The organism is Xylella taiwanensis, assembly GCF_013177435.1.
Lineage (GTDB): Bacteria > Pseudomonadota > Gammaproteobacteria > Xanthomonadales > Xanthomonadaceae > Xylella > Xylella taiwanensis.
The window spans coordinates 1,924,754-2,039,028 of the sequence record NZ_CP053627.1 but is presented as its reverse complement, the minus strand read 5'-3'; the positions used below and the strand labels follow the sequence as shown (position 1 = coordinate 2,039,028).

Genomic DNA, 114,275 nt, shown 5'->3' with positions numbered 1-114,275 from the left:
GGTTGAGGATGTCCTCCATGTCCATGAACATGACCTGCGAACGCTGTGTTGCGTCCAGCTTGTTGCTGAGTCAGTTCCTCGCTTATTTCGTTATCTTGCTACCGGCGACGATCAGTTCCGGGTCGAATATCTCGTGCCCAAGCATCATGATCATCCTTCAGATCGTCGCATGGGTCATGCATGGCATCTGAGATTGAGAGGCCGGCAAAGATCATCACATGGTTGGTGGATGCGTTCGCTGGTGTGGTCAACGGCATCGCCTCCGCGTGCACCGTCCTTGTCGGTCTGTTCGCTGCTGCATGGGACGCGATCAAGTGCGGCTTTGTGTCGGTCTTTGACTGGATTGCCAACAAGATTGATTTGGTCGTCGGTAGCATGAAATCCGTCGTGGATTGGGTGGGCAAGGTAATGGGGCGTGGTTCGGCGCAGATTACGGCCAACACACACAGGGTAGCGGGGCGTATGCAGGTGCTACAGGCGGTGCATGCATGGGAGTCAATACCCAATACCTTAGAGTCAGTAATGGCCCACTTGGCTACGCTACCGCCCTGCTCAGCGTTGGTGGTAGCACGGTCAGCAATGCCAACAATACGACCGTGACTGTCCCGAACATCACCATCACCACGTCCGACCCTGTGAAGACTGGGCAGTTGGTGTGGGAGGAACTGAACAAAGCCAACCTCGCCGCAGTGCGTAACGGTCAGTCCGCTGTGCTGCTGTGAGGCAGGAGCACAGCGTCAGCCGGTGACCACAAGCAACACCGACCGCAAACCCATCCACCGTGGCGGGTTTGTTTTTGACTGACCAATCATGCGGCAGCAATACGGTTCATTTATCACGTGGACTGCTTTGAACATCACAACCGTATTTGAGGACACACCAAACGTTGCCTGTGCGACCTCGGCACGCTGGGCCGGATGAGTGGACGGTAGCAGCGAGTATTGGCGCGGAGCTGCAAGGTCTGCTAAGCACTGCTACTTTGCCAGCTGTTGTCTCAGTGATGAAAACCAAACTTCAACCACTCTGCTGCACAGAGCTGCTGTACGCCCTGCAAACTTGGCCTAATTTTGGCCCAATCTAAGACTTCGCCGAACAATCAAAACTGGTTTCTCAACCAAGTGATATGTCAGCCAACCAAGTGCTATCGATGTGGCAATGAGTGCCGCAATCGCTCCTGTGGTATCAAAACCTATTTTCAATGCCTGGAAAATCCACATGAGCGGGAAGTGATTCAAAAAGACCCCGTAACTGATATTTCCAAGCACTGCGTCTATCTTGCCACTAGGCAATCGGATCAACCCAGCAACTATAGGCAATCCGACCAAAATGCCGAGCAATACTTCGAAACTGTAAGGCCGCATAAAGGTGCTGTCGTGCAGCACCCAAAGAAAAGCTATGAGTGAAATAACGTAGGTTGTTATGAGAAAAGAAATCCGCTCAGTGCTTTTGCTTTCGTAGAGAAAGCTGCCCAGAAGAAATATAAATAAGGTTCCGGGCAACAGTCGATAGCCAAAGAAGTCTGTGTTGATGACTCCGAAGTATGCAAGTCCAAAGACACATAAAGACAACAAAAAGGCATAACGCTCTACTCGATACAGTAATAGGAATGGAATTGATATATAGAATGTCAGTTCCAATCCAAGGGACCAAGTCGGAGGAATTAATAATGATTTTTCGAGACCGAGCATGTAGAGCGAAAGTGGAAGCATGAGCGCATTCATTACAATCTTAAGCGCCGATAGTTCTTCCAGAAATGGATCTTTGTAGTTGGTGATTGCTACAAAAATGAGCGTTGCTACTAAATAGAATATAAATTGTGGAAATAGTCGTAAAACGCGATCTAAATAGAATTTTTTGATTTTCCCTTTACTGTCATAATTTCTGCGAATCAAGGCCGTCATGACAAAGCCGCTGAGCAAGAAGAAGGAAATAACAGCACTAACGCCTTGGTTGTGCCCAAAGAACTGAATGCCTACATGAGACAGCAATACACATATGGCAAGGAGGAGTCGGTAAGTACCCACAGTGGCGATTCTCGATAGCGTGTTCGTGTTTTTTCTTTCGGTAATGACTCTGTGCCTTACCGCTTACTTTGGTCGTGATGCTGATGGCTCCTGATTTCAGCCCTGCATGGGTCGGTTATGGAGCTTGCTTTTGCTTGTTGGGTATCGCGCAGAACTGCGCTAAATGCTTGTTTTTATTGGCGGAGGCGGTGAGATTCGAACTCACGAACGGTTGCCCGTTGCTGGTTTTCAAGACCAGTGCAATCGACCACTCTGCCACACCTCCGTAACCCTAACTCCAACAAATTTCAAGACTGGCGCAAGGGATTGTTCCGCGACACTTATTCTACGTTTGTGTCTTTATTCTCCGTCGAAGTACTCAGGCTATCTGGGCGGTGGCGGTAGTCGCCTTTTGTCCGCCTTGCCTAGGGTACTCAGACAGGAGTTGCTATTATCACATGCTCCGTGCTGGTTGATTCAACTCTCGCATCAATTCGGCCGTCCCTGGTCACCACTGAATGCTGACCTTAGTGTCAAGTCGATGCGGTGTCATTCACTGTTCGGCACGTGCATATCGTAACGCTGATGCGTTTCATTCTCATGGATACTTGTAGTACATGGTGAAGCCATGTCATCTGGAGCTTTAGGTTGGCCTGATCCAGGCAATGGGGATTGGCAATAAGCGATTCCCGCACCTCACCGAAGTGACGCATCATCCATTGCCGTCATTGTTTAAGCGTGAGCGGACGCGTCATGCCACTTCATATGCTGCGTTAATCAAATTCATGTGTTGGTTGCTGATGTTCAGTGCCACCGCACTTTGTCAGGAATTCCGGTAAGAGTTTGAGCAATGCATGCTGTGCCAGGGAAACCAGCACGGTAACTTGCACCGGACCACATAGTTCTGCGCTGAGCTGGTCAATGATTTCGCGGACAGCGTGGGACTCGGCTATCCTCATCTGAGCATGGCGGTAAACGTGCAGGTCGGCGTGTGGTCCAATCTATGGTGTGTGGGCGGTGCACTCCTTCAGTCGATGCCGTAGATTGACGAGGATTGCTGCGGTGATTCCCCAAATGCGTCTTCCAGACCATTGGTACTCGAATGCCAGACGCGACTGGGCGTGGTGTCCGATTTCAACACGAAGCAGGTTGGACGGATTCATAAGGAATGCCAGTGGAACTTCAAACACTTCGGCTACTTCGTCGGGCTGTAGTGTCGGTACAAAGGCAGGGTCGATCGCTGCGACCAGCGGTGTCACTCGAAACCCACTGGAAGTTATGAGCGGATCCAGATAACCGAGCATGTATACCTGTATTGCAATGAGTCCGATTTCCTCGTTACTTTCTCGCAGTGCGGTGGCGGCGGTATCGGCATCGCCTGGTTCAAGCCGTCCGCCGGGGAAGCTGATCTGACCAGGGTGGTGGCGCAAAGTATCAGTACGCCGAGTCAATAGCACCCGGGTGCCGTCGGTGTGTGGTATTAGGCCAACCAGTACTGCGGCTTCGCTTGAGGGACTGGTTGACGTCGAATGAGAGGTCAGATTGTGATGGTTCCAACTGGGTCCTTCAGGTGGGGCATGCAGCGGATGCAGTGTGTGCAGCAGGTGCTTGCGCTCGGATAATCGATGGGCGAAGCCCGCAGCGGCCAATGCACCCTCATGCGAGCATTGCTGCGGGAAACGCGTTCGCTGACCATGACCATGCATTTATGCTGCTCCAGGGCTCGTGTTCTTAGAATATATCCGCAGCCTTTGCTCAATATTGATTGGTATGCCTTCGAACATACACCCGTGTAACGATGTAACCGATTGAGAAGATTGGGCAGCAGTAACATTGCCTTACGGGGCAATGATCTTAGCTGGAGATGAAGATGTGGCGATGTAAAGGCTTGGAGCTACATACGACGGCGTCGGTTCTGCATGGAACCGGCGTCGTCATGCGTGTAAGAGGCGGTGCTTACTTGACACCCACCAGTTTGACTTCAAACTGAACAGCGGCGTTTGGCGGGAGCATGTTACGTGGATCTGCACCGTAAGCGTCATATGGCAGGGTGATTTCCCACTTCGAACCAGCTGGCATATTCGTCAGGGCTTCGCGCATGGCTCTGATGTCAACAGCACTGACCTTGATTGCTTGGATTTGCTGTGACGGGTGCGGCTGCTGTGGACGTTGGCCCCATGGGAACGGGCCGTTTACTTCTAACTGCACGGTACTGGCCTGGGTTGGTTTGGGACCCTTGCCAGCTTCCATGACCTTGTATTGCACGCCATTAGGAAGCAATTTTACACCTGGGGCGCTCTTGTTTTTGGCCATGAACTGCTCACTTTTAGTCTTGTTCTCGGCGGCAGCTTTTTCGTACTCGGCTTTAGCCTGCTGTGCGCGGGCCTGTTCCCGTTTTTGGAATGCCTCAAGTGCTGGGCGTAACTGTTCAACAGTAACGGACGGTTGCTTCTTGTTGTAGCCGTCCTCCAGACCTTTGACCACGGAATTAATATCCAATTGTTCTCCACGCGCGGTTAACTCGTTTAAACCGCTGCCTTGTTGATAGCCCAAGTAGTAGCTTACTTTGCCCTTTTCGGACGTGGTGTCCTGGGCCAATGCATTGCCCGTCAGGGCCAGGGTCGCAACAGCGACTGCGATCAGACGCAACTTCATCAAAAATTCTCCAAATGATGGTGGCACAGGACGGATCTTCCGCCTGAGTGAGGCGCTAGAATAGCGGGCGATATTGCGTTCCGCCACTTGCGATGCTTAGCTTAAGACAGACAATGGTTGGTACAAGTTCCGGTTTTTGTTCACTCAGGATCGATTTCGGGTATTGCTGTGGTTAGGTAGGGTCTCTACCGCGAGCGGGTGAGATAAACGTAACGTCTTGCATTGCGATGTCTTCAAAACGCAAGACATGGTGATCATGGCCGCCTTGAACCTTAACGGTACGCTTGATAGTGTTCGGCGGCTTCGTTTTCAAGTGTTCCAAGTGGGGTCCAAACATCGCGGAGCAGGGATGTTCTTTTGATGTTTAAAGAACGTGAATGCAACGGCTCTGCCGACGTGTATTGTGCTTGATTGTTGCAGGGTATCCCTGCTCAAGCCGATGACCGCCTTGATGAACAGATGTATTTCGGGCGACGGGTTTCAGCGGTGATCGGCCATCGCGTGCGAGTGCCTGCGGTCAGGGCAGTCGTTATCAGGCTTGGATGGGTTACTGGTGTTGACGGCCCCTGGGCACTGACTGCGTTGTATGGGCATCGTGTTCTGTGGGGGCTGTATTGACTTGGCAAGTCAAACGATGCACCGCATGCCTTGGGCTTGGGCTTGGGCTTGGTCGACGTGATTTAAGAAAGCAGTTTAATGCTTACCAAGTTCAGCCTGTTGTTCGTTATTGAGAACATGATGTGGGAGCCCCCGGATATTCCCGGAGCATGACCCGGTATAGTTCGGCAATCTATTTGAGAGCGCAATGTCTACCGACCATCCTGCCATACTCTTATTGCGTTGCGTGCTCGACCAAGATCTGGACCGGGCCCTGACATTGGGGCTGATGGAGTATGAGCCTGCTTCCGGCGACACAACACTTGATCCAATGTATCCGGACTTGCCCACACAGCTGCTCGCCGCGCAAAGACGTTTACGTCAGGCGTGGGCGGCACGTGAACGCCATCGCGCGCGCGCCGTCCGGTTACAACGTATTGCTGCTGCACGTGAAACGCGTCGTGTTACTCCTACATCTGCGTCCTTCACGCGGACCTCCTCCGCACTACCGCCTTTGGCCGCGGAGATCCTGAACCGTGCCAAGGCCAAGGCCAAGGCTGCCGGACATCACGACATATGATGACTGGACCGACTGACAACCCTGTTGTTCGTCGTGGCAGCACAATGACCCCCGCCGAGATCCGGGAAGCATTTGTGCGGTTACAAGAGATCAATCCACATCCAACCACCGAACTGAAATACACCACCCCATTCGAACTGTTGATTGCCGTGATCCTGTCTGCACAAGCCACCGACGTGGGGGTGAACAAGGCGACGCGGCGGCTGTATCCGCTTGCCAACACGCCGCAGGCAATGCTCGACTTAGGCGAGGATGCCCTGAAGCGCTTTATCTCCACGATTGGCCTGTTTAACGCCAAGGCCAGGAACGTGATTGCTACTTGCCAGATCCTGGTCGAGAAGTACGGCGGTCAAGTTCCACAAGATCGTGCCATGCTGGAAGCATTACCCGGTGTCGGGCGTAAGACGGCCAATGTCGTGCTCAACACGGCCTTTGGCCAACCCACCATGGCGGTAGACACCCATATCTTCCGTGTCGCCAACCGCACTGGGTTGGCACTCGGCAAGAACGTGCGGGCCGTTGAGGACACACTGCTCAAGTGCATCCCGCAGGAGTTTCTGAAGGATGCACATCACTGGTTGATTCTGCACGGACGTTACGTTTGCAAGGCACGCAAACCGAACTGTCCACAGTGTGTGATTGCTGATCTATGTCGCTACAAGGACAAGACGCCAGCGGGTTAGGGAGTGCTATTCAAGTCGCTTTAAACCATTGGTATGCAGTGGATTAATGTGTCGATAGCTCGCCACTGGCAATGTTCGTAATGCTTTACGTTTAAAGACTGCAATTGGAGTGTATTGCGTGTTCTGAATACCGCTGCGGGCCACCGGGCAAGATAGACTTTACCTTGCTTGCAGGACTGGCAGCTGCGCGAATCCAAAGATGTATTGGCCTCGTACCAGCAGCAGTGACACTGTGTTTCCGTGTTTCTGGAGGCATTAACGAATACACATAGGGAAAAAACTTAGGGATGTTTATTCTCGTGGCTCGCCTTTAATTAAATCCGTTGGAGCGCTTTTGATTCGAGAATGCTTCAGTGAGGATGAGCGACCCAACGATGCCAATTGATAAGCCATTGGCGTCAGATTGCATGACTCCATGCTTCCTCATAGGCATGACGTCATGTCAATCCAGGCATAGATCTGGGTTATTACACCCCCGCAGTGCTTCTGCTTCTTGGTCACTTTGGGATGTTGGCAATACGCTGCCTCGGGTTTGGCTTTGGCTGCTCTGTTGTCCGCTCCCTATGTTGATGTGGCGCGTAAAAAATTGTCTAAGACCCAAGCCTCTTCAATCGCTGTGGCTTGCAGTAATTTTTACAGTTTCGTCAATGCTGCGTGTCTAAAGAACCATCCGGTACCACACATCGGTGCAATCACGGTGTTAGGTGAACTGTCTGATCGTGTTTGACAGCAACAGCGCGGATTGCTGGACACGGCGGATGCAAGTGCCACAAAACAGTATCCAGACGTTGCTTGGTGACTTCTAGTCCAGCGGGCTGGACGATGTTGCAGTGGAGGCGGGCGGCATCGCACTGATCCTACCGTCGATCTCACGTAGCGACGCAATCTAGACATCCAAGGATGTCTCCACGGTGATCACGGCGTTGCACCACACTGGAATCCTGGTGACATGCCACTGTGGTGCTGATATCGAATTGAACATGCAGGGTGGTTGGGCCTGCCCGATCCCGGGTTTACACCCGTACCGATGCCGACACCGTTGCACTTACACGGATGTGAGGGGCGTCACTACGTGAAGCAGATGCTCACGTTGACTCGTACTTGCAGCGATTGCCTCGCAGCCGAGGCTGCTTCCGTGTTGCGAATCAAAATGGCGCTAGCGAGTGTCGTCAACGCTGTCCAGGAAGCGCATTGATAAGGGCGATATTGCTGCAGCAATCTCTCTTACCCGATGACGTGATCCATCACCTCCTCATCGTGACTACCGCGGTGTTGCCAGCACCGTGGTTCCCAAGGTGGTAACAGCACTGCTGCGTGCTACGGCGTCTACGGTGCACGCATCGCCGATCAGTGGATGAAAGGCTGTCAACACCATCCCAGGCCATCCGTTATCAGAGCCAAGCAGATCAAAGACAATAAGCATGACATCGTGCTTCTCGTATCTGGAGCAAATACGGCGATAACCTTTGAGTGTGTGCAACAGACGCTCGACTTCATCACGGTGCTGTGCTTATTCCCAAGGCTCAATGCGCGTACGTAGCGGCGGCATGACAGGGATGCAGCTCAAGTCAAGCACTAGCCGGGTGGGCTTGGTGGCCTGCATAGAGGCATTCCATCAGTACGTGCAATGGACGATTCGGTGATTCGAACCGCTTGAGCCATTTGTCACCTGCGGCGCATCGAGTGTTTGTCCGGACGATAAATGGAATGTAGTGGCGTGCGTTTCTGTTGCGGGAAGGGGATGCTTGGTGTTCCACCCATCACGGGATGTGCCGAGATAGCCAGCGAACCGTTTTTTGAGGTGTACCAGTACCCTCCGGAGGGACCTTCACACTCATACTGTTCAGCGACACAGCCGGGCTCTCGAGCTGCACGCCCGGCTTCGCCCATCTGTTGATACGTGTGTAGATCGTCTGCCAGTGGCCAAACCAGTCAGTAAGCCTTCTGCACCGCTTGGGTAGGCAGATGGGTCACGTGCGGATACAGACTAGATCGCGTCTGGCATTGAGCCTATGCCAGAGACCATCCGCGACAGCTTATTGCATTCAGCAACGTTGATAGCGGTGCTGGAAGTCGAAGACCCGCCGCCGAATCAATAGGCGAGTTGTGACGTCAGTTGGGCGTCACCCAGCGTGCATGTGGATCACAATACTCTACCCAGCTGGAGCCGCAATGCAACGTACTTTCTGCTCATTCATGATCATTGCACCCGACGGAGATAGGGTGGCTTGGGTTTACGCCCACTACCGCCGAACGGGGGCTGCCCACGCCAGTAACGGATCAGTAACCAGCCAAACAGCATGCCGCCTAGATGTACGAAATGTGCCACGTTGGGTTGCGAACCGGTGATGCCCATCAGCAGTTCAATGACACCGAACAACACCACAAAGGTCCTTGCTTTCATGGGAATCGGCGGAAAAAGCAGCAAGATGCGCTGGTTCGGAAACAGCATCCCGTAGGCCATCAATAAACCGAACACGCCGCCGGAAGCACCAAGCACTGCTGCACCGCTGTCCAGCAGCCAACTGACCGATAGCTGGCATACACCAGCACCGGCGACACACACCAAGTAATAAGTCAAAAAACGCTTCTCACCCCAGGTTTGCTCCAGTGGGGCACCGAACATGAATATTGCGAGCATGTTGAAGAACAGGTGCTCGAAACCGCCATGCAGAAATCCGTAGGTCAGCAGCTGCCAAGGCATGAAGCTGGAACCTAGTGCAAATGCGTCGAAGCTATCACCGTCCAGCGGCCACAGCATCAGCGCTGCGAAGGTGTTTTTGCCCAACATCAGTTGCAATAGGAAAATGACGACGTTGGTGAGCAGTAGACCTTTGGTGACGGTAGGTAATCTCGCAAACATAGAAGGTTCCCCCCAGAAATTGCCGCCATCATAACTAGCCTGTTATGAAGCGCCCAACATCGTGGTATTTAAATTGCCAGCAGATGCTGGATAGCGGGTCAGGCGGTGCTTTCCCCGTTGTCTATTAACGTACTGTTCGTACCAGTCGGTTCCTTCCGTAGAGGTGGTGTTGCGCTTGTCGGAGCACGTTACACATAGAGGGTGCGTTTCAGTTTCTAGTTTTCTGGTAATGCATAGCGTCGCTGCCGTATTAGCTTGTGCAGATGTGCATACTTGGCAGGGACAGCAACCTGGCCTGCTATGGAATCGCCGTATAGCGGAGAAATGATGGCGTTGGTGAGCGGTAGGTCCTTGGTGACGATAGGTCAAAGTAACTTCGGAGCACGGGGTGGCGCGTACGCCTCTATATAGCGGGATGTTGCAACATGCTGTACACGGAACTGTATAACAAAAATATGCTCGGAATAGTGGTGCCGCTATGTTGCTGTATCGATACAGTGACGGTGTCGGTCGGTGTATCGGCACTACGTGTTTAACCGAAAGTGCTGCTTGGTCGCGATCTATGTAAACCTGATTGCCAAGTCAGGCTATTGTCTTGACCAAGTGTTGGTGGACCACGGCCTGTTAACACTGATGGTGCCGAAGCAATGCCCCTGCGGTAGTGAGCGTCTGGAGATCGCAGTGCAGGTCGAACACTGTTTTTTAGACATTCTGCTGAAGCAATGCGGTAACGTCAGTCCGACGCATCTACAGGTGCTCGACGCCATCCTGTACCTTGCTGAGTACGACTGTACATGGGGTGACTTGCCTAAGCGCTTTGACCACTGGCAGACGATCTATACAGGCATGAACCGATGGGTGAAGCCAGCCGTGCTGAATCAACCCTTCGAGCCACTCCAGCAAGCACAGGTCGTACAGATCGATAGCCAAACTATGTTGCTGGACAGTATGCGTGTGAAGGTTCCTCCGGAGAGTACTGGTACACCTCAAAAAACGGTTCGCTGGCTATCTCGGCACATCCCGTGGTGGGAGGAACACCAAGCACCACCCCTTCACCAAGGACGTGCGATCCATCGCATGTTCTGTTGTGTTGCGTGAGACATCCTTTTCCTCCTTAGTACAGCCGATGTTTCCATTCCAGCGTGTGGATTGCGTGCTGTTTGAATGAAAGCGAGCGACTCATCCTTGGCTGGCTTGGCATTTGTTTACCTAGCGATAGCGCACAGTAATATCGGCTATCTCTATGTCAATGCAGTGCGGGTATGCACTTAAGCTTGGGGTTTCTAACCATCTAACCATCTAACCATCTAACCATCGGTGCCAAGCGCTGTTTGAAAGTTGTATCCAATGTTCTGCATGACCTGGATGATAGTCTGCTTACAGACATCTGCATGGAACGCATCCGCTGGCGGGGCATCGGATGATCTCAATGATCAAAGAGAAGCCAGGTGGTATTGTCATTCAGTGTCTAGTCGTGGCGACCGTGCGTAACGGTGCCCAGTGCAGGTAGGTAAAGCTGCGCCACAGCCATTCACACGGACCGAAGCGAAAGCGTTGTAGCCACCACTGGCTCAATGCGACCTGAAAGATGAACAGCACAATTGCAAATGGGAGCTGCCACACCCGCGGCAAGCGCTCAAACAAGCCCAGACCATAACCATAAAAGATCAGGGTACAGACCACGGACTGTAGCAAGTAATTGCTCAACGCCATGCGCCCGGCTGGTGCGGCCCAAGTCAAAGCAAATGCGGCGCGTATCCCCCAAGCCAGGTAACCCAGGCACATCAACAAGTCAGCGATCACGCTCAACACATATGCACTGGATGCCTGCACGTCGATCCGGCTCGGATCCTGCCAAGAGGCTAGATGCACGCTGAGCAGCATTGCCGTTAATCCTAATGGCCAAGCACCCCAACGCAGCCAAGCGAACAAACGCGTATACCGTTCTGGTTGCAGAATCGCACCGCTGCGTACAAACCAAGTACCCAACACAAACATGCCTAATACATGCGTGCCGTTGATGATGAGTACTTCCAGGCGATTTTGTAAATCGTGTAAGCGCTGTGCGGTGGCCTGAGCATAGGTGCCAGCACCGTAGGCTTGGCGCTGTTCGTGTATGGCTTGTGCTGCTTCGGTGCCGATCTGCACCGAGGCTGTTTGCCATTCCCTGTTCATTGCGTTCTCGGGACTTGCCATGATCATGAAATGAAACAGGATGCACGCCGCCACCAGTACCGCAGGCACCAGATAGAGCAACACTCCGGTGAGCGGCAATGCTGAGGTGGGTAACGTGCGTGACATGAACAGCGGCAACGCCATGAGTGCGTACAGCACCAAGATGTCCCCGGACCAGATCAATACCGCGTGGATGAGTCCAATCGCCAACAATCCTAAGCTGCGTCGTAAGTAGAACGGCATGAATGCGTGACCGGCGTCCGTAGCGCGCTTGTTCATCACTGCAAACCCCATGCCGAACAGGAGTGAGAACAGCGTGTAGAACTTACCTTGGACCAGTACGTAGATTAGTGCGTCGCTGAAGCGGTCAGCTCCGGTCAACTGCGGATCGATACCGGTGATACCGACATCGATCGGTCCCACGAAACATTCGATGTTCATGAGCAAAATTCCCAGCAACGCACAGCCACGCAGTATGTCGAGTATGGCGATGCGTTCGTTCTGGGTCATGGGATGCAGCGGGGACATGGCAGCGGACATACACAATCCTGATGACGTGGCGCCTTGGGATGGAGCGCCAAGGCGGATAAGCTGCAGAAGGCTGTATACGCTAAGCGTCAGTGCTGGTGGCCACCGTTGCCGTGCACGTGGCCGTGCTCAATTTCTTCCTGAGTCGCCTCGCGCACCCCAATGATCTCCACGTCGAAGTGCAGATCCTTGCCGGCCATCGGGTGATTCAAATCGACATCGACTACGGTCATTCCAACTTTCTGCACAGTGACCGCTTGTGCGCCGGTGTTGGTTTGCAACACAACCTGCATGCCTGAGACGACACGGGTATTTCCAAATTTCTTCTTCGGTATCCTTTGGATCAGCCCTTCGCGATGCTCGCCGTAGGCATCGGCGGCCTTGACGTCAACGCTGAAACTGTCCCCAGCGTGTTTGTCCAGCATCGCGTTCTCCAATCCCGGAATGATGTTGCCGTGACCAATGAGGATTGCTAACGGCTCGCGTTCCTTGGAGCTTTCGATCGGCGCTTGACCGACCTCGGAAACAGTGTAGTGAAAGCGGACAACGCGGTCTTTTTCGATCTTCATGTCTAAACTCGTTGACGGGACTGTACGGTGGCAGCCATGTTAGGGATGGCTTGTCCACGGCGGTGTGCACCTTGATGATGGTGGACACTCGAATACGTGCGATTATCCTGGCTCCATGTGTAACAAGCCAGTTCTCACCGTTTCGTGGAAGCGGGCCATCGGTTCGATCGTCCTGACCTTCTCAGCCATGCTGGTGGGTTGCAGTCGCGTGCCGGTCAAAACTGAGCGTCAACCCGCTCCAGTCAAAGTATGGCCCCTCACAATCCCAGCTAATCCGGATGCAGCCAATGAAGTCGTGATGCGCGCCTTAAGCTTGGTGGGTACTCCGTACCGCTTTGGTGGCAACACCCCGGAGGGTGGATTCGATTGCAGCGGTTTAGTCAGCTACGTATACCGAGATGTGCTCGACCTGCGGTTACCACGGACTTCCTACGAACTGGCGGCAGTACAGGGCCCCAAGATCGATACTGAACAACTGGCCACTGGTGATTTGGTGTTCTTTGGGAGTGGTCGCAGTGTCACTCACGTTGGCATCTATCTCAGTGAAGGCCGCTTCGTACATGCGCCTAGCAGTGGTGGCACCGTGCGTTTGGATCGCCTTGATACCCCTTACTGGAGGGATCGTTACACCGGTGCGAAACGTGTTTTGCACTGAATTGTAACAATCATCACCCCGCATAAAACGAAAATTTAACTTTTTTTAAACCTTATACAGCCTGGACCGGGGCATTATGCTCCCTTACTTTCGAACAGTGTGATGCTCGCGTGAAGATCAAAGACGAACAGTTTAAATCTAACCCCGCTGTCCATCCATTTCAGAAACCGTTTTATCTGTTGTGTTCTACAACGCTGCTAATGGGCGCTGTACCGGCCTTGGCTCAGGACTTGGCTCAGGACATCGTGCAACTCCCCGTTGCTGCTGCTGCCGTGCATGTCACTCCTGATGTTACTGAGACTTCCTCTCCTGCGGTTGTCTCTCCTGCGGCTGTTCCGCCGCGTAACCGCGCTGATGCGGCTGCCACTGTTGCCTTGGCCGCACTGCTGCCGCATCTGGCCAACAACGATACGATTCCGTTGATGGATCGTTCTGCAATGTTCGCTGGTGACCTCAATCGAGCGTTAACCGGTTACGACGTATCCCAGAGCACCCTCGCTGCGGCCGAGAAAGCAGTCACCGACAAAAAGACCCAAGTCGTCCTTAGACATGCGATGCACTTGCTTGGTACGCCTTACCGCTGGGGTGGCACTAGTCTTCGCGGCTTTGATTGCAGTGGCTTGGTCAATTATGTGTTCCGTACTGCACTTGGGATCGAGTTGCCACGTGTCTCGCGGGATATGGCGCGTCACTCTGGTGGTGAGCTGATTAAGGATCGTAAAGAGGTCCGTACCGGTGACTTAGTGTTCTTTGGTAAGGCGGGTCGTATTACCCATGTAGGGATTGTTTTGGATAACGGATTATTTCTGCATGCTCCAAGAACGGGTAAGGATGTTCGTATGGATTCATTTGCAAGCGGTTACTGGAGTCATAAATTCATCCAGGCGCGTCGCGTGCTTTGAATGATTCAGCGACATGAGATTTCGTCCGATTGAGGGAGAGTGAGCATCTTGAATGCACTTTTTCTCTATAAGTGAATGAGGGCAAGCCTCTGCCATGCTCGCTGGAGCTTTCATCTCTTGATGTGGTGAATCTGCCAGCGAGTATGCATGGATCATGATGTCGATGAATTAAGGTATTCCCGTTCGAGTGGACAATGGCGTTACTGGTCCGTCGTCTGGTCCATCTCAAAGAAGAGGTATGCACGTCTGTTGAGCAGGGCATGCGCCACGGGGCTGGGCAACACGTGTACTTGGGCGTCAATACACCGTCGGTCTGTCTCCAGACAATAGCGTTCCGACGGGTGGCATCTCAGCCCATGCCGGACCACCATGCGATCAATGAGTCCCCGTGTTGTATGCACTGCCCCGGTGCAGCGGAGCCTCACTGACCACCATCCTCCCGTCATGCAACTTACTTTGCCGGAGTTAATCAGGATTTCTTGATCCCAACCTTACTGGAAGCAGCCTCGTACACCGCTGTATCCAGCAATCCCGTTTCTTTTGCCACCAGTACCGGCACCAACATCTGTCCGGTGACGTTGGTCATCGTGCGCATCATGTCTAACACACGGTCGATGGCATACAGATAACCGATGACCTCCAGCGGCAAATGAGCCGCACTCAGCACGACTGTCGCCATCACCACCGCCGTACCCGGCACACCGGCCGTACCAAAACTGCCGAGCACCGACGCAATAAGAATCACAAAGTATTGATTCGAGGTCAGTGATACACCGGTGTACTGAGCGATGAAGACTGCACATAACGCTGGAAAGATCGCGCCGCAACCGTCCATCTTGATGCTGGCACCGAGCGGCACAGCAAATGCGGCGTAGTCCTTGTTCACCCCCAAATGATGGGTGATCGCGCGTAATGCCACTGGCATGGCAGCAAAACTGGAAGAACTGACGAAAGCGACCTGCATCCCTGACGCTACACCTTTGAAAAACTTCAATGGATGCAGACCATGTGCCAGCAGAAGCGCGCTGTATACCACCACGATGTGGAGGGCACAGGCCAAGTAAAGTGCCAACACGAAGTGGCCAAACGGCAGCAGCTTCTGGAAACCATAGCTGCCGACTAAAGCGGCGATTAATCCAAAGGTGCCCAGCGGCGTTACTTCGAGCACAAAGCGGGTGACCTGGATCATGATCTCACTCATCTGCCCGATCAGCTTGCGTATCTCGGTCACACGTTCGCCAAGCTTGACGATGGCCAAGCCCAGCAACCCAGCGAAAAAGATCACCGGCAGAATCGAGCCACGTCCAGCCGCCAAAGTCTTTTCGCCGACGTTATTGGTTCGGGTGCCGATACCGGTCAATGCATAAAACGGGTTGGATGGCACCACATCCAGCAATACCTGTACCGGACTCGGCACATCTGGCGGTGCCCACGTTGCCTCCACACTCACATCTAAGTGACCAGCACCGGGTTTCAATACTGTGCCCACACCCAGCCCCACACAGACGGCTAATGCGGCGGTGACAATAAACCACAGGAAGGTGCGTCCGCCCAACACGGCGACCGACTGCTGCCCGTGCAGCGCCGAGATCGCGTTGATCACTGCGAAGAACACCAGCGGTACCGCGATCATCTTGATCAAGGAGACATACAGCGTGCCGAACGGCCCAAACCAAGTCTTGGCAGCTGGTCCCATCACCCAACCGACCAGTGCACCGAGCACAAACCCCCCGACCACACGCTGCCAGAACGGAATACGTAACCAAGCCGAAATCAACTTCATAAAGATCATCCAAAATGGGGAGCAGACAATAGCCCTTGTGCTATTCACATATGAAACCATGGCTGAAACAGTGTCATCCATGTGATTTGATTCACGGCACATAATCTCATTCATTCTCTATTTCACGCGCCTTCGATCACCCCATGTTCCGACCTTTTGCTCCTTGCCTCGTTCTTTCTGCACTACCGTTTACCGCTGCTGTTTCCTTTGCATCGTTTGCGGCTCCCGGTGCAGCACCCACTCCGATGACAGTGCCCCGTGTTGCCCATCCTGACGGTGAGACCCCGCCATGGTGGTACCGGAGCGGCGCAGCGCGGGCTGCGGCTAACGGTGCAATGGCTGGCAAAGCCAGGAACGTCATCTTATTCCTTGGCGACGGCATGAGTTTCACCACAGTCGCCGCTGCACCCATCCTGGAAGGCCAGCGCAACGGCGCCAGTGGCGAAGAGAACGTATTGTCTTGGGGGAACTTCCCTGCGACCGCACTGAGCAAGACCTACAACACCGATGCGCAGACCGCAGACTCAGCAGGCGCGATGACCACGATTACTTCTGGAGTGAAAACCCACATGGGGAATGGGGGCGATCGGCGTCAGTGCCGGCCAACGTAACGACTGTGCCGGTAGCCTCGGCAAAGATCTGCTTAGCTGGTTAGCACCGGCTGACAGCGCCGGTATGGCGACCGGCATCGTCACGATCATCCGTATCACCCACGCCACTCCGGCAGCGCTCTACGCACACCCCCCGGAACGCAACTGGGAGAGCGATGCCGACCTGCCTGAAGCAGCCAAGGTTGAAGATTGCCGCTCGAACACGACCGCGACCGTCATCCCAATGGCGAGCCTAGTCTGGCCGAGATGACGCGTGTGGCGATCCAGTCATTGTCCCGCGCATTGTCCCGCGATCCGCATGGTTTTGTGCTGATGGTTGAGGGCGGCCGCATCGATCACGCACATCATGCCGGTAACGCATTCAGAGCACTGGACGAGACCATCGCATTGTCAGATGCGGTACGTGAGGCGGTGCAGCCGGCGCCTGAAGACACCTTAATTGTGATCACGGCTGACCATTCCCATACCCTCCACTTTGTTGGCTACCCGGTACGCGGCAACCCAATATTGGGGAAGGTGCGTGGTACCAGTGGCGAGGCAGGAAACCGCACTCAGTACGCCCGTGACTTAAATGCCTTGCCCTATACCACACTGACCTACGCCAATGGTCCTGGTCACACCGCCGCTAGCAATCTCCAGCCCGCCGGAGCCAAGCACTTGGGTCATGAACCGCGTACTGATGCGTTGCTGCATGGCCGCCCGGATCTAACCAATATCGATACCGAGTCGCCGCATTATCTACAAGAAGTGCTGGTGCCATTGCCATTGCAGTCTGAGAGCCACAGCGGCGAAGACGTAGGCATCTGGGCCACTGGCCCGGGCAGTGCGGCGTTCCGCGGCGTGCTCGAACAACACGTGATCTACCATCTCATCGTCCAAGCGACACCGGCGCTACGCCAGCGCCGGTGTGCGGCAGGCACCTGCAACACAGATGGCGTGCCAGTTGAGTTGCCAAAGGTGGCCAATTTCGAACGCAAGGACCGGACCGTGCCGTGAACCTCTCCCACAATGCCGCAGCGATAAACACCACGCTCAGTCTGGGCAGCGCTTTAGCCACAACACATCATCGCTAAGACAGCACCCCGTCGGTGTGGCCAGCGCGGCGCTGCAATGGCCCACGTTGTCAGCACCAATACATCTGGCATGACAGTCCAGATGTATGTTCGGTCATGGCTCCGATCAATGTCTTTCGTTGATACACGCCAAACAGATCGATGTATGGATCGGTAATTTGCACTGGAGGAGTGATCTGGTATTCGTTTCTGGCCTTATACATCCTTGTCCCTGTGCTTAGATGCTGGAATGCACCGGAGGGGACGTCCCTACTCAGAATCGCTGGCGGTGATTCGCGCTAGCAGTGATACTGCGTCCCCGTTCCACCCGCCTGCATCGACCGTGTCTGTTGCCTTTCCCTGCGTTCCAGATACCGGCGTTCCTGTGCTGGTCGGTTTTAGCGGTGGACTGGATTCAACCGTGCTACTGCATTGGTTAGCCAATGCACCGGCACAGCATCTCCACGGCCTGGAGGCGATCCACGTACATCATGGGCTGCATGAGCATGCGGATGCCTGGAGCGCACATTGCGCCGCGTTTTGCGCACCACGGGACATCCCCCTGCACGTGGTGCGTGTGCAGGTATGCCACAACAGCGGGCGTGGTTTGGAGGCCGCGGCACGCGCGGCACGACGCGCAGCGTTCGCCCAGCTCTTGCAGCAGGGCCAGTACTTAGCGTTGGCGCATCATCGCGATGACCAAGCTGAGACCTGGTTGCTACGCGCCTTACGTGGCTCCGGCGATGGACTGGCGGCGATGCGTCCATTGACCCCATTTGCCGCGGGGCAACTCTGGCGCCCGCTGCTGGCCCTATCTCGGGCGCAGTTATTGGACTATGCACGGCAGCATGCTCTGGATTGGATTGAAGATCCGAGTAATGCCGATCCGCGCCACGACCGCAATTTCCTGCGTCTGCACGTGTTGCCCTTGCTGCATCAGCGTTGGCCGCAGGCGGCCGCGGTATTGGCACGCAATGCGGCCCTGGCGGCGGCGAACGGCGACCTGCTTGATGCCGAGGATGCGGTATTGCTGCCTGACCTGCTGGACCCTGACGGCGCATTGGACATCATCGGCCTGTACGTCCAGCCACCCGCACGGCGCGCACGGCTGCTGCGCGCCTGGTGCGCGCGCGCTGGCGTACCGCCGCTCCCCGAGCGAGGTGTGCAGATGATCGAGCGTGATCTGCTGCCCGCCGGACACGATTCCGCCGCGTGCTTCGTCTGGTGTCGTACCGAGATCCGGCGCTGGCGTCTGCGCTTGTATCTGCATCGTCCACAACCGGCATGGCCGCCTGGCTGGCAGACTGTTTGGAGCGGCACCGCACCGCTGATCCTGCCCGATGGCGGCCAACTCCGATTGGAGAGCCCCCATCAGACTGTAGTGCCCGGTTTCGCACGCCCCCTGTGCGTGCGTGCCCGCCGTGGCGGTGAACGCCTGGTGTTGCCTGGACGCACCCACTCGCATCTGCTCAAACATCTATTGCAAGCGGCTGGTATCCCCCCCTGGCGGCGCGCATCAATGCCGCTGCTGTGCGAAGGCGAACAGATTCTCGCTGCCGGTGATCGCCTGTTGGCCGCACCACTGCTCACCTGGTTGCACACTCACGGCTTGAAGCTGCGTTGGGAATCCAACAACAACACGTTGATTTGACCAGCCCCGTCACACCCCGCACACTTTCGCAATGCCAAAACATTCCCCGACAGACACGGCGCCGGTGGCCCGCTTCGAACAGTCGCTTCAGGAATTGGAGCAACTGGTACAGAAGATGGAGACGGGCGAACTCAGCTTGGAACAGTCCCTTGGCGCTTACGAACGCGGCATTGGCCTGTATCGTGAATGCCAGCAGGCGCTGGAACAGGCAGAATTGCGGGTGCGGCTGTTGAGCGATCCAATGCACCCGGATGACGGCGAGCCGTTCGATCCCGGCGTAGTGGGTGTATCGCCGTGAGCCAAGCGCTGTTCACGCACTGGCGCGAACGCACCGATAGCTACTTGGAACGATGTTTGCCCGCCCCGACACAGGCACCACAGCGGCTGCACGCCGCGATGCGGCACACAGTGCTCGGCGGTGGTAAACGTATGCGTCCCTTGCTGGTCTACGCTGCCGGGTCCCTGTTTCATGTCGATGCATCCGTACTCGACGTACCGGCGGCGGCGGTAGAACTGATCCATGCGTATTCGCTGGTGCATGACGATCTCCCCGCGATGGATGACGACCTGTTACGCCGGGGGCGTCCCACCGTACATATCGCTTTTGACGAAGCCACGGCCATCCTCACTGGCGACGCGCTGCAGACCCTTGCGTTTGAATGGCTGGCGGATGCGCCAGCCGACGCTGCGCTCCGTATCGCCTGGCTACAGACATTGACCCACGCGGCAGGAAGTGCGGGGATGTGTGGTGGTCAGGCACTGGATATTGACGCTACCGGTCAATGGCAATCGCTCCAAGCGCTGGAAGCCATACATGCCTTGAAAACAGGTGCATTGATGCGTGCCGCAGTAAGAATGGGCGCACTGGCCGGGAACGCTTCAGCGCAGGATCTACACGCCCTGGACACCTTTGCGGCCACGCTTGGATTAGCATTCCAAGTACGTGATGACATCTTGGATATCGAATCCAGTTCCGAACAACTCGGTAAGACGGCCGGCAAAGATGCCGTACAGGAAAAATCTACCTTCCCCGCCTTGCTCAGCGTAGAGGGGGCTAAGTCTTATCTGGTGCAATTGGCCGAACGCCTCTACGCCCAATTGCACCCTTACGGTGAACCTGCTGCGCCGCTGGCGGCGCTGGCGCGCGTGGCTGTAGAACGCGCTCACTGAGGCGTGGTCTTGGATTTTCGTTAATTCGGTCTGATCAATCTTGGATCGCTATCTCACGGCCATCCTGCTGTTCAACCGTGTTGCCTTACGGACCTGCACCGCGGCCAGCAGGCACGGCAGACAATGCAATGTGATACAAGTGGCTAAATCAATGGATCAGGAATATGGGATCAGGATGTCGGTCACCCTAATGGAATCCAAGGACACCCAGCCGCTTAACCTGGACAACGGTCACCTCATTGATACCCGTGGCAGCGACACTCGCACCAGCCTAGCCGGCGATCTGGCAATGAAGCCTCACCTCCTGATACCGCGAGTACAACGGCGCCCCATCGTGCAGCCGCATCGAAGCATTGCCTTGATGAGTGACCATGTAAAAAGGAGTCCGTCTATATTTTTTTATTTGCATGAGATGCAGCGTATTTTGTTGCGTGTCTTTGATGGTGAACGCTGCATCATGGAGGAGTATCTTGAAGATCAAATTCAATGAATTAAAAGAATTCATTGCTGATCATGGCCGCTATATTCTTGCGGTGTTTTTCTTTGTCCCGATGATCATTAGTCAATGTGCGATATGGATCGGTGTAACGGATATTGGTTTTGTTTCGCCATGGGAAACGTCGTATCGAGAGGCATTTGGCGGGGCCGAGGGGTATTCGTTCACTGTGGTGATGTATTGGGTGATGTCGCCTCTTGTGTTTTTATGGATACATTCAAAAGCGAATGATCAAGGCATGTCCTTGAAAAAAGCGATCATTGTCATCCCTGCAATATGGTTGTTGTCAATTGCTTGTGGGATCATTGTTTATGATGTAGGGCCTGCTTCTACCCTTCAACATCCATCCACACGGTTATTAGGGATTTTAATATTTGGGAAGTGGCATCTTGGTTTTTGTATATTATATGGGGGAATTTTTTATACTTTTTGTTTCACGATTTATATAGCATCATATTTAACGTTTCGTTTAATTTCAAATAGACTTAAAAAGGAGTGATAGTATTATGCGTAATAATGCGACAGGGACATCAACATCCAATCAGAGTGATGACAGCAATTTCGATGATGTGCGCTCAGCATATGCCACTGGGGTCTTCGCCTTTGGGCAAGAATACAACAAACAGTATTCCATACTAATTCGGAATACGGACCAGCAAGCAGCCCACATTCAATTAATTGAATAATTGACGTCTGCAGTCGATATTCAACATGATGTAAAATGCGATATCTGTAAAAGAGAGATGACTGTCATGCGTATGACGAAACTGAGAGCTTCATTAATCCTCTTTGCACTATTAGTTGCTCTTCCAGCCTTACTTCTCGCCCCTTTTTTAATCTACTCAAAATTGAAGGGGGATGAATATTATCTGAGTATCTCAAATAGAACGAATGATTCCATTTATGTAAAGGATGTGCTAGTAGATAATCAGTCAGTGGGATTGAAAGAATTTATTGTTGCCCCCACGAAAATCTATTGGCACCCTAATCATGGTTTATTTAAATCAAGAAAAGTGAATAAAGTAACTTTAAAGATAATTGAGGAGAATGGAAATGTAGCCTCTGTTAGCTGCCATCTTAAAATGCCTTATGATGGAATAAAGACATGTCTTTTGAAGTTCTCCTACAAGGGAGTATCAAAAGATGCTAGTTGCGGGTGTGATAACCTTGATGAGACGGACTATGACTAAATATTATATGCGTAAAAATGCTTCTTGGAGCTTGAGGGATAAAATTGATGGTCGTGTTCCTGGTGATGTAATCTATGAATCAACCTGGTCATATCTTCCTGGGCGTGAGGATGGTCCTGCGGATGCATACAGACATCTTTTACTTTCGGCGGAGTTAACCCGTATTTATGGTGATTCTTATGCTCGTGCATTACTAAATTTTCATGAGTGGGATGGAAACAGACTAGGACAGTCGTCTGCATCTTATAGGATGGACCAACATAATAATGAGTTGGGAATTGCGATTGGCAAAAGACTGGGTAATGATCCCAATGCCAACCACCTGCCATGAGGCCTCAGCCGCTTTTACCACGATGACAACAGCGCTCCATCGTGCAGCTACAGCAAATCATTGCTTTGATGAGGGACTATTTAAACTTGAAGAAGTTCGCTGATATTTTTAATTGCATAACATCAAGTGTATTCTGTGAACGTCTTTGATGGTGAACGCTGCATCATGGAGGAGTATCTTGAAGATCAAATTCAATGAATTAAAAGAATTCATTGCTGATCATGGCCGCTATATTCTTGCGGTGTTTTTCTTCGTCCCGATGATCATCAGTCAATGTGCGATATTGATGGGTGCGACGGATATTGGTTTTGTTTCGGGTTGGGAAACCTCTTATCGAGAGGCATTCGGCGGGGCCGAGGGGTATTCGCTCACTGTGGTGATGTATTGGGTGATGTCGCCTCTTGCGTTTTTATGGGTACATTCAAAAGTGAATTATCAAGGCATGTCCTTGAAAAAAGCAATCATTATGATTCCTGCGATATGGTTGTTGTCAATTTTTTTTGGAGTATTCCTTTTTAAAGGAGTGTTTGTTACCCCTCTTGACGGAACGCATGTTTCTTTTATTGGAAGAAGATTTGCAGGTGGACAATTTTTTTCATTAGGGAGGTGGCATTTTGGTTTCTGTATGATATATGCGAGTTTTGTTTGGGTTTCTGCTTTAATTTGGTATGGGACATTATATTTGAGTTTGCGTTTAATTTTGAATAGACTTTAATGGAGTATTATCGTAATGCGTGATAATGCGACAGGGACATCAACATCCAATCAGAGTGATGACAGCAATTTCGATGATGTGCGCTCAGCATATACCACTGGGGTCTTCGCCTTTGGGCAAGAATACAACAAACAGTATTCCATACTAATTCGGAATACGGACCAGCAAGCAGCCCACATTCAATTAATTGAATAATTGATGTCCGCAGTCGATATTCAACATGATGTAAAATGCGATATCTGTAAAAGAGAGATGACTGTCATGCGTATGACGAAACTGAGAGCTTCATTAATCCTCTTTGCATTATTGGTTGCTCTTCCAGCATTACTTCTCGCCCCATTTTTGATCTACTCAAAATTGAAGGGGGATGAATATCATCTTAGCATTGAAAATAGAACGAATGATTCTATTCATGTGAAGGATGTGCTGGTGGATAATCAGTCAGTGGAATTGAAAGAGTTTATTGTCCCCCCTCTTAAAATTAATTGGATATTTGAGCATGGTGTATTTACATCAAGAAAAGTGAATAAAGTAACTTTAAAAATAATTGAGGAGAATGGAAATGTAGCCTCTGTTAGCTGCCATCTTAAAATGCCTGATGAAGAAATAAAGAGATGTCTTTTGATATTCGGTTATAAAGGTATTTCAAAAGATGCTAGTTGCGGGTGTGATAACCTTGATGAGACGGACTATGACTAAATACTATATGCGTAAAAATGCTTCTTGGAGCTTGAGTAACATTTTCACGGGTAAAGTTGCTAATGCTGCAATCAATGAATCAATACACTCAAAGCTTCCTGGGCGTGAGGATGGTCCTACGGATGCATACAGACATCTTTTACTTTCGGTGCAGTTAACCCGTATTCGGGGTGAGCGTTACGCTCGTGCAGCACTGAATTTTCACGAGTGGCGTGGGAACAAACAAGGACAGTCGCTTGCATCTGAGCAGATGAACCGGACTAACAATGAATTTATGGAGTGAGATTGGTAAAAGATTGCTTAATGATCCCAATGCCAACCACCTGCAATAAGGCTTCAGCCGCTTCTACCGCGATGACAACGGCACCCCATCGTGCAGCTACAGCAAATCATTGCTTTGATGAGGGACTATTTAAACTTGAAGGAGTTTACTGATATTTTTATTTACATGGCATCAAGTGTATTCTGTTGCCCATCTTTGATGGAGCAGGCTGCATCTGGGAGAGTGTCTTGAAAATCAAATTCAATGAATTCAAAGAATTTATTGCGGATCATAGCCTTTATATTCTTGTGGTGTTTTTCTTCGTCCCGATGATCATCAGTAAATGTGCGATATTGATGGGTGCGACGGATATTGGTTTTGTTTCGGGCTGGGAAACCTCTTATCGAGAGGCATTTGGCGGGGCCGAGGGGTATTCGTTCACTGTGGTGATGTATTGGGTGATGTCGCCTCTTTTATTTTTGTTAATTCATTCACGATGGACCTACCAAAGCATGCCTTTGAAAAAAGCGATCATGATGGTTCCTGTAGCATGGTTGATATCAATTCTTTTAGGGGTGATCGTTTTCAAAGGAGTGTCTGTTGCTCCTCGAGCGTCTGTTTCTTACTTGTCAACTAGATTTGACGTTGTGGATTTTCTTTTCTTAGGGAGGTGGCATTTTGGCTTCTGTATGATATATGCGTTTATTGTTTTGATGTGTGTTGCACTTTGGTATTACATATTATATTTAAGTTTGTGTTTAATTCTGAATAGACTTTAATGGAGCAATATCGTAATGAGTAATAATGTTGAAAGGAAATCAAAATCCAACCAAATCGATTCCAGGATTTCTGATCAATTGGGTGAAGCGGTGAGAACTGGGACCTTCACCTTTATGCAGGAATATGAAAAACATTAAATTTTTAATGGAGGTTCTATGATGTTTTTTCGACTCTTAAGAAAAAGTGTTTTTTTATTTATTCTTGCCTCAGGAGTCATTGGGCTTTCAGGATGTGGCGGGACTTCGGTAGAAGGTTCAGATGAAATATTCAGTGCAATTGATGATGTTTTTGTTGAGAGTGGGATGTGCTCCAGCAAGATAGATTGTAATAAGAAACAACTTGTATTTTGGGATGGAAATGAGAAGATATTTTATATTAATTTTTATTTTGGCTCAAAGAAGATTGATCCATCGTTGATCGAAAAGGCAATTTCAAGAAAAAAAGAAGAGATTGGTATGCGTACAAAAGTGAGGATATCGTTTTACAATAAAACTAAAGCTGAGCTATTGGAAAATGGCGTGATATATAACATGATTTTTGTATCTCCATATTACCGTAAGGAGTTGTAATGAGTAATAATATATCTGTTCAGGTCAGACATGACATTGGCGGCGTAGATGGCATCCCACATACTTTTATTGTGATTACCTTGCCCGATGGGACTGAACGTGAGTATGGATATGGACCAGCCAAACCAGGAAATCTACGTGGACCTGGGACGGTGTTTGAAACTGGATCAAACACGGGAAAAAAACCACATGAGTATCAATGAAGTAGTTTGAAGTATAGTATTAGTGTGGATCAGTATAATGCGTTAATGAGATTTATCGAAGCCACTCGTCGAGGTCAAAATTATTTTGTTCTTGGTTTTGGGGGTAGAGGTACTTATAATTGTACTACTTGGCAAGCCGCAGCGTTTATTTCTGCTGGTATCATATTACCTTCTACTGCAGCTTTACAGTGGAATCCATACAGTCAATATCTTCTGAATAATATAGAAAAGATCCCTTTTATATTTAATGATTGGTCTATATCTGAGTTATCGCATAGGGCGTATGAATCTTTCCATGAGGCAAGAAACTTCACCCCCCGCATCGACCCGCTGGTGCTGGACCTGGACGGCGACGGCATCGAAACCGTGGCGGCGGGTAAGCACATCCTGTTCGATCACGACGGCGACGGTGTCAAACATGCTAGCGGCTGGGTGAAACCCGATGACGGCTTTCTGGTGCTGGACCGCAACGGCAACGGACGCATTGATGATGGCAGCGAACTGTTCGGCGCCGATACGGTGCTGAGCAACGGCCAGAAGGCTACCTCCGGCTTTGAGGCGCTGCGCGATCTGGACACCAATGGCGATGGTGTCTTTGATGCTGCCGACACTCGCTTTGCAGATGTGCGCGTGTGGCGCGATCTCAACCAGGATGGCCGCTCCCAAGACAACGAGCTGTTCACCCTCTCCAGCCTGGGGATTGCCTCGATTACCTTGACCCCCACCGACACCCAGGATCTGGACCTGGGCAACGGCAACCTCATCGACAACCGCGGCACCTACACCCGCACCGATGGCACCACCGGCCTGGTCGGCGACCTGCAATTAGGCCTCAACCACTTCTACCGTGATTACAGCGGTGCCCATGACCAGGTGATCGTGACGGACGCGGCGGCGGTGTTGCCGTACTTGACAGGCAGCGGTGCGGTGCGCGATTTGCAAGAGGCCGCCAGCCTGTCACCCGCCTTATTGACCGCCCTTCAGGCCCTGGTGTCCGGGTCTACCCAGGGCACCCTGCGTGCCGCGCTGGATCCGGTCATGGCCTTGTGGGCCGATACCTCGGCCATGCCCAGCACCGAGCAACGCCTGGAAACCTCCGGGGAGGTGCCCCGCACCGTGTATTACCACGGCGCCGTGCCTGCGTCCGTCACTGCCCAGGGGCAGCAGGCCGTGCTGGCCTGGACCCAGCAGCAGCACGCCCGGCTTGGGCCGATCATCGCCATGTTGGAGAAGTTCAACGGCTCCAGCCTGGTCAGCGATCAAAACGGCCAGATATCCACGGGTGGGCAGTTCTTCACTTGGAACCGCGTGGTGCATCCCGACGGACACCGCGAAGAGGTAATGCGCATTTTGCTGCAGCCGGAGCAGATCGACGATTTGATGAAAGCCTATGACAGCCTGAAAGAATCCGCCTATGCCCGCCTGATCCTCGGCCCCCGGATCAGCGATTACCTGTCGGGGATCATCGCGACAGAGAACAACGGCGCCCTGGGATGGGATGCTTCTGGGTTGCAGGCCAAGTTGGATCACACCTGGCAGCACAACAAAGCCCAGGCCCTTCAAGATGTCATGGACCTGTACCGCTACGGCAGCGACGCCGTGGCTGGCAGCGGCTGGGATCCGTTGGATGCCTTACGTGACATGATCGACCGGACCGCGGCGACCGCCGATGGGATGCAGGCCCTGGCGGATGCTTGGATTTCCTTAGTTTCTGGAGAGGCCGAAGGCAGCGCGGCAGCGGACATGATGTTTGGTGATGCAGGCGCCAATATCCTGCGGGGCGGCGCTGGTGACGATGTGCTGTTCGGTGGCGCCGGAGACGACACACTGTATGGGGGAGATGGCAACGACATTCTCCGCGGCGATGCGGGCAATGACACCCTTTACGGAGGAGAAGGAAACGATCTGCTGCTAGGCGGCGATGGCGATGACGTGCTGGATGGTGGTGGCGGCAGCAACCGCCTGGAAGGCGGCGCCGGCAACGATGTGCTGAAAGTGGCCTGGTATGCCAATAACAACGTGCTGATCGGCGGTACGGGTGACGACATTCTGTACGGCAGTAGTAATGCTGACACGTATTTGTTCGAGAAAGGAGACGGCCACGACACCATCGTGGAGCGGGGCGGTTCCGACAAGCTCGTGTTTGGTGAGGGGATTGCTGCCAGCGATGTGCGGATACGGCGTGAAGGTCAAGACGTGGTGCTGGATTTGGGCAATGGCCACGACAGCATCCGCTTGAAGGACTGGCTGACGTCTAACGGTAACCGTAACCGCAGTGCTGACATTGAGCAGATTATTTTTGCTGATGGCACGATCTGGACTGGAGATACCCTGAGCAGCCTGGACTGGCTGACGGTGGGCACTTCTGGCAATGACACGCTGCAGGGCTGGGAAGGAAACGATCTGATGCTAGGGGGCGATGGCGATGACGTGCTGGATGGCGGTGGCGGCAGCAACCGCTTGGAAGGCGGCGCCGGCAACGATGTGCTGAAGGTGGCCTGGTATGCCAATAACAACGTGCTGATCGGCGGTACGGGTGACGACATTCTGTACGGCAGTAGTAATGCTGACACGTATTTGTTCGAGAAAGGAGACGGCCACGACACCATCGTGGAGCGGGGCGGTTCCGACAAGCTCGTGTTTGGTGAGGGGCTGCATCGTGAAGAGGCCCTGTTTAGGAGGTCAGGAGACGATCTTTCCATCCTCTTCAATAACGGTGACGACCGGGTGACCGTGGCGGACTGGTTCCGTGGATCGGCTCATCAGGTGGAATCTTTCGCGTTCCAGGATGGGACGGTGCTGTCCAGTGAGGTGGAGCGTTTGATTGCTGCGATGGCGATGACGCCTGCGGTGACGACGACACAGGCGACCGTGCGTGACATCAATGCGCATCACTTGCTGGCGGCGAGTTCGATTGTCTGAGGGTGTGTTGTGTACTGGGAGGCCCCGCAGATGCGGGGCCTTTTGGTATGGCTTCTAGGAGGTGTGCTTTGAAACATGAGTAGTGGGGGGTTTGTTCATAAAATGGTGTTTTTGTGAAAGAGGCGGGCCTATTCATTCAGCCGTACTGGTGAATCGTGATCTGGATCGATCGAAACGAGCAGTACCTGTGGGTGTAGTGCTTCCGGAAGTGGCTCATGCTGTTGCTGCGCCTGCGCCAGTGTGGCTAACGTGATCGGGCATACGTCCGGGTAGAAGGTGAAGCCCAAAAACACCGGGGTCTCATGTCCCTGCAGAGTATGTGAAATCAGTGAATGTCGCCGGATGCGTGCAAGTCGATATTGGGTATCGCATACCAGCGTACTGCCTGCGTGTGTGGCCATGCTGGATGAGGGGCTCTGACCAGCCATGTTTGCCCGATGCGCAGCTCCACGCCAGCGGTCAGTAAGACCAGCATGGGTACTGTGGTCGAACCTGGTGGTTTCCACTGCAATGGATGCTCAATGATACGGCCTGTGCCTCTATAATCCTGGGCCGATCTGATTTTGGCTGTTGCTATGACTGCTGCCGCAGCCGATGAGCTTTACACGATTGTCGACTTGATCCGCTATGGTGCCAGCCGTTTTAACGAGGCTGGTTTGACTTTTGGCCACAGTTACGACAATGCGTTAGATGAGGCGACTCAACTGGTGTTGCACACCTTGCATCTGCCGCCCGATCTTGGCCCCGCCTATGGTCAGGCGCGGTTGCTGCGTACTGAGAAGGAGCGCGTGCTAGCGCTGTTTGAGCGGCGTGTCGCCGAGCGCGTGCCGGTGGCTTATCTGACGGGTGATGCTTGGTTTGCTGGGCTGAACTTCAAGAGCGATGCGCGCGCACTGGTGCCGCGCTCGCCGATTGCTGAGTTGATCCAGGTTGGCTTTGAGCCGTGGTTGGCAGGGCGCGAAGTACACCATGCGCTCGACTTATGCACGGGCTCGGGATGCATTGCGATTGCGATGGGCCACTACAATCCGCATTGGAGGGTGGACGGTGCCGACATCAGTGATGATGCGCTGGGGTTAGCTTTGGAAAACAAGGCGCTCCTGTTGGCGCATAACGTCGAGTTGATTAAGTCAGACCTGTTTGTTGGTCTGGTTGGGCGCCGCTATCAGTTGATTGTCAGCAACCCGCCTTACGTGACTGATGCCGAGACCGATGCACTGCCTCGGGAGTATGGTTATGAGCCAGTGTTGGGTTTGCGTGCCGGCCCGGATGGACTGAATCTGGTGCTGAAGATCTTGCGTGATGCCCCGGCACACTTAGATGAGGATGGCTTGTTGATCTGTGAGGTTGGTGAGTCCGAGCAACATTTGGTGCAGCGGTTGCCGAATGTCGACTTCGCTTGGATCGAATTCAAAGTCGGCCAGATGGGTGTCTTTGCGGTTGAATGCCGTGAGTTGATGGTCCACCATGACCGTATCGCTGCGTTGGCTGCCGAACGTTGAGGGTGCTTGTGCATGGGGGCGAACACGTTTGGAAAGCTGCTGGCGGTGACGACCTTTGGTGAATCACATGGTCCGGCGATTGGCTGTGTTGTTGACGGCTGCCCTCCAGGATTGGAGCTTGCAGCCGAGGAATTTGCCCACGACTTGCAACGCCGTGCGACCGGCAGGAGCCGTCATACTTCGGCACGCCGTGAGGCCGATCACGTTGAGATTCTTTCCGGTGTTTATGAAGGCCGTACCACGGGCACTCCGATTGCACTGTTGATCCGCAATATCGACCAGCGTAGTAAGGATTATGTGGCGATTGCCCGCCAGTTCCGTCCGGGCCATGCCGATTACACTTATTGGCAGAAGTACGGTATCCGTGATCCACGTGGCGGAGGGCGCTCTTCAGCGCGCGAGACAACCATGCGCGTGGCTGCCGGGGTGGTTGCCAAGAAGTGGTTGAAGCAGCGTTATGGTGTGACGGTGCGCGGTTTTCTATCTCAGCTTGGCGAAATACGCCCGGAAGGCTTTGCTTGGGATGTGGTCGAGGATAATCCGTTTTTCTGGCCGCATGCCGCTCAGGTGCCGGCGCTGGAAGCCTACATGGACGCGCTGCGCAAATCTGGTGATTCGGTCGGTGCGCGTGTGGATGTGGTCGCCGAAGGCGTGCCGCCGGGTTGGGGTGAGCCGATTTACGGCAAACTTGATGGTGAACTGGCTGCCGCGTTGATGAGTATCAATGCAGTCAAAGGTGTGGAGATCGGTGATGGTTTCGCCAGCACGGTACAAAAAGGAACGCAGCACCGTGATTTGATGACTCCTTTGGGGTTTCTCAGCAACCATGCTGGCGGCATCCTCGGTGGCATTACCACCGGTCAGCCGATGATTGCCTCGATTGCTCTCAAACCGACTTCCAGCCTGCGTGTGCCTGGTGAGACGGTGGATGTGGATGGTGATCCGGTTCAGGTGATCACTACGGGGCGTCACGATCCCTGTGTGGGGATCCGGGTCCCTCCGATTGCCGAAGCGATGGTTGCGTTGGTACTGATGGACCAGGCGCTGCGCCACCGTGCCCAGTGCGCTGATGTGGGTGAGATGTGTCCGCGGATTCCAGGGGGGGTGAGTGTCTGGAGTGCCGATGATTGAGTACCGTTTACACGGATGGGGCAGGCAGCTGCTGTCCGACGATGTCCGGATGTCGCTGGATGTGCTGCTGACGATTTCCACTGATCTCACCGACATGGCTTTCAGGTCGTGCCGCAATCATTGGCAGCGAAATGTGCGTCATTGGACTGGGTTTATGGTTATGCTCGGCCGCAACGGATACATCCTTGCTGCTGTAATGACCTATGTTCCACAGCTATTTGTCAGTGTCGCGTTTGGTATCGGTGAGCATGTATTCCATTGGCACACATGCAACCTGGCTGGGTGTCCTTGAGGTGTGGGCTGCATACGGGACGTTTGCTGCATTGCTCCGATTGCACCCAATGATGATTGGGGCTTGGTGTTACTGTACATGCGGCGGAGTCAACGCATCATCATGATGGTCGGGGAAAAATCATGATCTCCGGTAATCTTGTTGGTGTATGGGTGTTGGTTCATGTCCTGGTTGGCTGCGATCTGACCGTGCCAAAGTGACATGAGGGTGGGAGGTGAGTTGATGTGTGGGACGATCTCTGGATACAGACAAAGCTGACAGCATCAAACGATAGGGAATCTCAGTGTGCCCTAGTCGATTTCTCAAACCCTGAGATCACGGTGTTTCTGTTTCTTTTGTTTTATCTTTTTTTGAAGGAACGATGTTTATGTCCTCATCCAAATCCAATCGTTATTTCAACATTGCCATCGTTGGTGCGACCGGTGCAGTTGGCGAGGTCATGCTTTCTATCCTGGAAGAGCGTGATTTCCCGGTTGCGAAGCTGATTCCTCTTGCTTCGGCGCGCTCGACGGGTGTTCAGATCACTTTCAAGGGCGAGAAGATCAACGTGCTGGACTTGGAGAGCTTTGACCCGCTCGGTGTGGATATTGCGCTGTTTTCGGCTGGCGGAAGCGTATCTAAAGAGTATGCACCGAAGTTTGCTGCTGCCGGCGTGGTGGTGATCGACAATTCTTCCGCGTTTCGTTACGAGGAGGATGTGCCGTTAGTTGTATCCGAGGTGAACCCACATGCGTTGAAGCGGCGGCCACGTGGCATCATCGCCAATCCGAATTGTTCGACGATGCAGCTGATGCCGGTCTTGGCACCTATCCACAGGGAATATCGCATTGAGCGTATCAATGTCGCCACCTATCAATCCGTGTCTGGTGGCGGTCGCTCGGCGCTGGAGGAGTTGGGACAGCAGACTGCACAGTTGTTGGCGTTTCAAGAGATCAACCCACAACGCTTTCCGGTACAGATCGCTTTCAACTTGATTCCACATATCGACGATTTTCAATCCAACGGCTATACCAAAGAGGAGATGAAGTTGGTTTGGGAGACGCAGAAGATCCTTGAGGACAGCAACATTCAGGTGAATCCAACAGCGGTGCGTGTCCCCGTGTTCTTTGGTCACTCCGAAGCGGTCAATATCGAAACGCAAAAGAAAGTCACTCCGGAGCAGGCGCGTGCGTTGCTGGCCAGTGCGCCAGGTGTTGAAGTTGTCGATGAGTGGGAGCCGGGTGGTTATCCGACCCCTGTCACCCACGCTTCCGGTAAAGACCCGGTGTTTGTTGGTCGCATTCGGGAGGATTTCTCGCATCCACGCGGCTTGAACCTGTGGGTGGTGGCCGACAACATTCGTAAGGGGGCCGCGCTTAATGCAATACAGCTTGCTGAACTAGTGACGAGCGAGTCCATTTGAGCATGGTACGATTCGACCTTAGTGGAACGGTATACAGGTGGCGGCGATTGGGTGGCTATTGCCCGTTGTCGTTTGCGCGAGCGGCCATACTGATCGTATTGTGCTCGTTGGATTCAGAATTCCGGCTACACCGGTTATATTGGTGTTCATGAAACCTATGGGCAAGGGCGTATTAAGCCCGGTATATGGCTTGGCTGCCTTGTTTTTAGCGCTGTGCAGCAATGCTGCGTTGGCGCTAGGGCTGGGTGATATTCGTGTGCTTTCCAAGCCAGGTCAGCCGCTGGTAGCAGAGATCCCGGTTATTTCTAACGAGGCCGGCGAGCTTGATGATGTGCGCGTGGCGCTAGCTTCCCCAGAGACCTTCGCCCGGGTTGGATTGGAGCGACCCAACGGTTTCCTCGACGATTTGCAGTTTCAATTCGCCAAGGATGGCCGCGGTCGCGCGGTTGTTCGGGTGACCAGCAGGCAGACGGTGCAGCAGAAGGCAATCAATTTTCTGATTGAAGTGGAGTGGAGACAAGGGCGGTTAGTACGTGAATACTCGGCTCTGGTTGATGCTCCTAATACTGCCGCAGCAATTGCCGAGCCGGCGATCGAGGCGCCTCAGGTGGCTCCTACCAATATCATTGTGCGTCCACAGGTTCCCAGCGTCAGTGTACGTCCTCCCCCCCTTGCCGTACCTGTGCCTGCCCCTGCCACACTCGATGCGGACGATGCGCTGGATACAACGTCAGAGTCAGCTGACGTGTGGGGAGCGAAATCGGATGTAGGTACAGCGGGCGTTGCGCCGGAATCCGATGCCGAACTGGTCACCGTGCAACGCGGCCAAACTTTATCGAAAATCGCTTTGCAGTTGGCGCGCCAGAGTGGGCGTACCCTCGACCAAACCATGCTGGCGCTGTTGCGTACCAATCCGAGTGCCTTCATTGGTGGCAACATCAACTTGCTTAAACAGGGTGTGGTGCTCCGCACGCCCACGCAGGAGGCGTTGAGCGAGCTCGGTGCCGCCGAAGCAAAGGCAATGGTGCGTGAGCAGGCGGCGCAGTGGCGTCAAGCACGTGCAAGCATCCCGCAGCCAGCCGAATCTGGCCCAGGGTCACAGTCGCGCGCCGTTGCCGGTCCCGATACAGCGACCGATCGACTCGAAATCGCGCCGGCCGTACCCGGTGATACGAAGAAGGCTGGCACTATGAGTGGTACCAGTAATGCAAGAGAGGGCGATATGCCGGGTGGGGAGCAATTGCAACAGGCACGCGAAGACATTGCCAGTCGCGACGCTGAGATTCAAGAGCTGCGTTCCCGACTCATCGACTTGGAACAGCTGCGTAAAAAACAGCAGCAATTGATCGCGTTGAAGGATAGCGAGCTGGCGGCAGCGCAACAGCATTTGCCCAAAACCCAGGCGCATAGCAGGTGGGGGGGGGGCTCGATTTGGCTGTTCGGCGGCGCCGCTCTGCTGTTTATCTGCATGGTGTTGTGGTGGGTTTCCCGTCGTCCCAAGCCTTCGCCGTTGCCTCAGTTACCGTCGCGTGGGTTGGACTCGGAGGCATTGGTTGTAGCGTTGCCTGAAAATTCTGCTGCCGTGTCACGGAGTGATTTTTTTGATATGCCTGATCAGGTGGTGCGTGAGGGTGAACGCATACACACTCCAGACCTCGGTCCCGATCGTACCTTGGTTGGTATGTATGCTGCTGCCAATCAGCCTATTCAGCCTCAGACATTCGTCCAGGCGCATGCCGCCAACTTCGCCGGGCAACAGGCGGGGCAGCCTGGGCTTCCGGCAGGGGTGCGCGATCGTCTGGAATTGGCGGTTGCCTATCTTGATTTGGGGGATAAGGAGACCGCGCGCAGTCTCCTGCGTGAAGTGGTGGTCACCGGAGACGATGTTGCCCGTGCCGAAGCAGCAGCGTTACTCAACCAAATTGCATAAACAGGCGATGCCTGTCGGTTGAGGTCCCGTGGCAGGATACGATGATGCGTTACGCGTTGGGCGTAGAGTACGACGGCAGTGAGTTTTTGGGCTGGCAACAGTTGGGTGAGAGGGGGCCTAGCGTACAGGCGACATTGCAGGAGGCCCTGGCTTCAGTGGCCGATGTGCCGGTACGGGTGGTGTGTGCCGGTCGTACGGATGCTGGTGTCCATGGCCAGTGTCAGGTTGTGCATTTCGACAGTGCGGTTGCCCGCCCTTCACGCGGCTGGATGCTGGGTGCTACTGCACGGCTGCCGTCTTCGGTGGCAGTACGCTGGTGTGTGCCGATGTCCGATGATTTCCATGCGCGTTTCTCCGCTTGTGCACGCCGTTATCGCTATCGGCTGTTAAACCGTCAGGTGCGGCCGGCGTTGCAGCGTCAATTCTTGAGCTGGGAGCGGCGCCCGCTGGATGCGTGGGCGATGCATGCTGCTGCGCAGATGCTGCTTGGCGAAAACGACTTCAGTGCGTTTCGCAGTGCGCAGTGTCAGGCGCTGCACGCACGCCGTGAGCTTCAGGCGATTTCGGTACGACGCGATGACGAGGTGATCGAGGTATGTGTCCAGGCCAATGCCTTTCTGCATCATATGGTGCGCAATATCGTGGGATCGTTGATTCTGGTTGGGACTGGCGAACGTCCGATGGAATGGATTGCAACATTGCTTGCAGGGCGTGACCGGACCATGGCCGGACCGACCGCCTCACCGCAAGGTTTGGTTTTTGTCGGGCCCTTGTATCCGGCAAAGTGGTGCTTGCCTACCGAGGTGAGTTTATGAATCGCCTCTCTTACCGTACCCGTATCAAGTTTTGCGGCATGACCCGCGTTGGAGATGTGCGTTTAGCCAGTGAGCTTGGCGTCGATGCGGTGGGACTCATCTTCGCATCTGGTAGCTCTCGTCGGCTGACAGTTGCGCAGGCATCTGCGATACGCCAAACGATTGCGCCGCTGGTCGATGTGGTTGCGCTCTTCCGAAATAACAGTGCCGATGAGATCCACGCCGTTGTGCGCTCGGTGCGTCCAACGTTGCTTCAGTTTCACGGCGAGGAGGAAGACGCATTCTGTCGCACTTTCAACGTGCCGTACCTAAAGGCCATCCCGATGGCGGGTGACGAGGCAAAGCGCATCCGCACGCGGGCCTTGTACTTGAAGTACCCGAATGCGGCTGGCTTCATTTTCGACAGTCATGTTAAGGGTGGCACCGGTGGCACCGGTCAAACGTTCGACTGGTCGCGTGTCCCTGCTGATCTGCACCATCCCTTTCTGCTTGCCGGCGGCATCACCCCGGAAAACGTGTTCGACGCCATCGTTGCTAAGGTGCCTTGGGGCGTAGACGTTTCCAGTGGTATCGAATTGGAGCCGGGCATCAAGGACGGCGACAAGATGCGTCACTTTGTCGAAGCAGTGCGTCGCGCCGACTACCGTACGCTGTTTTGAGTGGCCTGCTGGGGATACCGCATTTACGTTTCGTCATGTGATGACACAGTTTTGATGGTCGGTTGCGCCGGAACGTCATGAAGCGGCCAGGTGGCGTTGGTCATTAGGGGGACGTTGCGATCATCAATGCCAATCCAAGCCAAGGAGTACAGGTGCACGCATGCGATGCGCTGGTACAGTGTGTCCAGGTCCAGTTGCGCACGGCAGCCTGATGACGGGAAATCTCGTCTCATCCTTAACCAGGTAGCGTTGGCGGTTGGCTGCGTGATGGATGAGGAATCACCGGTCTGCAAGTGTGCCTACTGCATGACTGCCTCAAAGACGCATCACGGGTTCAGTAAGGGCATGGGTGTTTCTCTGAACCGGTCGGCGCGAAGAATATCGATTTTTCAGACACTCACGTGCGTTACAGTGACGGCCTGTTTCTGCTGGTGCCGCTCATGTCTGACGTTACTGTTGACTATCATGCTTTCCCTGACGCTTGCGGCCATTTTGGGCGTTACGGCGGCCGTTTTGTTGCTGAAACCTTGATCGGACCGTTGCAGGAACTTGCCAAGGCCTACGATGCTGCGCGTCATGACCCAAATTTCATCGCTGCCTATGACAAGGATCTCAAGGATTACGTGGGCCGACCCAGTCCGATCTACCATGCCGAACGGCTGAGTCGTAAGGTGGGTGGTGCGCAGATTCTGCTGAAGCGTGAGGATCTGAATCACACCGGCGCGCACAAAATCAACAACACCATTGGCCAGGCGTTGCTGGCAGCACGCATGGGCAAGACCCGCATCATTGCCGAGACGGGTGCCGGTCAGCATGGCGTCGCCAGTGCCACTGTCGCGGCGCGTTTAGGCTTGGAGTGCGTGGTGTATATGGGGGCCACGGATATCGAGCGGCAGAAGATCAACGTGTATCGGATGCAATTGCTGGGTGCGACGGTGGTACCGGTGACCTCCGGCTCGGCCACGCTTAAGGATGCACTCAACGAAGCGATGCGTGACTGGGTCAGTAATGTGGAGCACACGTTTTATATCATTGGTACCGTTGCTGGCCCGGATCCGTATCCGCGTATGGTGCGTGACTTCAACGCCATCGTTGGCCGCGAAGCACGTGCGCAAATGATCGAAGATTATGGCCGCTTACCGGATGCAATCACCGCTTGCGTTGGCGGTGGCAGTAATGCGATTGGCTTGTTCCATGCTTTCCTCAACGACGCTTCGGTGAGTATCTACGGCGCTGAGGCGGCTGGAGACGGTATCGCGACGGGTCGCCACGCGGCCTCGATCGTTGCTGGTCGTCCGGGCGTGTTGCATGGTAATCGCACCTATGTCATCTGCGACGATGATGGTCAAATCATCGAAACGCATTCGGTGTCGGCCGGCTTGGATTATCCGGGTGTCGGTCCTGAGCATGCCTTCCTGGCTGACAGCGGCCGTGCGCAGTATGTCGGCATTACCGACGATGAGGCGTTGACTGCATTCCATCTGCTTGCACATACCGAAGGCATCCTTGCTGCATTGGAATCCAGTCACGCCGTGGCCCAGGCCATCACGCTGGCACGTGATCTTCCGAAGGACGCCTTGGTGCTGTGTAACTTGTCCGGTCGTGGTGATAAGGATGTACACACCATCGCCGCGCGTGAAGGTGTACGTGTCTGAGATGTGTTGGGTATGCGTCAATGCGGGGGGGCTAGGTGATGGCATCGGACCTATTACCTGGTGGATACCGGATGATGATGCCGCGCTATTAATGACTTGTTTGAATTTCCAAATGTCCCGAGACTTCGATGCATCGTATAGACGAAACCTTCCGCCGCTTAAGGACGCAATCACGCAAGGCGTTGATTCCTTTCATCACAGCGGGTGATCCATCCTTGGAGGCGGCTGTTCCGGTCATGCATGCGCTGGTGCGCGCTGGGGCCGATGTGATCGAGTTGGGCGTGCCGTTTTCGGATCCGATGGCCGATGGTCCCGTGATTCAGCACAGTTCCGAACGTGCGTTGCAGCGTGGTGTTGGGTTGACCTACGTGTTGCAGACAGTCCACGTGTTCCGTCAGAACGATGCAGTGACGCCGGTGGTCTTGATGGGCTACCTCAATCCGTTGGAAATCTATGGCATCGTGCGTTTCGCACAGCGTGCGGTGGCTTCTGGGGTCGATGGGGTGCTGCTCGTGGATCTTCCTCCGGAAGAGGCGGACGAAATCCGGACAATCTTCTCGGCGGCTGGTTTGGCACTGATCGTGTTGGCGTCTCCGACGACCCCTGCACCCCGTTTAGCCATGCTGAGCGAGGTGGCTCGGGGGTACTTGTACTACGTGAGCTTTGCTGGCGTGACCGGTGCTGACCGGCTCGATGCCCACTCAGCCAGTGAGCGTCTGCGTCAATTGCGTGCCCAGACTCAAATTCCTGTGGTCGCCGGCTTTGGCATCAAGGACGCGGCCAGTGCTGCAACGATGGCGGTGGATGCTGACGGAGTGGTGGTTGGCAGTGCATTGGTGACGGTCTTGAGTGATGCTCCGGACGTGTGCATCGCATGCGAGCGTGCCGAAACGTTTTTGGCACCGTTGCGTCAGGCGTTGGATGTGGTGAAGTAGGTCGTTGGCCTCAATCCGGGTACGGTTGGATGCCATTCCCAGCCTGGAGGTTGGTCAGCATCCATGCGGAGTGCTGTTTGTCTGGGGCTTTGCTCGGTCTGCGTCTATTGGGAGCGCGTAACGCGTAAGTCATGTGCATCGTCCGCTGGCGTGATCCAGCAGTGATGCAGGTCAGCGTGATATCCCAGCACTTTAAGCAATGTGATCCATGCTTGTCAGATAGCATCCTTGCGTCACTTGATGCGGTGATGTTGGTTTCCTTCCTTTGAGATGCGTAGGGTGGGATACACGTGCTTTAGATCAGTGTCACTGTCGGGCCAATAGGGCCCTTTATTGTTTCTTGTCCAGACTTGCTGAGCGTACAGTGCCGGTTTCGGACGAGGTGTCCGTTGCGTTTGCTTTGGGGGCTGACGGGAGCGGAGATGGGTATGTCATCTTTACTCATGCGATATCACCTGTGGCCGCAATGGCCGCGGATGTTCCGGAATGCGTGATCAGTGTCGCAGCATTCGGGTGAGTAGACGTGGATGACGTTTTGCCCTCCATCTTTGTGTGGTATGTAGGGACTCGGTACAGGCGGTACAGTGAAGACGACATCCTATGGCAGGCAATGTCGTGTGCTGGGATGCCAATGCGGCAGGTGTGGCTGCCACATTGCCGGGGCCTTTGAGTCATTATCATCACTCTGGGGGAGTTGCAGCACGCCGTTTCCCGCTCCGCGGCGCTTTAACGTCTTGAACGTTGATGCTTGAGTCGGCAGACTCTCCTGGTAACCAGGAACGTACTCATGGATTGGCTCGAAAAATGTTTATTGTTTACTATCGAGTGACTGTCGTTATGATCGTCTCGATACTTGGGATGTTCGTCATTCCAAGGATGCAAGACGACCCTTCATTTGCTGGCATATTTTATATCCTGCGTTGGGTGCCTTATGTCTGGTTTTTGTCGGCGCTGATGTATCTCTTTTTCGCTAAGTATCAACAACGACAGGCCCGACATCGACTATGGCAGATCCAACAGGGCTATGGAGTCATATGTCCACGTTGTGGTGGGCCGTTGGATATGGGGGGCAAGCCCATTCCTTACGACCCCGATCAGACCTGCTTGGCCTGTGAGAAATATACTAACGAGCGTCACTATCGCTAGGGTTATTCTGGGTGATGTCGTTGTTTAGATCAGCTTTGTCCATCGGATGCCGCATGATGCGCTAAGGGTAGTACAGCGTCAGATGGGGCAACGGCTTGCAGCACGTCCACTGAGATAACGAACCAGTCGCTGTATTCCTCTTGGCAGGGGCGGCATTGCGTGGTTTTCATGATCCCGATGGTTGATGGTGCAGCGGCCTTTCTGGAGTTGGTCGACATGTTTTCATTGGGACCGATGTTGGTCTGTCATATGGAGACGTACCGCGTTTCCCGATCCCCGCCGCTGGGATGCATTGACGGCATGACAGTACTCAGAGATGCCCGATGTTCAATCAGTTGCTTCCAGCGCCTGATCCAGTCGTTCTACGGCGATGACCTCCATGTCCTTCATGGCACTTGCTTTGGGGGCATTGGCTTTCGGCACGATCGCGCGTTTGAAGCCGTGCGTCGCTGCTTCCCTGAGGCGTTCTTCGCCGTTAGGCACCGGGCGGATTTCACCGGACAAGCCCACTTCACCAAAGGCGATGGTCTTTTCGGGCAGCGCCCGGTTGCATAACGAAGACCGTACCGCCAGCAGTACCGGGAGATCTGCGGCTGTCTCTTGTACGCGGATTCCGCCGACGATGTTGATGAATACGTCTTGGTCGCCGATGACGACGTTGCCGTGACGGTGCAACACGGCCAACAGCATCGCCAGCCGGTTTTGTTCTAGCCCCACGGTGACCCGGCGTGGATTGGACAGGGGGGAGGGATCGACCAGGGCTTGTACCTCGACCATCAAGGGGCGGGTGCCCTCACGTGTCACCATCACACAGCTACCTGGTTGGTGGCTGTTTCTGCCGGATAAGAACATGGCTGATGGATTGGAGACTTCTTTCAAGCCTTTCTCGCCCATCGCAAACACGCCTAGTTCGTTGACTGCTCCGAAGCGGTTTTTGAACGCCCGCAGTAGGCGGAAGCGGCTACCGCTTTCACCCTCGAAATACAGCACCGCGTCGACCATGTGTTCGAGCACGCGAGGGCCGGCGATCCCGCCCTCTTTGGTGACATGGCCGACCAGGAACACGGTCGTGCCGGTTTCTTTGGCGTAGCGCACCAACTGCGCGGCGCTTTCGCGTACTTGGCTGACCGAACCGGGTGCGGCGGTCAGTGTTTCGGTCCACAGGGTTTGCACTGAATCGGCGACGATCAGTCGTGGTCGTGCTGTGCTGGCGTGCTGTAGGATCGATTCGATCCCGGTCTCGGCGAGCGCGTTTAAACCTTCTAAGGGTAGATCCAGGCGTACCGCACGACCGGCGACTTGCGCCAGCGATTCCTCGCCGGTCACATACAGTGTCGGCAGTGTGCCGGCCATCCGTGCTAATGCTTGCAGCAGGAGCGTCGACTTGCCGATGCCAGGATCGCCGCCAATCAACACCACTGCGCCTTCAACCAGGCCGCCGCCGAGGACACGATCGAACTCACCGATGCCGGTAGACACCCGTACTTGCTCGCTGTGCTGAATGTCCTGCAATGCCGTGATCTTGGGTGGGTCGATCTTGCCGGTCCAGTTGCTGTGCTGCATGGCTGGATGCTTGACTGATCCTGTGTTTCCCAAGGTGATTTGGCTTAAGCGATTCCACGTGCCGCATTCGGTGCACTGTCCCTGCCATTTGCTGTATTCGGCGCCGCATTCGGTGCAGACGTAGGCGATCCTGGCTTTGCTTGTGGTGCTTTTGGCCATCCGTTCTTCCTCATCAATCGGTACGCCGCATCGGCTGGCGTGGGCACACTTGTTATGTGGATTAAATCATCGCTGATTGCCTGATTAATTTCTAAAAATTTCAGGAAATGCGAGCGATTTTTTCTCTTGATTTGTCAAGATATATGGGTTCTTAATAATGGAGTTACTTCAAAAACAAGGATTTTTTCAATGATTAAATCCTGGATATTCGAGCAGCTCAATATCTCAGATGATGCAGATCCGGTGCACTTTGATGCATTAGCGTGCTCTAAAGAATATGCCTGGCGCAGCGAATTATGGGCGCAGGCCGAGGCGCTGGGGTTTCATGGCATCTTTTTCAGCGAGCACCATTTCAGTGGTTTACGTGCTTGTCCCGCGCCAAGCTTGTTTGCGGCGTGGGTGGCGGCGCGTAGCCAGCATCTGCGTATCGGCGTGCTCGGCTGGGTCTTGCCGCTATGGCAACCGTGGCGTTTTCTTGAACAGGTGGGTGTCCTTGATCAGCTCAGTCAAGGGCGCGTTGAGATAGGGGTCGCTCGTGGTTCGTCTGTGCAGGAGGCGGCTGCGGTTGGTATTGCTGAGGTCGACATCGTGCCGATGTACTGTGAGGCACTGGACATCCTCGAGCAGGCTTGGCTGAACCCCTGTTTGTCGTACCGTGGCCGCTACTGGTCATTCGAGCAGCTTGGTATGGTGCCACGGCCATTGCAACATCCTTCCCCGCCGATTTGGGCGACTGTGCGTAGTACTGAAGCGGCGGCAGAAGCCGCAAAGCGTGGACACCGCTTGTGTACCGGTTTTTTGGACACGGATGCCGTGGTGCGTTTGTTCGATGTTTATCGTGAGATGACAGGGCACAGGTACACCGCAGAACGATTGGCGATTCGCCGTTGCATCTTTGTTGCCAAGACTGAAGGACGCGCACGCGAACATGCCAGGGCTGCCCAGGCACAGATGCCATCAATTCTGGACGATGACATCGTCGTTGGTACACCGGCGCAGGTGACTGAGCAGATTCTGTTGCAACTTGGACGCACTGGTGCTGCAAATATCGTCGGTTTCTTCGCTGGTCATCGCCACGATCCTGACGCGGTGCGCACCTCTTGCCGTTTATTTGGCGAATATGTCATTCCTGCATTGCAGGCCGCATCTGTCTGATGCTTTCACGTCTGAGACATGTATTGCGATTATTGCGATGTGCCATCGTCCTTTTTGATGCATACGGCAACTACAGCAGCAGTTTCTGTTTGGCAACGCTCTGTTGTGTCTTCATCTAAATCTATTGTCTTTAAAACTTTTTTTGGGGTGTGATGGAACCGTTGTGGCGTGAATTTCTGAACGATGTTGGCCATGATTCCGAAAGCAGAGACGAACAGCTGCGGTGTGGAGTGTTTTGAAGTGCTGAAGGTCATTGCAGCGATGCCAGCCGTTGCTTGCAGTGCCGATTCATTGGGTGCTTGGTGTGTCGGGATGACCGAGGTACCTGCTGGTTGCCAGAGAGTCTCTGATGTGAGCGTTGCTCATGGAGTTGGAACGGCGTGCAATGACAGCATCGACTCTGAAGCGATGGCCGCAGCAATCAGAAAACGGGCCGTGCTGACGTTTGTGTGGAACCAATATCTTCCTACCAGCAACAGCACTTGCATGGATGGGATGATGGCACTGTTTACTTCGGCGTTGCCTCCACTGTCCGTCGTTACGTCGTGGTGATATGCGCCATGACTCATGGGACTGACTACACTGTAATAAGCCAATGTGATCAGTCATTCCAAGTGGATTGCCGCGGTGTGGCGGATCCATCAGCCTCATGAACGTTGATCACAGGCTCTAAGCGCTATGAGTGGCCGTGAGCTGTCCATACCGGCAAGCACAGCTACCACACTGGATGCAGTCTGTGGAGGCCGGGGTTGTAATGCGGGCCTTTACTTTGACCAAGCGTGATACTGATCCCGATCTTGTGGGGCGTGCCTTCATCGTTGTAATAAGTTTTGCATGTGTTGAGGTTGACGGCCTGCCAGTTGCTGGTGCCGCCGTGGTTGGAATAGCCCACGCCGGTAGTGACTGCACCGGACAGTTGACCTTCGCAGGTGGGTTGACGGATGAAGACACTGTTTCTTTTATCAGTGGTTGCGGCAGGTATGCCGCTGGTGTCGCCATAGTAGGTTCCAGGAGGATTTGTGTTGCTGCTGGAGTCAGAGCGGTATTGGATGGGTGTCTGCGGCAGGCTCAGGTTGAGGCTCGAAGCTCCGTTGGTGTGTTGAGCCGTGACGGTCGTTCCGGATTGGGCCAGGACGGACCCGCTGGAGAGCAGACTGAAGAGAAGGATGGGGTGGGCTTTCATTGCTGTCGGGTTCTGGTAGAACAGGGCGATTCCTGTCGAGGAGTGTATCTAAGCTGGCCATCGAAGCTTGAATGTCAGCCATGAGTGTTCTGGATATTTCTGAAAGCAGGGATCCATAGATTGACTCAACCCTGCGCAAGCACGAGTTCGATTAACTGATGGCCATAGCGTGCCAGTTTGCTGCTGCCGATACCGCTGACTTGGGCCAGTGCATTGAGGCTGGTAGGGCGTTGTTCAGCAATATGACGCAAGGTGCTGTCATGGAAGATGACGAATGCTGGCACGTTTTGTTCTTTGGCCAGCTGTGCACGTAAGCCATGCAGGGCATTGAACAGTGCCAGATCTTCCGGGAGGACTGACAGTCCGCTGCGTTGCCCGGCGCGGTCGCGTTCCCGTATGGCCTGATCGCGACGCATCATCACTTGGCGTTCGCCTTTGAGGACTGCACGGCTTGTCTCGGTCAGACGCAAGCCGCCATGGCCTTCGTTATCAACCTCCAGCAGGCTTGCGGCGATGAGCTGGCGAAATACACTGCGCCAACTGCGTTCATTCACGTTGCGGCCGATGCCGTAGGTGCTGAGTTGGTCATGGCCGAGTTGCAAGACTTTTTCGCTCTTACTCCCACGCAGGATGTCGATCAAGTGTCCGGCGCCGAAGCGCTGCCCAGTCCGGTAGACGCAACTCAACGCCTTTTGCGAGAGAACGCTGGCATCCCAGGCGATGTCTGGGGTCAGACAGTTGTCGCAGTTGCCACAAGGCTGTGGATAGGTTTCGCCGAAGCTAGCCAGTAGCATTTGGCGGCGGCACTGCATTGACTCGCAGTAGCCCAGTAGGTGATCAAGCTTGGCGCGTTCCACACACTTGCGTGCTTCGCTGGCTTCGCCTTGCTCGATCATTTGTTTGAGCAGTACGACGTCTCCCAGGCCGTAGCACATCCATGCTTCTGCGGCTTCGCCATCGCGGCCGGCACGGCCGGTTTCTTGGTAGTAACCCTCCATTGACTTGGGAAGGTCGATGTGAGCGACAAAGCGTACATCAGGTTTGTTGATGCCCATGCCGAAGGCAATGGTGGCACACATCACAATACCGTCTTCATGCAGAAAGCAGCGTTGGTGCTTGGCACGCATTTCGGCTGGCAAGCCGGCATGATAAGGCAGCGCGTTGTAGCCTTGGGTACGCAGGTATGCGGCGATCTCTTCGGCCTTGCGTCGTGACATGGTGTAGACAATGCCGGCTGCGTTGCGATGGCGGTCCAGGAATTCCTGCAGTTGGCGGCGCATATTGTTTTTCTGCACGACCGTGTAGCGGATGTTGGGGCGGTCGAATGAACTGATGAAGTGATGCGCGTGACTCAGGTCGAGGCGTTCAGCAATCTCGCGTTGGGTGGGTGGGGCGGCGGTGGCCGTCAGTGCAATCCGCGGTACGTGTGGCCAGCGCTCGTGAAGCACGGTGAGTTGACGGTATTCGGGACGGAAATCGTGGCCCCACTGTGAGACGCAATGGGCCTCGTCGATTGCGAACAGGGCGATGTGGCTACGTTCTAGCAGCGATAAAAAATGTCCAGTGAGTAACCGTTCCGGAGCGATATACAGCAGGTCCAGCTCCCCGGTGAGCAGGGCGTGCTCGATCCGCTTGGCTTCCGTGGCATCCAGGGTCGAGTTGAGATATTCGGCGCGTATGCCAAGCTGACGCAGGGTCTCGACTTGGTCTTGCATCAGTGCAATCAGTGGTGAGATGACCAAGCCGATGCCGTTGCGCAGCAGCGAAGGCACTTGGTAGCACAGTGACTTGCCGCCCCCAGTGGGCATCAGTACCAAGGCGTCGTAGCCGGCAGCGACGTGTTCGATGATGGCCTGCTGAGGGCCGCGGAAGGTGTCGTAGCCGAAGACGCGCTGTAGAACTGCATGAGTGGCGGAAGACATGCTCATTAGAATATCGCGGCTGGCATTCGGCTTCCCGGTGATTGGGGGAGGCTGAATCTCCACGGATCTGCACGGGTGCGGCAAAGTGACCACAGCAGAGTGTACGGCGCTGGGTGCTGCACACTCTGAGTAAGTGGATGGTTGTTCGTGCGGAATGGTGTGTTGCTTAAATGTGAGGCTAGCCTGCTCCGCGTTGCGTCTTGATTATTGCAAAAGTGAACGTAACATCCACGCGTATTTCTCATGGATCTGTAGGCGTTGGGTCAACAAGTCAGCGGTTGGGTCGTCGCTGGCATCTTCAGCGGTGCTGAGTACTTTGCGTGCGGTACGGCATACCGCCTCGTTACCGATGACCAATTGGCGAACCATCTCGCGCCAGTCGGTGTTGTCACTCAAGCCTGGTTCTTCCTCGATTGAGGTCAGTGCCAGATATTCTTTGTAGGAACCCGGTGCGTTATAGCCGAGAGCACGGATACGTTCTGCGATCTCGTCCAGTGCGGCCCATTGTTCTGTGTATTGCGTTTCGAACATGGTGTGCAGCGAGTTGAACATGGGCCCAGTGACGTTCCAGTGGAAGGTGTGGGTCTTCAAGTACAGCGTGAAAGCGTCCGCCATGTAGTGGGACAGACCCTCGGCGATGGTCTTGCGGTCGCTGGTTTTGATTCCGATATTCACCTCTGGCATTGAGATGGCGGATGCCAGCATGGTTTTATTCTCGGATTTGCTGTTCTGTTGTTTCTTTGCCATAGAAATATCCTCCTTAGTAACGGTTGTCACAATAAACAACCTAAAGCATGTACTGTCATGCAATCTTCTGCAATTTACGATTGATGAGTGTTATCGAACAGAACATCTGGGGCCAATTGCGTAAGCATCGTCGCGCGATCGACGATGCGATGAGCCGCGACCGTGGGCGATTACTGGGGCTATGGTCGCATTGGCAGCGTCAGCCTCGTGATCATGAGGCGCGTGCTAACTTCCAGCGGGTGTTATCCGCATCACGGGCACAGCGTCAGGTGCGTGCGAATAGTCAACCAGTGGTCACAGTGGACCCTCGATTGCCTATCGCACACGAAGCAGAGCACATCGTTGCGCTGATCCGGGCGCATCAGGTGGTGGTCATTGCTGGTGAAACCGGTTCGGGAAAGACCACGCAATTGCCGAAGTTGTGCTTGTCTGCCGGGCGTGGCATTGCCGGTACGATCGGGTGTACGCAGCCACGTCGTATCGCGGCGCGTGCGGTGGCGATGCGGGTCGCTGAGGAACTACAGACACCCTTGGGGATGGTGGTGGGCTTCCAGGTGCGTTTCACCGATAAAGTGAGTGATGCCTCACGGATCAAGTTCATGACCGACGGTATTTTGCTGGCGGAGATTGCCAGTGACCGCTGGTTGTCGGCGTATGACACGATCATTGTCGATGAAGCACATGAGCGCAGCCTCAATATTGATTTTTTGCTGGGTTATCTCAAACAGTTACTGAAAAAACGTAGTGATTTGAAGCTGATCGTGACGTCAGCGACGATCGACACAGCACGCTTTTCTAAGCATTTCGACGCTGCGCCGGTGATCAATGTGGAGGGCCGTACTTACCCGGTGGAGGTGCGTTACCGTCCGTTGGCTGAGGTGGGATGTGCTGGTGATCGCCTTGAAGAGGCTCACGGTGGTACTGAGTATCCGTCGATGCATGGTGGTGCGCGAAGATCTGGAGGTGAAGTTGCTGTGCCCAAGAGGGCAGTGGCGACGCCTCAAGAGGAGCAGCGCACCGTGAACGATGCGATTGTGGCGGTGATCGACGAGATCACCCGTGAGGACCCGCACGGTGATGTGCTGGTGTTCCTACCGGGTGAGCGCGAGATTCGCGATCTTTGCCGTGCGCTGGAGCGGCGCAAGTATCGCGAGACTGAAGTGCTGCCGCTGTACGCGCGCTTGTCGGCTGGTGATCAGGATCGGGTGTTTAACCCTGGATCCGGGCGTCGGCTGGTACTGACGACCAACGTTGCTGAGACGTCATTGACGGTGCCGCGGATCCGCTATGTGGTCGATCCGGGGTATGCGCGTGTGAAGCGTTACAGTGCGCGGCAGAAGTTGGATCGCCTCTACATTGAGCCGATCAGTCAGGCGAGTGCCAACCAGCGTGCCGGCCGTTGCGGCCGCATTGCCGATGGTGTCTGTTACCGGCTCTACACTGAGGCAGACTTCCTCGCACGGCCAGCATTCACTGATCCTGAGATCAGACGCTCGTCCTTGGCTGGGGTGATTCTGCGCATGTTGCAATTGGACCTGGGTCGGATCGCGGAGCACGTCTCTTCCTTGAGTGAACGTGTATCTGGGTCGGAGCAGCAGCGCACCTCCCAGATCATTGAAAATTTCTCGTTTCTCGAGCCCCCTGACGAACGGGCAGTCGCCGATGGTTGGCAACAATTGGTTGAATTGGGTGCGGTAGATAGCCAGCAAGCGCTGACAGCCATTGGGCGCAAGATGGCACGGTTGCCGGTGGACGTGAAGCTGGCGCGCATGCTGGTTGCTGCGCAACAGCACGGTTGTGTGTACGAGATGACGGTGATTGTTGCCTTCCTGGGGATCCAGGATCCGCGTGAGCGCCCCCCGGAGGCGCGTGAGGCGGCTGACAATGCGCATGCGAAGTTTGCTGATGCACGTTCGGATTTCGTCGGCATCTTGCGTCTATGGCAGGCTTACTGGCAGGTCCGCGAGTACTCGACCCAGTCCAAGTTGCGTGAGTGGTGCCAGCGCCATTTTCTTAGTGTGCTGCACATGCGTGAGTGGTGCGAGTTGCAGCGGCAATTGTGTCTATTGTGCGAGGGGGAGCAGGAGGACGATCTGCGCAACGTACGATCGTCGGAAGCGCTTCTGAAGAAGGGAGCAAGGCTGTCTCCTCGCTCAAAGTCAGAATCTGGGTTGGGAGCGCTGGGCTTAGTGCCTCAGGCGGACGCGTTACTGTCGAGTGCGACATTGTTGCGGGCTCTTTTAGCGGGGCAGGGGACGTCCAGCGAGAGCGAGCGTCGTGGTCATAAGCCGAGTCGTGGAGAGCTGCATCGTGCCGCGCGCTTGGCGCGCGAGCGTAGCGCAGTGCGCAACGTCACTCGTACAGTTCACGGCGCGAATGCCGATATGCATACACCGTCTGCGGTGACGCCTGGGATCAGCACACCGGGTGAGTTACTCAATGATGCACCGCCTATCAGCGAGCGTGCGCGTGCGGCTGCCTATCAAGCGTTGCATCGTGCGTTGCTGGCCGGTTTGCCGATCCACATTGGCCATCGTACCGAGAAGGGCGATTTCCAGGCGCCCCGCCAGCGCCGCTTTCTGTTGTTTCCTGGTTCGGTGTTGGCGAAGCAGCCGCCACCGTGGGTGCTGACCGCGACTCTGCTGGACACACAGAAGGTCTGGGGCTTGACGAATGCTGCCATCGAGCCGGATTGGGTGATTGCTGAGTTGCCGCATCTGTTGCTGCGCAAGCATTTCAATCCACATTGGTCACGTGCCCAGGGCCGAGTGCTGGTCTCTGAGCAAATCAGTTTGTTTGGGTTGGTGTTGGCGCCGAAGAAGCCGGTGCACTATGGCCGTATCGATCCGATAGCGGCGCACGATCTCTTTGTGCGCCAAGCATTGGTGACCGGCGAGATCAACACGCGTGCTGGTTTTGTTGCCGACAATCTCAAGGTGTTGGAGCAGGCGCACCAGGAGGAGGCGAAGCTGCGTCGTGCCGGTATTGTGGCCGACGAGGATTGGCAGGCACGCTGGTATCTCGATCGGGTGCCGCATGACATTGATTCGACAGATGCACTGGATGCATGGTGGAAAGATCTGCCAGTGAACAAGCGGCATGGCCTGTATTGGTCATTGATCGACTTGCTGCCTGGTGAAGGCAGTGAGGAAGATCGCTACCCGAAATATTTTGCACTCGGCGATGCGAGGTTGCCGTTGCACTATTCGTTTGATCCAGGTGCAGTGGATGATGGCGTCACCTTGGAGGTGCCTTTGCATCTGCTCAACGCGCTGGATCCAGTACGGCTGTCGTGGCTGGTGCCTGGCTTTGTCGCCGATAAAGCATCTGCGCTGATCCGTTCGTTGCCGAAGGCACTACGTCGCAGCTATGTACCGGCACCTGATTTTGGGCGTGCGTTTTCTCAAGCCTTTCCACAGCCTGCGGCGGATGATCTACGCGGCGAGTTGGCGCGCTTTTTGTCTCGTATTACCGGTGTGCGGGCGGCGGCGATCGACTTCGATGAACAGTTATTGGAGCCGTATTTGCATATGCGTCTGCGTCTGCGTGATGAGAGCGGTCATGTCTTGGCCGAGTCGCGGGATCTTGATGCGTTGCGTGCTCGTTTTGGCACACACTCCGGGCAAGCGTTCGTGGCCCGTTCCGGACGCACATTCATCATGGAGGGGCTGCGTGAGTTTCCTGCTATGTCGATTCCGGTCCAGCTCACCGGTGAGGCTGGGGTTCCGATGTACCCGGCGTTGGTGGACGAGGGTGAGATGGTGGCGTTGCGGGTCTTCGCTGATTCTAGTGAGGCCGCACAGGTACATCCGCATGGCGTACGGCGGCTATTGGAGATCGCGTTGGCCAACAAGATCAAACAGGTGCGTAAGCAGTTGCCGGTGTCCTCGAAGAGTGGACTGTTATATGCGGCCATTGAGTCAAAGGAATGCTTGCGTGACGACCTGGTTGAGGCGGCGTTGAATGCGGTATTAGCGAATGCGTTGGAGTCGATCCGTGATCCTGTCGTGTTTGCGCAGTGCCGCGATACGGCGGCGCAGCAGCTGTTCCCTGAGATGATGGTGCGGCTGAATCTGGCCGAGGCGATCCTGGTCGCCGTGGCCGAGCTTAAGCCACTGCTGGAAGCGCCGTTGATGGGGTGGGCGCGTGGCAATCTGGATGACATGGAACGGCAGTTGGCCCAGTTGGTGTATCCGGGTTTCTTGCGCCAGACACCCGCCGAGGTACTGACGCACTACCCGCGCTATCTGAAAGCGATGCTGCTGCGGAGTGAGCGCGCCAAGCGCGATCCGTCGCGCGATCAAGCCCGAATGCTTGAACTCAAGCCATTCGTGGATGCGTTGGAGGTGGCGATGGCACAGGGTGTCTCCGGGCAACCGGAGTGGCAGGCGTTGCGTTGGGATTTGGAGGAGTTGCGGGTGTCACTCTTTGCGCAGGAATTGGGCGCACGCACCGGGATTTCGGCTAAGAAATTAGCGCAGCGGTTGGCTGCGCTGAGGGGCGGCTAAGGTGCTTTCGGGTGTCCAGGCAAGGTGCTGCAGGCAGGACTGGTTGAGGGCGGTGCTGTGTCGGGATACTTATTTTGACCAAGGACATAGGCTTTGCTGGTAGCGATGAAGCCATCAGCGTAGGTGGCCTCGACGAAGGAGCTATTCCAGCCCTGGGCTGGAATGGGGAGCGCCACGCGCACCGATTTACCCTGTTCCGGCAGTGATGTGGACGCATAACGGATGCCGCAGGCGTAGCGGAAGTCGCGTGCCTGTGTGTTTTGGGCCGTCCACAGTGTCCAGCGGATGGGTTGCTCGTTCGACTTTAGATACAGCGTCGCCTCTGCACCGTGTTGTTTCAAGTGCTCGCTGAGCATGGGTAACGGACGGTCTTGTTGCAGACGTCCAAGGAAGCTGGTCAGGCCCTCGCTGATGGCAGCGGGGGGGATGTTATGTGGACTGTTAGGTACGATGCGCAGTGCTTTTGTACCGGGGAGGCGATCGTAATAATAATGGCTGCTATCGGGCGGGAATAAATCGTCACCGCTGGCACTCAAGATATATTTGGTGAGCGCTAAGCGGCGGAAATAGCGTGTTTTTAAATAACTGAGTGGGTCCTCAATACGCATCAACTGATTAAATTGTGGAGTGTTTAAGCGATCAGTGATGCCTGCGGCGTAGTAGGGGGCTAATCCAATGGGCCAGTGGTTACCGTAAGTGCGATAGATATGATTCAGTACTTGCCGCGTGTTTAAGATGTCGGTTACTGACGGAATGATTGCGTTCACGCGGTCATCTGCGATCGCCGTCAGCCAAGCTGCCCAGCCACGCTTGGATGACCCGGTCACCGCAAAGTGTTTTAAGGACAGCTGTGGTAGCTCGCGTTGTGCCAGGTCCATTGCGCGCGTGATGGCGATCGCCATCGGTACATGTAAGGGCAGTGTTTGACGAGTGTCTGGTGATTGCATGAAGAGTGACCAGCCGTGTGCAACACTCTCGTCTTCACGGCGTGCGTGGCCATCATCGGCATAGGTCAGATACTGGTTGGGGATGTCGCTGACCTCTACGATCGTGATGTGGGTACGCCGTGCGATCTCGCCCAGTATCTCGGAAAGATCATCGGGCGGGCGCGCCGCCATGCCGCCGTTACCGGCATATCGGGTACCGTTGCTGGCGATGACCAGTGCTTGCTGCGGCAGCACATCATCGGGTACGTGCAGCACGACGTTGTGTTGCCATTGCAAGGGTGTTACCAGGTGTTCTGGCGACCAAGATTGTGCATTCAGTTGGTAGCGTTTTTGGGTGACGCCGGCGATGTGCTCGCTGCCGGTGGCGGTGTAGTCGAGTGGCTGCCGTTCCACTGCATCGTGATAGCAGACCAGCGCGTCAGCGGCTGCAGTATGGTGTGCGTTGTCACAGATGGTTGGATCAGAGATCGGAGGTGTCGCTGTAGCCGTGCCGGCCAGTAGCAGGGTGAGAGCGAGAGAGTGGGCTTGGTGTTGCATGGCAGGCATCTATGGTTGTTCGGTAGCGAGGTAAGCTCACCTTGCCACAAGCGTATGAAATCAGTTTGCAACGTATTCTTCAGTGCTTCGATACGTTGCCATGGGGTGTGATGCTTTGCCATGGGGTGTGATGCTTTTTGTGATGGCCCATTCATTCCAGGTGAGTGCGTTGGGAGCGCTGAAAATGGTCCGGTTTAATCCGGGTTGGGCGTGTGGCTGAAGGATATAATGACCGGCTTCGTGGTCTGAGCAGCGGCACTGCCGCTGCCAAGGCGCAATGTCCGTCATTGCTAAGACTTGATCCCATCTGCAACACATCTCTATTTAGAACAGACGGCTTCCATCCTGCGTCGCAGGGGTGCGAGACGTCGGTAGGCTGGTGCTGGCTTGGTTTCAAACGCTCAGGCAATAAGGACAGTAGGGACATGAAGATTGCCGCGGTACGGTCCGTCAATGTGGCGTGCGTGTGCCATGACAAGGTGTTCACGTGTTTTCAGTCTCCCATTCCTGCTCAGGAAGTTAACGATGTCCAATAGCCTGTCTTCTTTGCGTGATCTCGAATATGCCGGCGCGTTTGTTGAGCGCCATATTGGCCCCAACGATGTCGAGATCACGCAGATGTTGCGTGTTGTTGGCTACGATTCGCTGGAGTCGCTGACTGATGCCATTGTTCCGGAGAAGATCAGGTCGACCGTTGCGTTGGATCTGCCTGAAGGGGTTACTGAAGAAGAGGCTCTCGCCAAGATTCGCGTGATTGCCGATAAAAATCGAGTGTTGCGCAGCTTCATTGGCCAAGGCTACTACGGCACTCATACGCCACAGGTGATTTTGCGCAACATTCTTGAGAGCCCAGCCTGGTACACCGCGTACACCCCATACCAGGCGGAGATTTCGCAGGGCCGTATGGAAGCGTTGATCAACTTTCAGACCATGTGTGCCGATCTCACCGGGATGGAGATTGCCAATGCTTCCCTATTGGATGAGGCGACTGCTGCGGCCGAAGCGATGAGCTTGGCCAAGCGTTCGGCCAAATCCAGCTCGGATCTATTTTTTGTGCACGATGCGGTGCATCCACAGACCTTGGAAGTGCTGCGTACTCGTGCTGAACCGTTGGGCATTGTGTTGCGTGTGGGTACGCCGGAGGAAGCATTGCATGCCGATGTTTTCGGCATATTGCTGCAATATCCGGACACCTTCGGCCGCATTGGTGATCACAGGATGTTGGCCGATGCTGTACATGCCCGGGGTGGTGTGGTTGCGGTGGCCAGCGATTTGTTGGCGCTGACGTTGATTGCGGCGCCAGGCGAATGGGGGGCCGACATCGTCGTTGGCAATAGTCAGCGCTTTGGAGTGCCGTTTGGCTTTGGTGGCCCGCATGCTGCGTTCATGGCTTGTCGCGATGTTTATAAGCGCTCGATGCCGGGTCGTTTGATTGGTGTATCGGTCGATGCTGTTGGCAATCCTGCGTACCGCCTGGCTCTTCAGACCCGGGAGCAGCATATTCGCCGCGAGAAGGCAACCTCCAACATCTGTACCGCGCAAGTGTTGCTGGCGGTGATGGCCTCCATGTATGCGGTCTATCATGGCCCCAATGGGTTGATCCGTATTGCGCGCCGCACCCACCGCATGGCGGCGATTCTGGCGGCGGCGTTGCGCGGTGCTGGTTTGACGGTTGGTGAATGTTTTTTCGATACGCTCCACATCATCGGTATTGACGCTGTGGCGATCCATCGTATGGCAGCGGCGGCTGGTATTAACCTGCGCATGATCGATAGTGCGCAGCTTGGTATCAGTCTGGACGAGACAGTGACGCGTGCCGACTTGGTGGCGTTAGGTCATGTGTTTGGTGTGCAGATTGATGTGGACGCGCTTGATGTTGTTACTGCCGACGCGTTACCAGCGGCTCTGCTGCGCACCAGCGCATTCTTGACCCATCCCGTGTTCAATACTCATCACAGTGAGCATGAGTTGCTACGTTACTTGCGCACGTTGGCCGATAAGGATTTGGCCATGGACCGCACCATGATCCCGTTGGGCTCGTGCACGATGAAGCTCAATGCGACGGCTGAGATGATTCCCGTCACTTGGCCAGAGTTCGCTTGCATTCATCCATTGGCGCCGGCTGCACAATGGAGCGGCTACCGCCAGTTGATCGATGAGTTGGAAGCGATGTTGGCAGAATGCACCGGCTACGACGCCGTGAGCTTGCAGCCGAACTCTGGTGCACAGGGTGAATATGCCGGCCTGTTAGCGATCCGTGCCTATCACCGCGCCCGTGGTGAGGGGCGCCGCACCATTTGCCTGATCCCTGAGTCGGCACACGGGACCAACCCGGCGTCGGCGCAGATGTGTGGAATGCAGGTGGTGATCGTCAAGTGCGACAAAAATGGTAACGTTGATGTCGCTGATTTGCAGATGAAGGCGGAGAAATATTCAGACAGTCTTGCAGCGCTCATGATCACCTATCCATCCACGCATGGCGTGTTTGAGGAAGCGATCATGGACATGTGCGAGATTGTCCATGTGCATGGTGGCCAGGTGTACACGGACGGCGCCAATATGAATGCGCTGGTGGGTGTGGCGAAACCGGGTCGGTGGGGTTCGGACGTTTCGCACCTGAATCTTCACAAGACCTTCTGTATCCCGCATGGCGGCGGTGGCCCGGGCGTAGGTCCCTGTGCAGTGAAAGCGCACTTGGCTCCGTTTTTACCCAAGACGCTGACATTGCCAGGAGAGGGGGGAGTCGTGCGGACGCCGGATACGCAAAAGCTATTGTCTGGCGATGCAGGCAAGGTTGGCATGGTGAGTGCGGCTCGTTTCGGTTCAGCGTCGATCCTGCCGGTCAGTTGGATGTATATCACCATGATGGGGGCGGCCGGGCTACGTAAGGCGACCCAGGTCGCGTTGCTCAATGCCAATTACATTGCTAAGCGCTTGGCACCCCACTATAAGACGTTGTACACCGGTCGCAATGGTCTGGTGGCACATGAGTGCATCCTTGATGTGCGTCCGCTGGAGAAGGTCAGTGGTATCAGCGCGGAGGACATCGCTAAACGTTTGATCGATTTTGGTTTCCATGCGCCGACGTTGAGTTTCCCAGTGGCGGGCACGCTGATGGTGGAGCCGACCGAGAGCGAATCGCAGCAAGAGTTGGATCGTTTCGTCGATGCAATGATTCAGATCCGTGAGGAGATTGCGGCGATTGAGCAGGGGCGTCTTGATCCCGAGGACAATCCGCTCAAGCATGCGCCACACCCGGCGATACAGGTCATGGCTTCGGAATGGGCGCATGCCTATTCACGTGAGTTGGCTGCGTTCCCATTGCCCTCATTGAAACAGGCCAAGTACTGGCCTCCGGTGGCGCGTGTGGACAACGTTTACGGCGATAAGAACGTGATGTGTGCTTGTATTCCAGTGGATGCGTACCAAGAAGATTCTGCAACCTAAGCCCATGTCATGGGAGATGACATCATTGAGGAAGCGCCCCGTTTTTGAATCTGAACCGGGCTGGTATCAATGAAAATGCGTTGTGTTGTCTTGGGGCATGGTTGTCATGATCCCTATCCTGGGCACATTTTGTATCGTGAACCTGACGGTCTGTGCATTGATGCCAAGACGCAGCGGATGGAGCAACGTGTTGCGCTCTTTTGACGTCATTGGTGGGTGATCAGTCACTGGTGTTGGAGTTCAGGTCCGTTGAGCGGGAGTCGCGGTTTCAGATGACTGGGACGTTAGCCTGTATGGCGTTGCTTAATGTGGCAATTTGTCACATTGCATATCCGCTACCACTTCATGACGATTGAAAATGCAAATGATGCCACTGAAAAACGGCGTGATCACGGTGTTGTCTGCTGTGACAGTGCGTCTGTTTCAAGGAAACTATCAGGCTCACAGCAAATCTGAAGAAAGACTCCATAAAAAGCGGTCATGCCGACGATATTGCTAATGCTATTTCAGCATTGGTTGGATAATCGATCAGACTGAGTGCTCATCCCTGACACAGGTGTTGTACCTACAGTCTATGAGCCATGAACGATGACATCCTCTTTTCAGCACTGGAGTCAGCCAAGTGCGTGGCCTTGCAAGGTGTGGCGCAATTATCTTTTGTCCCAGATCCATGATGTGGGCCTGATCGCAGCTGATCGTATAGATGATGTGATGCCGTGCGCGTGCTCTTGGTGAATCATTGGAGCTGGCGAATCAAAGACAATGTAGTGCGGTAGGGGGGAGATCAGGCTAACTTTCTGTGGGTATGACGATGCAATGTATTTTGGTGATATGGAAGCATTTCAACGTGCAAGGGCACAGGACACGGTGAGGCCATGACCCTTGGGGATTCAGAATAGCCGTTTGAACGGGTGACATCACCATCGATGATGGCATCAGTCTCCCAGGAATGATGCAGACAACCGAAAAAAAGGCCGCGGATCACCTGCGGCCTTTTAGTATGTGGTACGTGAGGTTCAATACATCATGTGCACGTTGAGGTTGTGCATCACCCACAGTGAACCGATGACAACGATGCCAATGATCAGCACTGAGAACAGAGCCACTTGGACGTTAGAGCGTTGTTCCTGTGAACGGTCCATGTGTAGAAAGTACACGAGATGCACCAGCATTTGCGCCGCCGCCAAGACTGAAATCACAGTGACAGTCATGCCCTTAGAGAACACGCCATTCATCACTATCGCGAATGGAATGGCAGTCAAAATCACTGCTAGCACAAAGCCGATGAGGTAGGGCTTCAGGTGCGTGCTATTGCTTGGTGTGGCATGTTCGCTGGAGTGATCGGGGTGATGAGACATTACAGCGCTCCTAGCAGATAGACGATGGTAAAGACACCGATCCAGATGATATCCAGGAAGTGCCAGAACAGGCTCAAACATGCCAAGCGAGTACTGTTGCGTGCGGTCAGCCCGTTTTTAACAATCTGGATCACGAGCACCAGCATCCATAGCAAGCCTGTAGCGACGTGTAGGCCGTGGGTACCGACCAGGGTAAAAAATGCTGATAGGAAGGCGCTGCGTCCTGGGCCTGCTCCCTCTTGGATCAGATGGTGAAACTCATAGAGTTCCATGCCGAGGAAGCCAAGGCCGAACAGGGCTGTGATCATGAGCCAGCCATATAGCGCAGGCATGTGGCGTTTATGCGCCGCGATCATGGCCAAGCCGAATGTCAGGCTGCTGAACAGCAGCAGGAAGGTTTCCACCAGCACGAACTTCAGATCGAACAGTTCTTTGGCTGTCGGCCCATCCACCGTTGCACCGACCAGCACCGCGTAGGTGGCGAACAAGCCGGCAAAGATGAGGCAGTCGCTCATCAGGTATACCCAAAACCCGAAGACGGTGTTGCCTCCACTGTCGTGGTGCGCGTGATCGCTGTGATGACCTGCGTGAACGGCGCGATGTGTATCGATCTTTGTGGACATGGTCATCGTTATACAGCCTTCGCAGCGTGTGCTGTCTGTTGTGTTTCCAGCAGGGCGAAGCGTTCGTTCTCGATACGCGCAACTTCCGCAGCAGGCACCCAGTAATCGATGTCGTTATCGAATGTGCGGGCAAGGAAGCTGCCGATCATGCCAAGTAGACCGATCATCGCCATCCACCAGATATGCCAAGTCAGACCGAAGCCCAGCACGATGCTGAAGGCACCTATCCAGAAGCCCGCTGCGGTGTTGCGTGGCATGTGGATATCCTCGTATTTGTCTGGTTTTATCCAGGCTTTGCCACGTCGTTTGTCTTCCCAGAACTGATCCAGGCTGTCCACATGGGGCACGTGGGCAAAGTTGTAGAACGGCGGTGGCGAGGAGGTTGACCACTCCAACGTGCGTCCGTCCCATGGGTCGCCGGTCAAGTCACGGTTCTGCTTGTGCGTCCAGACGCTGTAACCGAGTTGCAGCAGATTCAAGAAAATACCGATACCGATAATCACGGCACCGCCAAGCGCCACCAGCAGCCAAGGCTCCCACTGCGGGTTGTTGTAGCTGTTCAGACGACGGGTCATGCCCATGAAACCGAGTGCATAGAGCGGCATGAAAGCGATGAAGAAACCGACGATCCAGCAGGCAAAAGATGCCTTGCCCAGTGCTTCGTTGAGTTTGAAGCCAAATGCTTTCGGGAACCAATACGTCAGTCCGGCCAAGTAACCGAACACGACACCGCCGATGATGGTGTTATGGAAATGCGCAATCAAGAACAGGCTGTTATGCAGCACGAAGTCCACCGCCGGGATGGCCAACATGACACCTGTCATACCACCGATGCTGAAGGTGATCATGAAACCAATGGTCCAGTAGATTGGCGCACTGAAGTGCACCCGGCCACGAAACATCGTGAACAGCCAATTGAACATCTTCACGCCGGTTGGAATCGAGATGATCATCGTCGTGATGCCGAAGAAGGCATTGACGTTCGCGCCAGAACCCATCGTAAAAAAGTGGTGAAGCCAGACAATAAATGACAACACGCCGATGGCTGCGGTTGCGTAGACCATTGAAGTGTAGCCAAACAGCTTCTTGCGGCAGTAGGTGGCGACCAATTCGGAGAAGATGCCGAATGCTGGCAGGACCAGGATGTACACCTCGGGGTGGCCCCAGATCCAGATCAGGTTGACATACATCATGGCGTTGCCGCCGCCGTCGTTGGTGAAAAAGTGTGTACCGAGGTAACGGTCAGCACCCAATAATGCCAACGTGACGGTCAACACCGGGAATGCGGCAATAATCAGGATGTTCGTGATGAGTGCGGTCCAGGTAAAGACCGGCATACGCATCAGCGTCATACCTGGAGCGCGCATCCTCATGATGGTGACCAGGAAATTGATGCCGGTCAGCAAAGTACCCAACCCGGAAATTTGCAGCGCCCAGATGTAGTAGTCCACGCCAACGCCAGGGCTATATTCCAATCCTGACAGTGGCGGATAAGCCAGCCAGCCCGTCTGTGCAAATTCACCGACTGCCAGTGAAATGTTGATGAGTGCGGCGCCGGCTACAAACAGCCAGAAGCTGAGAGAGTTAAGAAACGGGTAGGCGACGTCGCGTGCACCAATTTGCAGCGGTACGATCAGATTGAGGAGGCCGGTCATAAATGGCATGGCCATGAAGAAGATCATGATCACGCCGTGTGCGGTAAATATCTGGTCGTAGTGGTGCGGTGGAAAAATACCTTCATGACCGCTATGTGCGATGGCCAACTGGGTACGCATGAATATCGCGTCGGCGAAGCCGCGCAACAACATCACCAGCGCCACCACGATATACATCACACCGATTTTTTTGTGGTCGACCGAGGTCAGCCATTCGTGCCACAAGTAGCCCCATTTTTTGAAATAGGTGATCGCACCCATCACGGCCAGGATGGCGAGGCTGCCCCCCCCGACTGCAGTCAAAATGATTGGATCGTGTGGGATCGCCTCCCATGAAAGCTTGCCTAACATTATTTGTCTCCAGAAGTGCGCATGGCCATCGGATCTTCCATCGATAACGGTGGTTTATCCTCACCGTCGGCATGGTGGCCATGGCCCATCATGTGTTTATCGAGCAGTGACTTGAACAGGCCGTTCTCTACTGACGAGTAGTAGGTGACCGGATAATTGCTTTTGTCGTTGCGATCGTCTGCCAGTGCTTGGTATTCGTCCTGCTGCAGCCGTCGCGGCGAGGTTTTGACCTTGGCCACCCAGGCGTCGAATGCGGCCTGGTCGGGGAGCACATGGACCACAAAGTTCATTTTAGAGAAACCGTGGCCACTGTAGTTGGCGGAGATGCCGCGGAATGTTCCTGTTTCATTGGCGATGAGATGCAGCTTGGTTTGCATGCCGGCCATCGCGTAAATCTGTGAACCCAATTGCGGGATGAAAAACGAGTTCATCACCGTATCGGAGGTAATTTTGAAATTCACAGGGGTGTTGACTGGAATCGCGATCTCATTGACCGTGGCGATATCCTGCTGCGGATAGATCATCCCCCACTTCCAATCCATCGCCACGACTTCGATGGTGAGCGGCTTAACATCGGATTGCAGTGGTTTGTAGGGATCCAGTGCATGCGAGGAGCGCCAGGTCAGTACGGCCAGTACCAGGATGATCAAGCATGGAATCGACCACACCACCACCTCGATTGCCGTGGAGTGTGCCCATTCGGGTTCGTAGCGCGCTTTGGTATTGGAAGCGCGGTATTTCCAGGCGAAGGTGAAGGTCATCACGATCACTGGGAGGACGACCAGTAGCATCAGTACTACGGCCGTTATCAGCAGCGTCTTTTGGTCCTGGCCAATCTGGCCCTTGGGGTTCAGGATGGCCCAGTCGCAACCCGTCAGCATCAGTAGGAGCGGCAACAGCAGCCCTAGGTGGAGTAACTGTCCCGTCTGTTTCGAGGAAATCATCGGTCAATCCAATGGCGAGGAAGCGTCGATTGCAGCCCGGAGTGCGATTTGGACCTGCTCACATGGCAGTCTGCGGTATGACCTGCAGTGGGATCGGACTCGGATCGGCATCACGAATTCTATGCTTTGCGGCGCTCCAGAGAAAGCTGCGTATCATGATCTGAAGCCAAAATTGTTGTTGGTTGGCTGCGACATGGCGTCGCAGCTGTGGAGTGCGTCGCTGCCGGGTTGGGTTGCTTGGGCTGTGGTCAGTCTGTGTTGGAACGCATGGTTGTGAAACGGGCACGGATCACCTGTTGGAGTCGTTCATGGAGGGCGTCGGCACCGTGCGTGCGTGTGTTTTGCCAGTATGGCTGTAATACGAACGCTCGCGGGAACCTCGTTCCAGGACGGCACTTATAAAGATCGTCGGTTGCAATGACCCGTGGTGATCGTTGGTGCGAGTCAAGGCAAGGCGAGGACTTGAGCCAAAACTCGATTGAGGAACCAGTCGTCTGAGCTGGGTGGCCGTGGCAGCACAGCTGCATCGCTCTATCTCCTATGCACTGTCTTGACGATCCGCAGGGTGGGTTTTTTAGGTGTGAATTCACCAGCGTCTTGCATTCGGTATTACGTTGCGGCAGCAGATGGTTGCAGTCGTCAATGGCCGATGGCCAGGGTGTTGCAGGATGAGAGTGCTTCCTGCACTTTGTTCAGGATGAGATGTGAATGCTTGTATTGAGAACGAAAACCGGATTCATGGCAGCATACATTTTTAACGGTGACCTGACGTGGGAGGCAAACGGCCCGCATTTAAAAGTATCTGGCCAAGTCGAATATTTCTTCTTTGAAAACGCGATATATGCCTCTTTTTGTGTGAGTGACCCCAATCCAGTGTTATCAGTAGAAGTGCCTCAGTAGGTCCGTTCGATGGCGTAGCGGGCCAAGCCGCGTAACGCGGCAACTCCAGTGGTCTCGGGTAGGCCGTCCAGCGCGCGTTCGGCGGCGTCGGCATATGCACCGGCGCGTTGCCGACTGTAGTCTAAACTGCCAGTGGCGCGGATTGCGCTCAGTATCTCTGGCATTGCATTGTTATCACCTTTGCTGATGATCATGCGTAAACGTTCGCGTGTGACTGCGTCTGAGTGTGTCATCGCATGGATCACTGGCAATGTGGCTTTGCCCTCGGCAAGGTCGTCACCGAGATGCTTACCCAGATAGCGATCGTCGGCGGTGTAGTCGAGCACATCGTCGGTGATTTGAAATGCGTAGCCTAATTGCAAGCCGTATTTGTAAAGTCGTGCCTGCGTATCCGTATCGGCATGGGATGCGAGTGCTCCGAGCCGTGCTGCGGCAGCGAACAATACCGCGGTCTTGCGTTCAACCACGTGTAGGTAGGTGATTTCGTCGGTATCCGGGTTGTGTACATGCAACAACTGCAGCACCTCCCCTTCGGAGATGCGGTTGGTGGTTTCAGCCAATATCTGCATCACGTCCAGGTTGGCCAACTCGGCCATCAGTTGGAAGCTGCGCGAATATAGAAAATCCCCAACCAAAATGCTTGGTGCGTTGCCCCACAGTGCGTTTGCGGTACTGCGACCGCGGCGTAGTTCTGATTCGTCAACGACGTCGTCATGCAGCAGGGTGGCGGTGTGGATGAATTCAATGATGACTGCCAGCTGATGGTGGTGAGGACCTGTGTCGCCGATGGCGTGGCCGGCCAACATCACCAACATCGGACGTAGGCGTTTGCCACCTGCAGAGATAATGTGATCGGCGATTTGGTTGATCAGGACAATGTCCGAGGCAAGGCGGTCGCGGATCAGCGCATCAATTGCAGCCATGTCTGGTGCTGCGAAGGATTGAATCTGGGGAAGGTTCAAGGCAGTACGGAGAGTGGTGGCAATGCTCATTGTGGAATAGGAGGTGCGTGTTGCACGAATTATAGGCGGCTCTACGTGATCCGCTCGGAAAGTGGTATTACATCTGTTGAGATTTACTTGTGGGTGAGTTTCCTGATAGATAGGCGATGCTTTTACTTGTGGCTCGTCATGTACTTCCAGATATCCGACGTTGTCAGGGGGTGTAGAATCCGTGCTATCCCTTTAAAAAAATTTGCCCGGCCGCTTTAGGGCGGGTAAACGACAGTGGAATATTCAATGGCCCGTGGCATCAACAAAGTGATCCTCGTCGGTAACCTCGGTAATGATCCGGATACCAAATACACCCAAGGTGGTATGACGGTCACCACCATCAGCTTGGCGACAACCAGTGTGCGCAAGGATAGGGATGGCAATACCCAGGAACGGACCGAGTGGCACCGGGTCAAGTTTTTCGGAAAACTTGGCGACATTGCCGGGGAATATCTGCGTAAGGGGTCGCAGTGCTATATCGAGGGTAGCATTCGGTACGACAAGTTCACTGGCCAGGACGGCCAGGAGCGCTACATCACCGAGATCGTTGCTGACGAGATGCAAATGCTGGGTGGCCGTGGTGATGGTGGTGGGGGCATGGGCAGTGAGCGCCCGCCGCGCCAAGCATCCCAGCGTCAGGAGTACGCCCCACGTCGTCAGCCACCGCCGTCGCCGCAATCTGCGCCACCGCCGATAGACGATTTCGCTGACGACGATATTCCTTTTTGAAGGATGCTATGAACTCAAGTGATCTGAGAGTGCTTAACCGTAAGGGCGCTGGGATTAATGCACATTGAGTGTGTGTCATCGGTGTGTTGCGCTTGTTCTGAGAATGCATGTGCACGCTCGGTAAGCGTTTCCATTGATGCGTGCTTAATCATCGTTGCTGGTGTGATTGCACCCGCTTTACCGATCACATTGCAGGAGTACCGCGGTTTTACCTTGAGTGACTACACATTTAGAGTCAGGAGAGGGTATGTGAAGGGAGATTGCGTGTGTTGGTGGTAGAAGTGCGGGATAGGTGTGAGGTTGCGTGTTGCTTTTTAAGTGCGGTATGTGAGTGATGTCACTGGACATTGGGCCTGCCGGGTCAAATGTTGAGTGCGTCTCATCCATCCAGATAAACGACGATAGTCGCCAAGTGCATAGGTTCGCGACAAGAGCACCGGACCAGTACCTTAAGTTTTAAGTGATTTGTCAAACTTGGTTGATGAGAAAGGTGTACTCATCATGCCGTAGATAACCATCATGCATCTGGGCATGAAGCACGTCGATGAACAGGGATGTGGTAGATGCCATCTTGCCCGGTCGTCCGATATCTCCAACAGCGGTCCAGTATCCAGGCTGTGCAGCCATGTTCAGGGTGCGCGCTGCCAGCATGGTAGCGTTTCGGCAGTGTGTTCAGTATTTGCAAATGATGGGAGAATTTACTTGACCGTTGGGGATGAGCGTGCGTTCTTTGAGGGAGCGATGGCGTTAATGGCTGCTGCGGCATTGACTTGTAGCATACCGTCGGAGACGCGGCTGGTACGTAGCAGCAGGTCTTGGAGTGCGTGCGTGCTCAGATGTGGCGACAGTGACATCAGCAGCGCAACAATGCCGCTGACATGCGCTGCGGCCATCGAAGAACCGGAGACAAAGTCGTAACCGCCTTTGGGTTGGGTGGTCAGGATGTCATTGCCCGGCGCACTGATGACGCCCGGTGGTGCTGGGGTGCTGTTGCTGCTGCGGACCACGATCACGCCCGGAGTATTGCTTGGGAAACCGTCCATGTGCCCGTTCGGAGGCATTGCGGCGAGCACAATACGATTTTCGCTCAGCAATTGGCTGAGCATCTTGTATAACAGTGGATCGGCCGGACCGCCGAGACTGAGGTTGATAATGCGCGCGGAACTGTCGTGGATGGCGGCTAACGCCTTGGCCAGAGTGAATGAATTACAGTGCGCTGTTGCTTGTGGCATTGGCGGATACCAGCAGGATGTGTACACACTGAGCATGGCCTTGGGTGCCATGCCGACGAACCCTTGGTAGTTGTTGCCGTTGGCCGCAATGATGCCTGCGATTTCAGTGCCGTGAGCCCCGGGTGCTATGGCGGTTGGCGTGGCACCAACCATGTTGTGGATCTCGCGGATGCGACCTTGTAGTTCTGGATGTGAGGTGTCCACATTGGTGTCGACGATAGCGATGTTCATGCCCTGACCCTGGGTATCCATCTGTGCGATGGCTGCATCTGTGCCGACAAAACCGTGTTGCAGGTCCACGTAGGGGTCGTTGTAATGCACTCCTGCTGTGGCAGCCTTCGCTGTCGTGGACGTGTGTTTATCTGTGGCGTACACCGAAAAATCTTGTAGTGGCTGTGCCAGCACCACTCGCTTGTCCGCCGCCAAGGTTTCCAGAAGGTGTGTGCGGGAGATGCCTGGTGACGGTTCCAGTACCGCACAGTACAGTCTCAATGTGTTGATCGGCCATGCGGCGAGTTCATGAAGACCATAGTGTTGCTTCAGTGCGTCTATGGTGGCGGCGGCGTACTGTCCAACACCATAACGTACCGCGCCGCTGTAACCTATCAGGTTGGACGCGGCGTGCCGTGATGGCGATGTCACTGGATTAGCCACCGCCAGAATGATGTCGCGCTGACTGTCCAGGTTGGCACTGTCCGGCATGGTGTCTGCTGTTGGAACATGTTCCGCCGATGCGGATAATGGCATCTGATGCACGCAAGCGCTTAGGGCGAGCAGGACGGTCAGGACACAGGCGAAGGTGAATTTCATGGTGTGGATGCAGGTTCTGCCAAGCGGATGCCCGGTTTGGTGCGTAGTGTCTGTACTGTTTGCTGGAGTGTGCCTTGGTATGTGGTGTCCCTTGGAGCGACGGTGTAGGCCCCGACGTTGTTGGGACCGTTGACCGTACGAAGTTGCAGACTGTGCAAAAGCGTGTCCCAGTCAGCGAGAGTTATGTGCGCGTCGGGGAGGACTTTGATCGTCCCGCTGACCGCTGCCTGAGTAGCCACTGGTGCGTCGCTGAGGGTGCGGTATCTGTCGGGTGTTTGCTCCTGCGAGAACAGGTGTAACCCGAGCATACCCAAACCCATGGCCTGGATGACGATGACGGCTGCGAGTGCCTGAATCGTCCAACCTCCCGAGTTTTGGCGTGCCTGTTTCAGATCAGTGGGTAGCATGTCGATCCGTTGCATCAGGGAGTGCAGTCCGGCTTCAGCATCGATCTGGACATCTGTGGGGAGAGACAACGCCAGGTGTAATCGGTGTTGCTGCTCGAAATCAGCATTGCATGACTCGCATTGGGCAAGATGTGTTGTCAGCCAATTCTTTTCTGCTTCGGTGATTCTATTTTGTAGCATTGTCGGCATGAGCGCCCAGGCTTTCAGGCAATCCTGGCCGGGCTCCGTCGAGAATGTCTTCATGACGCATTCTCCTTGAAGGTGTACCTATGTCCTGCCAGTGGTGGCAGTATGTTGCGTAGTTTGATACGTGCGTGGAACAGCCGGGCTTTGATCGTGCCCAACGGGCACTGCATGATGACGGCTGCTTCTTCAAGTTTGTGTCCTAGCCCGTATACCAGTTCAACCACCAAGCGTTGGTCTGGTGATAGCCGTGCCAAGCCCTTGCCGAGCCAGTCACGCAGTTCTCGATCTTCGTCCGGATCGACGCTGGCGCTGAGCGATTCTTTAAAGACCTCGTCCTCGACAGGAAGAGGGCCATGCTGACGTAGCGTTTTCAAAGTGCAGCGGTACGCGATGCCCATGATCCAAGTTGAGACCCGTGAGTCGCCGCGAAAGTCACTGGCTTTCTGCCAAACGATCCAGAAACAGTCATTGATCGTTTCTTCGATGACATCCGGGCGCCGGGTCACGCGCGATAGGAAGCGGCAAAGCCGACCGTGGTAGCTGCGATAAAGCGTGGCCAGTGCGTCACGATCGCCAGACGTCATGCGCCGGAGCAACATGCGATCGGTCACGTCATCCAGGGGAGTTGTGGTCATGGGATAAGAAAGCAGCGTGGGGGACTACGATAAGTGCCGGATGAGGATATGAAAGGTTGTCGTGGCTCAGAAACTGTGTGACAGAGTCGCGATCCATGGAGAGATTGCAGCATTTCTTTGGTGAGCAGGCGAGTTGGTGCTGCTCAACAAGTGCGTGAACTGAATGGTCCATGTGTTATGAGTCCATATCAGGCCGGCGTGACCGTAGTAATAAGGGTGTGGTGGTGTCCAAGTATCGCCGAAATAGAACGTGGTTGGTCTTTGGCTGACACCAATGCCGGTGGTCAGAGAGACGCTGGCCGATAGCGGCTGGCGCAGACTAAGGTCGGCGGCTGCATACCAGGTGCCCTTGTTTTTTTCGGTGAGACGAAATGCGGCCACGCTGAAGGTGACGATGTCGCGGTAGCTGATCCCAGCACTGGTTTCAATGCGGTTGAAGCGTTTGAAGAAGCGGTTGCCCGGATAGCCGTAATAGAGAACGCTGGTTTGCAGTTGCCAATCATCTGTGGGTGACCAATAGCGTGTCAGTTCAGCGTTGATGAGGGCCAAATGGTCCGGTTGGCGTACCAGGATGCTGCTGGATGCGCTCAATGCCCAGCCGGGGGTAGGTAACCAAGTCAGATTGCTTTGTAGAATGGGAGTGTGAAGCGTGCTCGGAATGCCCCGGTCGATGACTTGGGTGGTGAGACCGAGCTCGCCACTGATGTTTGCTGCCCATGCCTGCCAGGTCATCAACAGGGGGATGCTTAATGTCCATCTGATGCAGCGGGACATGGAGCGCATTGCGAGGCGGGAGCCAGCGTGTATGCGGGTCATCCCGTGTCTGGCACCGCGTAGCCAATACCAGAAAAAGTGTGCATGGGTAAAGGTCGTAACGGTAGTCGGATCCACAACGGTGGCAGGACGAATGTGCAAAGTCGTTGGAGAATATGAGGAGGTCAGGATCTGTGTGATGTGTAGTTATCTGTGGGCGGACTTATCCTGATCCTTGGACGGGTGATTGCAGTCTAGCAACGGATTTTGTATACAGAAAAGGAGTTCTTTCACGCCACTTAGGTTGTAAAAGTAACCTTATGTCGGTGACCGTACCCTGGATGGCGGTGTCACATGCATCGGGTCTAAGGAGATGATGGAGCAGGTTGCTGTATTCCATGTTCATGCCATGCATCGCCTTCTGTGACAGGTACTTGAGGAAGGTTCCAGCTTCAGGGTGCTTTGCTCATGAACATGCAGTCATACGAGCTCTGTTGTATAGGCTTAGCATTTGGTTGATGTCACCTGTATTTGTGAATGGACGGTTACCGGACACGTCGTCGGTGCAACCATCGAATGTATGGAACGAAATCAGATTGCAGACAGATGTATGTTGACAATCGATGTCCAACGCTCTTCTTGACAGAGTGATACCGGGTACAGGTTGATCGAGAGGCTCCTCATGTCTGAAATCCGATGCGGGATAGGGTGCATTGGGTGGGATGCCTCCTTTGGGTGCAAGCCGTGGTCGCAGATCGATCTGCTGTGTTTAGTCCAAGCGTGTTGGTAGGTGAATGATGTAGCGATGGCGGGTGCGGATGTTGACGCTACCCGGCGGCAAGATATGTTTTTGATGTCTGGCAATGGGTAGGCAGGCCTTGGCCCAGGTCGACATTGCTTGAGTGTGTGGGTTGCTCACGATGATCTGTGTGTCAGGCAGCACGTATGGAAAAAGGTGGGGTGGCTGCTGGGAACGGTGCGCGGTGCCAAAGCGTTGCTGCAACATACAGCGACCTCAGATCAACCAGGATCGCGGGTGGTATCGATGTGCATTGTGCTCAAACTGTCAGTCAGGCCGAAGGCCAGCGTGACCGGTACAAATTATGGAAAAGCTTGTACCGGCGTACGGTTTTGTCGCATGCATTGTTCAGATCTCAGCCAAGCAGCGGCATGAACGCTATTAATGTGTACAGCACGATATGGGAAGCTGGATGTGCTTGATTGCTTGAGTTCCAGGATCGGTGCCTCGCAGGGGTGTAGGCGATTCAGGGACAGCGGCACCGATGTCACGCCCCTTGATCAGCCTTAACGGACCGCGCGGCCGTCTATCTCTTTAATTCTCTCAGGATCAACCCGGTCACCAGGACCAGGTGGAGCGCGGTCAGCCAATACACTGCAGTCAGATGCCTTGGGGGGTGTCGCACTGCTGCTTGGCTGCTCCTGAGTCATGGCGCCGGGGGGCGGGCTAAACGCCATGGTGTACGGCTGTGCGGGGGCGCGTATGTTTTAACGTGTCATGTCAATATAACGTCATCACTCGTGTGTCACGGCGATCGTTGCGACTGTTCCAGTAAGGTGTGTCGGGTGCGGCTTGATCGAGTAGGCCATGCGTATGTGACGTGATCCCAGTGGAAGGTTGTATTGGCATGCGACCACCACGCCAGGAGGTGCTGTGGCCGATGAGTGCTTCACTTTACTCAGCGTGTTGGATGATTTCTGTGCTGGCCAGCTTTCTTTTTGAATCTGGGGCAACCATATGGCCTGTATCTTGATCGGGTGCGTTTCAATGGAGCGTACGTGGTCACGCTTTGCTTGGCCAGGAAAATACAGGCATCGCCAAGTGTGGCGGTGAAGTCATCATGGGGAGTGAAAACGAAGGATATGATTTGGAGGGCGTCTCAATGCTATTGCACGATTTTTACGAGTAAATACGATGTCTCAAATCGGATGTTTTTTTGAATATCACAGTAGCTGTTGCGATGCTGTCTCATATTCATCGATTGATATATTTATTTCACATTTAAGTCATAGGGTTCATTCATGATCTTTGGTGCATCTTCAAATGCAATGGAGTATAGAATTGTGAATGTTATCAAATTAACCTCACTTTCATTATTTTTTCATACCCATTGCTATCGATGGCCCCTATTGTGTTGCTGAGAGCGAAGCTGCTGAAGAGTATTGGACTGATGAAAGAATGCGTGCTGCTACACCGATGCCCGGGTCAATCATATCGGAAGAGCAATGATCCAGAATCCAAGCTGAAGAAAAATTCAAAAGTGCTCTGCGGAATAACAAAAAACAAAAATCAATAGTCACAGAAGCATTTCCTAATATGGATGGAGAGAATGAGGGTGACTCTTTTCCAGCCATGAATACTACAGCCGGCGTTCCTGCGTCCTTTCTGGATGGAAGATGCCGATTCCCACAAAGATGATGCTTCCACGGCTCAAAGTGTTACCAGCAATCAAGTGTTGATGACAGCGGTCCACTGCTTGATGAATCTACAAGGATATTGGCGTACTCATGTTACTTTTGCTCCGCGTATTCGTGGGAAGGAGAGGTTTAAAAATTCAGGAACATCCTGCAAAGCAATCTTCGGTGGCTGGCTCATTGGAGGTGTTGAGAGTCATGTGTAGAGATGATGATTTTGTTGTTGCAAATCGAGGGGCCCTGGCTGGTTAGGATTGAAAACGAACATCCCCTGCTTGGCCTGAATTCATTTCATTTTCATGAGGGTACTACTCATACCTAGTGAGTAAAGCCTTTATTTGATAATAATGTTTCTGATGTTTTAAATACAGTAAAGAATAACTCTTATATAAAATAATATCTTTTGATGTGCCATCTGGAAGATGGAGTACTCGTCTTGCAGATGGTGAGTGACATAATATGCAGCACGCATCAATGCAATGGCATCCTTTTGCAGATACAGCGTGATCATATTAAAAAGCCAAACAGGTTGTAAGTGATGGGAAAGGAATTGGTAAGTGGTCGAGATGATATTCGTAAAACAGAGTGTTTGATGAACTCACGTATGATCTGAATTTACAGGTCGCATTTTTCATTTTGATATCGCAGTGGCACTACTGCTGTGTCCAATGGATGATGGTGAGTTTCAGGTACATCTGATCCTTGGTGGCTGTCTTTTACGGTATACGTCCTGTGCAACATGATGGTCTGCATGGCGTGGTATGCACTTGTAAATGTTAGCAGTGCTAAGCGCCAAGATAACAGTACGTATCCTCGTCATGTTGTCGATACCGAGCTCAGTGGCTCCATTGAAGGCGCTTGTTGTAGCGTTTACTTCACCACTTCCGGTAATCCTTTGAGAGCTGTCAGCTTGCATTGTGGGGTGTTTTTTCTCGTCATGGTTATCCTCATTTGATTGATTCATCAAAGCGTTGTTGCTTGCGGTCGTCAAGAAAGCAAGCAGAACTAGCGCTGTGTCGAACGGCGCATACGGTGCGTTTGAATGTTGTACGAGATGAGTGGGGTCGAGGTGCTGTCTGTAAGACAATTTCAGTGCAGCTCCAAGGCAGTTGCAGCGTGAGGTGAATCAGTTTTTTCGAACGCTGGGATGTTATCTGTTTAACCAACCGTGTTTGGATTGGTACTTACGTAGTGATCCAAGACGGGATGCATCCCGGGAGTGTTGGTACAAATGGACATCATCGACATGGATGGACAGGGTGAATGTGAGCGCCGCGATGCAGCGTTGCCAGATTTCACCGCGTGCAGTACGGCTGCGGCGTTCGATCCGGCATTGCCATTCCAGGTTCAGCGTACTTTTGACAGTGTGGCGGCCAAGGAGGATGGGTCGTGCGGTCACAATGTGCTGATCCAGCGCATGCGTGCCTCACTGAGGGAGGCTGTTGCTGTTGAGTTGTCAGTCGGCGCACGCCTCATTGACTTGGGGTGTGGTACCGGTTTGGATGCACAGGCGTTTGCACAACACGGTTATCGCGTGTTGGCGACCGATGGGTCTGCTGCGATGGTCGCACGCACCCGCCAGCGTGCGCAGGAAGCCGGTTTAGACGCTCGGTTACGCGCCGTCGCTGTCGGGATTGAGCATATCGACCAGCTGCGTGGCGAGTTCGATGGTATCTATTCCAATTTCGGATCGCTGAACCATAGTGCGAATTTGCCGGCGGTTGCTGTCGAATGTGCACGTTTGTTGCGCAGCGATGGTTGTCTGGTGTTTGCGGTGATCGGCCGTATTTGCCCCTGGGAGATGAGCGACGCTACGCTGCGTGGTCGTCTCATGCGTGCCGGTATGCGTCTTGCGTGCGGTGCGACGGCGATGCATGTGAACGCTAATACGCTCTGGATTCGGCGGTATCTGCCGCGTGAGTTTTATCAGGCGTTCGCGGCTTATTTCTCCTTGGAGTATTACCGTCCACTGAGTGTGTTTTTGCCGCCTCCTTATTTAGTGGATGTGTACCAGCACTATCCCGTTTTGGGTAAGTCCTTGGGGTGGTTGGATGATCGGATTGGCACGTGGCCATTGCTGCGCGATATGGGCGATTACTTTCTCATCGTGATGCGTAAGCGTTCGACGTCTTGCTATGTTTGATGAGCCGGGTGCTATCAATTTGCATGGTGTTCTGCCGGGGCATGGCACAAGGGCATTTGTGTCTGTGACCGATATCGGGTCATGGCCGTATGCGTGTGGTGTGTCATGGTGTTTGTGGTCCCCGGGGCGTGTTGCATGAGTCTTTGTCGTGCTTCAGGTTGGTTGCTGGATAACGGCGGGTCAGGCGTTGCGTCCGATTCTGGGTATTGTCCCGGATAGGTCATGCGAGTGCAGTGATGCTGGAGGAGGAGATGTTGCAATCGACCTGTGAGTGGGATGCACGCAATGGCGATGCTGTCCGCACACTCAATCATTGATGACATCAATGGATGTGCGGCGGCGGATCGCTTGGTTCCTGTGTGACGTGGGTGGAGTCAGGATTCCCAGCGAGTAGAGGTCCGCTCAGGTGTATGCGTAGGTGCAGTCAGTAAGTACTTCATGGAGTAGGTAGGCAACAAGAGAACCGGGGATACAAGCACGGCGGTCAAGATGCGGTGTGATGGAGTCGTTCTTCTTTGACGAGTCCAATGTGATGGTGATGTTTACGGTACTTTGATTGTGTGTGTGAGATCGGCGTACATCTGCGGCGGTGCCAGTGGTGAGGGGCTAGCACGGCTTGAATCGGTCATGCCAAGTGAAATGTTAGTTTCGAGTTGCTGTGTTTGGACAGTATGTCCCTGCATCGTGATGTCGTGTTGCTGCCGCAATATGTGTTGTGTCGGTGGACGATACATCACGATGCGGTATTCGCCGTGGTTGCGCAGAGACGTTCATCTGTCACGTTGATAGCGTCATGGATTGTTGCAGCTTGGGGATGTTGTCATCGTGCGTAATCGCTCGTATTGGTTATTTTGATGCTGGCTTGTGTCCGATATCTGCAAGGAGGAAATTAATGTGGATTGGGATTGCTGAAGGTCTTTTTTCGCCGACGGGTACTTTGATTGCGCGATATCCCTACCGTATATGGTGGTTGCCTGATTTACCGGAACATCAATAAAGAAATAAAAAATAAATAAATAAAAAGTGTCAAATGCATTTGCTGTGGTTATTTATATTTTTCTTTAGAATCCGTTTTCCAGGACTGGGACCCAGGATCATGTTGCTGCGCTTATTCAAGCCTATGCCGATGTGCGATTGAGGTTTTATGGATGGTGCCATGAGGGCGCAGTACCGATGACTCATCGGTGATACCTACTTTGGATGCTGACGAACATGACGTTACCGATGAACCGTGAATTGATCTATTTAATCTTGATTTTTGCCCTGTTGGTGATCCCGCGTGCATTGCAGCGCTTTAAGATTCCTGCGCCGCTGACGTGCCTGTTGTTTGGAGTTGGCACGATGCTGGTCATGGGGGGGCGGCCACATGATGATGTGATCGTCCTGCTGAGTACACTGGGGATTTCTTCGTTGTTTTTGTTTGCCGGGTTGGAGGTGGATCTGCAGGCATTGCGGCGCGGGCTATGGCCGTTGGTGGCGCATTTGCTGATTTATAGCGTGGTGCTGTTCTGTTTGGGCTGGTTGGTGTGGCGCTACGTGGGGTTGACCTGGCAGGTCGCTGGGTTGCTGGCGTTAGCGCTGTTGACCCCATCGCCTGGTTTTATCATCGATTCAATCGGGCGTTTGGGCTTGAACGAGCACGAGCGTTTCTGGGTGGTGAACAAGGCCATTGCCAGCGAGCTGCTGGCTTTGACAGTGTTGTTCTTCGTTCTGCAGGCCTCCGACCCATGGCAAATGGCGTTGTCCAGCGGTGTGTTGGCGGTGTTGTTGGTTGGTTTGCCGTTGTTGTTTGTGGCTTTGGATCGCTGGGTGGTGCCGCAAGCGCCAGGCTCGGAGTTTTCGTTGCTGGTCATGGTTGGCATGATCGCGGCTTATGCAACCTACAAAATTGGTGTTTATTACTTGGTGGGTGCATTCATTACTGGGTTGATTGCGCGTTTGCTGCATCAGCGTATGCCGCATTTGGCTTCGGAGGAAAATTTGAATGCGGTGCGCCTGTTTGCTTCATTCTTCGTACCATTCTATTTTTTCAGGGCCGGCACCAATGTGTCGCCCGATGCACTGAGTTTTGAGGCATTGGGGCTGGGTATCTTGATCACAATGGTGGTGTTACCGCTGCGTATTGCGGTGATCTGGGTGCAACGGCGCGTCATGTTCGGTGAGGACTTCCGCTCCAGTTTACGAGTGTCTTTGGCATTGGTACCGACACTGATCTTTACATTGGTATTAGCTGGTATTTTGCGTGATCGTTTTGCGATTCCAGAGGTATTGTTTGGGGCGTTGCTGTTGTATGCAGCGTTTACGACATTGTTGCCATCGTTGATTTTCCGCGTGTTGCCGACGCCAATTGAGCCTTCACAGTCTGGGGATCAGCCGCCGCGGGCGGCATGGCCGTCATCCGGTATGGGGGGTTGATCTCATGCTGGTCCGTGTGGTTTGAATGGCAAGCGTGCGTGGGCGGGTAAGCCGGGTATGCCATCGTGCAACTGGTAGAACACCATACGTTGCCTCTTGATCAAAGCATCCCAACCCTGAACTTGCCTGGCTTGGGATAAATGACACATGCGCCTAGATTTCGAGGCGCTGTGTTGTCGTTGGACTTGAAGTATGGGCAAGGATGATAGCGATGTGATGAGTGTTGTTTATGTGATGGTTGGGTGTAGCGATGCCAGAAGGTGATGTCATCGGGAGGGTGGTGTTTTTATCCGATTCCTCAACAGATCCAGCTCCGTGATGTGCTGATCCATGAAAGCTATGCTAGGTGTGATTTGGTACAGGTCTTCGTATGGATGCGACGCTGCCAAACGGCATGCTAAGTACCATGTGTTGCATTATTGTCTGTCAGTGCAGATACGGTTTGTAGTGAGACCGTCACTGCAAAAAATAAAAGTATGAGCACGATTGCACGTGGTGAGTTCCGCATCGTGGATGGGTCCATCAAGGGGTTAGCAAAGGGCTGAGGTGCCCTGGGAATTCAGCGAGCCTCTTTGGTTGGATGAACGTTAGAAGGGCAGGTGAGGGCGTGTCTGGTGCGATGTTTGGGATGAGCGCGGGTGTACGGCTGTCAATCCTGCCAGTGTGGTTGGGTACGATGTGATTATGGCAGTGGTGTGTTGGAGATGATTTCTATCCAGTAGCCATCCGGATCTTTGATGAAGGCGATGTCTTGCATACGGCCATCGGTCAGGCGTTTTTGATAAGGCACTTGCAGCGCATCGAAACGGGCGCAGGCGTTGTGGAGATGTGGCACAGAAATGCAGATGTGGCCGAAGCCGCGCGGATCGCTGTTACCGTCGTGGTAGATCTGGCCTTGTTGGGTTTCGGTGCCGTGGTTGTGGGTCAATTCAAGTACCCCAGGAATACTGGACATCCATAGTCGGCGTTGGGTGTCATTGTCAGAGACGTGTACCGTATCTGGTAACAGTGCAAGGAAGTACAGGCTGAACTGTGCTTCGGGGAAATGGCGTGTATCGATCAGGCGGAAGCCGAGGATACGAGTATAGAAATCGAGAGATGTGGTGATGTTTTTGACTCGCAGCATGGTGTGGTTGAACACGAAGCCTCGAGTTTCGTTCGCCGGTTGTGGCATGGTCTTGAGCTGATCTTGGAAGTTTTTGGGGTGCATTGGAAGTTTCTTGCGGAAAAAGTGGGTGTGTTTCCGGTGAGCGTAGGTGTGCTAAATCGTTCTAAATAATGAGTTATTAGGATATTTGAATGCTGTATGTGTTGAATGAATCGCTTAATCACTCACATCTAGATGCGTGTGACTGCAATGCGTGAATGCTTTAAGTCAAGTTTGCTGCCCTTTTCAAGAATATCTCTGGTGATTCTTGGTCGTCTGTGAAGCCGGAAGATGTGTGGGATCTTGCTGTTTTTACGTTTTGCATTGTGGTGTGTTTGCTGTTTCCGGGTGTGCCTGCTTCCATCTTTTTTTCTGAATGAGTTCGTGAGAACGATCTTTCAGTGTTCCGATGAGGTGCCGATATGAGAGGTGATAAGCAGGAACAGAACGATGTGTTGTGGGTGTGGAGGCGGTTAGCATGACTGATGCGTAAGGGTGGCGTATTGCTATCTCTGTTTGGGGACGCGGTCTTCTTTTGAGGTTGTTGATGTCATGCTGTACTGGTGTTCAGTGAAGCAGGATGAGCGTCGCCAAACCGAGAAAGCTTAGGAAGCCGATCACATCGGTCAGGGTGGTCAGAATGACGCCTCCCGCTAGTGCCGGGTCGAAGCCCAAGCGCTTGAGTGTCATGGGGATGATGACGCCGCCTAATGCGGCGGTACATAAGTTGATCGTCAATGCCGAGCCGATCACTAGCGATAACAGTGGCTGTTTGAGCCAAAGCAACACGATCATGCCCAAACTCACGCCCAGGCAGATGCCGTTGATCAAGGCAACAGTCATTTCCTTCTTGAGTAGCGGTAACACGTTAGAAGTGCTGATCTGGCCCAGTGCCAGGCCACGTATCATCAGTGCCAGGACTTGGGTGCCAGCATTGCCTCCCATGCCGGCAACGATCGGCATGAGCGCGGCCAGTGCTACCAGTTTTTCGATGGTGTATTCAAATTCGCTGACAACATTGGCGGCGATGAATGCAGTGCATAGGTTGATACCCAACCACAGTAAGCGGCGCCGGAATGCACGTCGTGCCGGGCTGAACATGTCCTGGTCATCGCTGAGCCCCGCTGCGCTCATTGCTTGGTGTTCGGCTTGTTCGCGGATGATGTCAACGACGTCGTCGATCGTGATGCGGCCGAGAAGGATGTTGTTTTCGTTGACGACTGGGGCAGAGAGCCAGTCGTGATAAGAAAATTGACGTGCAACCTCTTGAGCCTGTTCTTCGATGCTGATGGCTGGTTGTTCGTTGTCGATTAAGCGGTTAATCGGTGTGTCGGGCTCATGGGTTACCAGCGTTGCCAGTGAAACGCGGCCGAGGTACTGGTGGTGGCGGCTGACCACGTATAGGTGGTCGGTGTGGTCGGGGAGCTCGCCACGCAGGCGTAGATAACGTAGCACCATATCGACATTGACGTCGGCACGTACTGTGACTGTGTCGGGGTTCATCAGGCGCCCGGCACTGTCCTCAGGATAGGAGAGTGCTTGCTCGAGCCGTGTGCGGTTTTCACGGTCCATTGACTTGAGTACCTGGTCGATGACCGTGTTGGGCAGGTCATCGACCAGGTCTGCCAAGTCGTCGATGTCCAGGTCCTCGACTGCGGCGATGATTTCGTCTGTGTCCATTGCCGCGAGTAAGCTCTCACGTACCTCGTCACCGACGTGCAGGAGGACTTCGCCATCGTCCTCCTGATCAACCATGCCCCATACGACCTCACGTTTTCCTGGGGGCAGCGATTCGAGCAGGTTACCGATCTCTGCTGGACTGAGAGTATTAATTAAGCGACGTATTGGGCCGAAACGACCGCTGTCCAGGGCGTTGGACAGCAGGCGCAGCTGGCGTGCGGTCTTGTCGTGGTGGACGGTTTCGGCCATGCGCGGTTCCCGGCAGAGGAGAGAGAGTGTTCCTACAGGATAGGGCGGGACTCAATCAGTCTTGATTATGCTCTGTCAATATGATGACGAAACCAGCATCAGTACTGACATTATTCCGGCGTCGTGTTGGCATAGGCCGTCAGCCACTTTTCGATGGTCTTCCGGTTGTGGGCGCGGAGTAGTTTAGTTGCGTTTGTTTTCAGTACGCCCAGGTCGCTGGCGCGGATCGTGCGGCGTACTTCAAGCAATGTGGCCGGATGAAGACTGAATTCTGTGAGACCGAGTGCTAGCAGCATTGGCACGTAATATGGATCACCAGCGATTTCACCACATATGGTTACCGGGGTGGCATGTGTACGTGCGGTGACGATGATCTGAGCGAGCACTGCCAACACGCCCGGGTGTAGTGGCGAGTACATTTCTCTGATGGCTGCATTGTTGCGGTCGGCAGCCAGCAGGTATTGGACCAAATCGTTGGTACCGATCGATAGGAAGTCGACTTCCTTGATAAAGCTGTTCAGTGCGATGGCTGCGGCCGGTACCTCGATCATCGCGCCTAGTGGGATCTGTTCTGCAATGTCGTGGCCTTCGGCTCGCAATTCTATGCTGAGGGCTTTGATTTGCTGTCGCAGGAGGATGATCTCTTCCCGGCAGCTCACCATCGGTATCAGGATACGTACCGGCCCGTAGTTGGAAGCGCGCAGTATTGCTCGTAGTTGTGTTTTGGCGACTGCTGGACGTGCTAGCGACAGGCGTATCCCACGCAAGCCCATTGCTGGGTTGTCTTCGTTACTGATGGTCAGGCCGATACAGTCGGTTTTATCTGCGCCCAAATCCAATGTGCGGATCGTGACGGGACGTCCGTTCATACGTAGCACTGTGTCGCGGTATGTTTGGAACTGCTCTTCTTCATCCGGCAACTTGCTGCGTTGCAGGAACAGGAATTCGGTGCGGTATAGGCCCACACCAGCCGCACCCAGCACGTACGCTTGGGAGATGTCGTCCAGTGATTCGGCGTTAGCCTGCACCAAAATGTCGACGTTGTCGCGGGTGCGGCTGAGTTTGGAGCGTAGTTGTTCCAGCTCGCGTTGTTCTTTGGCGCGTTCGCGCAGCCGGCTACGGTAGTTGCGCAGGTCGTGCGGCGATGGATTGACGATGACTTCACCACTGCTGCCGTCTATGATCAACATGTCGCCGTTCGTGATCTTCTGTAGCAACGTGTCTCCAGCACCAACGATCAGTGGCAGGTACAAGCTATGCGCCAGGATGGCGCTGTGCGAGAGTGTATTGCCAGCCGCGATGACGATGCCAATAATGCCTTGCGCTTGTAGTTGGACTAATTCGGATGCGGCGACGTTGCTGCAGATCAGAATCTCGCCTGCCACACTTTTGGGTTCGGGGGAGTGTTTTTGCAGGAAGGCGAGGATGCGTCCGATCACGTGATTCAGGTCGTCCATGCGGCTCTTCAGGTAGTGGTCTTCCATGGCCTCGAATGCTGTGTTCAGGCGGTCGCGCTGCACCTTCAAGGCGTATTCGGCACTGTAGCTGTGCGTACAGATCAGTTCGTGCAGGCTCCGTAGTAGCTCCGGGTCGTCGATCAACAGTGTGTGCAGGTCGAGAAACTCGCTGACCTCGTGCGACAAAGTGCCATGCAGATGTTCGCGCAGCAGGTGTATTTCCTGACGTGCTGCGTTCATGGCTTGGTAGAGGCTCTGTAATTCGGCATCAGTGTCAGTGATGTACTTTTCCTTGATCTCCATCACGTTCATCTGACGCACCCAGGCGCGTCCCAGTGCAGTGCCTCGTGCGGCGCCGTGGCCCTGGATACGCAGATTCACCTGTGTATCCAGTGTGTGTGATGGACTGAGCCGAGCATGTTTATCTGTCCTCGTTGAAGCGGTTTTCGAACAGTTCTATCAGCGCTTGCATTGCTGCATGTTCATCTTCACCGTCGATCCTTACCCGTATCACAGTGCCTTGGCTGGCGGCGAGCAGCATGACCCCCATGATGCTTTTGGCGTTGACCTCGCGTCCTTTCGTCGACAATGTCGCGTTGCTCTGAAAGTGCGACATTGTTTGTACCAGTTTGGCTGTGGCTCGGGCGTGGAGCCCTAGTTTGTTGGGTACGATTAGTTCGTGTTCAAGCATCGTCAATGATTGCTCCGTTCCGGGTTGCGGCTGCTGCTGTGGCGGGCAGGTCTTGTAGGCTCTGTTCTGGGTGGTTCATCACGCGTAGCAGCATCGGCAGGCTCAGTGCTGAGATCCGACGCACGGGTGTGTCTAGCTGTGCTAGGCGGTGTGCGAGGTTGCTCGGACTGGCGCCATACAGGTCGGTCATCACTAACACACCCTCGCCGTCGTTGACTCGATGCATCGCTGCCGATGCTTGTGGCAGCAACGTATCCAGGTCAGCATCTAGCGGCACTTCGAACGCTTCGGTTTTGAGAGGTAACTGTTGTAATAATGCGGTAGCCACACGTAACAAGGCGTGGCCGATGCCGGGATGAGTGATTAAAAGAATGCCACAGGCCATAGGGGAACGTTAACAGGGCGGTGTTGCTTGACCATAGGCGTTGGTGGCGTATGCGCCGATGTGTGTGCGGGGTTGTTTCGGGTGTATATGGTACAGGCAGGGATTGCACATGCTTAGGTTGGAAAGTGTTTGGTGCTGTTGTCATAGTGTTTTGAGTCGAGTGCCGCTGCGTATGGAACGAACTTTCCACGCTATGTGGCCGTGATGATGAACGACCGCAAAACTTCTTAGGGTGCTGGTGTTTCGTTGTTTTCACTATCTTGATGCTTGATGTTTAGCAACACGGTACCTGTTGCTTCAATATGCATAATCGCATGTGCTCGTTAGTGCTGCTCAGAAATATCGAATGGGAGGTTTGATCCTGTCGGGGATGGTGGGGGAAAGCTGTCCAGGAGAAGGGGCATTTCTGGAGGATGTGTTAGGCCATTTTCTTGATTTCGTCGCAGGGGTTATGTGAGATGGACTGGTGGGCGAAACAGTCAGTTTCATGTGTATTATTTTCAGGGGTGCTGAAATACTTTGAGGGATTTTCCTTAATAGAGTGTTGTACTGGAATGTTGTTTGAGCATCGGACGATGCGCACATTTTCTCCATGAAGCACAGATTGAACGCATTCGCCACCTGACTCTTGGAGCGGCCACTGCTTCAGGATGCACAGCATAGATGTTCCAGTACTTCGCGGACTTTGGGTAATAGCTGAGCCATCTTGGCGAGCAATGTTGTGTGGGCACTCCGAGTGAGCTGGGTGATGAAGCTCGTTAGGTCATGAGTGTGTCTTCCAGTGTGTGTGGCGAGTGCATATTATTGATGTTGCACTATTAGACGATGCGGTAGAACAATATCGTGTAGGAGTGGATGTGGTCATGCATGCGAACGGTGCCTTGCGGATACAGAGATGAATCTAGAAGGCTCTTGATGCCTGGAAAGCATCTCTTTGCATCTTTACTCGTCTTTAAAGATGCGTTTCGTGTGGGAGAATTTAAGGTTACTCCAGCTCGCGGTGAAAAATGGTTACTTCGGGCCACCCCTTTTCGCGTGCGTGTCTGGCCATTTGCTCGGCCAGGTATACCGAACGGTGTTTGCCACCGGTGCAGCCGAACGCTACGGTGACGTAGCTTCGCGTGTTGTTATGCAGTCGGGGCAGCCAAGTGTCAAGAAATTCAGTGACCTGTGTCAGGTAGAGGGTCACTTCTTGTTGTTGTTCCATGTAGTCGCGTACGCTGCTATCACGCCCGGTGAGCGGGCGTAGATTTGGTTCCCAATGTGGATTCGGTAGTATGCGTGCGTCGAATACGAAGTCTGCTTCTGCTGGCACCCCGCGTTTGTATGCGAATGATTCGAATAACAGCGACAGTTTGTCGCTGTGTGCTAGTGCGAATTCAGTGACTAAGTGCCGGCGTAATTGGTGCACGTTGAGTGTGCTGGTGTCGATGACTGCGTCGGCAGCCTCGCGCAGTGGTGCGGTCAACTTGCGTTCCAGCGCAATTGCTTCTGGTAGCGATAGACCTAAATGGCTGAGCGGATGGCGGCGGCGAGTATCGGCGTATCGTTTGAGCAAAGCTTCGTCGCTGGCGTCGAAGAACAGCAGGTGTGCTTTGATGCTGTGCTGCCTGGTTGTGTGGCGCCATTGGTCTAGTTCGGAGAGATTACTGCCGCTGCGTATGTCAATGCCTATCGCGATGCGTTGATCGCTCAGTTCGGCAACGCGAAGGCGACAGCGCAAGAAGTGTGGTATCAGTTCTACCGGTAGATTGTCCGAGCAGTAGTAATCAAGATCCTCAAAGGTTTTTAGAGCGACGGATTTACCAGAGCCAGATAGGCCGCTGATGATAATCAGGCTGTGTCCTGGTGGTTTCATGGGGGACGCCGTTCTAGCAAGTTGCTGTGGCGGGCGATAAACATTGCTGCTGGGTCGATGCCCTTGGTACGTAGAATGTGCAGGCGCGTGGCTGCTTCCGTCAACACTGCGAGATTGCGACCAGGCATCACTGGCAAAGTAATTAATGGGACATCTAAATCTAGTACGTGGCGTGTGCCGGAATCCCCAGTCAGGCGTTCGTACCCGGAAGGTGTGTGTTCGGTCATTGGCTTGGTTAAGTGCACGATCAGGCGTAGATATTTGTTCTTCTTTATCGCGGTATCGCCGAACATGTGGCGTATGTTCAATACGCCCAGGCCGCGCACCTCCAGTAAGTCTTGCAGCACTTCAGGGCAGGTACCGTCGAGCACGTCCGGAGCGATTTGGGTGAATTCTGGAGCATCGTCAGCAACGAGACGATGACCACGACTGAGGAGCTCCAGCGCCAGCTCGCTCTTGCCTGAGCCGGCTTCTCCAGTGATGAGCACACCAATTGAGTAGATCTCCATGAACACCCCGTGTAGCGTGGCGCGTGGCGCTAGTGTGCGTGCGAGGTGGTAGGAAAGGTGGTTGAGAAGTTCGTGGCCCCGCTTGGGAGAGGCCCATAAGGGGATCTGGCTGCTGTCTGCGGTGGTGCGCATGTCTTCCGGACAGGATTGGTTTTTGCTGATCACCAGCGCCAGCGGTTGGAATTGGATGATCTTTTCAATGGTTTCTTTACGTTGGCTTGCTTCCAGAGAGTCCAACCAAGTCAGTTCTTCGGTACCGAGGATCTGCACTTTGTTAGGGTAGATCGTATTAAGGTAACCGGCTAGAGAGGGACGTCGTGCGCGGGTATCGCCGGCATCAATCTGGCGGTGCTCACCCTGTTGTCCCGCAATCCAGCGTAGGGAAAGGCGGTCGCGTTGCAGGTCGAATAGCTCGCGGGCGGTGATGCTGGTATTCATTCAGCTTTTGTTTTTACAGGATCGGTATAGCGCAGCAGGGGCGTAGCATTTCAGCCGCTGCGTTGGATAGTAAAGTCTACTATTGATGGGGCCAACGCAGCAGCGCTATTACCTGCTTGTTTGACGGTCTTATGGCAACTTGCGCATGGCGCGATGCATGTGCGGCTGTGATGTTGCGTTGCTGAATCATTTGAGCTCGTGCAGGCTACGGTCAGTACGCTTTCACGGTCAGCCATGCGGATACCTTGGGGAGCGCTGTTACCGTCAGATCGATCAGGAGCATGGAAAAATGCAGGCGACAATCATTCTGGATGATCGCGTACCTCCCTTGCATGGTGGTCGCATTTTTTTTCCTTGTGTTTGAGTATCAATCGATCGAGTTTGTCGGCGACCAGATCGATGGCTGCGTACATGGTTGATGCGCTGGCGTTGGCATTCAGAGTACGGCCTGGGATATTGATTGTAGCGATAACATGATGGTCGAGTTTGCGCATGCCCAGTTGGGCGCGGACTTCGCAGTGGTGGTTGAAGTGGCGTTGGAGGCGCTTTAGCTTAGTTTCCAGATACCCCTGCAGCGCAGGAGTGACTTCGATCTGCTGCCCATAAGTTTCGATGTGCATCGGATACCTCCCTTGGTTCTTGGGTCAATCAATCATTCCGCTCCTAAGGAAGCGCCCGCTTGCTTGATCCACCTGTCTGGCGTTGCGACGCCGATGATAGACGGATCAGAGGACCCGGACGCGTTCGTGAGATGCGGAGATGTTCATGGCATCACGATACTTCGCTATGGTGCGCCGCGCCACTGAAATACCAGAGGTCTTCAGCAGTTCAGCCAGCTTGGCGTCAGACAGCGGTTTACGGGGGTTTTCAGTTTCAATCAGACGTCTGATCATTGCTTGAATGGCACAGTTGGAGGTCTCTTCACCGCTGTGGGTCCCGATTCCCGAAGCGAAGAACGCGCGTAGTGGTAAGGTACCGCGTGGGGTGCGTACATATTTGCCGGCAATCGCACGGGATACCGTGGACTCGTGCAGGCCAAGTTCGATGGCTAATTCGCGGATAGTCAGTGGACGTAACGCTTGTTCACCGAATTCCAAAAACCCTGTTTGGTGACGTAGCAAGCTGTTGACCACTTTTAACAAGGTTGCACCTCGTGCCTCTAGACTCTTGAGCAGCCAACGGGCTTGTTGCAGTTGGCTGCGCAGGTAGCCAGCATTGGCGCCATCACAGCGGTTGATGAGCTGCTCGTAGCCGTGGTGGATGACCACTTGTGGTAGTGCACGTTCTGACAGAGCGGCGTGCCAGAGTCCACGTTGGCGCCAGATCACGCAGTCCGGAATAATGTAGGTGCCGACTTCCAAGTCACCAATTTTCTTGCCTGGGCGGGGGTCCAATCTACGGATCAATTGCACTGCTTGTTCGACTTCTTGTGAAGGCAGTTTTAACTCGCGTGCCAGCCCGGCTACACCGCTGCGCGGCAATTGTTGTAGCAGTGGGCTCTCGACAATTTGAAGTGCAAGTGTGTGTCCGGGTACCTCCTTTTTCAATGATTTTAGCTGCAGCGCCAAACACTCGCCCAGGGAGCGTGCAGCCACGCCCGTCGGGTCGAAGGATTGAATATATCGTAATACTGGTAGCAGTTCGGTTTCATCCACAGATAACGGGGCTAGGGTCGAAGCGACCGTGGAAAGAGGTTCACGCAGGTAACCGTCTTCTTCCAACGCATCAATCAAGGTGGTACCTATTTGATAATCACGTGCCGATAGTGGGGATAGGTGCAGTTGCCACATCAGGTGATCAGTCAGACTATTCCCGGCGGCTAGACGCTCAATAGGGTTGTCGTCGTCATTCCCGTTGTCTTTGCTGCCGTTGATATTCCAGGTTGATTCCTTGGCATGCCAGTCTTCAGTTTCAGTTTCAGCGTCTGGCTTGGTCTCCGGTGATTGGTTCTCGGCCCAGTCCAGCAGTGGATTGCTCTCTATCGCAGCCGTAATTTCCAGTTCCAATTCGGTGCTTGACATTTGCAACAGGCGTATGGCTTGGTGTAGCTGGGGTGTCATGACCAGCTGTTGTCCCATGGATGTTCGCAGCGTTGCTTTCAATGTCATATCGTTAGTAATACTAACTATAATCAGCGTTGCATGCCGATCAGAGGTGAAAAGTCTCTCCAAGGTACACGCGGCGTACATCCGGATTAGTCAACAGTGCGTCTGGCGTTCCCTGCGCGAGCACGCCACCCTCGGCGAGAATGTAGGCGCGGTTGCAGATCCCCAAGGTTTCACGGACATTATGGTCGGTAATCAGCACGCCAATACCGCGTTCCTTAAGATGGGTAATGATGCGTTGGATCTCACCGACTGAGATCGGATCCACACCTGCGAACGGTTCGTCCAGCAGCATCATGCGCGGTTGTGCGGCGAGGGCACGAGCGATCTCACAGCGGCGTCGCTCCCCGCCGGACAGGCTGGCACCGAGCTGGTTGGCCACATGGGAGATCTGGAGTTCGTTGAGTAGTGAGTCTAATTCCTGCTGACGCGCTTGGTTGGTTTTCAAGTCCTGACGTAATTCCAGCACGAGGCGGATGTTGTCGGTGACGGTCAATTTACGAAACACGGATGGTTCTTGCGGGAGGTAGCCGACGCCCAGCCGTGCACGCGCGTGCATCGGCTCAGCAGTGATGTCGCGTCCGTCCAATTCGATGCGGCCGGCATCGGCGTTCACCAGGCCGACGATCATGTAGAAGCAGGTCGTTTTACCAGCGCCATTGGGACCGAGCAGACCTACGACTTCACCAGCTTGGAGCGTTAGTCCGAACTCACGCACGACCTCACGGTGCTTATAGCGCTTACGCAGGCCGCTGGCGACAAGCATTATATTTTCTCCTGCTTGGCGGCAGGCAGGGTGCCTTGTGTGACGTTCTTCGGTTGGATCGTGGTGCGCACGCGGGTACCGTCGTTACCACTTCGCATGTCACCTGTTTGGGTGTTGTAGATCATGCGCTGGCCAGTGTTATTGCCCTTAGGCGACTCGACTTTATAGTTGCCGGTGAGGATGACAATGCCCTCTTTGATCTTGTAATCGATATTGTCGGCTTGGCCATGTACTGTCGAGCCGTCATCCATCTCTTGCTTGAGGCTGGCTTGTTTGCCGATGAGTAGGATACGGTCCATGTCCCCGTTTTTGAGAAATATATCAGCGGTGTCGGCATGGGCCTCAAGGGTGCCTTGTTGGATCACGACGTTCCCTGAGTAGTGCGCCTTACCATTAGCACCGAGCATGCTGCCTTCTTGTGCAGCAGAGTCGATTGTCATCGGTTGGTTGCGGTCGCTGGTTTTAGTTGCTACGGAGAACGGTGCAAACAGCAGTGGGAACAGGAACAAGTTAACGAGCGGCGCTCGGTTCATAACGGGTGTTGACCTTAGAAAGGAGCTTGTACTGCTGGGTCTGTGTATTTACTTCGAACCCAACGCCGGTCTGAATGATACCCTGATGGGTGATCGTTACTGTATCGGCCGTCTTTGCCAAGCGATGGTTTGGGTAGACGTCCAGGCTTTGGGTACGGAACGTGGTTGGAACCTGTCCTGGGTCAGTTGGGCTGTCGCCTTTGACGTCCTCGCGAAGCCGTAGCAGTGTTCCATCTTTGTTGAGCCAGCCTGTTTGTGCATGCAACGTCCAGTGTTGCCCGGACTTGTCGGGGATCATGAAGAGCGGGGTGGTCACCTCGGCAGTACTGTCGGTGTGATTGTGTTGCATTTGCGGCGCGTGCAGGGTTAGCGATTCTTTGCCAGTCTGTTTATCCAGAGCGACCATTTTAAAATCGTGGAGTGTGTAGTCAGTTGTGATGTCCTGTGGTGGCGTGGCTTGCATGTGTTTGCGTTGATGCCAAGCTGACCAGCCGCTGACAATCGCAGCGATCAATAGCATGATGTTGAGAATGCTGCGCCAACTCATCGCACGAATTTTCGCAGTAGGGCGTCGACTTTGTCTTGTGCTGCCAGGAGTACATCGCAGACTTCCCGTGCGGCTCCCTCGCCACCCCGGGCGCATGTGTGCCAAGTGACCCGCTCTGTGATCCACGGGTGGGCGTTAGCCGGGGCCACCGGCAGACCGACGGCGAGTAGGGCCGGTAAATCGGCCAGATCATCGCCCATAAATAACACAGCATCCATGCCGATCCCTGATTCCATCGCTAGCGTCTGCACCGCTAAACGTTTGTCTTGCACGCCGATCTGGATGTGGAGTCCCAGATCTGCGGCACGCTTTTTAGCGGCCAAGCTATTCAGTGCGGTGATCAGAGCGACGCGGATGCCACATTGTTCCAATTGCTTTAAACCCTGGCCGTCGAGCACATGGAACGCCTTACTTTCATGCCCGGCTTGGTCGTAGTACAGACGCCCATCAGTGAGTGTGCCGTCCACGTCGAAGCAGGCTAAACGGATGCGTTTTGCACGCTCAATCAGAGCGATGGGTAGGGTATGCAGCGGAGAATAGGGCATCGGTACTTTTTCTAGAGCATTAAACGATTTTGGCGTGCAGTAGGTCGTGAATGTTCAGCGCGCCGACCGCACGCTGTTGCGCATCGACCACAATCAAACCGTTGATCTTATTGGCTTCCATCAATCGTGCAGCTTCAGCAGCGAGCTGGTCGGCGTGGATCGTTTTAGGATGGCGGGTCATGACGGTGTTGATGCGTGCGTTTCTCACGTCGATGTCGCTGTCCAGTGCACGGCGCAAGTCGCCATCAGTGAACACTCCCTGGAGTCGGCCCTCGTTGTCAATGATCGCAGTCATGCCCAGGCGCTTGCGACTCATCTCGAGTAATGCCTCGCTTAGTGTGGCCTCCTCATGCACTGCTGGCAGGTCATCGCCGCTATGCATCACGTCGGTAATGTGCAGTAGCAAGCGTCGGCCCAGGTGACCAGCCGGGTGCGAGCGGGCGAAATCTTCAGCAGTAAAGCCGCGTGCATCCAGGAGTGCGACTGCGAGTGCGTCGCCGATCACTAGCGAAGTGGTCGTGCTGGAGGTGGGTGCCAGATCGAGTGGGCAGGCTTCGGTGGTCACGCTGACATCCAGATGCACATCGGCAACCTGAGCCAGTGTCGATTGCACGCGGCCGGTCATCGCGATGATTGGATTGCCCTGGCGTTTGAGTACTGGAAGCAGCATCCGTACTTCGTCTGATTCGCCTGAGTAGGACAACACCAGTATCACGTCGTTGTGAGTGATCATGCCAAGGTCACCATGCCCAGCCTCACCGGGATGCACGAAGAATGCGGGTGTACCCGTTGAGGCTAAGGTAGCGGCGATCTTGCGCGCAATGTGTCCGGATTTGCCCATGCCAGTGCTGATCACACGGCCGTGCGAACCCAAAATCAGCCGGCATGCGGCTACAAAGGGTGCGCCGATCCGTTCGTTGAGTAACGTCAGCGCATCACGCTCAATCTCGATCACGCGCCGGGCGCTGGTGATCAGCGCTGTGTCGCTGAGGTGATCGCGCTGGAGGGAGGAGACGTCCATACATGTGTTCAGTGCAGGAGTAAAATGAACCTCCATTTTATTAGATTTAGAGACGTGTCTCTTGGACGCTGAAACTATTCGTAAACTGATTGAGTCTGGTTTGCCGCAGGCCCGTGCTGATGTGCATGGTGAGGATGGCGTTCACTTCGAGGCTACGGTGATTTGCGAGGCTTTTCGTGGTAAAGGAGCGTTGGCCCGTCACCGTATGGTGTATGCGTCTATCGGTCATTTGATGGGAGGAGCGATCCACGCGCTGCAGCTCAAGACGTTGACTCCTGATGAGGAGTGAGAGCATCCGTGACTGGTGTGCTTCCTTCACCTATCCACTTATGGTTCTGATGAATTCATGTCAAAAATTGTTGTGACCGGTGGTACCCCGCTCTGCGGTGATGTTCGGATTTCCGGGGCCAAGAACGCGGTGCTCCCTATCCTGTGTGCCACGCTACTTGCTGATGCATCGGTGGAGATCCACAACGTGCCCTATCTACATGATGTGCTCACCATGATTAATTTGCTTGGTGAACTGGGTGCGGGTGTCACCATGAATGAAGAAATCGCGGTGCAAGGGCGTTCGATCACAGTCGATCCGCGCAGGGTGCACCAGCACATGGTGCCGTATGACTTGGTGAAGACCATGCGTGCTTCTGTATTGGTGCTGGGTCCATTACTGGCGTGCTACGGCGCCGCTGAAGTTGCGCTTCCTGGGGGGTGTGCGATTGGTTCACGCCCAGTCGATCAGCATATCAGGGGATTGCAATCACTCGGTGCGGAGATCACGGTTGAGAACGGCTACATCAAGGCTTCTGTCAGTCAGGGGCGGCTAAAGGGCGGTCGTTTCGTGTTCGATGTGGTAAGTGTCACCGGTACTGAGAATCTGCTGATGGCTGCAACAGTGGCGAAGGGGACAAGCGTGATTGAGAACGCTGCGATGGAGCCGGAGGTTGTCGATTTGGCCGAATGTCTGATCGCCCTTGGTGCTCATGTGGAAGGTGCTGGTACTCCACGTATCGTGGTCGAAGGGGTGGAAAGGTTAAAAGGCGGGCACTATACCGTGTTACCGGACCGCATCGAGACAGGTACTTTTTTGGTGGCCACAGCGATGACGGGTGGTCGGATCAGCATGCAGCAGGTGCGCCCGCAGACTTTGGATGCGGTGCTGGGCAAGCTGACTGAGGCTGGAGCGTGCATCGAGACAGGCACAGACAGTATCCATTTGGATATGCAAGGCCGGCGTCCGTGTTCTGTCAACCTGACAACCGCGCCTTACCCTGGGTTTCCGACTGACATGCAGGCCCAGTTTATGGCGCTTAATTGTGTCGCAGAGGGTGTGGGTGTGATCAAAGAAACGATCTTTGAGAACCGTTTCATGCACGTCGATGAGCTGTTGCGGCTCGGTGCCAAAATTCAGATCGAGGGCCATACCGCGATCGTGCAGGGTGTCGAGCGATTGAGCGGTGCACCGGTGATGGCGACCGACCTGCGCGCGTCGGCCTCATTGATTCTGGCTGGTTTGGTCGCAGAGGGAGACACGACCATCGATCGTATTTACCACCTGGACCGTGGTTACGAAAACATCGAGGGGAAACTTGGAGCGCTGGGTGCCTCGATCCGGCGTATCGCATGATCTTGCAAAGTCGCTTCAGCCGTCGGCGGAAGATCCTGTGGGCTGTCATGTTGGTGTTTCTATGCTGGTTGGGGTACAGCCGATACGTTGGTTTGGCTATCGCTGCGGGTGTGCAGCTCCAGGATATGGATTGGAATGGTGATGGAACGGTCTCACGCCAGGAGATTATGCAGGCGTTCTACGCGGTGGCGGTCACACGCAGTCAAGATAACCAACGTCAGTGCGTGACCTATTACTGGCGCCGCAGTGGGGAACAAATCCGCGTCGATTGCCGTACGGTGTTTAAAACAGACTCCAGCCATTGAGTGCTGTGTCTGATCGTGCTGGTTGGTGGGGTGTATATGCTGCGGATGTGGTTGTCTTTTGATGTCTGGAATGCGTCTGGGAGAGCAGTCTTGGTGTGCAAAAGCGTTGTATGACGTCCTGAGACTCGTTGCATCTTGGCCAGCGTCAATATGAGGAGGCATGCCACGTTTGAATTCCAGCAATACTCCCGGATGATCCACCATCGCAGCCTTCGTGTCGGGATGCACTGCAATCTAATCGCTTGATGCCGTAGATACTTTCTTGCGCGCTTCATTGTCTTTTAGGGCTGCTGTGTCTGTGTTCCTTCATGCTTTATGGGCTCACGATCAATAACCCACTGCACACGATCAATGTTCCGTGTGCAGCGTACTGAGTGCGTCAATCTGGTTTAGATATTTATTTCAGCAGGTTCATGGCTGCTGCTTGCGGTGTGATGCTTTTTGTAAAGGGGCAATACACCGCGCGTTATTTGAGTAAGTCACTGGTGGCCTGTGCATAGCAGTGGCAGTACTGCGTGCACAATTCATCATCCGTGGTTTGGTGTGTTTGGTGCTTGCTTCAAGAGTGGGCGCATCTGTTTGAATTGTTTGTGCTGGATGTCGGCGAGATATGTTTTGCGCGATATGTCGCCCGTGCTCGAATGTTGAGATCTCGTTGCCTGAGTGTGCTGGCACATATGACGTTTGACGTTTCTGAGTGCGTGTCCAAGCACTGCATTGCGAAAATGACTGCTGCACAGGTGGTGAGCATCTGCGAGTGCGGCCCCAGGAAGAAGCGGTCGCATTGCTGTAGGCAAGTGGATTGTTCTTTTAGTTTCCCCCCTTTATTCAGCACGTGCAGCTTGCAAAACGGGTGTCTTTGTCATCACCTTGGTGCTGGTGCGATACCTTCGCTTCTGAACTCAGCCCACCCAGACCCGTGCATTGCGAAATAGGCGTAGCCAAGGTGCTTCTTCTCCCCAGTCAACCGGTGACCAGCTTAGGTTGATGTTGCGTGGAGTGCGTTCCGGGTGCGGCATTAAGATGGTGATGCGTCCGTCGTTGGTCGTCAGTCCGGTGATGCCGTTCGGAGAGCCGTTTGGGTTGAGCGGATATTGCTTGGCTGCTTGCCCATGTCCGTCGATATAGCGCAGCACCACGTGTGCAGCGGCTTGATCCACGGTGTTGTCGAACATGGCATAGCCCTCCCCGTGTGCCACCGCTACGGGGAGCCGTGAGCCGGCCATGCCACTCAAAAAAATCGAGGGAGACTCGATCACTTCCAGCAGTGCAGTACGCGCTTCGAATTGTTCGCTGCGATTGCGTACGAAACGCGGCCAGTGCTCGGCACCAGGAATCATTGATTTGAGCTGGCTCAGCATCTGGCAGCCGTTGCATACACCAAGCGCGAAACGATCAGAGCGGGTGAAGAATGCGGCGAACTGGTCCCGTAACACGGCACGTTCCAGAATCGAGGTGGCCCAGCCGCGCCCGGCACCAAGCACGTCGCCATAGCTGAAGCCACCACAGGCGGCCAAACCGACGAACTCACTCAGCTGTACACGGCCGGTGATCAAGTCGCTCATATGGATGTCGACACTTTGAAAACCGGCGCGCTCGAAGCTGAACGCCATCTCGATGTGACCATTGATGCCTTGTTCGCGAAGAATGGCCACTTTGGGCCGGATGCCGGTCGCGATAAACGGCATAGCGACGTCTTCCGCTGGATCGAAGCTCAGCTTCGGTTTCAGACCGGGTGCGGTGAACGTTCGCGCCACGTCGCGCTCCTCATCAGCGCACTCTGGGTTATCGCGTAGCCGTTGTATGGCATGAGTCACTGACCACCAAGCTTCGAACAGTGTCTCCCAAGGCCATTGGGCGAGGCATTGACCGCTGTGCACAACACGGATATACGGTGTCGTCGTGGGGTGTGCGATGCGCTGCGTGCAGGCCGTCAACCCATGTTGTTCAACCAGATCGGCGAAGGCAGCGTGGTCATCGTTGGCGACTTGCACAATGGCGCCCAGTTCTTCGTTGAAAAGGCTACGGAAGACATCGCTGTTGTGGGTGTCGCACGTGATGTCCAAGCCCACATGTGAAACGAATGCCATCTCGCACAATGCGGCGAAGGCGCCGCCATCGCTGCGGTCGTGATAGGCCAGCAGCAGGTTTGCGTGACGCGCATCTCTGATCAATGCGAAGAACGCGCGCAGGGATTCTGGTGTGTCCAGATCTGGAGGCTCGCCACCGAAAGCGGGGAGTCCTTCCATACCAGCATGGACCTGTGCCAGCACCGCGCCGCCGAGGCGTTGCTTGCCGCTATCCAGACCAATCAACCAGAGTTCGCTATTGGTTTCATTACGTAGCAGGGGAGTTAATTGCAGGCGTACGTCAGCCACGGGCGCAAACGCGGAGATCACCAGTGAGACGGGCGAGACCGCGGTGTGTGTGGTGCCATCGGCTTGCCATTGGGTCTGCATCGATAGCGAGTCCTTGCCCACTGGAATGCTGATGTCCAGTGCTGGGCAAAGTGCTATCCCTACTGCTTTGACGGCGTCATATAGCAGCGCGTCTTCGCCGGGATGCTCAGCGGCCGCCATCCAGTTTGCTGAGAGCTTCACCATGTCTAGCGACTGCACTGGAGCGGCGCATAGGTTAGTGATGGCCTCGCCGACAGCCATACGTGCGGCGGCGGCTGAATCCAGCAGTGCCAGTGGAGTCCGTTCGCCAATCGCGAGCGCCTCGCCGGCATCGGTGTCGAAGCCGGCAAGGGTCATAGCGCAGTCAGCCAGTGGCAATTGCCATGGGCCGATCATTTGCTCGCGTGCGGTGAGGCCACCAATGCTGCGGTCACCGATGGTAACCAGGAAGTTCTTAGCGGCTACGGTGGGGTGTGCGAGCACGCGTAACCCTGCTTGGTGCAGGTTCAGTCGCGTGGTGTCTAGTACTGGCCACTGCGGCGGCGGTGGGTGCGCCGTGTTGCGGTGCATCTTCGGTGGCTTGCCGAACAGCACATCCATGGGTAAATCGATTGCAAACGCTTCTTGTCCGATGTGCCTCGGGGCGTGGGATGCAGGGACGCTTGTTGCCGTCTCAGTGCTATCTGTTTTTTGGATATCTTTTCTTGCCGCGTGGGGAAGGGAGGCGGTTGTTGCCCCATATCCCACAATCAGCTGTTGTTCTGCAGTGGCCACGCCAACCGCGGCGAACGGGCAGCGCTCGCGCGTACAGATCGCTGCGAATACTTCCAGATGTGCCGCCGATATGCCGAGGACGTAGCGTTCTTGCGATTCGTTGCACCACAGTTCCAGTGGGGAGAGTGATGGGTCGTCACTCGGTATTTTGGCGAGGTCGATGACGCCGCCCACCCCCGAGTCGTGCAGCAGCTCGGGGATTGCGTTGGATAAACCACCGGCACCCACGTCGTGGAACCACCGGATCGGATTGTTTGTACCTAGTGCCGTGCAGTGGTCGATGACTTCTTGGCAGCGCCTCTGCATCTCTGGGTTATCACGTTGTACGCTCGCGAAATCCAGCGCCTCTGTGCTTGTTCCAGCAGCGACTGAGCTTGCCGCGCCGCCGCCCAGCCCGATGAGCATCGCCGGGCCGCCCAGCACGATGACCACATCGCCAGGCTGGAGCCGGAGTTTCTCGATGTGTATGCGGTCGATCATGCCCAGGCCGCCGGCCAGCATGATTGGCTTGTCATAGGCTCGGGTGAGTGTCTTGTGTGTGGAAAGCTCAAAGCTGCGGAAGTAGCCAAGTAGATTCGGTCGCCCAAATTCGTTGTTGAACGCGGCACTGCCGAGTGGGCCGTCGAGCATGATGTCCAGTGCTGAGGCCATGCGTGGGTTCATGGCACGTGGCGTTTCCCATGGCTGGGGCAGCCTTGGAATGCGTAGGTGCGAGACCGAGAAACCGCTCAACCCGGCTTTAGGTTTGCCGCCGCGACCAGTAGCACCTTCATCGCGGATCTCGCCTCCTGCGCCTGTGGATGCACCAGGGAATGGTGCAATCGCGGTCGGGTGGTTGTGAGTTTCGACCTTGATTTGGAACGCGCTAGGGACTACCGCTTCACGGCGATATTCTCCGGTGATTGGGTCTGGGCGGTAACGTGCTGTCGTGTGACCTTGGATGACGGCGGCGTTGTCGGAGTATGCGCTGAGCGTGTACTGCGGGGCTTGCTGGTGAGTGTGTTTGATCATCTCAAACAAGGAGCGCTGTTGCTCTGCGTCGTCGATGGTCCAAGTGGCGTTGAATATTTTGTGTCGGCAGTGCTCGGAGTTAGCCTGCGCGAACATCATCAATTCGACGTCGGATGGGATACGGTTCAGCTCGGTATAACGTGCGCGCAGGTAGTCGATTTCGTCGGCAGTCAATGCCAGTCCCAGGCGTGTATTGGCGTGTTCTAAGTCGATTAACGGAATGCGTTCCAGTGACCGTGGTGTGGGCACGTTAAACAGCGTCTTGATCTCGGCCTCTGACGCCAGCAGCGACTGGGTCATTGGATCGTAGAGGTGTTTGGCAATGGCGGCACATGTAGCGGCCTCGGTTGACCAGCCTAATAGGTCGATACGGGTGCCGCGTTCTATCCGTGCGATGGGTTGGCCGGCGCCATGCAGCAGTTCAGTGGCTTTGCTTGACCATGGGGACCGGGTTCCGAGACGCGGCATCACGTAGCGTGACACCACGTTTTCGGCGTGTGGTTCGGGTACTGTTTCGGCTTGCAGGATCCGGTGCAGGGTCGGCATATCGGGTGTATGACCGGACTTCATCTGAATGACGTAGAGATGCCATGTGCCGGCAATGTGCAGCGCAGGCACGGCGGTTTGCAGGCGGGATTCAAGTCGAGTAAGGCGAAACGGTGACAGGGCGGAGGCACCCTTGAGGACGATCATGTCCGAGGAACCGTATTGAAGAAGCGAGCCAAGCATTGTACCCGCACGCATTCGTGGCGTCGGCGTTGGGAACGGCAATCAGGAGATTGATCTAGGGAAGTGCTTTGGCTCACGCGAGGTCCCAGCGACACGTGAGCGTCAGGTATGGATAGTGTGGAAGAGGGGGCGGGGAGGCGTGTGCTTTTGGCTGAACGTGTCAGCCTCCTTTGGCTGTTGCAGTGGCGAGTTTGTCCAATAGTGCACGTAGTTTTTCCGGCGGTAGATAGCCGCCAAGCTGGGTGCCGTCCGGGGCGAAGATGGCCGGGGTACCGTTGACGCCCATACGCTGACCCAGGGTGTATTCCAAGGCGACAGGGTTATTGCAATTTTTATTCGGGATCGGTTTGCCGGCCTTGGCTTCGGTGAGTGCTTGCTTACGCTCGGCGGCGCACCAGACTGAGACCATGTCCTTGTAATCTTGGCTCCCTAAACCCATACGTGGGAAGGCGAGGTATTCAACGGCGATGCCTCGCTTGTTCAGTTCGGCGATTTCGCTGTGCAGTTTGCGGCAATAGCCGCATTCAATGTCGGTGAACACGCTGATGGTGTACTGCGGGTTCCGCGGTGCGAACACGATGCGCTGCGATTGGGGCACCGTGGCCAATTGTGCACGGCGGTATGCAAGCAACCCTTCGCTGACAGCGAATTTCTTGTTGCGGATGTCGTAGGGTTGCGCTTGCATCAGGTAGTGGCCGTCGTCGCTGACGTACAGAATTTGGCCGCCAACCACAACCTCACGGAAACCAAGGAAGGGTGCAGCACCGATGTAGTCCGGCTTGAAATCTGGCTCTAGAGTGTTTAACGCAGTCGTCACACGTTGCTGTACATCGGCCGGTGTGGCGTTGGACTGCAGTGTGCTCGTTTTGTTGGGGGCGGGTTGAGAGGGCTGGGCGCAGGCAGACAGGTTAACCACACCCAGCAACAAGGCAGCGATAAGACGGCGCATTCAAACATCCAAATGGAACATTAAAAGAAATTGTCTCACAAGCTGGATGCTGCATCATGATCCCCACGGTGCGGTGAGATAGGTGTGTATTCATTGTCTTCAGACTTGTTCTTATTGCCGCACCCCCTTTATCAACCACGTGGGTGGTGTTGGGCGTGCAACTGCTGTAGGTGTTGACGTGCGACGAGGGTGTAGATCTGCGTCGTTGCAATGGAGCTGTGGCCTAGCAGCAGCTGCAATGCACGTAGGTCTGCGCCGTGGTTCAGTAAGTGCGTTGCGAAGCTGTGACGCAGCACATGTGGGCTGACTTTGCTTGCGTCTATGCCGGCCAAGGTGGCATACCCTTTGACCCGTGTCCAAAATTGCTGGCGGCTGAGACGTTTCAGGTTCGTGTTGATGAACAATGGAACCTCTCCGTCCGAGTCGGCTGGGATGGGTTTGCCAGCCGCCAACTGTGGCCGTGCTTGCTCCAAATAGCGTTGCAGCCAGTGTTGAGATTCCTCGCCCAGTGGTACGAGCCGCTCCTTGCCACCTTTGCCGGTGATGCGCAGCACGCCTTGACGCAGGTTCACCATCGCTACGGGCAACTTGACCAATTCGCTAACACGCAGACCGGCTGCATACATCAATTCCAGCATCGCACGGTTGCGTAGCCCTTCTGGTGTTTCTATGGCCGGTGCTGCTAAGAGTGCTGTTATCTGACTTTCAGTCAGTGCCTTCGGCAATGGATGTGGTAAGAGCGGACGGGCCAGCAGTGTGCTTGGGTTGTCGTTGCGCCAACCGCATGCCACCGCATGACAGAAGAAGGTGCGCAGCACCGACAGTAAGCGTGCATTGCTGAGTGGTGAATAGTGTTGCTGGGCGCGCCATGTGAGGTAATCGAATAGTACGGGTTCTGCTAACGTGACCAAACGCCCGGCGCGGCCATCGTTCCAGCGGGCCAGGCCTTCCAGGTCGCGTCGGTAACTGTTCAGGGTCTGCGGTGATAGCCCATGTTTGATCCAGAGCGCGTCGAGGCATTGCGTGATAGCTGTTGCATCTTCGGTTGACAGTGGTGGTTGGTGCCTGGCCAATTGGCGGCGTTGGTTGGTGGTGCGGAGGGTCATCCGTCAAGCTTAGGGTGTGTCGTGTATTTTTCGTAGTCTATTGATCTGAATTGATTTTGCACATCGGTCGTGCTGTTTGCAGCATCCATCAATCATTGCTTCGAATGGAATGATTGCAAGTGCATCGTGCACGTGTGCTTTTGGATTTGGTTTGCGGTTTTCCTGGTCACGGATGACCAAAAGTGAGATGGGGGATGACTGGGTGGATGTCGCGGAGCACGGTGTCATTGTGCTGTGTGCTGTATCTGACGCCATGCTGATCATGACCGCTGTGGATGGTCATCACGTTCACGCATCGTTTTCAGCAGCGTGCCGCCGCAGTTGCGACAATAGTGTGCGTCGCGATTGTGTCCTTCCAGCCCACAATGAGGGCAGGTGCGCGTGTCGTGGCGGTGTTCTTCTTCGGTGCGGAGTAGACCTTGCGTCAATTCGGCGGTGTAGATGCCGGTCGGGACGGCGATGATGCTATATCCAATCAGGATGAGCGCAGAGGTTACAAAACGGCCCAGTGTGCTATGCGGTGCAATGTCACCGAATCCGACGGTGGTCATTGTCACCACGGCCCAGTACATCCCGGTGGGAATACTTGTGAAGCCGTTCTGTGGACCTTCGATCACATACATCGCGGCACCGGCAATCATAGCGATGGTCAGCACTGTGCAGATGAACACCATGACTTTGCGCCGGCTGCGCCAAAGCGCTTGCAGCAGCTCTCCGCTTTCTTCGACATAGCGGGTCATTTTAAGGATACGGAACAGGCGCAGCAGGCGTAGCACACGCACGACCAGTAGGCTCTGTGTGCCGGGCATGAAGAACGATAGGTAGGTGGGCAGGATCGATAGCAGATCGATGATTCCCCAGATACTCAGTGCGTAACGTAACGGTTGCCGCACCACCATCAGGCGGATCAGATAATCGGCGGTGAACACGATGGTAAAGAGCCATTCCAGCCCGTACAGCCAATACGTCCAGTGTGCTTGCAGTACTAACACGCTGTCGAGCATGACCACTAGTACGCTGCCCAGGATCGCTAACATCAGTAGCAGATCGAAGTTCCGCGACGGACGGGTGTCGTGACGATAGATGATATCGAAGCAGTTGCGACGCCAACCGCTGTCGGTGGCTGGAGTCATGTGTGAATCGAAAAGTGGGGACATGTGGGCATTGTGTCTTAATGGTCCAAATACACGAGAATGTAATGTTCACATCATCGATAAGACGTCAATGAACGCTGTGTCCGAGTCTCTGTTATCTCTGTCTCACTATTACCTGCCGGTATATCGCCCACGTCAAATGGTGTTGGCTCGTGGCCGCGGTAGCCGTGTATGGGATGAGCAGGGACGTGATTATGTTGATCTAGCTGCGGGAATTGCTGTGTGCGGTTTGGGCCATTGTGATCCAGATCTGGTCGCCGCACTGGTTGAGCAGGCTGGCAGGCTGTGGCATACCAGCAATGTGTTTTATAGCGAACCGTCGCTGCGCTTGGCGCAGGAATTGGTGGATGCTTCACGGTTCGCCGAGCGGGTGTTTCTTTGCAATTCCGGCACTGAAGCGAATGAAGCCGCCATCAAGCTGGTACGCAAGTGGGCTGCCGCTCAGGGGCGCTTACCGGAGCAGCGTACTATCGTGAGTTTCCGTGGCAGTTTCCACGGGCGTACCCTGGGTGCAGTCACCGCGACGGCGCAGCCTCAATACCAGGAAGGTTACGAACCGTTGCCCGGAGGGTTTCGCTATGTCGATTTCAATAATGTCGAGGTGTTGGAAGCGGCCATGATCGGTGGTGATGTCGCTGCGGTGATGTTAGAGCCGATTCAAGGGGAAGGTGGGGTCATGCCGGTGGTGCCAGGTTATTTGGCACAGGTACGTGCGTTATGTGATCGCTACGGAGCACTGTTGGTTTTGGATGAGATTCAGTGCGGTATGGGGCGTACTGGAACGTTGTTCGCATATTGGCAGGAAGATGTGGTGCCGGACATCGTGACGTTGGCCAAGGCGCTTGGGGGCGGTTTTCCAATCGGTGCCATGTTGGCTGGTCCCAAGGTGGCCGAGGTGATGCAATTCGGTGCGCATGGGACAACCTTTGGAGGGAATCCTCTGGCTGCTGCTGTGGCACGAGTCGCGTTGCGTAAGTTGGCTTCGACGGAGATTGCGGCCAATGTGCAGCGCCAATCGGCAGCGCTGCGCGCTGGGTTGCAACAGATCAGCGAGGCGTTCGGTGGGGTGTTTACGCAGGTGCGCGGTTGCGGTCTGATGCTTGGTGCGGTGTTAACACCGATGCATGCAGGACAGGCCGGTGCGATTCTCGAGGTGGCAAGTGAGCACGGTCTGTTGATGTTACAGGCTGGCCCTGATGTGCTGCGTTTTGTGCCGGCGCTGAATGTGAGCGACGCGGAGCTTGCTGATGGTTTGGTCCGTTTGCGTGCGGCTCTGGCTGACTACTTGTCACGTTCCCGTAGCTGATACCAATCATGTGTAAGGGAGGTTTGGTCACTGTGGTTGCAGCGGCTGATGATGTGTTTATCGTGGTTTATGTGCTGCAGCTGGGAGCGTTTTGCGGTGAGATGATTGCCGATAGCGCCTGGTGGCGTGCGTGGATGCAACGCTGAATCGGTTATGTGTACAAAAAGAATAAGGGGCAAGCGGCAGACTTTACCTAAACATTTCAGGAAGTCTGCATGTTGTGTAGAACGCATCCGAAAATGGTTCGGCTGTGATTGATTGAGAAGGGGCATCTGGTCATGCAGATATCACGTGGATTGGAAATAATGCCGGTAGATGATGGTACGAAGGGAAAGATGGCAGAGTGCATTGGAGGCCCGTACTACGTAGGAGGGCTGTCATGTTGCGCTCGCGTGGGTCAGCAAAGTGGCATGGAATGTGGGGGAGCGTCTTTACGTGCCTCAATAGGCGTATTCAGTGAAGATACGATTGATGTCGCCATTCCAGGTGTCGTAATACAGTTGCAGCTTGTGTTGTGCTGGTGTCTGACCACTGTGAGCGATCTCATCAAGCACATTGAGGAAAACGGTTTCGTCCTGACCATCGGTGTTGTGCTGTGCGCGGCGACGTAAGCCAGCGCGTGAGATCTCCAGCACCTGCAGCGCTAGTGTACGCACGGTGCGGCGGCGGAATGGCAGTGCCAGGGCATGTTGGGGCGCGCCGTCGCGCAGGGTGTGGCGTTCTGCAACGCTCAAGTCTTTAATCAGGTCCCACGCTGCATCGAGTGCTGTGTCGTCGTACAGTAGGCCGACCCAGAAGGCGGGCAGCGCGCACAGCATTGTCAGAGGGCCTGCATCGGCACCACGCATCTCCAGGTACTTCTTCAGGCGCACTTCCGGGAATGCGGTTGTCATGTGATCGGACCAATCCCGTAGGGTCGGTAAGGTGCCAGGAAGCGCTGGTAGGCGTCCTTGCAGAAAGTCGCGGAAGCTCTGCCCGCTCGCGTCGTGGTAGATGCCAGCGCGGTAAGAGAAGTACATCGGGACGTCAAGTAAGTAGTCCACGTAGCGTTCGTAGCCAAAGCCGTCCTCAAACACGAAGTCAAGCATGCCGGTGCGATCAGCATCGGTGTCGGTCCACACGTGCGAGCGGTAGCTCAAGTAACCGTTGGGCCTGCCTTCGGTGAAGGGTGAATTTGCGAACAGTGCAGTGGCGATTGGTTGCAGTGCCAGCGAAACGCGAAACTTTTTCACCATATCCGCTTCGCTGGCGTAGTCGAGGTTGACTTGTACGGTGCAAGTGCGGGTCATCATGTCTAAGCCGAGTTGGCCAACTTTAGGCATATAGGCGCGCATGATTGCGTAGCGGCCTTTCGGCATCCACGGCATCTCGGCACGTGTCCATTTGGGTTGGAAACCCATGCCTAGGAATCCGAGCCGCAGCGTGTTGGCGACTTGGCTCACTTCGCGCAGGTGTGTGTCAGTCTCGACGTAGGTTTGATGGATGTTTTCTAATGGCGCACCGGCCAGTTCGAGCTGGCCGGCAGGTTCGAGAGTGATAGAGGTATTGTCGCGTAATAGGGCGATGGTGTGGCCACGTTCTTGTACTGGTTTCCAGTCAAAGCGAGTCATGCCGGTCAACAATGCCTCAATACCGCGTTCACCATCGAATGTTGGCGGATGTAGATCGTCGAAACTGAAACCGAACTTTTCGTGTTCGGTGCCAATGCGCCACTGGACGGCCGGTTTTTCGCCGGATGCGAGTACCTCGACTAGCTGCGCGCGTTGGGTGATTGGGGTCTCGGCAATGTGACTCGGGCTCGACAAGGGTGGGACTCGCAGGAAATATAGGACGGAGCGATGCGAGGACGGTTTCCTAGGCACCGCAGGGCGGCACTATAACCGCAGTGCGCCTCTGGAATGATTGATACCGATGATCTTTGAGTTTTCTAAAGGTATGAGTAAATTGCTTAAGGATCACTTTATTTTATGTAAATCAATGGGTTGAGATGAGCTTGTGCGCTTGCTCAGACGGGTCTTGCTAAGCCTAACCAAGTTTCGATCACTGCGTGCAATTCCTCCACACCTTGGCGCGATTTGCTGGAGAAGGTTTGTACATTGATGTGGTCGGCGAAGTGTTTGGTAAATTCTTTGCGCACTTTTTGCAGTGTTTGTGCCTGTTGGCCTCTGCCGAGCTTGTCTGCTTTAGTCAGCAGTGCCTGTACGGGCAGGCCGCGTTGTGTCGCGTAGCTCAGCATTTGCAGATCGTATTCCTTCAGTGGGTGGCGAATGTCCATCACGACCACCAGTCCACGGAGGGCTTGACGGTTACGGAAGTAGGTGTCAATAAACGCTTGCCAGTGTACTTGCAGTTCTTTGGGGACTTTGGCATAGCCGTAACCGGGTAGGTCGACCAGATAGCGTTGTGGTGTCACGGTGAAGTAGACCAGTTGCTGAGTGCGGCCTGGAGTTTTGGAGACGCGAGCGAGCGCGTTTTGACGGGTTAACGTGTTCAGCACGCTGGATTTTCCAGCATTGGAACGGCCGGCAAAGACAACTTCGCTTCCGTCATCGGTCGGTAGTTGATAAGCAGTGTGGGCCGAGAGGAGGTATCGGGCACATTCAAGTGGTGACGACATTTGCTTAGGATCGCATGTCTACGGGCTGTGCTGTGCGTTCGGTGGCATTGATAGCCTGAGGGGCAAACAAAAATGGAGCTTCGGTCATACGTTGCTTTGATGTGCTTGCTTTTGCTGTTGTCGCCGTTCCGGTCCTTATGGTGATGCTCCTATCCCAGGTTGGTGCGGCTCTGCAGCGGCAGACTGACTTGATCTAACACTACATTGGAGAAATTTTGAAGCTGGGCAGGCCAAGGCGACGGTCTGCATGGTCTGTCACGGTCCTGATGGCAATGAGCCAGTACTGGTCCGTGTATCCGCACGTGGCTGCGCAGGGGAGCGTTACATGACCGAGTGGGCTGGGCTGATTCCAGCGGTCAGCGACGTAGCGAAACGGCTGCACCGATGCGACTGTTTGTACAAGCGTTTGGGCCACAGGATATGCGCGATCTTGGGCTTGGGTTTGCCAGTCAGTCCGGTGTAGCTAGTGTTGCCGATGAGACTGCGCCAGCAATTTCGCGCTTTCAGAGGAAGAAATGATTGGAGATCGGTCAGCAGTTATACCGTGGTGGTGATTTGGTGCGTGATATCCCCGTTTGCATGGCCTGCTACGGACGGACCGGAGCTGACGATCCTGGTGTGCTCTAATCACGCATTGGTGGCCACTATGTCGACTACATTGCGGTTGTTTGCAGATTGTTTGCTTACTGTCATGGTGCTAGCAGGCATGAAGAAACACGTCACTATCGTCATCATGGCAGATATTGTTAAACCATTAAGTGACCAGTAGAGCCAAGCCCTGACACACTACCTCCAGAACTTGCATGACTATGTTGCTGATGATGTTGCAATTCAGCCCATGCCCATATAAAGATGAACATGTGCTGAATTCTGTAGGTTAGGGGTGCTACGTAGTTGGACTGTTGTTACCATTTACGAGTTGATCCTATGGCCGGCATTATTTCTTAATTCCAAAGGAGCCGTGTTCCGGAGTTTCTATGCCAATGTCTGTGTTTGGACGTTTATTGTCTTTATTGCTTGCTCTTGTACCCTTAAGTGCATGGGCTGCTGTCAATCATCCTCCGGTCGTTGGCCAGGATTATGTTGAAATTTCTGATGGACAACCATTTGCGCCGTTGGCTGGTAAGATCGAGGTCGTCGAAATTTTCGGTTATACCTGCGTGCATTGCGCGCATTTTGAATCCAAGTTGCAAGTATGGAACACGCGTCAGGCTAAGGATGTGCGTTTTACCTTGGTACCTGCGGTGTTCGGTGGAATTTGGGATTCGTTCGCGCGTGCGTATTTAGCCGCGGACATTCTCGGTGTAGCTCAGCGCAGCCATGCGGCGATGTTCGAGGCGATCCACGAGAAGGGCAGTGTGCCGATTCAGAACGTGGCACCAGAGGAGCTGGCGGTGTTCTACGCCGGATACGGGGTGCAGCCGGACCATTTCGTTGCTACCTTCAATGGCCCGGAGGTCGAGAAGCGCTTACAGGCGGCGCGTGACTATGCGTTGAAGGTGCATCCCTCGGGGACGCCGACGATCGTAGTGAATGGCCGTTACATGGTGTCTGGTCACGATTTCGACGACACGCTGCGCATTACCGATTATCTGGTGAGTCGCGCACGCGTTGCTGCACGTAGCGGTAAGTCTGACTGAGGTTAGGCTGTGTGGCTCGTATCATGATCACCGTCAAGCTGGCTTTGGCCAGACCCGCTTCCCTGTTGGAGAGAGAGTTTATGAAAAACCGTTTCGCCATGACGTTGATGGCGTTGTTGCCGGTTCTGGTGGCTTGCCAAGCTAAGGATGGCACCGCGGATACCGTACCGTCTGCCATTCCAGCTCCGAGCGTGCAGTCCATTCCCCCCCCCTCCACTGCGGCCACTCCGATCTCACCTCCGGTTCAAGCTGCACGTGTGCCATCTGGACCAGAACCAGTGGCTGATACTGATTACATTGTGATCCAGGGTGGTCAACCGTTTCAGCCTGTTGCTGGCAAGATTGAGGTTGCTGAGGTGTTTGGCTACGTTTGCCCGGCATGCTTCCAATTCCAGCCAAAGATCGAGCCATGGAAGGCTGGCCTTCCTTCGGATGTGCATTTTGTCTACGTGCCAGCAGTATTCGGTGGTACTTGGGACGATTATGCGCGCGCGTTTTACGCTGCTGAGACATTAAGTTTGCAGGAGAAGACTCATAGAGCTCTGTATCAAGCGATCCATGTTGAGCAGACTTTGAAGGGGGAGCGTGGTCGCGACACGGTGCAGGATATTGCTAACTTCTACGCCAAGTTCGGCGTCAACCCGGAGCAGTTTGCTAATACTATGGCCAGCTTCGGTATCTCGGCAAAAGTTAATCGTGCCAAGCAGTTCGCTAAGCGTAGCCAAATCACAGGTACGCCTTCGTTGGTTATAAACGGCAAATACTTGGTCAAGGGCCGTACTTACGACGACATACTGCGGATTGCCGATCACCTGATCGAAGGTGAGCGTAAGGCACTGGGCAAGTAAGACCAGCTCGGCTAAGTGAGCGATTCTGATCGACGTATACTGCGGGTGTTGACTGTCAACATTCAGGCCGCTTCGAGTACTCGCCGCTATAGCGACTACGTGACCCGAAGCTGGTCGCATGCGTTACCGATCGGTCGCAAGCGTATTACTCTGGATGCAATTGCACAATTGGTCGCTGAGCGTGACATCGTCGGGCTCCAGGAGAGTGATCCTGGCAGTTTACGTTCGGGCTTCACCAACCAGACTCACTACCTAGCCCAGCGTGCCGGTTTTTGTTACTGGAATCATCAACCTAATCGGCGCATGGCTGGGGTCGCTTCCAGTGCCAACGGCCTGCTAAGTCGGCTGAAACCGCGCGAAGTACAGGATCATGCGTTACCTGGTCGGATGGGTGGTCGCGGTGTTCTTTTGGCTAAGTTCGGCGATGACCTTGATAGCTTAGTGGTGGCGGTGGCTCACCTGTCGTTGGGTGTGCACTCGCGTATGGCGCAGTTGGCTTTCATCGCTGATTTGCTCGCTGAACATCCCAACACAATCTTGATGGGGGACTTCAATTGCATGGCTGATCGTCCTGAGATGCAGGTGTTGTACCGCCGTACTCGGTTGCAACCACCGGATGCTGTGATCCCAACGTTCCCGAGTTGGCGTCCACAGCGTGCGATCGACCACATTTTGGTGAGCCAAGGCTTGCATATTTGCAAGACTGAAGCAATACCGGCTGCGTTCTCCGATCATTTGGCGGTGAGTATGGAGATCGTTATACCTCAATGCATTTTGTGTTAATTGCGTTGTGACTGATCCGGTTTGCTTGAGATGTCATACAGTTTGGTTGTTCGATTGCGTCAAAACTTTTCCTTGACATAAGTCAAGGTCAGGAAATTGTTTCGCATAAACGAGGGCGTCAGCTTGCTGATGCCAAATCGGCTTTCGGGTCATCTTCAAGTGTTCGACTTTAGTTTCCCTATGCCTTCACTTTGCGGATGTCTTGCTTTCTGTTGTTGTGAGTTGATGTGTATTTCCGAGTAACGATGTTGTGTCATTGCAGATGAAAGTTTGATTCATATGTTCGCTTGGCCAGTAAGTTCAGTCCTTGATGGACCAGAGGGTAACAGTGACTTTCGTGGAGGGGGGGGGATAGCCTAGCTACCAATGTAAGCAATGTGGTGAGAAGTCATGAAATTGCAAGTCATCATGTGACGCAGTTCGTGTTGTTCCTAGCTGTTGGCGTAGGCGTGTAGTAATGCGTCTTAACGTGTTCTTGCTTGTTGGTGGGTAGTAAAAACTTAAGGAGCGTCACGTGTCCATCATCATGGGGTACGTGCTGCCTTTATTTGTGTTGTCGCTATTATCGGCAGTTTGTGCGTTGTGTTTACTTACGGTTGGATTCAACGTCCACTCATCCAGGATCACAGGATTTGCCTGATGTGGCTAGTGCGATTGGTGGGATTAAATACAGGTTCTGGTGCATCGCTTCTCAGTAGATGGTCTGTATCCAAAGGTGTCGCACCCTCAAGGAAACGTGAAGTTGTTAACGGCGTCGGTGCGTGCCATTCAATGTAATGTGCGTTGAACAGATTTTTTAATGTATCTGTGTCTTGCGTCATCTGCGCGTGGTCGCCCATCAGGAGTAATGTAGGGGGCACAAACGTCCATGCTTCATCGGAGATGTCAGGTGGAGATGTAATACCGAAAGTCATCAGAGTTCGATCGTCTGATTGGATGAAAGCGCATAACACTTTATCTAAATAATCTGGAATTTCTGAATCATGGACAAAGATGATGCATGTTGACTCAGCTTAACCGAACAATATAGACATCAATTGTTAAGTATTCAAATTGAGGTTATGTGGAAGGTAGGATTAATAAAAAAGTATCCTGTTGATGTTAGGGCTTGTTGAAAATCACTGCATTTGAGGGGATTGCTATGATGCAATCTGGCGACGAGTATTGGATCACGATGCAGTCGCATTGCCAGATAGGTAAGTGATTCAGGTCTTAGGGGGGCGGATAACCCCAGTTTCGTGTAAGCGTTACCGCGTATTGTAAGCAAAGGGTGATCCTACCCTAGGTGGTTTGAGTATCTTGCAAGATATTTATTCGAGTGTATGCATGGTTTAAAGCAACCATGACAGCGGCGATTTCTTGTTCAGTATTTGGGCTGCTTTCTTTAGTGACCTGTGCAGTTTGTCTTGAGGTTACGTTGTATTAAAGCTGAGTGCGTGACAGATGTGTCTCGCGTTTTGGTTCAGCGCAGGGCACGTTCTGCGGCGGCTGCCATAGCTCGTTTTGAAAGCATGAAATCCCATAAGTTGCCGTTTAGTTGGCGCCACAACACTGCTGAGCGGAGTGCGGCCAATAGCATGGCGCGAATCTCGGCGACCACTCCGGCTTGACCGAGGTAGTGTGGGTTGCCCTGCACGATGATTCTGGGACGCAGATGACTGATTGTGTTGGCGTATAAGGCACCGAGCGTGGATAGTACTTCCGGGTGGGCACTGTCGCCGGTTTGTTCGGCCTGATGCGCTGCTTGGGTAATCCCGATTGAAACGGCGACTACGATAGAGGTGTCTCGCATGAAGCGGCGCTCCAATTGCAATACCGCTAGCGTTAGGCGCGGAAGTAATTGGTCGCGGACTTGGTTACCGAAGTAGTCGCGCAGCAGGTGCAGCCCTTGAGTAAGATCACATATCTTACCGTAGACTGCTTCTGGTGATTCGGCGTCAATACGGAATACGCTGTTCATGGCTGTACGTACTGCTGAGGTTTCGGATTGTCCGGTTTCTGCGATTTGCCGTACTTGTTGCAGTGCTTGTACTACGCCAGCCAACGCCAGTACCCGGTTATCTATCAGAGCATTCATTGCAGCACATTCTCAAGTTTTGAAAAGATTACACGCCAGCTTGCGTTCTAACGGCGCGTCTGTAGTGGCGATAACTGCCCCACCTAGACATTCATCGCCGTCGTACAGTACCAGTGATTGCCCCGGAGTGACTGCCCATTGTGTTCGTGTGAAATGTACGTCCAGGCTTCCGTCGTTGTGTACCGTTACTTTGCAAGGCTCATCAGCTTGGCGGTAGCGTGTCTGTGCGGTGCAGGTGAAGGTGTGCGTTGGCGGTGATCCGGACACCCAGTGTGCGGGTTCCGAGCGTAGCCAGCGTGATTGCAGGAAGGGGCTGTCACGATTTTGATCTACGTACAGTACGTTGGTTGCCAAGTCTTTGCCGATGACGTACCAGGGTGAAGCGGTGCGGTTGCGCACTCCTCCGATATTAAGACCCTTACGTTGACCCAGAGTAAAATAGAACACCCCAGGATGCTCGGCAATCCGCTGTCCTTGTGGATCACGGATTTCGCCTGGCTGTGCTGGTAGGTACTGCTTGAGGAAGTCTCGGAAGTTGCGTTCGCCGATGAAGCAGATCCCGGTGGAGTCTTTTTTGGCATGGGTAGGGAGACCTGCTTGGTGTGCCAGGCGGCGTAGCTGAGATTTCTCCAGATCGCCGATTGGGAACAGCGTGGCCGCTAATTGCTCCTGACCAAGTTGGTGCAGGAAGTAGCTTTGGTCTTTGCTGCGGTCGGCGCCCCTTAACAGGTGCCAACTTTGGGGAGAACGCTCAATCCTGGCGTAGTGGCCGGTGGCGATGCGTTCGGCTCCAAGTTCGCGTGCTGTATCCAAGAAATGCTTGAATTTGATTTCACGGTTACAAAGTACGTCTGGATTAGGCGTGCGCCCATTTGCGTATTCGACCAGGAAATGCGTGAATACCTCTTGCCAGTACTCGCGTGAGAAATCACGGAAGTAGAAAGCAATGTCCAGTATGCCGCACACTGCTACGGCGTCGCATCGATCGTCTTCGGCATGGCACTTACCGTTGCCGTCGTCAGTCCAATTTTGCATGAACAATCCGGCTATGGCTTGCTGTTGACTGCTCAAGCGCCAAGCTGCGACCGATGAATCCACCCCGCCGGACATGCCTACGATGATTCGGGGCGCATTCATGGTAAGTATTGAACCAAGTCCAGTGGGGCATGTTGCCCTGAAAGATAGTCGGTTACTACCCGCCATACCAGCGGGCTGCGTAGGGGTACTGTGGCTGCTTGCAGCTCTGATGGAGTCAGCCAAAGAGCACGCACGATGCCGATATCCAGCGGATGCTGGGGATAGTAGGTCAATGGTTCTGCAGCGAAAGCGAACCTCAGGTAGCTACAGCCGGTTGGAGGGGTCCACAGGTAACTGTCGATCAGGCCAGTCAAACGCACTTTCCAGCCGGTTTCTTCCAGAGTTTCGCGCAGCGCAGCCTGGAGTAGACTTTCGCCGAGTTCCAAATGGCCGGCAGGTTGATTCAGCATCAGTACACCATCAATGGTTTCTTCGATAAGTAGCAGGTGTCCGTTCCGTGCTACCACAGTGGCTACGGTCACGTTTGGTTGCCAGTGTTCTTGTGTTAGGGTCATCTGTGTATGACTAATCCGGATACAGCGTCGCGCGCGAAGTACACTGCATGAGTTGGTAAGATTTGAGTAAGACGGCGGTGGCTGGGAACCTGTCCATCGTTAAAAGGCTTGACGCGGGAGAATCTGAATGAGGGGAAGAATTGTGAACCGTAGCCTTTTGATCGTTCAATCTGACATGTTCTCCGCCGTATAATTTCTCAAATGTCACAAAAGACCGTACACGATCAGGATAATGCATTACTGCTGGAGACCGGCAATGCCGGGGTCGCTCCACCACCACGGTATCAGGTGTTGCTCCTGAATGACGATTACACCCCAATGGATTTTGTTATCGTGGTGTTGCAGCAATTCTTTGCGATGGATCTGAAGAAGGCAACTCAGATCATGTTGCATGTACATACTCGCGGTCGTGGTGTCTGTGGGTTCTATACTCGTGAGGTGGCCGAATCGAAGGTTGCGCAGGTTAACGAGTTTTCTCGGATACATCAGCATCCACTGCTATGCACGATGAAACAGGCATAAATCCCTAATTCCAATCTACTTGGATTGCATGGTTGGTGCTAACGGTGTCTGAATGCTCTTATTTAGTAGGGCTGTGGAAAATCCCCGCTCATGCCTCATATTGTGTGTAACAGCTGTTGGAGTCACCCATGTTCAGCAAAGACCTCGAGCAAACCATTGGCCAGTGCTACAAGCGAACTCGTGAGGCATGTCATGAGTTCATGACCGTCGAGCACTTGCTTCTTTCATTGTTGGACAATCCGTTGGCACACGCTGTGCTGAAGGCGTGTGGTGCGGATGTTACAAGGTTGAAGCGTGATCTTGAGCAAGCCATTGAGGCATCAATTACCCGCCTGGATGCCGATGACGCTCGTGATACTCAGCCGACGCTTGGTTTTCAACGGGTGCTGCAGCGAGCCGTCTACCATGTGCAGTCTTCTGGTAAGAAAGAGGTGACCGGGGCTAACGTACTAGTGGCGATCTTTGGTGAAAAGGATTCGCATGCCGTCTATTTCCTGAATCAGCAGGACATCACCCGACTGGATATCGTCAACTACTTATCGCACGGCATTACCCGTATGGGTGAGGAGAGCGACATCGGACAGGCCGCTGAGAATGAAGCCAAGGGTGAGGGTGAGTCTAATAAAGGTGACGCTCTCGCTGAATATGCTCTCAACTTGAATGAACAGGCACGCAATGGACGCATTGATCCATTGGTTGGGCGTAAAGATGAGATTGAACGTACAATCCAGGTGTTATGCCGACGTCGCAAGAATAACCCACTATATGTAGGTGAAGCTGGTGTGGGTAAGACTGCAATCGCTGAGGGTTTGGCCAAGCGTATTGTTGATCGAAGTGTGCCGGAAGTGCTTGCCGATGCGGTGATTTACTCGTTGGATCTTGGGGCCCTGGTGGCTGGCACCAAATATCGTGGTGACTTTGAAAAACGCCTGAAGAGTGTGTTAAGTGCGTTGAGGAAAATCCCTAACGCAGTGCTCTTTATTGATGAAATCCACACCATCATTGGTGCTGGTTCTGCTTCGGGCGGCACGATGGATGCGTCTAATCTGATCAAACCAGCTTTAGCTTCAGGTGAGTTACGCTGCATTGGTTCGACCACGTTTCAAGAGTACCGCGGTATCTTCGAAAAGGATCGTGCCTTAGCGAGGCGTTTTCAGAAGATCGATATCGTCGAACCCACCGCAGGTGAAACTTTCGAGATTCTGCAAGGGCTCAAGCCTAAGTACGAGGCACATCATGGTGTTACCTATGCGGACGGCGCATTACGCGCTGCAGTCGATCTATCAGTCAAACACATTGGTGACCGATTGCTGCCGGATAAGGCGATCGATGTGATTGATGAGGCAGGTGCACGTCAGCGTTTGTTACCGGAGAAAGAGCGCAAGGAGTTGATCGATATTGAGGAGATTGAGACCATCGTCACTAAGATGGCTAGGGTCCCTGCTAAACAGGTGAGTGTGAGCGACAAGGACGTTCTGAAGCACCTCGAGCGCAACTTGAAGATGGTGATCTTTGGCCAGGAGCCAGCGATTGAGATGCTGTCCTCGGCAATTAAGTTGGCCCGCAGTGGTCTGGGTAACCCGGATAAACCGATCGGCAACTTCTTGTTTGCTGGCCCAACGGGTGTTGGTAAAACTGAGGTGACTAAACAATTAGCGCTACACCTCGGGATCGAGTTGGTGCGCTTTGACATGTCTGAGTACATGGAACCGCATTCGGTGAGTCGTTTGATTGGTGCGCCTCCCGGCTATGTTGGTTTTGACCAGGGAGGGTTACTGACCGAGAAGATCGTTAAAACTCCACACTGCGTTCTGCTGTTGGACGAGGTGGAGAAAGCGCATATGGATATCTTCAATATTCTGCTACAGGTCATGGACCGCGGTGTGTTAACAGACACCAATGGGCGTGAGGCGAGCTTTAAGAATGTGATTCTGGTAATGACTACCAATGCAGGTGCAGCCCAGTCTTCACGTCGCACGATTGGTTTCACCAAGCAGGATCATTCCAGCGATGCGATGGAGGTGATTTGCCGCAGTTTCAGTCCGGAGTTCCGCAATCGTCTTGATGCGATTGTGCAGTTCCAACCACTGGGTTTCAGTCATATTCTGCGGGTCGTCGACAAGTTCATCATTGAGCTGGAGATGTTGCTCCAAGAGAAACGTGTTGCCTTGTCGGCTACACCAATCGCTCGCGACTGGCTAGCTCAGCATGGGTTCGATCCTCTGATGGGTGCCCGTCCGATGGCGCGTGTGATTCAAGAAAAAATTAAACGCCCACTCGCAGACGAATTATTGTTTGGTAAGCTGCTCAGCGGTGGCCGGGTTGGCATTGATGTGCGTGACGACGAGTTGATTGTGGAGGCTTATTCGGAACCAGAGCGGTTATTGCCGGCGACCGTGGAGTGATATTGCTCAACTTAAGGGTGGTGGAGTAAGTCTTTAATTTTTCCCATTGCATCTGATTCGTGTTCTTCAGGGTTGTTTGAAGGCATTGGAGCGGTGAGTGCGCGGTTGGGCAACACGCGAACTCAGCTGGATACGCATGTAGGCGCGTGAAGCCTCCAGAAAGACTTTTAGTTCAGGGGATCCACTTCCTGAGACATAAAAAGCCGGTAATAAGCAAAGTAATCGAAAAAACTGAGCAAAGGCAACCACCCGCAATTCCAAAATCCGCTAGCTTTCGCTGCCTGCCGACAAAAGATGTATTGGACCTTGCGGGTTATGCTGCTGACAGGGTTATTTCATACGATAGATGATGCGTCCCTTAGTTAGATCGTATGCAGTCATCTCGATTTTAACGCGGTCGCCGGTCAGGATGCGAATGTAGTTTTTGCGCATGCGTCCGGAAATATGAGCGGTAATTTCGTGCCCGTTTTCTAACTTGACCCGAAAAGTAGTATTCGGCAGTGTCTCGCTGACAGTGCCCTCAAATTCGATGCAATCGTCTTTCGACATGTAGTCCTGTGTGCAATCCACATGCGGCCCGGCGGGCCGCCAAGGGCAAATATCCTACGCGCTATCTCGACACGGCGCAAAAGATTTCGTTTAACGTGATGAGTGAAGTAGGGGGCTCATGCGAGATCTCTACTTAAGTGCTCGCCGAACAGCGTATTCCAACAGGTAGGTAATCCGGTTTCTGTGACCAAGCGGCGCACATGTGCCAGAAAGTCATTGCGTGGCCAGCGTTCGGCACCCAGGTTCAGCAAGTGCTGGTTCTCCACTTGGGCATCAATGAGTGGCATGTTGTGTGTGTGTAAGAAATTTGCAAGGCTGGCGAGAGCGATCTTGGAAGCACCGTTGCGAGTACTGAACATACTTTCGCCAAAAAACATGTGTCCAAGCGCCACGCCATAAAGGCCGCCAACGAGCATGATGCCATCAAATACTTCAACCGAATGAGCATACCCAAGTCGGTGTAACGTCAGGTAGGCTTCACGCATATTCGCAGTGATCCAAGTACCATCTTGGCCTCGGCGTGAAGTACATGCACAGGCGTCGATCACCGCGGCGAACATACTGTCAGCGCGCACTGTCCAGGTTGAAGTGCGTAGGCTGCGGCGGAAGCGTCTGCTCAAATGTATGCTGTCACTACGAAACACGGTGCGAGGATCGGGCGACCACCACAGCAGTGGTTGTTCTTCGGTGAACCAAGGAAAGATCCCGCCTCCATAAGCGGCGAGCAAACGTTGGGGGGTCAGGTCACCGCCGACTGCAAGTAGCCCGTTTGGTTCGCGCAGGGCGTGTTCGGCCGGTGGGAATGGTGTATCTGGTGAGGGGGAGAGCAGATAGGGGTATAGATGCACGAGTGATCGTTCAGTCTCTACGGAACGGTGAATGTGCAACCAGTTCGCGTATCTGGCGTGTGACTGCGATGCGTTCCTGCGCACACCAGTCTGCCAGTGGCGTTCGGAAGCGAGGATCGGCGATCCAATGTCGGCTATGCACCTCGGTTGGTAGAAAGCCGCGTGCGATCTTGTGCGTGCCTTGGGCACCTGGCTCGAAGCGGGTCAACCCCTCGCGTAGGCAGTAATCAATGCCCTGGTAGTAGCAAGTCTCGAAGTGCA

General features: G+C 54.2%; 107 protein-coding genes, 1 tRNA gene and 2 pseudogenes (1 of these 110 cut by a window edge). 52 read left to right on the top strand and 58 right to left on the bottom strand.

Going from position 1 to position 114,275, the window contains the following annotated elements:
• Positions 1-180 precede the first annotated feature (180 nt).
• Positions 181-600: a hypothetical protein gene (locus tag PLS229_RS08790; protein ID WP_038270439.1), complete on the top strand. Its 420-nt coding sequence runs from the start codon at positions 181-183 to the stop codon at positions 598-600.
• Complete coding sequence (locus tag PLS229_RS12485; protein ID WP_267903157.1) at positions 597-722, top strand: hypothetical protein; 126 nt, start codon at positions 597-599, stop codon at positions 720-722. The genes PLS229_RS08790 and PLS229_RS12485 overlap by 4 nt, the downstream gene beginning before the upstream one ends.
• A 339-nt stretch (positions 723-1,061) precedes the next feature.
• On the opposite strand, the gene PLS229_RS08785 is transcribed toward PLS229_RS12485, so the two are convergent.
• From PLS229_RS08785 to PLS229_RS08770, 4 genes are all read right to left on the bottom strand, one after another.
• A complete protein-coding gene (locus PLS229_RS08785) occupies positions 1,062-2,024 on the bottom strand; it encodes an acyltransferase family protein (RefSeq protein ID WP_051482254.1) in 963 nt (320 codons plus the stop codon).
• Between the two features lie 177 nt (positions 2,025-2,201).
• Positions 2,202-2,289, bottom strand: a tRNA-Ser gene (locus tag PLS229_RS08780).
• 715 nt (positions 2,290-3,004) lie between these two features.
• Positions 3,005-3,709: an NUDIX hydrolase gene (locus PLS229_RS08775; RefSeq protein ID WP_051482255.1), complete on the bottom strand. Its 705-nt coding sequence runs from the start codon at positions 3,707-3,709 to the stop codon at positions 3,005-3,007.
• 250 nt (positions 3,710-3,959) lie between these two features.
• A complete protein-coding gene (locus tag PLS229_RS08770; protein ID WP_038270440.1) occupies positions 3,960-4,658 on the bottom strand; it encodes an FKBP-type peptidyl-prolyl cis-trans isomerase N-terminal domain-containing protein in 699 nt (232 codons plus the stop codon).
• Positions 4,659-5,069: 411 nt separating this feature from the next.
• Here PLS229_RS08770 and PLS229_RS08765 point away from each other — a divergent pair, with 411 nt between their 5' ends.
• The 4 genes from PLS229_RS08765 (at position 5,070) to PLS229_RS08750 (ending at position 7,245) form a co-directional block, all read left to right on the top strand.
• The gene (locus PLS229_RS08765; protein ID WP_160165126.1) at positions 5,070-5,276 is read left to right on the top strand and encodes a hypothetical protein; all 207 of its coding nucleotides are present in this window, start codon (positions 5,070-5,072) and stop codon (positions 5,274-5,276) included.
• Between the two features lie 187 nt (positions 5,277-5,463).
• A complete protein-coding gene (locus tag PLS229_RS08760) occupies positions 5,464-5,835 on the top strand; it encodes a hypothetical protein (protein ID WP_038270441.1) in 372 nt (123 codons plus the stop codon).
• Complete coding sequence (nth, locus tag PLS229_RS08755; RefSeq protein ID WP_114867173.1) at positions 5,835-6,518, top strand: endonuclease III; 684 nt, start codon at positions 5,835-5,837, stop codon at positions 6,516-6,518. The genes PLS229_RS08760 and nth overlap by 1 nt, the downstream gene beginning before the upstream one ends.
• Positions 6,519-7,068: 550 nt before the next feature.
• The gene (locus tag PLS229_RS08750) at positions 7,069-7,245 is read left to right on the top strand and encodes a hypothetical protein (protein ID WP_160165127.1); all 177 of its coding nucleotides are present in this window, start codon (positions 7,069-7,071) and stop codon (positions 7,243-7,245) included.
• A gap of 534 nt (positions 7,246-7,779) precedes the next feature.
• Here PLS229_RS08750 and PLS229_RS08745 read toward each other — a convergent pair.
• Together PLS229_RS08745 and PLS229_RS08740 are read right to left on the bottom strand one after the other, a co-directional pair.
• Positions 7,780-7,941: a hypothetical protein gene (locus tag PLS229_RS08745; RefSeq protein ID WP_160165128.1), complete on the bottom strand. Its 162-nt coding sequence runs from the start codon at positions 7,939-7,941 to the stop codon at positions 7,780-7,782.
• Between the two features lie 777 nt (positions 7,942-8,718).
• Positions 8,719-9,381, bottom strand: coding sequence for a rhomboid family intramembrane serine protease (locus PLS229_RS08740; protein ID WP_038270444.1), 663 nt, complete (start codon positions 9,379-9,381; stop codon positions 8,719-8,721).
• A gap of 549 nt (positions 9,382-9,930) precedes the next feature.
• Between PLS229_RS08740 and PLS229_RS08735 the strand changes: the two genes are divergently transcribed.
• Entirely contained in the window at positions 9,931-10,479 is a 549-nt protein-coding gene (locus PLS229_RS08735; RefSeq protein WP_069636201.1) for a transposase, read from the top strand.
• A 363-nt stretch (positions 10,480-10,842) separates the two neighbouring features.
• Here the strand turns inward: PLS229_RS08735 and PLS229_RS08730 are convergent, their stop codons facing one another.
• Both PLS229_RS08730 and PLS229_RS08725 read right to left on the bottom strand, forming a co-directional pair.
• A complete protein-coding gene (locus PLS229_RS08730; RefSeq protein WP_114867172.1) occupies positions 10,843-12,096 on the bottom strand; it encodes a DUF418 domain-containing protein in 1,254 nt (417 codons plus the stop codon).
• Positions 12,097-12,173: 77 nt separating this feature from the next.
• On the bottom strand, positions 12,174-12,653 hold the full coding sequence (locus PLS229_RS08725) for an FKBP-type peptidyl-prolyl cis-trans isomerase (RefSeq protein ID WP_038271526.1): 480 nt from the start codon (positions 12,651-12,653) through the stop codon (positions 12,174-12,176).
• A gap of 115 nt (positions 12,654-12,768) precedes the next feature.
• Here PLS229_RS08725 and PLS229_RS08720 point away from each other — a divergent pair, with 115 nt between their 5' ends.
• Together PLS229_RS08720 and PLS229_RS08715 are read left to right on the top strand one after the other, a co-directional pair.
• Entirely contained in the window at positions 12,769-13,308 is a 540-nt protein-coding gene (locus PLS229_RS08720; RefSeq protein ID WP_171898056.1) for a C40 family peptidase, read from the top strand.
• A 110-nt stretch (positions 13,309-13,418) separates the two neighbouring features.
• Entirely contained in the window at positions 13,419-14,210 is a 792-nt protein-coding gene (locus tag PLS229_RS08715; protein WP_425511061.1) for a C40 family peptidase, read from the top strand.
• Positions 14,211-14,679: 469 nt separating this feature from the next.
• On the opposite strand, the gene PLS229_RS08710 is transcribed toward PLS229_RS08715, so the two are convergent.
• Positions 14,680-15,993 carry a dicarboxylate/amino acid:cation symporter gene (locus PLS229_RS08710; RefSeq protein WP_038271525.1) on the bottom strand — a complete coding sequence of 438 codons (1,314 nt, stop codon included), beginning with the start codon at positions 15,991-15,993 and terminating at the stop codon, positions 14,680-14,682.
• Positions 15,994-16,136: 143 nt separating this feature from the next.
• On the opposite strand from PLS229_RS08710, the pseudogene PLS229_RS08705 reads away from it, so the two are divergent.
• The 15 genes and pseudogenes from PLS229_RS08705 to PLS229_RS08635 all read left to right on the top strand — a co-directional run.
• A pseudogene (locus PLS229_RS08705) lies at positions 16,137-17,600 on the top strand (alkaline phosphatase).
• Positions 17,601-17,999: 399 nt separating this feature from the next.
• On the top strand, positions 18,000-19,307 hold the full coding sequence (tilS, locus tag PLS229_RS08700; protein ID WP_038271545.1) for a tRNA lysidine(34) synthetase TilS: 1,308 nt from the start codon (positions 18,000-18,002) through the stop codon (positions 19,305-19,307).
• Between the two features lie 31 nt (positions 19,308-19,338).
• On the top strand, positions 19,339-19,605 hold the full coding sequence (locus PLS229_RS08695) for an exodeoxyribonuclease VII small subunit (protein WP_038271524.1): 267 nt from the start codon (positions 19,339-19,341) through the stop codon (positions 19,603-19,605).
• The gene (locus PLS229_RS08690) at positions 19,602-20,477 is read left to right on the top strand and encodes a polyprenyl synthetase family protein (RefSeq protein ID WP_038271523.1); all 876 of its coding nucleotides are present in this window, start codon (positions 19,602-19,604) and stop codon (positions 20,475-20,477) included. Before PLS229_RS08695 ends, PLS229_RS08690 begins: the two co-directional genes overlap by 4 nt.
• Before the next feature lie 175 nt (positions 20,478-20,652).
• The gene (locus tag PLS229_RS08685; protein ID WP_160165191.1) at positions 20,653-20,967 is read left to right on the top strand and encodes a hypothetical protein; all 315 of its coding nucleotides are present in this window, start codon (positions 20,653-20,655) and stop codon (positions 20,965-20,967) included.
• On the top strand, positions 20,918-21,472 hold the full coding sequence (locus tag PLS229_RS08680; RefSeq protein WP_038271521.1) for a hypothetical protein: 555 nt from the start codon (positions 20,918-20,920) through the stop codon (positions 21,470-21,472). The genes PLS229_RS08685 and PLS229_RS08680 overlap by 50 nt, the downstream gene beginning before the upstream one ends.
• Before the next feature lie 253 nt (positions 21,473-21,725).
• Positions 21,726-22,163, top strand: a complete 438-nt coding sequence (locus PLS229_RS08675) for a hypothetical protein (protein WP_038271543.1) — start codon at positions 21,726-21,728, stop codon at positions 22,161-22,163.
• Positions 22,156-22,494, top strand: coding sequence for a DUF6973 domain-containing protein (locus PLS229_RS08670; protein ID WP_152536630.1), 339 nt, complete (start codon positions 22,156-22,158; stop codon positions 22,492-22,494). The genes PLS229_RS08675 and PLS229_RS08670 overlap by 8 nt, the downstream gene beginning before the upstream one ends.
• A 148-nt stretch (positions 22,495-22,642) precedes the next feature.
• On the top strand, positions 22,643-23,209 hold the full coding sequence (locus PLS229_RS08665) for a hypothetical protein (RefSeq protein ID WP_038271519.1): 567 nt from the start codon (positions 22,643-22,645) through the stop codon (positions 23,207-23,209).
• A gap of 198 nt (positions 23,210-23,407) precedes the next feature.
• A complete protein-coding gene (locus PLS229_RS08660) occupies positions 23,408-23,908 on the top strand; it encodes a hypothetical protein (RefSeq protein ID WP_230428232.1) in 501 nt (166 codons plus the stop codon).
• Positions 23,901-24,191, top strand: a complete 291-nt coding sequence (locus PLS229_RS08655) for a hypothetical protein (RefSeq protein ID WP_038271516.1) — start codon at positions 23,901-23,903, stop codon at positions 24,189-24,191. Before PLS229_RS08660 ends, PLS229_RS08655 begins: the two co-directional genes overlap by 8 nt.
• A gap of 227 nt (positions 24,192-24,418) precedes the next feature.
• Positions 24,419-24,949 (top strand): hypothetical protein, encoded by a 531-nt coding sequence (locus PLS229_RS08650; protein WP_201745726.1) that lies wholly within the window; start codon positions 24,419-24,421, stop codon positions 24,947-24,949.
• 156 nt (positions 24,950-25,105) lie between these two features.
• Positions 25,106-25,519: a hypothetical protein gene (locus PLS229_RS08645; protein WP_230428231.1), complete on the top strand. Its 414-nt coding sequence runs from the start codon at positions 25,106-25,108 to the stop codon at positions 25,517-25,519.
• Positions 25,519-25,722, top strand: a complete 204-nt coding sequence (locus PLS229_RS08640) for a hypothetical protein (protein WP_081755452.1) — start codon at positions 25,519-25,521, stop codon at positions 25,720-25,722. Before PLS229_RS08645 ends, PLS229_RS08640 begins: the two co-directional genes overlap by 1 nt.
• 303 nt (positions 25,723-26,025) lie before the next feature.
• Positions 26,026-28,644 (top strand): annotated as a pseudogene (locus PLS229_RS08635) (calcium-binding protein); the annotation flags it as partial.
• Between the two features lie 128 nt (positions 28,645-28,772).
• Here the strand turns inward: PLS229_RS08635 and PLS229_RS08630 are convergent.
• Entirely contained in the window at positions 28,773-29,045 is a 273-nt protein-coding gene (locus PLS229_RS08630) for an SCO family protein (RefSeq protein WP_230428294.1), read from the bottom strand.
• A gap of 174 nt (positions 29,046-29,219) precedes the next feature.
• On the opposite strand from PLS229_RS08630, the gene prmB reads away from it, so the two are divergent.
• From prmB to PLS229_RS08595, 7 genes are all read left to right on the top strand, one after another.
• A complete protein-coding gene (gene prmB / locus PLS229_RS08625; protein ID WP_038271514.1) occupies positions 29,220-30,146 on the top strand; it encodes a 50S ribosomal protein L3 N(5)-glutamine methyltransferase in 927 nt (308 codons plus the stop codon).
• 12 nt (positions 30,147-30,158) lie between these two features.
• Positions 30,159-31,277, top strand: a complete 1,119-nt coding sequence (gene aroC / locus PLS229_RS08620; protein ID WP_038271513.1) for a chorismate synthase — start codon at positions 30,159-30,161, stop codon at positions 31,275-31,277.
• Complete coding sequence (locus PLS229_RS08615) at positions 31,270-31,569, top strand: hypothetical protein (RefSeq protein WP_038271512.1); 300 nt, start codon at positions 31,270-31,272, stop codon at positions 31,567-31,569. Before aroC ends, PLS229_RS08615 begins: the two co-directional genes overlap by 8 nt.
• A 367-nt stretch (positions 31,570-31,936) precedes the next feature.
• On the top strand, positions 31,937-32,971 hold the full coding sequence (locus PLS229_RS08610; protein ID WP_038271511.1) for an aspartate-semialdehyde dehydrogenase: 1,035 nt from the start codon (positions 31,937-31,939) through the stop codon (positions 32,969-32,971).
• Between the two features lie 157 nt (positions 32,972-33,128).
• The gene (locus PLS229_RS08605; protein ID WP_038271510.1) at positions 33,129-34,901 is read left to right on the top strand and encodes a motility hub landmark protein FimV; all 1,773 of its coding nucleotides are present in this window, start codon (positions 33,129-33,131) and stop codon (positions 34,899-34,901) included.
• Between the two features lie 44 nt (positions 34,902-34,945).
• Positions 34,946-35,716 carry a tRNA pseudouridine(38-40) synthase TruA gene (truA, locus tag PLS229_RS08600; protein ID WP_038271509.1) on the top strand — a complete coding sequence of 257 codons (771 nt, stop codon included), beginning with the start codon at positions 34,946-34,948 and terminating at the stop codon, positions 35,714-35,716.
• Positions 35,713-36,375 (top strand): phosphoribosylanthranilate isomerase, encoded by a 663-nt coding sequence (locus PLS229_RS08595; RefSeq protein ID WP_038271508.1) that lies wholly within the window; start codon positions 35,713-35,715, stop codon positions 36,373-36,375. The genes truA and PLS229_RS08595 overlap by 4 nt, the downstream gene beginning before the upstream one ends.
• A gap of 23 nt (positions 36,376-36,398) precedes the next feature.
• Here the strand turns inward: PLS229_RS08595 and PLS229_RS11980 are convergent, their stop codons facing one another.
• The gene (locus PLS229_RS11980; RefSeq protein ID WP_038271507.1) at positions 36,399-36,608 is read right to left on the bottom strand and encodes a hypothetical protein; all 210 of its coding nucleotides are present in this window, start codon (positions 36,606-36,608) and stop codon (positions 36,399-36,401) included.
• 207 nt (positions 36,609-36,815) lie between these two features.
• On the opposite strand from PLS229_RS11980, the gene trpB reads away from it, so the two are divergent.
• From trpB to PLS229_RS08580, 3 genes are all read left to right on the top strand, one after another.
• Complete coding sequence (trpB, locus tag PLS229_RS08590) at positions 36,816-38,030, top strand: tryptophan synthase subunit beta (protein WP_038271531.1); 1,215 nt, start codon at positions 36,816-36,818, stop codon at positions 38,028-38,030.
• Positions 38,031-38,158: 128 nt separating this feature from the next.
• Positions 38,159-38,965 (top strand): tryptophan synthase subunit alpha, encoded by an 807-nt coding sequence (gene trpA / locus PLS229_RS08585; protein ID WP_038271506.1) that lies wholly within the window; start codon positions 38,159-38,161, stop codon positions 38,963-38,965.
• A 744-nt stretch (positions 38,966-39,709) separates the two neighbouring features.
• Positions 39,710-40,111, top strand: coding sequence for a hypothetical protein (locus PLS229_RS08580; protein WP_038271505.1), 402 nt, complete (start codon positions 39,710-39,712; stop codon positions 40,109-40,111).
• Positions 40,112-40,140: 29 nt separating this feature from the next.
• On the opposite strand, the gene PLS229_RS08575 is transcribed toward PLS229_RS08580, so the two are convergent.
• Entirely contained in the window at positions 40,141-40,281 is a 141-nt protein-coding gene (locus tag PLS229_RS08575) for a hypothetical protein (protein WP_171898055.1), read from the bottom strand.
• A 157-nt stretch (positions 40,282-40,438) separates the two neighbouring features.
• Complete coding sequence (gene radA / locus PLS229_RS08570) at positions 40,439-41,833, bottom strand: DNA repair protein RadA (RefSeq protein WP_038271504.1); 1,395 nt, start codon at positions 41,831-41,833, stop codon at positions 40,439-40,441.
• A gap of 189 nt (positions 41,834-42,022) precedes the next feature.
• Between radA and PLS229_RS08565 the strand changes: the two genes are divergently transcribed.
• Complete coding sequence (locus PLS229_RS08565) at positions 42,023-42,988, top strand: LLM class flavin-dependent oxidoreductase (protein WP_038271502.1); 966 nt, start codon at positions 42,023-42,025, stop codon at positions 42,986-42,988.
• A 29-nt stretch (positions 42,989-43,017) separates the two neighbouring features.
• Here the strand turns inward: PLS229_RS08565 and PLS229_RS08560 are convergent, their stop codons facing one another.
• Positions 43,018-43,182, bottom strand: coding sequence for a hypothetical protein (locus tag PLS229_RS08560; protein ID WP_160199308.1), 165 nt, complete (start codon positions 43,180-43,182; stop codon positions 43,018-43,020).
• Here PLS229_RS08560 and PLS229_RS08555 point away from each other — a divergent pair.
• Complete coding sequence (locus PLS229_RS08555) at positions 43,181-43,540, top strand: hypothetical protein (protein ID WP_152536628.1); 360 nt, start codon at positions 43,181-43,183, stop codon at positions 43,538-43,540. The two genes, PLS229_RS08560 and PLS229_RS08555, sit on opposite strands and share 2 nt — an antisense overlap.
• A gap of 163 nt (positions 43,541-43,703) precedes the next feature.
• Here the strand turns inward: PLS229_RS08555 and PLS229_RS08550 are convergent, their stop codons facing one another.
• The 3 genes from PLS229_RS08550 to PLS229_RS08540 all read right to left on the bottom strand — a co-directional run bounded on the left by PLS229_RS08550 (position 43,704) and on the right by PLS229_RS08540 (position 46,798).
• Positions 43,704-44,171, bottom strand: a complete 468-nt coding sequence (locus PLS229_RS08550) for a hypothetical protein (RefSeq protein ID WP_038271498.1) — start codon at positions 44,169-44,171, stop codon at positions 43,704-43,706.
• Between the two features lie 125 nt (positions 44,172-44,296).
• Complete coding sequence (recQ, locus tag PLS229_RS08545) at positions 44,297-46,093, bottom strand: DNA helicase RecQ (RefSeq protein WP_038271497.1); 1,797 nt, start codon at positions 46,091-46,093, stop codon at positions 44,297-44,299.
• A gap of 204 nt (positions 46,094-46,297) precedes the next feature.
• Entirely contained in the window at positions 46,298-46,798 is a 501-nt protein-coding gene (locus tag PLS229_RS08540; RefSeq protein ID WP_425511088.1) for a Dps family protein, read from the bottom strand.
• Positions 46,799-46,923: 125 nt separating this feature from the next.
• Between PLS229_RS08540 and PLS229_RS12755 the strand changes: the two genes are divergently transcribed.
• Positions 46,924-51,348 (top strand): DUF3418 domain-containing protein, encoded by a 4,425-nt coding sequence (locus PLS229_RS12755; RefSeq protein ID WP_038271493.1) that lies wholly within the window; start codon positions 46,924-46,926, stop codon positions 51,346-51,348.
• Here PLS229_RS12755 and PLS229_RS08530 read toward each other — a convergent pair.
• Entirely contained in the window at positions 51,345-52,841 is a 1,497-nt protein-coding gene (locus tag PLS229_RS08530; RefSeq protein ID WP_038271492.1) for a PhoPQ-activated pathogenicity-related family protein, read from the bottom strand. The two genes, PLS229_RS12755 and PLS229_RS08530, sit on opposite strands and share 4 nt — an antisense overlap.
• A 516-nt stretch (positions 52,842-53,357) precedes the next feature.
• On the opposite strand from PLS229_RS08530, the gene gcvP reads away from it, so the two are divergent.
• Positions 53,358-56,279: an aminomethyl-transferring glycine dehydrogenase gene (gene gcvP / locus PLS229_RS08525; protein ID WP_038271491.1), complete on the top strand. Its 2,922-nt coding sequence runs from the start codon at positions 53,358-53,360 to the stop codon at positions 56,277-56,279.
• A gap of 1,016 nt (positions 56,280-57,295) precedes the next feature.
• Here the strand turns inward: gcvP and cyoD are convergent.
• The 5 genes from cyoD to PLS229_RS08500 all read right to left on the bottom strand — a co-directional run bounded on the left by cyoD (position 57,296) and on the right by PLS229_RS08500 (position 63,102).
• Complete coding sequence (cyoD, locus tag PLS229_RS08520; protein ID WP_038271490.1) at positions 57,296-57,637, bottom strand: cytochrome o ubiquinol oxidase subunit IV; 342 nt, start codon at positions 57,635-57,637, stop codon at positions 57,296-57,298.
• A complete protein-coding gene (gene cyoC / locus PLS229_RS08515; RefSeq protein ID WP_171898089.1) occupies positions 57,637-58,272 on the bottom strand; it encodes a cytochrome o ubiquinol oxidase subunit III in 636 nt (211 codons plus the stop codon). The genes cyoD and cyoC overlap by 1 nt, the downstream gene beginning before the upstream one ends.
• Positions 58,269-60,266: a cytochrome o ubiquinol oxidase subunit I gene (gene cyoB, locus PLS229_RS08510; RefSeq protein ID WP_038271488.1), complete on the bottom strand. Its 1,998-nt coding sequence runs from the start codon at positions 60,264-60,266 to the stop codon at positions 58,269-58,271. The genes cyoC and cyoB overlap by 4 nt, the downstream gene beginning before the upstream one ends.
• A complete protein-coding gene (gene cyoA, locus PLS229_RS08505; protein ID WP_038271486.1) occupies positions 60,266-61,210 on the bottom strand; it encodes a ubiquinol oxidase subunit II in 945 nt (314 codons plus the stop codon). The genes cyoB and cyoA overlap by 1 nt, the downstream gene beginning before the upstream one ends.
• Positions 61,211-62,103: 893 nt before the next feature.
• The gene (locus tag PLS229_RS08500) at positions 62,104-63,102 is read right to left on the bottom strand and encodes a polyprenyl synthetase family protein (RefSeq protein ID WP_038271484.1); all 999 of its coding nucleotides are present in this window, start codon (positions 63,100-63,102) and stop codon (positions 62,104-62,106) included.
• A 246-nt stretch (positions 63,103-63,348) separates the two neighbouring features.
• On the opposite strand from PLS229_RS08500, the gene PLS229_RS08495 reads away from it, so the two are divergent.
• Positions 63,349-63,831 carry a single-stranded DNA-binding protein gene (locus tag PLS229_RS08495; protein WP_038271482.1) on the top strand — a complete coding sequence of 161 codons (483 nt, stop codon included), beginning with the start codon at positions 63,349-63,351 and terminating at the stop codon, positions 63,829-63,831.
• 468 nt (positions 63,832-64,299) lie between these two features.
• Here the strand turns inward: PLS229_RS08495 and PLS229_RS08490 are convergent, their stop codons facing one another.
• From PLS229_RS08490 to PLS229_RS08455, 8 genes are all read right to left on the bottom strand, one after another.
• Positions 64,300-64,482, bottom strand: a complete 183-nt coding sequence (locus PLS229_RS08490; RefSeq protein WP_038271481.1) for a hypothetical protein — start codon at positions 64,480-64,482, stop codon at positions 64,300-64,302.
• Positions 64,483-64,529: 47 nt separating this feature from the next.
• Complete coding sequence (locus tag PLS229_RS08485; protein WP_038271479.1) at positions 64,530-65,873, bottom strand: S8 family serine peptidase; 1,344 nt, start codon at positions 65,871-65,873, stop codon at positions 64,530-64,532.
• Positions 65,870-66,523, bottom strand: coding sequence for an anti-sigma factor (locus PLS229_RS08480; RefSeq protein WP_038271474.1), 654 nt, complete (start codon positions 66,521-66,523; stop codon positions 65,870-65,872). The genes PLS229_RS08485 and PLS229_RS08480 overlap by 4 nt, the downstream gene beginning before the upstream one ends.
• Entirely contained in the window at positions 66,520-67,101 is a 582-nt protein-coding gene (locus PLS229_RS08475) for an RNA polymerase sigma factor (protein WP_038271473.1), read from the bottom strand. Before PLS229_RS08475 ends, PLS229_RS08480 begins: the two co-directional genes overlap by 4 nt.
• Before the next feature lie 66 nt (positions 67,102-67,167).
• Positions 67,168-67,833, bottom strand: coding sequence for a TorF family putative porin (locus tag PLS229_RS08470; protein ID WP_051482337.1), 666 nt, complete (start codon positions 67,831-67,833; stop codon positions 67,168-67,170).
• A gap of 790 nt (positions 67,834-68,623) precedes the next feature.
• Positions 68,624-68,860, bottom strand: coding sequence for a hypothetical protein (locus PLS229_RS08465; protein ID WP_038271471.1), 237 nt, complete (start codon positions 68,858-68,860; stop codon positions 68,624-68,626).
• Between the two features lie 299 nt (positions 68,861-69,159).
• On the bottom strand, positions 69,160-69,330 hold the full coding sequence (locus tag PLS229_RS08460; RefSeq protein ID WP_160165189.1) for a hypothetical protein: 171 nt from the start codon (positions 69,328-69,330) through the stop codon (positions 69,160-69,162).
• Between the two features lie 1,642 nt (positions 69,331-70,972).
• Positions 70,973-71,203: a type II toxin-antitoxin system MqsR family toxin gene (locus tag PLS229_RS08455; RefSeq protein WP_230428292.1), complete on the bottom strand. Its 231-nt coding sequence runs from the start codon at positions 71,201-71,203 to the stop codon at positions 70,973-70,975.
• Between the two features lie 315 nt (positions 71,204-71,518).
• Between PLS229_RS08455 and PLS229_RS08450 the strand changes: the two genes are divergently transcribed.
• Entirely contained in the window at positions 71,519-72,430 is a 912-nt protein-coding gene (locus PLS229_RS08450; RefSeq protein WP_038271469.1) for a class I SAM-dependent methyltransferase, read from the top strand.
• Positions 72,431-73,642: 1,212 nt separating this feature from the next.
• Positions 73,643-74,845: a cation:proton antiporter gene (locus PLS229_RS08445; RefSeq protein WP_038271467.1), complete on the top strand. Its 1,203-nt coding sequence runs from the start codon at positions 73,643-73,645 to the stop codon at positions 74,843-74,845.
• A 682-nt stretch (positions 74,846-75,527) separates the two neighbouring features.
• Here the strand turns inward: PLS229_RS08445 and gloA are convergent.
• The 14 genes from gloA to PLS229_RS08375 all read right to left on the bottom strand — a co-directional run bounded on the left by gloA (position 75,528) and on the right by PLS229_RS08375 (position 88,776).
• Entirely contained in the window at positions 75,528-76,055 is a 528-nt protein-coding gene (gene gloA, locus PLS229_RS08440) for a lactoylglutathione lyase (protein ID WP_051482336.1), read from the bottom strand.
• Positions 76,056-76,559: 504 nt separating this feature from the next.
• Positions 76,560-77,921, bottom strand: coding sequence for a magnesium transporter (gene mgtE, locus PLS229_RS08435; RefSeq protein WP_038271466.1), 1,362 nt, complete (start codon positions 77,919-77,921; stop codon positions 76,560-76,562).
• Between the two features lie 110 nt (positions 77,922-78,031).
• Positions 78,032-79,759 (bottom strand): phosphoenolpyruvate--protein phosphotransferase, encoded by a 1,728-nt coding sequence (gene ptsP / locus PLS229_RS08430; RefSeq protein ID WP_038271465.1) that lies wholly within the window; start codon positions 79,757-79,759, stop codon positions 78,032-78,034.
• Between the two features lie 40 nt (positions 79,760-79,799).
• On the bottom strand, positions 79,800-80,069 hold the full coding sequence (locus PLS229_RS08425; RefSeq protein WP_038271464.1) for an HPr family phosphocarrier protein: 270 nt from the start codon (positions 80,067-80,069) through the stop codon (positions 79,800-79,802).
• Entirely contained in the window at positions 80,062-80,454 is a 393-nt protein-coding gene (locus PLS229_RS08420) for a PTS sugar transporter subunit IIA (protein ID WP_038271463.1), read from the bottom strand. Before PLS229_RS08420 ends, PLS229_RS08425 begins: the two co-directional genes overlap by 8 nt.
• 985 nt (positions 80,455-81,439) lie before the next feature.
• Complete coding sequence (gene rapZ / locus PLS229_RS08415; protein ID WP_038271462.1) at positions 81,440-82,312, bottom strand: RNase adapter RapZ; 873 nt, start codon at positions 82,310-82,312, stop codon at positions 81,440-81,442.
• Positions 82,309-83,259, bottom strand: a complete 951-nt coding sequence (hprK, locus tag PLS229_RS08410; protein WP_114867170.1) for an HPr(Ser) kinase/phosphatase — start codon at positions 83,257-83,259, stop codon at positions 82,309-82,311. Before hprK ends, rapZ begins: the two co-directional genes overlap by 4 nt.
• A gap of 302 nt (positions 83,260-83,561) precedes the next feature.
• Positions 83,562-83,879, bottom strand: coding sequence for a ribosome hibernation-promoting factor, HPF/YfiA family (hpf, locus tag PLS229_RS08405; RefSeq protein WP_038271460.1), 318 nt, complete (start codon positions 83,877-83,879; stop codon positions 83,562-83,564).
• A gap of 105 nt (positions 83,880-83,984) precedes the next feature.
• The gene (locus PLS229_RS08400) at positions 83,985-85,361 is read right to left on the bottom strand and encodes an RNA polymerase factor sigma-54 (RefSeq protein WP_038271528.1); all 1,377 of its coding nucleotides are present in this window, start codon (positions 85,359-85,361) and stop codon (positions 83,985-83,987) included.
• 46 nt (positions 85,362-85,407) lie between these two features.
• Positions 85,408-86,130 carry an LPS export ABC transporter ATP-binding protein gene (lptB, locus tag PLS229_RS08395; protein WP_038271459.1) on the bottom strand — a complete coding sequence of 241 codons (723 nt, stop codon included), beginning with the start codon at positions 86,128-86,130 and terminating at the stop codon, positions 85,408-85,410.
• Entirely contained in the window at positions 86,130-86,663 is a 534-nt protein-coding gene (lptA, locus tag PLS229_RS08390; protein ID WP_038271458.1) for a lipopolysaccharide transport periplasmic protein LptA, read from the bottom strand. Before lptA ends, lptB begins: the two co-directional genes overlap by 1 nt.
• On the bottom strand, positions 86,641-87,210 hold the full coding sequence (lptC, locus tag PLS229_RS08385) for an LPS export ABC transporter periplasmic protein LptC (protein WP_114867169.1): 570 nt from the start codon (positions 87,208-87,210) through the stop codon (positions 86,641-86,643). Before lptC ends, lptA begins: the two co-directional genes overlap by 23 nt.
• Positions 87,207-87,755: a KdsC family phosphatase gene (locus PLS229_RS08380; RefSeq protein WP_038272254.1), complete on the bottom strand. Its 549-nt coding sequence runs from the start codon at positions 87,753-87,755 to the stop codon at positions 87,207-87,209. Before PLS229_RS08380 ends, lptC begins: the two co-directional genes overlap by 4 nt.
• 19 nt (positions 87,756-87,774) lie before the next feature.
• Positions 87,775-88,776: a KpsF/GutQ family sugar-phosphate isomerase gene (locus PLS229_RS08375; RefSeq protein WP_038272251.1), complete on the bottom strand. Its 1,002-nt coding sequence runs from the start codon at positions 88,774-88,776 to the stop codon at positions 87,775-87,777.
• A 61-nt stretch (positions 88,777-88,837) separates the two neighbouring features.
• Between PLS229_RS08375 and PLS229_RS08370 the strand changes: the two genes are divergently transcribed.
• Genes PLS229_RS08370 through PLS229_RS08360 form a run of 3 tightly spaced genes read left to right on the top strand, consistent with a single transcriptional unit; the run spans position 88,838 to position 90,705 of the window.
• Positions 88,838-89,065: a BolA family protein gene (locus tag PLS229_RS08370; protein WP_038272249.1), complete on the top strand. Its 228-nt coding sequence runs from the start codon at positions 88,838-88,840 to the stop codon at positions 89,063-89,065.
• A 57-nt stretch (positions 89,066-89,122) separates the two neighbouring features.
• Positions 89,123-90,400, top strand: a complete 1,278-nt coding sequence (gene murA, locus PLS229_RS08365; RefSeq protein ID WP_038272246.1) for a UDP-N-acetylglucosamine 1-carboxyvinyltransferase — start codon at positions 89,123-89,125, stop codon at positions 90,398-90,400.
• Positions 90,397-90,705, top strand: coding sequence for a hypothetical protein (locus PLS229_RS08360; protein ID WP_038272244.1), 309 nt, complete (start codon positions 90,397-90,399; stop codon positions 90,703-90,705). The genes murA and PLS229_RS08360 overlap by 4 nt, the downstream gene beginning before the upstream one ends.
• A 902-nt stretch (positions 90,706-91,607) precedes the next feature.
• Here PLS229_RS08360 and purL read toward each other — a convergent pair.
• The 4 genes from purL to PLS229_RS08340 all read right to left on the bottom strand — a co-directional run bounded on the left by purL (position 91,608) and on the right by PLS229_RS08340 (position 98,830).
• A complete protein-coding gene (gene purL, locus PLS229_RS08355; RefSeq protein WP_038272267.1) occupies positions 91,608-95,582 on the bottom strand; it encodes a phosphoribosylformylglycinamidine synthase in 3,975 nt (1,324 codons plus the stop codon).
• Between the two features lie 196 nt (positions 95,583-95,778).
• A complete protein-coding gene (locus PLS229_RS08350) occupies positions 95,779-96,567 on the bottom strand; it encodes a DsbC family protein (RefSeq protein WP_038272243.1) in 789 nt (262 codons plus the stop codon).
• A 131-nt stretch (positions 96,568-96,698) separates the two neighbouring features.
• Positions 96,699-97,673 carry a site-specific tyrosine recombinase XerD gene (xerD, locus tag PLS229_RS08345; protein ID WP_038272241.1) on the bottom strand — a complete coding sequence of 325 codons (975 nt, stop codon included), beginning with the start codon at positions 97,671-97,673 and terminating at the stop codon, positions 96,699-96,701.
• Between the two features lie 260 nt (positions 97,674-97,933).
• A complete protein-coding gene (locus PLS229_RS08340; RefSeq protein ID WP_038272238.1) occupies positions 97,934-98,830 on the bottom strand; it encodes an ion transporter in 897 nt (298 codons plus the stop codon).
• A 67-nt stretch (positions 98,831-98,897) separates the two neighbouring features.
• Between PLS229_RS08340 and PLS229_RS08335 the strand changes: the two genes are divergently transcribed.
• Together PLS229_RS08335 and PLS229_RS08330 are read left to right on the top strand one after the other, a co-directional pair.
• On the top strand, positions 98,898-100,133 hold the full coding sequence (locus tag PLS229_RS08335) for an acetylornithine transaminase (RefSeq protein ID WP_038272236.1): 1,236 nt from the start codon (positions 98,898-98,900) through the stop codon (positions 100,131-100,133).
• An 8-nt stretch (positions 100,134-100,141) separates the two neighbouring features.
• A complete protein-coding gene (locus PLS229_RS08330) occupies positions 100,142-100,279 on the top strand; it encodes a hypothetical protein (protein WP_160165211.1) in 138 nt (45 codons plus the stop codon).
• A 294-nt stretch (positions 100,280-100,573) separates the two neighbouring features.
• Here PLS229_RS08330 and PLS229_RS08325 read toward each other — a convergent pair whose 3' ends face one another.
• Positions 100,574-101,938 (bottom strand): glutamate--cysteine ligase, encoded by a 1,365-nt coding sequence (locus PLS229_RS08325; RefSeq protein ID WP_038272234.1) that lies wholly within the window; start codon positions 101,936-101,938, stop codon positions 100,574-100,576.
• Between the two features lie 200 nt (positions 101,939-102,138).
• Complete coding sequence (gene yihA / locus PLS229_RS08320; RefSeq protein WP_038272231.1) at positions 102,139-102,750, bottom strand: ribosome biogenesis GTP-binding protein YihA/YsxC; 612 nt, start codon at positions 102,748-102,750, stop codon at positions 102,139-102,141.
• Positions 102,751-103,134: 384 nt separating this feature from the next.
• Between yihA and PLS229_RS12480 the strand changes: the two genes are divergently transcribed.
• The 4 genes from PLS229_RS12480 (at position 103,135) to PLS229_RS08305 (ending at position 106,021) form a co-directional block, all read left to right on the top strand.
• Positions 103,135-103,269 (top strand): hypothetical protein, encoded by a 135-nt coding sequence (locus PLS229_RS12480; RefSeq protein ID WP_267903156.1) that lies wholly within the window; start codon positions 103,135-103,137, stop codon positions 103,267-103,269.
• Between the two features lie 464 nt (positions 103,270-103,733).
• Positions 103,734-104,390: a thiol:disulfide interchange protein DsbA/DsbL gene (locus tag PLS229_RS08315; RefSeq protein WP_038272264.1), complete on the top strand. Its 657-nt coding sequence runs from the start codon at positions 103,734-103,736 to the stop codon at positions 104,388-104,390.
• Between the two features lie 80 nt (positions 104,391-104,470).
• Complete coding sequence (locus tag PLS229_RS08310; protein WP_038272261.1) at positions 104,471-105,238, top strand: thiol:disulfide interchange protein DsbA/DsbL; 768 nt, start codon at positions 104,471-104,473, stop codon at positions 105,236-105,238.
• Between the two features lie 15 nt (positions 105,239-105,253).
• Entirely contained in the window at positions 105,254-106,021 is a 768-nt protein-coding gene (locus PLS229_RS08305) for an endonuclease/exonuclease/phosphatase family protein (protein WP_038272225.1), read from the top strand.
• Positions 106,022-106,644: 623 nt separating this feature from the next.
• Here the strand turns inward: PLS229_RS08305 and PLS229_RS08300 are convergent.
• The 4 genes from PLS229_RS08300 to PLS229_RS08285 all read right to left on the bottom strand — a co-directional run bounded on the left by PLS229_RS08300 (position 106,645) and on the right by PLS229_RS08285 (position 109,690).
• Positions 106,645-106,935, bottom strand: a complete 291-nt coding sequence (locus PLS229_RS08300) for a hypothetical protein (RefSeq protein ID WP_038272223.1) — start codon at positions 106,933-106,935, stop codon at positions 106,645-106,647.
• 548 nt (positions 106,936-107,483) lie between these two features.
• Positions 107,484-108,098, bottom strand: coding sequence for a high frequency lysogenization protein HflD (gene hflD / locus PLS229_RS08295; protein WP_038272221.1), 615 nt, complete (start codon positions 108,096-108,098; stop codon positions 107,484-107,486).
• A 12-nt stretch (positions 108,099-108,110) separates the two neighbouring features.
• Positions 108,111-109,235: a tRNA 2-thiouridine(34) synthase MnmA gene (mnmA, locus tag PLS229_RS08290; RefSeq protein ID WP_038272219.1), complete on the bottom strand. Its 1,125-nt coding sequence runs from the start codon at positions 109,233-109,235 to the stop codon at positions 108,111-108,113.
• Entirely contained in the window at positions 109,232-109,690 is a 459-nt protein-coding gene (locus PLS229_RS08285; RefSeq protein ID WP_038272217.1) for an NUDIX hydrolase, read from the bottom strand. The genes mnmA and PLS229_RS08285 overlap by 4 nt, the downstream gene beginning before the upstream one ends.
• A gap of 201 nt (positions 109,691-109,891) precedes the next feature.
• Here PLS229_RS08285 and clpS point away from each other — a divergent pair, with 201 nt between their 5' ends.
• Positions 109,892-110,212 (top strand): ATP-dependent Clp protease adapter ClpS, encoded by a 321-nt coding sequence (gene clpS / locus PLS229_RS08280; RefSeq protein WP_038272215.1) that lies wholly within the window; start codon positions 109,892-109,894, stop codon positions 110,210-110,212.
• A 128-nt stretch (positions 110,213-110,340) separates the two neighbouring features.
• Positions 110,341-112,617 (top strand): ATP-dependent Clp protease ATP-binding subunit ClpA, encoded by a 2,277-nt coding sequence (clpA, locus tag PLS229_RS08275; RefSeq protein WP_038272214.1) that lies wholly within the window; start codon positions 110,341-110,343, stop codon positions 112,615-112,617.
• A gap of 330 nt (positions 112,618-112,947) precedes the next feature.
• Here the strand turns inward: clpA and infA are convergent, their stop codons facing one another.
• The 3 genes from infA to PLS229_RS08260 form a co-directional block, all read right to left on the bottom strand.
• Entirely contained in the window at positions 112,948-113,166 is a 219-nt protein-coding gene (gene infA, locus PLS229_RS08270; RefSeq protein WP_038272213.1) for a translation initiation factor IF-1, read from the bottom strand.
• A gap of 116 nt (positions 113,167-113,282) precedes the next feature.
• On the bottom strand, positions 113,283-114,014 hold the full coding sequence (gene aat / locus PLS229_RS08265; RefSeq protein WP_038272210.1) for a leucyl/phenylalanyl-tRNA--protein transferase: 732 nt from the start codon (positions 114,012-114,014) through the stop codon (positions 113,283-113,285).
• Between the two features lie 10 nt (positions 114,015-114,024).
• Positions 114,025-114,275, bottom strand: the 3' portion of a protein-coding gene (locus PLS229_RS08260; protein WP_038272208.1) for a GNAT family N-acetyltransferase. 886 nt of this gene lie beyond the right edge of the window; 251 of the gene's 1,137 nt are visible here — the last part of the coding sequence; the start codon falls outside the window, past its right edge; its stop codon occupies positions 114,025-114,027.

What these genes read in the sequence shown, in the direction of transcription:
- PLS229_RS08790 (WP_038270439.1), top strand. Translation starts at nt 181, where the DNA reads ATGGCATCTGAGATTGAGAGGCCGGCAAAGATCATCACATGGTTGGTG.
- PLS229_RS08775 (WP_051482255.1), bottom strand. Translation starts at nt 3,709, where the DNA reads ATGCATGGTCATGGTCAGCGAACGCGTTTCCCGCAGCAATGCTCGCAT.
- PLS229_RS08770 (WP_038270440.1), bottom strand. Translation starts at nt 4,658, where the DNA reads ATGAAGTTGCGTCTGATCGCAGTCGCTGTTGCGACCCTGGCCCTGACG.
- PLS229_RS08760 (WP_038270441.1), top strand. Translation starts at nt 5,464, where the DNA reads ATGTCTACCGACCATCCTGCCATACTCTTATTGCGTTGCGTGCTCGAC.
- nth (WP_114867173.1), top strand. Translation starts at nt 5,835, where the DNA reads ATGACTGGACCGACTGACAACCCTGTTGTTCGTCGTGGCAGCACAATG.
- PLS229_RS08745 (WP_160165128.1), bottom strand. Translation starts at nt 7,941, where the DNA reads ATGCTTATTGTCTTTGATCTGCTTGGCTCTGATAACGGATGGCCTGGG.
- PLS229_RS08740 (WP_038270444.1), bottom strand. Translation starts at nt 9,381, where the DNA reads ATGTTTGCGAGATTACCTACCGTCACCAAAGGTCTACTGCTCACCAAC.
- PLS229_RS08730 (WP_114867172.1), bottom strand. Translation starts at nt 12,096, where the DNA reads ATGTCCGCTGCCATGTCCCCGCTGCATCCCATGACCCAGAACGAACGC.
- PLS229_RS08725 (WP_038271526.1), bottom strand. Translation starts at nt 12,653, where the DNA reads ATGAAGATCGAAAAAGACCGCGTTGTCCGCTTTCACTACACTGTTTCC.
- PLS229_RS08720 (WP_171898056.1), top strand. Translation starts at nt 12,769, where the DNA reads ATGTGTAACAAGCCAGTTCTCACCGTTTCGTGGAAGCGGGCCATCGGT.
- PLS229_RS08710 (WP_038271525.1), bottom strand. Translation starts at nt 15,993, where the DNA reads ATGAAGTTGATTTCGGCTTGGTTACGTATTCCGTTCTGGCAGCGTGTG.
- PLS229_RS08695 (WP_038271524.1), top strand. Translation starts at nt 19,339, where the DNA reads ATGCCAAAACATTCCCCGACAGACACGGCGCCGGTGGCCCGCTTCGAA.
- PLS229_RS08685 (WP_160165191.1), top strand. Translation starts at nt 20,653, where the DNA reads ATGTCGGTCACCCTAATGGAATCCAAGGACACCCAGCCGCTTAACCTG.
- PLS229_RS08680 (WP_038271521.1), top strand. Translation starts at nt 20,918, where the DNA reads ATGGTGAACGCTGCATCATGGAGGAGTATCTTGAAGATCAAATTCAAT.
- PLS229_RS08675 (WP_038271543.1), top strand. Translation starts at nt 21,726, where the DNA reads ATGCGTATGACGAAACTGAGAGCTTCATTAATCCTCTTTGCACTATTA.
- PLS229_RS08670 (WP_152536630.1), top strand. Translation starts at nt 22,156, where the DNA reads ATGACTAAATATTATATGCGTAAAAATGCTTCTTGGAGCTTGAGGGAT.
- PLS229_RS08665 (WP_038271519.1), top strand. Translation starts at nt 22,643, where the DNA reads ATGGTGAACGCTGCATCATGGAGGAGTATCTTGAAGATCAAATTCAAT.
- PLS229_RS08660 (WP_230428232.1), top strand. Translation starts at nt 23,408, where the DNA reads ATGTCCGCAGTCGATATTCAACATGATGTAAAATGCGATATCTGTAAA.
- PLS229_RS08655 (WP_038271516.1), top strand. Translation starts at nt 23,901, where the DNA reads ATGACTAAATACTATATGCGTAAAAATGCTTCTTGGAGCTTGAGTAAC.
- PLS229_RS08645 (WP_230428231.1), top strand. Translation starts at nt 25,106, where the DNA reads ATGATGTTTTTTCGACTCTTAAGAAAAAGTGTTTTTTTATTTATTCTT.
- PLS229_RS08640 (WP_081755452.1), top strand. Translation starts at nt 25,519, where the DNA reads ATGAGTAATAATATATCTGTTCAGGTCAGACATGACATTGGCGGCGTA.
- PLS229_RS08630 (WP_230428294.1), bottom strand. Translation starts at nt 29,045, where the DNA reads ATGGCCACACACGCAGGCAGTACGCTGGTATGCGATACCCAATATCGA.
- prmB (WP_038271514.1), top strand. Translation starts at nt 29,220, where the DNA reads ATGACTGCTGCCGCAGCCGATGAGCTTTACACGATTGTCGACTTGATC.
- aroC (WP_038271513.1), top strand. Translation starts at nt 30,159, where the DNA reads ATGGGGGCGAACACGTTTGGAAAGCTGCTGGCGGTGACGACCTTTGGT.
- PLS229_RS08615 (WP_038271512.1), top strand. Translation starts at nt 31,270, where the DNA reads ATGATTGAGTACCGTTTACACGGATGGGGCAGGCAGCTGCTGTCCGAC.
- PLS229_RS08610 (WP_038271511.1), top strand. Translation starts at nt 31,937, where the DNA reads ATGTCCTCATCCAAATCCAATCGTTATTTCAACATTGCCATCGTTGGT.
- PLS229_RS08605 (WP_038271510.1), top strand. Translation starts at nt 33,129, where the DNA reads ATGGGCAAGGGCGTATTAAGCCCGGTATATGGCTTGGCTGCCTTGTTT.
- truA (WP_038271509.1), top strand. Translation starts at nt 34,946, where the DNA reads ATGCGTTACGCGTTGGGCGTAGAGTACGACGGCAGTGAGTTTTTGGGC.
- PLS229_RS08595 (WP_038271508.1), top strand. Translation starts at nt 35,713, where the DNA reads ATGAATCGCCTCTCTTACCGTACCCGTATCAAGTTTTGCGGCATGACC.
- PLS229_RS11980 (WP_038271507.1), bottom strand. Translation starts at nt 36,608, where the DNA reads ATGAGACGAGATTTCCCGTCATCAGGCTGCCGTGCGCAACTGGACCTG.
- trpB (WP_038271531.1), top strand. Translation starts at nt 36,816, where the DNA reads ATGTCTGACGTTACTGTTGACTATCATGCTTTCCCTGACGCTTGCGGC.
- trpA (WP_038271506.1), top strand. Translation starts at nt 38,159, where the DNA reads ATGCATCGTATAGACGAAACCTTCCGCCGCTTAAGGACGCAATCACGC.
- PLS229_RS08580 (WP_038271505.1), top strand. Translation starts at nt 39,710, where the DNA reads ATGCTTGAGTCGGCAGACTCTCCTGGTAACCAGGAACGTACTCATGGA.
- PLS229_RS08575 (WP_171898055.1), bottom strand. Translation starts at nt 40,281, where the DNA reads ATGAAAACCACGCAATGCCGCCCCTGCCAAGAGGAATACAGCGACTGG.
- radA (WP_038271504.1), bottom strand. Translation starts at nt 41,833, where the DNA reads ATGGCCAAAAGCACCACAAGCAAAGCCAGGATCGCCTACGTCTGCACC.
- PLS229_RS08565 (WP_038271502.1), top strand. Translation starts at nt 42,023, where the DNA reads ATGATTAAATCCTGGATATTCGAGCAGCTCAATATCTCAGATGATGCA.
- PLS229_RS08555 (WP_152536628.1), top strand. Translation starts at nt 43,181, where the DNA reads ATGATTCCGAAAGCAGAGACGAACAGCTGCGGTGTGGAGTGTTTTGAA.
- PLS229_RS08560 (WP_160199308.1), bottom strand. Translation starts at nt 43,182, where the DNA reads ATGGCCAACATCGTTCAGAAATTCACGCCACAACGGTTCCATCACACC.
- PLS229_RS08550 (WP_038271498.1), bottom strand. Translation starts at nt 44,171, where the DNA reads ATGAAAGCCCACCCCATCCTTCTCTTCAGTCTGCTCTCCAGCGGGTCC.
- recQ (WP_038271497.1), bottom strand. Translation starts at nt 46,093, where the DNA reads ATGTCTTCCGCCACTCATGCAGTTCTACAGCGCGTCTTCGGCTACGAC.
- PLS229_RS08540 (WP_425511088.1), bottom strand. Translation starts at nt 46,798, where the DNA reads ATGCTGGCATCCGCCATCTCAATGCCAGAGGTGAATATCGGAATCAAA.
- PLS229_RS12755 (WP_038271493.1), top strand. Translation starts at nt 46,924, where the DNA reads ATGAGTGTTATCGAACAGAACATCTGGGGCCAATTGCGTAAGCATCGT.
- PLS229_RS08530 (WP_038271492.1), bottom strand. Translation starts at nt 52,841, where the DNA reads ATGCCTGCCATGCAACACCAAGCCCACTCTCTCGCTCTCACCCTGCTA.
- gcvP (WP_038271491.1), top strand. Translation starts at nt 53,358, where the DNA reads ATGTCCAATAGCCTGTCTTCTTTGCGTGATCTCGAATATGCCGGCGCG.
- cyoD (WP_038271490.1), bottom strand. Translation starts at nt 57,637, where the DNA reads ATGTCTCATCACCCCGATCACTCCAGCGAACATGCCACACCAAGCAAT.
- cyoB (WP_038271488.1), bottom strand. Translation starts at nt 60,266, where the DNA reads ATGTTAGGCAAGCTTTCATGGGAGGCGATCCCACACGATCCAATCATT.
- cyoA (WP_038271486.1), bottom strand. Translation starts at nt 61,210, where the DNA reads ATGATTTCCTCGAAACAGACGGGACAGTTACTCCACCTAGGGCTGCTG.
- PLS229_RS08500 (WP_038271484.1), bottom strand. Translation starts at nt 63,102, where the DNA reads ATGAGCATTGCCACCACTCTCCGTACTGCCTTGAACCTTCCCCAGATT.
- PLS229_RS08495 (WP_038271482.1), top strand. Translation starts at nt 63,349, where the DNA reads ATGGCCCGTGGCATCAACAAAGTGATCCTCGTCGGTAACCTCGGTAAT.
- PLS229_RS08490 (WP_038271481.1), bottom strand. Translation starts at nt 64,482, where the DNA reads ATGCTGGCAGCGCGCACCCTGAACATGGCTGCACAGCCTGGATACTGG.
- PLS229_RS08485 (WP_038271479.1), bottom strand. Translation starts at nt 65,873, where the DNA reads ATGAAATTCACCTTCGCCTGTGTCCTGACCGTCCTGCTCGCCCTAAGC.
- PLS229_RS08480 (WP_038271474.1), bottom strand. Translation starts at nt 66,523, where the DNA reads ATGAAGACATTCTCGACGGAGCCCGGCCAGGATTGCCTGAAAGCCTGG.
- PLS229_RS08475 (WP_038271473.1), bottom strand. Translation starts at nt 67,101, where the DNA reads ATGACCACAACTCCCCTGGATGACGTGACCGATCGCATGTTGCTCCGG.
- PLS229_RS08470 (WP_051482337.1), bottom strand. Translation starts at nt 67,833, where the DNA reads ATGACCTGGCAGGCATGGGCAGCAAACATCAGTGGCGAGCTCGGTCTC.
- PLS229_RS08465 (WP_038271471.1), bottom strand. Translation starts at nt 68,860, where the DNA reads ATGTTGCAGCAACGCTTTGGCACCGCGCACCGTTCCCAGCAGCCACCC.
- PLS229_RS08460 (WP_160165189.1), bottom strand. Translation starts at nt 69,330, where the DNA reads ATGGCGTTTAGCCCGCCCCCCGGCGCCATGACTCAGGAGCAGCCAAGC.
- PLS229_RS08455 (WP_230428292.1), bottom strand. Translation starts at nt 71,203, where the DNA reads ATGCAAGCTGACAGCTCTCAAAGGATTACCGGAAGTGGTGAAGTAAAC.
- PLS229_RS08450 (WP_038271469.1), top strand. Translation starts at nt 71,519, where the DNA reads ATGGACATCATCGACATGGATGGACAGGGTGAATGTGAGCGCCGCGAT.
- PLS229_RS08445 (WP_038271467.1), top strand. Translation starts at nt 73,643, where the DNA reads ATGACGTTACCGATGAACCGTGAATTGATCTATTTAATCTTGATTTTT.
- gloA (WP_051482336.1), bottom strand. Translation starts at nt 76,055, where the DNA reads ATGCACCCCAAAAACTTCCAAGATCAGCTCAAGACCATGCCACAACCG.
- mgtE (WP_038271466.1), bottom strand. Translation starts at nt 77,921, where the DNA reads ATGGCCGAAACCGTCCACCACGACAAGACCGCACGCCAGCTGCGCCTG.
- PLS229_RS08425 (WP_038271464.1), bottom strand. Translation starts at nt 80,069, where the DNA reads ATGCTTGAACACGAACTAATCGTACCCAACAAACTAGGGCTCCACGCC.
- PLS229_RS08420 (WP_038271463.1), bottom strand. Translation starts at nt 80,454, where the DNA reads ATGGCCTGTGGCATTCTTTTAATCACTCATCCCGGCATCGGCCACGCC.
- rapZ (WP_038271462.1), bottom strand. Translation starts at nt 82,312, where the DNA reads ATGAAACCACCAGGACACAGCCTGATTATCATCAGCGGCCTATCTGGC.
- hprK (WP_114867170.1), bottom strand. Translation starts at nt 83,259, where the DNA reads ATGAATACCAGCATCACCGCCCGCGAGCTATTCGACCTGCAACGCGAC.
- hpf (WP_038271460.1), bottom strand. Translation starts at nt 83,879, where the DNA reads ATGCACATCGAAACTTATGGGCAGCAGATCGAAGTCACTCCTGCGCTG.
- lptB (WP_038271459.1), bottom strand. Translation starts at nt 86,130, where the DNA reads ATGCTTGTCGCCAGCGGCCTGCGTAAGCGCTATAAGCACCGTGAGGTC.
- lptA (WP_038271458.1), bottom strand. Translation starts at nt 86,663, where the DNA reads ATGAACCGAGCGCCGCTCGTTAACTTGTTCCTGTTCCCACTGCTGTTT.
- lptC (WP_114867169.1), bottom strand. Translation starts at nt 87,210, where the DNA reads ATGAGTTGGCGCAGCATTCTCAACATCATGCTATTGATCGCTGCGATT.
- PLS229_RS08380 (WP_038272254.1), bottom strand. Translation starts at nt 87,755, where the DNA reads ATGCCCTATTCTCCGCTGCATACCCTACCCATCGCTCTGATTGAGCGT.
- PLS229_RS08375 (WP_038272251.1), bottom strand. Translation starts at nt 88,776, where the DNA reads ATGGACGTCTCCTCCCTCCAGCGCGATCACCTCAGCGACACAGCGCTG.
- murA (WP_038272246.1), top strand. Translation starts at nt 89,123, where the DNA reads ATGTCAAAAATTGTTGTGACCGGTGGTACCCCGCTCTGCGGTGATGTT.
- PLS229_RS08360 (WP_038272244.1), top strand. Translation starts at nt 90,397, where the DNA reads ATGATCTTGCAAAGTCGCTTCAGCCGTCGGCGGAAGATCCTGTGGGCT.
- purL (WP_038272267.1), bottom strand. Translation starts at nt 95,582, where the DNA reads ATGATCGTCCTCAAGGGTGCCTCCGCCCTGTCACCGTTTCGCCTTACT.
- PLS229_RS08350 (WP_038272243.1), bottom strand. Translation starts at nt 96,567, where the DNA reads ATGCGCCGTCTTATCGCTGCCTTGTTGCTGGGTGTGGTTAACCTGTCT.
- xerD (WP_038272241.1), bottom strand. Translation starts at nt 97,673, where the DNA reads ATGACCCTCCGCACCACCAACCAACGCCGCCAATTGGCCAGGCACCAA.
- PLS229_RS08340 (WP_038272238.1), bottom strand. Translation starts at nt 98,830, where the DNA reads ATGTCCCCACTTTTCGATTCACACATGACTCCAGCCACCGACAGCGGT.
- PLS229_RS08335 (WP_038272236.1), top strand. Translation starts at nt 98,898, where the DNA reads ATGAACGCTGTGTCCGAGTCTCTGTTATCTCTGTCTCACTATTACCTG.
- PLS229_RS08330 (WP_160165211.1), top strand. Translation starts at nt 100,142, where the DNA reads ATGTGTAAGGGAGGTTTGGTCACTGTGGTTGCAGCGGCTGATGATGTG.
- yihA (WP_038272231.1), bottom strand. Translation starts at nt 102,750, where the DNA reads ATGTCGTCACCACTTGAATGTGCCCGATACCTCCTCTCGGCCCACACT.
- PLS229_RS12480 (WP_267903156.1), top strand. Translation starts at nt 103,135, where the DNA reads ATGCGACTGTTTGTACAAGCGTTTGGGCCACAGGATATGCGCGATCTT.
- PLS229_RS08315 (WP_038272264.1), top strand. Translation starts at nt 103,734, where the DNA reads ATGTCTGTGTTTGGACGTTTATTGTCTTTATTGCTTGCTCTTGTACCC.
- PLS229_RS08310 (WP_038272261.1), top strand. Translation starts at nt 104,471, where the DNA reads ATGAAAAACCGTTTCGCCATGACGTTGATGGCGTTGTTGCCGGTTCTG.
- PLS229_RS08300 (WP_038272223.1), bottom strand. Translation starts at nt 106,935, where the DNA reads ATGACTTTCGGTATTACATCTCCACCTGACATCTCCGATGAAGCATGG.
- hflD (WP_038272221.1), bottom strand. Translation starts at nt 108,098, where the DNA reads ATGAATGCTCTGATAGATAACCGGGTACTGGCGTTGGCTGGCGTAGTA.
- mnmA (WP_038272219.1), bottom strand. Translation starts at nt 109,235, where the DNA reads ATGAATGCGCCCCGAATCATCGTAGGCATGTCCGGCGGGGTGGATTCA.
- PLS229_RS08285 (WP_038272217.1), bottom strand. Translation starts at nt 109,690, where the DNA reads ATGACCCTAACACAAGAACACTGGCAACCAAACGTGACCGTAGCCACT.
- clpS (WP_038272215.1), top strand. Translation starts at nt 109,892, where the DNA reads ATGTCACAAAAGACCGTACACGATCAGGATAATGCATTACTGCTGGAG.
- clpA (WP_038272214.1), top strand. Translation starts at nt 110,341, where the DNA reads ATGTTCAGCAAAGACCTCGAGCAAACCATTGGCCAGTGCTACAAGCGA.
- infA (WP_038272213.1), bottom strand. Translation starts at nt 113,166, where the DNA reads ATGTCGAAAGACGATTGCATCGAATTTGAGGGCACTGTCAGCGAGACA.